Raw genomic sequence first — 115,343 nt, 5'->3', positions numbered from 1 at the left:
CTATTACGCCATCATCAGGTACAGGCAACAATATTGCAGCTACTGTTAATGTAGGCAGCAGTTTATCCGGTGCTATTACTATTACGGTAGATGCGATTGTTTTATCTACAGCGGGTGCAACGGTGATCAATACGGCTACGCTGAATACTGCTCCGCCGCAGTCATCTACAGTGGTAACCAACATTGACCAATCGGTAAACCTGAAGATCAATAAAACAGGTCCGCTCGCATTACAGGCAGGCCTGCCGATCACTTACACCATCACCGTTTCCAACGCAGGTGCGGCGGATGTAGTGAATGCCCTTATAGAAGATACCATCTCCTACGCCATCCTTAACCCAACCTGGACGGCAACAGGGCAGGATGGTGCTACCGTAGGCACTGCCTCAGGAAGCGGTAATATTTCCCTCAACGCCTCCATTCCTGCTAATCAGGGCAGTGTATTCATTACCGTTAGGGGTACGGTAGATCCTGGCTTCCAGGGAGTAATTACCAACACGGCTGTGGCAACGCTGCCGCCGGGAGTAAGCGGCCCGTCGCCGGTAACCTCCGTGGTGAATACGGTGGTATCCGCCAATACGGCTTTACAGATACTGAAGTCCGGCCCGGATGCCGCCTCGTCCGGTGGCCATGTGAGTTATGTGGTACAGGTGTCCAACCCGGGCCCGGCTACCGCCAACGGTATTGCTATTCTGGATACCATCGCCGCATCACTGACGAATGTGAGCTGGCAGGCCCGCGCCATCAACGGTACCATCACCAGTGGGGCTGCCGGTACCGGCAACCTGCTGAATGTGCAGGCCAACCTTTCCGATGGAGGTATTGCTCGTATTTTCATTGATGGTACCATACGAACCGACTTCACCGGCACTATCCTCAATACAGCTCATAGCACACAAGGGGGTAACGATTACGCCAGCAACCAGGTACGCACAGTAGTAACTACCCAGGCTGGTATTGCCATCACCAAAACAGGCCCTGCAAAAGCACAGGCAGGTGCACCGGTGGACTATGTAATCACCGTTACGAATCGCGGTCCGGCGGATGCCATTGGTGTGACGATCGGTGACCTGATACCGCCGCAAATACTGAACCCCGTATGGACCGCCATCGCAGAGGACAGTGCCCAGATAACCAGTGGCAATACGACCAATATTCCGGGCAACGTGGTGCTCACCGCCAATATCAGGGCCAACGCCACCAGCAGGGTGGTGGTGACTGTACGCGGTACTATTGACCCTACCTTTAGCGGTACCATTACCAACGTGGGACAAGCCCAATTGCCAAACCAGGCACGGCTCACGGATACGGTGGTGACTACAGTTACCAATTTCGCGGGCCTGGATCTGCATAAAACCGGCCCTGACAGCGCCGCCGCCGGCTCGCTGATCACTTACAGCGTTACCGTTGTCAATAACGGTCCGAGTGCCGGCACCGGCATCAGGGTAGTGGATACCTTAGCAACAGCCCTGCAGGATGTGAAATGGAGTGCTACCGCTAATGGCCTCAGCACCATCCAGGGCGGTAATGTGATCAACAAAACAGGCAATCCTGATTTTACGGCTAATATGCCTGCCGGCGCGGCCAACAGCATATTGCTCACCATTACCGGCAGGGTAGCGCCATCATTTACGGGCACTATCAGTAACCATGCGGTAGGGGTGGTAAATGGCGTAAATGTGCCTTCCAATACCATCAATACAGTGGTGAGCTCCATTCCAGGTGTACACATTGTAAAAGCTGGTCCGCCGGAAGCAAAAGCAGGAGGTAGAACTTCCTATAGCATCGTGGTGACCAATGCAGGTCCATCTGATGCTCCGGCGATCCAGATAAGCGACATTATACCAGCCGCCATCCAGGGCGCCAGCTGGCAGGCTGCTGTACAGGGCAGTGCCACCATTAACGGCGGCTCTTCATTGTCCGGCACAGGTAATATCTCCTTCACAGGCAGCATACCGGCAGGCAGCAATAATGCCATCCTGATCAGCATAATAGGTACAATCGATCCAACGTTCTCCGGTGCATTGACCAATACTGCCAAGGTCCAGACAGGCAGTGTCATGGATAGCAGCATGGTAACCACCAATGTGATTTCAGCGCCAAAGGTGACGATACAAAAATCAGGTCCTGACACGGTTTCGGCGGGAGCGGGCATTACTTATTCACTGATTGTGCAAAACACCGGATTGGTTCCGTTAAATAACCTTTCCATCACCGACCTGGTACCTGTGGAAATACAGAACGTTTCCTGGAGTGCAGTGGCCACAGGAGGAACCATTACCGGTGGCAGCAGCGGCAGTGGAAACAATGTAACGGTAACGGGTACACTGGCAGTAGGTACGCAAAACAATATCACTGTTACTATTACCGGTACTGTGAATGCGGCGGATACAGCCAGCATCAGCAATGTTTGCCATGTGGCAGAAGGTAACACCATATTGGATCGTGACCATGTAGTAACGGCCGTGATGAACAGTGCAAATGTGCAGCTAACGAAATCAGGCCCGGCAAGGGCTGCCAGCGGTAGTCGCATCACCTACCTGATCGATGCCACCAACTATGGACCAAGTGATGTGCTGAACGCCACTATTTCCGATGTGGTGGTGAATAATCTCCAAAACGTAACCTGGACAGTAACTACCTCCGGAAACGCCGTGTTAACTTCACCGGCATCCGGTACCGGTAATAATATAAACGTAACCGGCACATTGCCGGCAGGTGACAGTAATCATGTTCATGTGGTGGTGCAGGGCACCATTGATCCGAACTTCACCGGTACCCTCGTAAATACCGCTACTGGCAGGGATTCAAAAGGACGCACCAAACAGTCGACCGTTACCACCCTGGTTACCAAACAGGCCATTCCGGGTATCGCCAAATCAGGCCCTGCAACGGCGAACGCAGGCGATGCCGTGAGCTACCAGCTATCTGTTAGCAACCTCGGTACTTCCAACATCGACGGAGCCGTGATAACCGACACTGTGCCTGCATTACTGACGAATGTGACCTGGTCCGCTTCCGGCGTAGGAACGGCGTTTATTACCGGACCAAGTTCCGGCAGCGGCAATAACATCTCCCTGAAAGGATCAATACCGGCAGGTGCCGCTAACTCAATACAGATACGCGTTACAGGTCGTATACCGGCCAATGCAACGGCTACCAGCATGAGCAATACAGCGGCGGTAACAGCAGCGGATGGTACCACTGCCCGCTCCAATACCGTGGTAACCACCATCAATAAGCGCTTTGCACTGAAGGTGGTGAAAACCGGGCCTGCTACTGCCAATGCAGGCGATAGTATTAAGTATGTATTGCGGGTGACCAACAGCGGCCCGTCTGATGGTGCAGCAGTCACAATCGGGGACGTGCTCTCCTCCAATAATTTCAGCGGCTACAACTGGGCTGCTGCCGCCGTTGGCAAAGCAACGCTGAACAGCATCGCCATTGGCACTAATACACCTGTGAATGTGCTGGCTAATTTACCTGCGGGAGATACCAATGCTATCGTGCTCACCATCACCGCGCAGGTGAGGGCTGATTTCAGCGGGCAAATCTCCAACACAGGAACGGCGGCCGTGAGTGGTACCATTGTCAATTCGAATACCGTGGTGACCACTGTGACGCGAGTAGCCGATGTGTCAATCCTTAAATATGGTGACCTGGAACTGGAAGAAGGGGCATTCATCACCTATACGCTGGTAGCCCGTAATAACGGGCCGGCATCGGCAAACGGTGCTGTGATAACCGATGCAATACCAGCAAGAATTTCAGGAATCACCAGTAATGTAACGTTAGCTGAAAATGGGGCAGGAAACGTAAACATTGACTTAACTAACAATTTATTAAAGGCTACTGTAGGCACATTCCCGGCAGGCAGCAGCGTAATTATTGTGATTAAAGGTCAGTTGACTGGAGTGGGTGTAGTGACCAATCAGGCCTTCATTGAAGTGCCTGCCGGCGTTACAGATCCGGTGCCACAAAATAATTCCAGCAGGGTAGTCAATTCCGTGGTAACACAGCAGATAAAAACAGACCTGCAACTCACCAAAACCTATCAGGGAGCAGCATCGCTGCATGTGGGCGACAGGGTCAGCTTTAATATCGCAGTCACCAACGCAGGACCAAGACCTGACGGATTAGTAACGGTAAGGGACACACTGCAGCCTAACCTGGAATTAGCAGGGCAACCTACGGTGAGCACAGGTAGCGTTACTTACGATGCTGCCAGCAGAATCCTCATATGGTCCATCGGTGCCATGCAGGTAAATGATGCACATACTATGGCATTAACGGCCCGCGTCACCAATACAGGTTCGGTAAGGAACGCCGCGGCGGTGGGTGGCCTGCTGCCTGACCTCGACCTGGCGAATAACTACGATACTACTGCGGCTATACCGGTTACGGGCGATGATATCTTCCTGCCAAATATCATTTCTCCTAACGGCGATGGTAAAAATGATTACTTCAAAATACCAGGTATTGAGCGCTATCCAAACTCCACGCTGATCATCTATAACCGCTGGGGCAACCAGGTGTACCAGTCCAAGAATTACCATAACGAATGGGATGGCCATAACCTGAATGAAGGCACTTATTTCTATATACTCCAACTGAATACCGGCAACGGTGAAAGGGAGTATAAAGGCTGGATAGAACTCGTACGGTAGCAATTCAAACCATTTTCACCGGTGATTTTTACCGGCGGAGGGTGGTTGAAACGGACAGATACCAGGGATTGTTTCTTGCTAAATCCTTTACTGGTAAAGTGTTATCGGTAAAACGCCTTAAATATTCGGTGAAAATTGACCGAATATCTAAGGCGTTTTTTTGTGCTGCTTTGGAGTCGATATACCTTTGACTCAACAAAATGATCCCCCTACGATTATGTCACTGTTCAACCGATTTCTGATAATTGCTGTACTGCTGCCAGCCTGGGTTTCCGCCCAGGTGACTATCTCCGGAAAAGTTACTGATGGTAAAAAACGCGCTGTTGCCGGCGCTAACATCTCTATAAAAGATTCATACGATGGTGCTGTTACAAAAGCAGATGGCACCTTTAGCTTCCAGGTAACACCTGCCGGCGAACAAACGCTGATAGCAACTATGACAGGTTATCAGCCGCTGGAAATGAAAATAAATACTGCTGCATCACAACAACTGGACATCGTACTCAAGAATGCAGCGCGCGACCTGAAGCTGGTGACCATTGCTGCCGGCAGCTTTGAAGCCAGCGATGAAAAGAAGAATACCGTTTTAAAACCGCTTGATATTGTGACCACTGCGGGGGCCGGTGCCGATATCGTGAATGCGATTAAAACACTGCCTGGTACCCAGCAAACCAATGATCGGGAAGGCCTCTTTGTGAGAGGAGGTACCGGCTATGAAACACAAACCGTGATTGACGGTATGCTGGTAAGAAACCCTTTTTCCAGCGGTGCGCCTGATATGCCCGGCAGAGGGAGGTTTTCCCCTTTCCTGTTTAAAGGCACTACTTTCAGCAGCGGTGGGTATTCCGCCCAGTACGGACAAGGCCTTTCATCCGCGTTAATCCTGGAGTCCACTGACCTGCCCACCCGTTCATCTTCTTCATTAGGTGTATCTGTAATCGGTGTCAGTGGCGGGCTGGAAACATTGTCGAAGGACAAGAAAACCTCTTATGGCGTAGAAGCAGATTACACCAACCTGGCGCCTTACTTCAACGTAATAAAGCCTAAACAGGAAGTGAATCTGGGTCCTGAAATCATTGGTACCTCTGCAAATTTCAGGAGAAAGATTTCTAAAACGGGTATGCTTAAATTTTATGGTTATGCCAACCGGAGCAATATGGGATTTGACTACAAAAGCCTGGAATATCCCGGCAGTACGGAATCCTACCAGGTAAGGAACCATAATATTTACACTAACCTCACTTATAAAGAAAATTTGGGTAGCGGCTGGAAACTTTATGCAGGTGCGTCTTTCAGCACTAATACAGATAAAATTAAAACAGACACCATTCCTAAGAATCCGACGGAAACCAATATTGGCGTACGTTCTGATCTTACCCAAACAAAATTGATGCTCACCAAGGGCCTCGGTAATTTCTCCGCATTGCGACTGGGCGCGGAATACCAGTATGCGGTGGAACGCTCTGCCTTTAACCAGTATAGCCTGAACTATGTGGATAATTACGCAGCCGGCTTTGCTGAAGCGGATGTGTATTTTACTCCGGCTCTGGCAGGGAGATTTGGGGGCCGTACAGAATATTCTTCCGTACTGGGTAAAGTGAACTTTGCACCGCGGGCGTCATTGGCATACAAGGTGGGATACAATGGGCAGGTTTCCCTTGCTTACGGCGACTATTATCAAAAGCCGGAGCCACAGTATCTGCGCTTTGATCGCGGGTTGGATTACATGAAAGCAACCCACTACATTGCCAGTTATCAGCTACTCAGCAATTATTATACTTTCCGTACAGAAGTTTTCTACAAACAATATAAAAATCTCGTAAAAACAGTACCGGACTATAATAACAACGGGGATGGCTTTGCAAAAGGTATTGAGTTGTTTTGGAGAGATAGAAAAACAGTGAAGAACATGGACTATTGGGTGTCTTATTCTTACCTGGATACCAAGCGGGATTACCTCAATTATCCTTACCGGGTACAGCCTGACTTTGCCGCCAATCATACAGCCAGTATAGTAGCTAAATATTTTGTTACAAAGATTCAAACCAACTTTGGCCTTACTTACAGCTTTGCGAGCGGTCGCCCGTATTATAATCCCAATCAGCCGGCGGATAAGTTTATGACCGACAAAACGATCAATTATAATTCAGTGGGCGCCAGCGTGAGCTACCTGACATCAATTCGCAAAGCTTTCACCATTCTGGTGTTGCAGGTCACGAACGTATTCAACCAGCAACAGGTGTTCGGCTACCGCTACAGTAGTGATGGGCTGCGCCGGAATGAGATCGTGCCAAATGTGCCCCGGTTTATTTTCGTGGGCATGTTCATGAACTTCGGTACTGACAGGCGTCAGGATGTTATTAACAATCTCTAATTCTCTCCCTAAAAATCAATTAATATGAAACGTTTCATTTTATCGTTAGTAGTAATGGCCGGTATTACTTCGGCTACCATGGCGCAGAGCGCCCAGTATGAGCAGGCGATGACCAAAAATATCGGTGAGCTGGACAGCAGCGCTACTTTTACACCTGATGCGCTGGTACAAAAAGCCGGATTGTTTGAACGTATTGCAGGTGCAGAAAAAAGTCAGTGGCAACCTTACTATTATGCCGCTTATTGCAATGTAATGAGTGCGTTAATGCAACAGGATAAAAGTAAGGTAGATGCGCTGGCAGACCAGGCAGAAGTGGATATTACCAAGGCAGAGCAACTGGAAGGCAACAGCTCTGAAATCTCCTGTATAAAATCCCTGATTGCCACTGCCCGACTCACGGTAGACCCGATGAACCGCGCCGCGCAGTATGGTCCTGTTTCGGCACAGGCGTTGGAAGAAGGTAAGAAGCTGAATGCAGAAAATCCAAGGGTATACCTGTTGCAGGGCCAGGCGTTGTTGTTCACACCAGAGGCTTTTGGTGGCAGCAAAACAGGCGGTAAGGCACTGCTGGAAGTAGCGTTGCAGAAGTATGCGGCTTTCAAACCTGCCGGTAAGCTGGATCCTAATTGGGGAGAAGGGTATGCGAAGCAGTTGTTGCAGCAGGCATCCAAATAAGATTTTAATTGCGTCCTGCCTTCGGCAGGACGCAATTAAAAAGGACCGTGCCATCGGCACGGTCCTTTTTAACTTATAGCGATTAACTTTATTCAGAAGCCAGTTCCGTCTTTTTCAGCGGATTCTTCGTATTTTCCGCATAGCGTTCACGTTGTTCAATCACATCAAGACAGGTGAAAATCGCCTGGCGGAAAGAGCTTGGATCTGCCATGTTTTTACCTGCAATGTCGAAGGCGGTGCCGTGGTCAGGGGAAGTTCTGACGATAGGCAGGCCGGCGGTATAGTTAATACCTTCACCGCTGGCGAGGGACTTGAACGGAATCAGGCCCTGATCGTGGTACATGGCCAGTACACCATCAAATTTCGCGTACATTTCACGGGCAAAGAATGCATCGGCACTGTAAGGGCCAAAGGCCATGATGCCATTACTTTTCGCCTGTTTGATGGCCGGAGCGATCTGCTCAATTTCTTCTTTACCAATGAGGCCTTCATCGCCCGCATGTGGATTAAGTCCCAGTACGGCAATACGTGGTTTGTCGATGCCAAAGTCCTTCACCAGACTCTCTCTCATCATATATAACTTAGAAAGGATATTATCTTTTGTAACAAACTGCGCTACCTGGGCGATAGGTACGTGCTCGGTGAGCAGGCCTACGCGCATGTTATCGGCGGTCATAAACATCAGTACCTCTTTTGCATCGAAGGCGTCTTTGAGGTAGGGGGTATGACCGGTATAGGTGAATTTTTCGCTCTGGATGTTGTTTTTGTGGATAGGAGCGGTTACCAGGCCGGCGATATGCCCTTCTTTCAGGCATTGGATGGCTACTTCCAGGGCGCGGGCGGCGTACTTACCACCTGCTTCGTTGAGGATGCCCGGGGTAATCTGCACTTCTTCCTCCCAGCAGTTGTATACGTTTACCTGCTTATGATTAAGGCGGGTAAAGTCTTTTATGGACTGATAGTTGAAATTATTCTCATTCATCAGCTTCCGGTAGAAGTTGATGGTTTTATTGGACGCGAAGATAACCGGCGTACAGAATTCCATCATCCTGTTGTCCAGAAAGGTTTTTATGATAATTTCTGCGCCAATGCTGTTGATGTCACCTACGGTGATGCCTATTACTGGTTTATTCATGTTGGGAGTACTCATGCTGTTATAGCGTCAATAATGGACAAAGATAAGAGAAAGCAGTTAGTTTCTGAGGCCTGGTTTTCCGGACCGCTGTTATCCGGGTTTTAGCTATCTTTGCGGCTCAGTCATGTATACACTAAAGAAATCATTAGGCCAGCATTTTCTCAAGGATGAGAACATCTGTATGAAAATTGTTGAGTCGCTACCTGTAAGCGAAGGCCAGCAAGTGCTGGAAGTGGGCCCTGGTGGGGGAGCCATTACCAAATACCTGTTGCAGATTCCCGGTATTCATTTTAAAGCAATTGAGCTGGATACCGAAAAAGTACAGTATCTGGAAAAAACTTATCCTGAAATCCGGGGTAAGCTGCTGAACGTAAGCATCCTGGATGCGGAGTTGCCGTTTGAGGGGCAGTTCAGGCTGATAGGTAACTTTCCTTATAATATTTCTACCCAGATTATGTTTAAGGTGCTGGAATGGCGTTCCAGTGTGGATGTAGTGGTGGGTATGTTCCAGAAGGAGGTGGCAGTAAGGCTCGCGGCCGGCCATGGTAATAAGGACTATGGTATCCTGAGTGTGCTGTTGCAGGCTTACTACCATATCGAGTACCTGTTTGATGTACATGAAAACTGCTTTAATCCGCCGCCAAAGGTGAAATCTGGTGTGATCCGGCTTACCAGGCTGGAGCAGCCGGCGGATGTGGCTTCTGAACGGAAGTTTTTTGTGTTGGTAAAAACTGCGTTCGGACAGCGTCGTAAACAACTACGCAATCCCCTGAAAGGATTATTCGATAAAGAAACACTGCAGGACCCGATTTTCAGTAAAAGAGCTGAAGAGCTTACTGTTGCGGATTTTGCAGCCTTATCACATAAGATGATATGAGTAAGAAAGTATTAATTACCGCCAAGGTGCATCCATACCTGGTGGACCAACTTGAAACCAAGGGCTTTGAAGTAGATTACCAGCCATCTATTACCTACGAAGAAGTATATGCAGCCATCCCCGGCTGTGTGGGTCTGATAGTAACCACCCGCATTCGTGTGGATAAACAGATTATAGACCATGGCAGGGAACTGCAATGGATTGGCAGGCTGGGTTCCGGTATGGAGCTGATTGATGTGCCTTATGCAGAAAGCAAGGGTATTCATTGTGTAAGCAGTCCGGAAGGTAACCGTGATCCGGTTGGAGAGCAGGCCGTAGGGATGCTGCTCAGCCTGATGCACAACGTGTTAAAGAGCAATCTGGAACTGCGTAAGGGTATCTGGGAAAGGGACGGCAACCGGGCTTACGAGCTGGGTGGTAAAACAGTAGCGATTATTGGTTATGGTAATACCGGCAGCACATTTGCGCGTAAACTGAAGGGCTTTGATGTAAACATCATCGCTTATGATAAATACAGGAAGGGCTTCGGGACTAACGAGGTGAAGGAAGTAACACTGGAAGAAGTATATGCCAATGCCGATGTGGTAAGTTTACACCTTCCACTTACGGAGGAAACCCGTTATATTGCAAACGATTCGTTTTTTAGTGCGTTTGCTCACCCCGTATGGTTTATGAATACGGCGAGGGGTAAGCTGGTTAAAAACAGCGATCTGATTGCAGCCCTGGAGGATGGTCGCGTACGCGGTGCCTGCCTGGATGTATTGGAAAATGAAAAATTAACGACTTACTCAGCAGAGGATAAAGAACAGCTGGCCTATTTCCTGGCTGCCTCAAACGTAGTACTGACGCCACATATCGCGGGTTATTCCCATGAGGCGAGTATACGGATGCCTCGTGTTGTTTTAGAGAAGTTGAATATACTTTAAGCAGCGGAACAGGCTGTGGTGATTCGATTTAAATAACTGATTTTCAGTATATTAAAATCGAAAAGTAAATTACTTTTCTTAAACAAAAATCATTATATTTGCGATAGAACCAGAAAAACAACGCTTCCATGCAAGTGGGGGCGTTGATTTTTTTTCTTATAACCATAAAAACACAGCAGGTTATGTCTGGCGTAAACTATGTTACAAAAGAAACTCTTGAACAGATGAGAAGCGAACTGAATGTCCTTAAAACAAAAGGTCGTGCAGAGATCGCGAGGGCTATTTCTGAAGCCAGGGAAAAGGGTGACTTGAAGGAAAATGCCGAATATGATGCCGCCAAAGAAGCACAGGGGTTACATGAAGCCAAAATCGCTACGCTGGAAAATGCGATTGCTAACGCACGCATTGTGGAGGCTGATTCCATTGACACTTCTAAAGTCTCAATTTTATGTAAGGTAACAATCACCAATGTTGCCAATAAGAAAACGTTCACCTATCAATTGGTTTCAGAGACAGAGGCTGATCTGAAGGCCGGGAAAATCTCGGTTACTTCACCAATCGGAAAAGGTTTATTAGGTAAAGCAGTTGGAGATGTGGCAGAGGTGGTAGCACCTAATGGAAAAATCAACTTCAAAATTGAAAATATTACTGCGTAAACCGTTGCGCTTTTTAACGATATTTACAGGGTCCTGCCAAGGCAGGGCCCTTTTATTTTCCACCATATAACATCCGAACCATGACCATCTTTTCGAAAATAATCCGCGGAGAAATCCCCAGCTATAAGATTGCAGAGAATGAACATTTTTATGCCTTCCTGGATATTTTCCCGCTGGCAAAAGGGCATACGCTGGTGATCCCTAAAGTGGAAACGGATAAGTTTTTTGATGTGTCAGATGAGCTGATGGCTGAATACCTGTTGTTTGCCAAACCTATTGCGCGGGCGATAGAAGCGGTGATACCCTGTAATCGTGTAGGGGTGAGCGTAGTAGGCCTGGAGGTACCACATGCGCATATGCACCTGATACCTATCAATTCAGTGGACGACATGAATTTTTCCAGGAGCAAACTAAAGTTATCTCCGGAAGAATTTGAAACTATCCAGCAGGCAATAATAGCCCGCCTGTAGGTTATTTGCCAGGAACGTTGAAGCGGAAGCCTACACCATGCAATGTTTCCAACCGTATGTGCGGATCTGATTTGAAATGCTTGCGCAGCTTGGTGATAAACACATCCATGCTGCGCCCCAGGAAGTAGTCGTCCTTACCCCATACATTGGCGAGGATTTCTTCCCTTTTGAGTGTTTTATTGGGATTATTGCAGAGATAGAGGAGTAGTTCCGCTTCCTTCTGGGTGAGGCTGATGGAAATATCTCCTTCTTCGTTGTACAGGCGCAGATCTTCGTAGTCGAAGGTGAGCTTGCCCAGGTGAAAGATGTTGGATTTTTCTACCGGTTGATTACGGGTTCTCTTCAGGAATACTTCTATTCGCAGGATGAGTTCCTGCATACTGAAGGGTTTACTGATATAATCGTCGGCTCCGGTGCGCAGACCTTTAATCCTGTCTTCTTTCTCATTTTTGGAGGTAAGAAACAAAATAGGGACGTGATCATTCACTTTTCGGATCTGTTCAGCCAGCGCAAGACCATCTTTTTTAGGCATAACTACATCCAGCAGGCATATATCGAAGGTGCGGGACTGGAACTGTTCCCAGGCTGCCTGGCCATCAATACTATGCACCACATCATAACCTGCCTCCTCTAATCTTTTCTTAGTTGCCGCGCCGATATATTGATCGTCTTCCACTAATAAGATTCTCGCTTTCATATCTCCTTGATGCTGGTTAATATAAAAATAGTCGTTGCACTTTTGGTGTACAACGGATGATAGTAATTTTTCATAGTCAAGCTGTTAAGCTGGATCATGGCGTGTAACGCTGTAGCAAAAGACTACAATCGAATTTCAACAAAGTAACTACAATTTTGGAATTTATGAAATATGCTTTTCCTAACGCACGATTCTTTCGGGGTGCTGTGCCAGGAACTGTTCCCATCCTTTGGATTTGGTAAGGCCTGCCAGCGGATTGCTGTCCTGATAAAAATGACATACTGCCACTGCCAGCGCATCGGTGGCATCATAATAGGCTGGTTTGTCGCTGATTTTCAGGATACGTTGTAACATCAACCATACCTGTTCCTTGTCTGCATTTCCATTGCCGGTAACGGACTGTTTAACTTTCTTTGGGGAATACTCCGTTACCGCCAGTCCTGCATGCATGGCCGTTGCGATTGCAACGCCCTGTGCCCGGCCCAGCTTCAGCATACTTTGCACGTTCTTGCCGAAAAACGGTGCTTCAATGGCAAAGCAGTCCGGCTTATGTTTGATGATTAACCCTGCTATACTGCTGTGTATTGCCTGCAGGCGTTCGTAATGGTCCTTATGCCTGGATAGCTTTAACACGTCCATCTCTATGAGACTGACTTTTTTACCCTCTGCCAGTATAAGGCCGTAGCCCATTACAAGGGTACCAGGGTCAATGCCAAGAATTATTTTCGGTTTGTTTGCCAACCACAGGTTATTTTTGCGAAAACTTAATATCTGAACAAAAGTACCAAAATAATTCTCAATTACACATTAGGTGTAACGCTTTTCATCTGGTTAGGATACTCGATCTATTTGCAGCTGACCCACCGCGACAACCTGCAGGAATCTATCCAGCAGATGCGCGATTCCCTGCACCATAAAGGCTGGACAGGTATCTTCCTGGTGGTGGTGCTCATGTTTTTTAACTGGGGATTTGAAGCCCGTAAGTGGCAGCTGCTGGTGCAGCCGCTCGAGAAAATATCATTTAAGAAGGCATTCAGTGCCATACTTTCCGGTGTGTCCATCTCCATCAATACGCCAAATCGTATAGGCGAATACGGTGGCCGCGTGCTGTATCTCCGCAATGAAAATAAACTCAAAGCTATTGCAGCCACCATTGTAGGTAGCTTCAGTCAGCTGATCGTAACTGTTATTTTTGGGTTAATTGGGCTCTTTTTTTTCATTCACCGCCTCATGCCAGTGGGGATTTCCAGGTGGCTCGACCCCAATTTCTGGGGGAATTTCGTCCTCGCTGTACTATTGATTATTTGCTCACTGACGATATTGTTATATTTTCGGCTACGAATTATTCTGACTGTTTTTGAAAAAGTGCGTTGGCTCCGTAAAATCAAGAAATACGTAGAGATAATCGCCGGCTATCAACCCGCTGAATTACGTTATCTGTTGCTGCTTTCAGCCCTCCGGTACCTAGTCTTCTCGGCACAGTATTTGTTTTTGCTCGACGCATTGGGTGTGGAATTTTTGTGGTGGCAGGCCTTCCTGCTCAACAGCGTAATTTACCTGGTAATGGCCGTAGTTCCCACCATTGCCATCGCAGAACTTGGAGTTCGGGGAAAAGTAAGTATCTTCTTCCTGGGTTTTCTTAGTTCCAACGACGTAGCCATCCTCGCAGCCACTGGCGGAATCTGGTTAATAAACCTCTTCCTGCCGGCCATAGCGGGTACGGTGCTCCTGCTGGGAGTTAAAATTATTAAGGACAAATAGCCACTAGCAATGCGGTATTTCTTACTTATCATCTTATTTTTAACCTGTATACGCCCAGCAAAAGCGCAGAATGACTTCTGTTCGATCCGAAATACCAGCTTCAAAACAGGCGAATCCGTTACCCTTAAAGTATTCTATGCCCTCGGAAAAATGTTTATCGGCGCTGGCGAAGCTACCTTTAACGTAGGCCTTGAAAGGTTCGCCAACAGAGATGTGTATCATATCGTAGCCGATGGTAAAACCTACCGCGCCTATGATTGGGTATTCAAAGTAAGGGACCGCTACGAAACCTACCTCGACACCGCCACCCTCCAGCCACTGAAGTTTATCCGCAACGTAAATGAAGGCGGCTATAAAATCTATAATAACGTAGTATTCAACCAGGCAGGCCACCAGGCAATCAGTACCACAGGTACTTTTACGGTTCCGCCATGCGTGCAGGACGTTATCAGCTCCATCTACTACGCCCGTAACATCGACTTCAGCAAATACAAACCGGAAGATAAAATCCCTTTCGCCATGTTCCTCGACGACCAGGTATACAACATATACGTGCGTTATATGGGTAAGGAAGAGATAAAAACCAAATTCGGGACATTCCGCGCCATCAAGTTCAGACCCCTGCTGATCAAAGGAACCATGTTTGAAGGTGGCGAGAAAATGACCGTGTGGGTAAGCGACGACGCCAATAAGGTGCCGCTCCGCATTGAAAGCCCTATTTCCGTGGGCAGCGTAGTGGTAGATATGATCAACTACAGCAACCTGCGCTATCCTTTCACCTCCCTGATTAAACAGCGGTAACACACAACCTTCGTGTAGTTGTAAGCGTTATAATAGCGCACTACAGCAGTTTTAACAATTCATTGGCGGCCCGCAGTCAGTATTTTTACGACCTTTCGTGCCGCAGAAAAACTTTATATTTGTTATAATCAACCCTTTATGATTATGGAAGAACGTAAACCTAAAATATTACTGGCAGAAGATGATACCAACCTGGGTATGGTGCTTAAAAACTACCTGGAGCTAAACGATTATGACGTAGAGCTCTGCAGAGATGGTATCCTGGCGCTGGCGGCCTTCCGTCGTGAGAAATTTGACATCTGCCTGCTGGACATCATGATGCCTAATATGGACGGATTTAAACTGGCAGAGGAAATCAGGGACGTAGATCCGGATATCCCCCTGTTCTTCCTGTCCGCCAAAACCATGAAGGAAGATATCATCCAGGGTTATAAACTGGGTGCCGATGATTACATCTCCAAACCATTCGACAGCGAACTGCTGCTGCTCAAAATCAAAGCCATCCTGAAACGTAATCAGGAGCTGCACAGCAAAGAAGAGGAACAGCACGAGTTTAAAATAGGCTCCTACGAGTTCAACTCCCGCCTCCGCACCCTCACCCGTAATAGTGAATCGCATACGCTGTCGCCCAAAGAAAATGAGCTCCTCCATATGCTCTGCGAGCACAAAAACGACCTGCTCCCAAGAGAACTGGCACTCAAAAAGATTTGGGGCAGCGATACCTATTTTAATGGTCGCTCCATGGACGTATACATCGCCAAGCTGCGTAAATACCTGAAAGACGATTCCAACATCGAAATTGTTAATATTCACGGAAACGGCTTCCGCCTGGTAGTCAAAGAATAACAATAGCCGCGTAGCGGCAGAAGCATAAAAAAGCACACCCGTCCGGCTGCCGGACGGGTGTGCTTTTTTATGCTTTTATCTCTCCCTAAAACAAGAGATTAGAATTACCCCTTAACGGCGTTTTGCCCAGATGTATATACGCTTTTTCCGTTACCTCACGCCCCCGGGGAGTACGCTTGATAAAGCCTTCCTGGATCAGGAACGGCTCATACACCTCCTCCAGGGTGCCCGGCTCTTCCCCAACAGCAGTGGCAATAGTGGTAATGCCCACCGGACCTCCTTTGAAATTTTCGATGATCACCTGCAAAATCCGGTTATCCATCTCATCCAAACCATATTCATCCACATTGAGGGCTTTGAGACTGAACTGGGCAATTTCCAGGTCAATAGTGCCATTCCCCATCACCTGCGCGAAATCCCGTACCCGTCGCAACAAGCCATTGGCAATACGCGGGGTGCCCCTGGACCTGCGGGCAATTTCACCGGCAGCATCAGAGGTGATTTTGCTGCCCAGCAGGCCGGCTGCACGCCATACGATCTTCTGCAGGGTATCAGCGGTATAGTATTCCAGCCTGGATTTAATGCCGAAGCGCGACAACAGTGGAGCTGTCAGCAAACCGGATCGGGTAGTGGCGCCGATGAGTGTAAAAGGCAGCAGGTTAAGCTGGATAGACCGCGCACTTGGCCCGGAATCGATCATAATATCTATCCTGAAATCCTCCATGGCCGAATACAAATATTCCTCCACCACCGTGCTTAACCGGTGAATTTCATCAATAAACAGCACATCCCGCTCTTCCAGGTTGGTGAGCAACCCGGCAAGATCACCCGGCTTCTCGATCACCGGTCCTGAAGTTTCCTTGATATTCACCCCCAGCTCATTGGCTACAATGCGGGATAAAGTGGTTTTACCCAAACCCGGAGGACCATGGAAAAGCACATGATCCAACGCTTCCCCACGCATCTTGGCCGCCTGAATGAATACCTTCAGATTAGTGATGATCTGATCCTGTCCGGAGAAATCAATGATCTCCTTCGGACGTATATTGTTTTCGAACTCCTTCTCAGCGGCGCTGAGCCTGTTCTCATCTGGTCTTAAAGGTTGATTGGACATATCTTTCAGTGATCCCAAAAGTACGCAAAAGCCGGTGGAAAATTATGCTTTGGCGGATTCCCTTATAAAGTGCTAATTTCACCCTACTTTACTCAGCCAACAAAGTTTAATATCAGCTTAAACATGAAGAAATTATTTGCATTGCTGCTGCTGGCAGCATCTGTCTCTGATACCTATGCCCAACAGGCCATTAAGGAAAAAGAAGTGAAACGTATCGTCAGCACCCTCGCTGCAGACGATATGATGGGCCGCAAGCCCGGTACCCCAGGCGCTTTTAAAGCCGCCAGTTTTATTGAAGAGGAGTTCAAAAAAGCAGGACTTGGCCCATTATCCGGTATGAGCCTGCGGCAGGATTTCAAAAAGTACCAATTGATCCAGCAGTCAGCCACACTCACCGTTAACGGCGCAACGAAAAACTGGCCGGTAACCGTAGTTGGGAAAGCCCGCAACATCGACTGGCAGGCCGATACTGCTAATTTCAAAATTGTGCATGTTAAAAGCGACAGAGCCCTGTTTGCGCTGGCCCGCAAAGGCGGTAAACTGGATATGAACACGCTGGTGTGGGTAGACCCGAGTATCGCGCATATGGTGGACCTGGTGAAAGAGCACATCTCTGAAAAGTTTTACGAAAATCCCGCTGATATCGATAACATCCAGCCGATGGAAACTCCGTACAATATGGTGTTTGCCGTAGAGGGCGAACCCGTAGCGGACGACAGTAAATGGACCGTGAAAGCGGAAAGAGTTTTACAGGAATCTCCGTTTACGAACGTGGTAGGTGTGATTCAGGGTACTACAAAACCAGACGAATATGTAGTGTTTAGTGGTCACTATGATCACCTGGGTATTGTGCCAGGTGCGCCGGGGGCCGACTCTATCGCTAACGGTGCGGATGATGATGCATCCGGCGTAACAGCGGTGATTGAACTGGCTAATTATTTCCGTGGCACCAAACCTGCACGCAGTCTGATATTTGTAGCATTCACCGGAGAAGAATCCGGTGGCCATGGCAGCCAGTATTTCTCCCGTAAACTGGCACCTGAAAAAGTAGTGGCCATGTTTAATATCGAGATGATTGGTAAAGAATCGAAGTTTGGTAAAAACAGCGCATTCATTACCGGATTTGATTTATCTGATTTTGGAAAAATTTTACAACGTAACCTCAACGGCTCTACGTTTAAATTTTATCCCGATCCATATCCTGAACAGAATTTATTCTATCGTTCTGATAACGCTACCCTGGCTCGTTTAGGAGTGCCTGCACATACCGTGTCAACCACACAGATAGATAAGGACCAGTATTATCATACCGTAGGTGATGAGCTGCAAACCCTTGATGTGACTAATATTACAGACATTATTCGTGCGATTGCAATCAGCGCAACGAGTATCGTAAATGGAACGGATACGCCTACACGAATTAAGCAAACTCAGGAGTAGTAAGTATTTTAACTATTTCATATAAGTATCCGGTAGCGTGCTACGTTACCGGATATTTCTTTTTAAATTAATTCTCATCCGTACTATAATCCGGATTTCTTCGTTATTTTTACTGCGTTAGCCCTATACGAAAGATTTTATTAAAACCATATCAAAATGAAAACCAGAATTCTCCAAATGTGCGCTACCGCGGGCATGGCCGCCCTTATGTTTGTAGCATGTAACACGGAAATGACTGAGCCGAGTCAACCACCAATTGACGACAAAAACGCGGCAAGTGTCAACTATGAACTCGAGCAAATCGGCACGTCCACGTCATTATCAGCGGACGCTACCGGCCGTTTATCGACCATCACCGGGGATGCATCCATGGCGCGTACAGGCGGCTTCGACATCACCTGGGACACCGCCGTTGCCAAACTGAAACAAATCACGTTCGAGGCTAAACGTGGTAAAGATGAAGTAGAGTTTAAACTGAAAACTGACAGGTATGTAGACCTGCTCGCTATCCCAAGTCAACTGGGAACCATTAAATTGCCACTCGGTACTTACCAGCAGGTAAAAGTTAGCGCATTGGTAGAAGGAGATAAGAAAGATCCTGCCGTTGTGCTGAAAGGCCGTCTCACCTGGGATGGCAAAGATATCCCAATGGATATCCAACTGTCTGGTTCCATTTCTCTGAAAGCGCAAGGTAAAGATGTAGTAGTAACTGACAGCAGCATTGTTTGGAAAGGCAAGCTGCAACTGTCTATGGATCTGCTGATCAGCAAACTGCAGGTGGGCGACTTCACTGGTTCATTTGCCAATGGAAAAATCACTATCAATGTAGATGTGAACACCTCTGTGCATGACAAGATCAAAGGAGCTGCCGAAGGTAGCATGTCCGTTGAGCATACGCATGATTAACTATAAAAAGGAGTGTTAAGTGGGGCTGTTACAAGTACAGCATTGGCCGAAAGGTCGGCAGGCCGCGCGCAGCGCGGCACCCACGCAACCGGGGCCCATGGTCCCGGTTGCCTCAATACTTGTTACAGCCTCACTTATGCTTATTTAATTTTGATGACAGACAATACAGAAAAGTGATCAGATGCGTACCTGCCACCCCAGCTTTCAGAGATCGTAGCATGCTTTAATACTTCAAAGTTCCCCTTCAAAAAGATATAATCAATCGGAGCCGGCTCCGCCTCTCCTTGCTTCCAGCCGTTGAAAGTACCTACAGGACCGAAGTGTGGCGTTTTGCTCTGGCTTTTACTATCGGTGAGATATAAGGGGTCGCTAACGTTAGTGATTACACGAATAGGCTCATCATCCGGCGTTGCATTAAAATCACCAGTGATGATAGCCGGTGTTTTACCTGCGATATCATGTACTTTTTGCAGCAGCAGTTTTGCACTTTCCCTGCGTGCTACTTTGCCCATGTGATCAAAGTGTGTATTGAAGTGATAGAATATTTTCCCGCTTTTTTTATCCTTGAATTTACCATAGGTAACTATCCTGGTAATAGCAGCATCCCAACCTTTAGAGCCGGGTACGGCAGGAGTTTCAGACAACCAGAAGGTTTGCTGATCCAGGATCTGCAGCCTCGCAGTATCGTAAAAGATGGCAGAAAATTCTCCTTTCGTTTTACCGTCATCTCTACCCACACCAATATATTTATAACCTGGTAAGGACTGTTGTAGGTCCAGCATTTGGTCATACAATGCTTCCTGCACACCAAGAGTGTTCACCTCAAAAAACTGCACGGTAGCGGCTACTTTGTCTTTACGGTATGGCCAGGCATTGAGGCTGTCGTGCGGCGTATTCATGCGGATATTAAACGACATCACGTGTAACGGCAGCTGTGCAAATGCAGTACAGCCAGCCAGTAATAATAAAAGGATGGTAACGACTTTTTTCATTGACTCAATCGATTTAGCTGGTAAAAATAAGTTAGCCGGGTGGAAACCTATATTATTTTTACACTAACGGATATAGCGGTTCATTTGTAGAATAAGATCGGGGTCGGGGCAGTTGCGCAGGTATTTATCCCGCTCGCTGTAGCGGCAAACGCCGGGGTAATCGCCGCGATGAGCGCCAATATCTTCGATCACCTGGAAATGCAGATGCGGCGGCCATCCGCCGTTTTCGGCAGGAAGGCCAAACCAGGCCAGCTGCTGCCCGGCAATCACCGGCATATTTTCGTATAGCCCCTGCAGGTTGGATAAGCTCAGGTGGCCATACAACGTATGGAAAGTGCAACCATCCAGGGTGTGCTGCAAAATTATGGTAGCACCATAATCCCCGAAATGATCGTTGAACCGGAAGCTGTGCACATGTCCGTTTAAAGGTACAAATACGGGGGTACCTGCATCTCCCCATACATCTGTTCCCAAATGCAGCCTGCGCGGCTCTTCACCGGCATCGAAATGCGGACTTACGGCATAAATGGTACGGTGCTCCCCATAGCCGCCAATACCGAGGCGGTAACCGTTATTATTCAGCGTTTGCTGTATATAAGTGCAGAACTTGTCAATGTCGTGCAGGATGCTCGTGGTGAGCGCATCATTCTTGCGCGTAAAATCCATGGCCAGCAAGGGTTCTGCGGGCTCCAGCAAAGCAATTACCGGTTGGAAGGAGCTTTGATATTTCGTGAGAATATCTTTCAGCATAATAGGGACGCCCATGATGGGTGGTTAAATATACAAAACTTCCTGTTCAGTAATTACATGCTTTGGTGATGGGTATGTACTTTGGCGCCACTGACGCGTAGCCCCCGTGGAGCGGGCTGTTGCCTTATCCGGAACAAAAAAAGGAACCGGAGGTCCCTTTTTAGTTCCGATGCAACTTCCTCCCCGGGAGAAAGTTGCATCGGGTTATTTTATAACGGCAGTGCCTACACTACCAGGTTAATCATCCTTCCTTTCACGATAATCACGCGCTTAGGTGTTTTACCATCCAGGAATTTCTGTACTGCTTCATTAGCCAGTACAGCGGCTTCCAGCGCTGCATTATCCAAGTCGAGGCCCAGGCTCATTTCGGTTTTCGTTTTTCCGTTGAGTGCAACCGGGTAAGTGAAGTTGCTCTCTTTGGTGTATTCTTCCTTGTACACCGGATAAGGTGCGTTCAGGATGCTTTCGTTGAAACCGATGAGCTGCCACAGCTCTTCTGCCACGTGCGGTGCATATGGTGCGAGCAGGATCAGCAGGGATTCCAGGATATTGCGCTTGCGGCAACCGATGGACTGCAGATCATTTACGCAGATCATAAACGCACTCACGGCCGTGTTATAGGAGAATGTATTGGTGGCGCTGTCGATCTTGTTAATTGCGGTATGGAGGATCTTCAGTTCTTCCGGCGTAGGGTTGTCGTCTGTTACCACCACACCTTTCTGCTCGTCTACAAACAGGCGCCAGAGTTTTTTGAGGAAGCGGTGTACTCCTTCAATACCTTTGGTATCCCATGGTTTTGACTGCTCTACCGGGCCCAGGAACATTTCGTACATACGGAAAGTATCGGCACCGTATTTCTCTACCAGGTCGTTTGGATTAACGGTATTGAATTTACTCTTACTCATTTTTTCCACTTCCTGGCCGCAGATATACTGGCCGTCTTCGAGGATGAAGGTGGCATCGGCAAACTCTTCTCTCCATTTTTTGAAGGCTTCGGTATCGAGTACCAGGCCGTCCACAATATTCACATCCACGTGCAGCTTATCGGTTTCGTACTGGTCTTTGAGCCCGTGGGAAACGTATTGGCTGGTGCCGTGAATACGGTATACAAAGCGGGAAGATCCCTGGATCATTCCCTGGTTGATCAGTTGTTTGAAAGGCTCCTGGAAGCCGATGTGGCCAAGGTCGAACAATACTTTCGTCCACATACGGGAATACAGCAGGTGACCCACGGCATGCTCGGTACCGCCAACGTACACGTCTACCTGGTTCCAGTAGTCGGTGATTTTACGATCAGCGAAGGTGTGGGTGTTGTGAGGGTCCATATAACGGAGGAAATACCAGCTACTGCCGGCGTAGCCTGGCATTGTGTTAGTTTCGCGTTTTACGCCCGGCGCCACGTTTACCCAGTCGGTTACGTTGGCCAGCGGTCCTTCGCCTTCCGGACCCGGCTTATAGTTTTCTACGTGTGGCAGTTCCAGAGGCAGGTCCTTTTCGTCGATGGCGTAAGGAATACCGTCTTTATAGATGATCGGGAATGGTTCGCCCCAGTAGCGCTGGCGGCTGAAGCCGGCGTCACGCATTTTGTAGTTGATCTGGCGGCGGCCGATGCCCATTTCTTCCAGTTTATCGATCACGAGGTCCGCAGCCTTGCGCATTTCCATACCGTTGAGGAAGCCACTGTTTTGCAGGATGGCGTCTTTGGTAGGGTTGGCTTCTTCTCCGTTAAATCCTTCACCGATGATGTTGGTAATAGGGAGATGGAAGTGCTTCGCAAAGCCGTAGTCGCGCTGGTCGCCACATGGCACCGCCATGATTGCGCCGGTACCGTAGCCGGCGAGTACATACTCCGCTATCCAGATAGGCACTTCGCGGCCATCGAAAGGATTGATGGCGTAGGCGCCGGTGAAGCAGCCGGTTACCTGTTTTACTTCGGACATGCGTTCGCGTTCGGAGCGACTCTGTACATAATCCAGGTATTCTTCGATGGCGGCTTTCTGATCAGGCGTGGTAATTTTCTGTACCAGCTCATGTTCAGGAGCGATTACCATGAAGTCGACCCCGAAGATGGTATCCGGGCGGGTGGTATATACTTCTACTTTTTCGTCGGAGTTTTTGATATTGAATTTGATTTCGGCGCCCTGGCTTTTACCGATCCAGTTGCGTTGCATCTCTTTCATGGCTTCGCTGAACTCCACGGTTTCGAGGCCTTCGAGCAGGCGGTTAGCGTATTCGGTGATGCGAAGGAACCACTGGCGCATTTTCTTTTTCACCACCGGGTGGCCACCGCGTTCGCTCACGCCGTTGATCACCTCATCGTTCGCCAGTACGGTACCCAGTGCGGCGCACCAGTTTACTTCAGCATAGGCGAGGAAGGCGAGGCGGTATTGCATGAGTATTTCACGCTGTTCTACCTCAGAATAGCCTTTCCACTGCTCAGCAGTGAACTGGATCGAACGATCGCCCGGACAGGTAATGCCGGCATTACCCTGCTTTTCAAACGCTGCAATCAGCGTTTGGATAGGCTCTGCTTTCTGGGTGCCGCGGTTATACCAGCTTTCAAACAGCTGGAGGAAGATCCACTGCGTCCATTTGTAATAGGAGGGGTCGCTGGTATTGATTTCGCGGGACCAGTCGTAACAAAAGCCGATGTTATCCAGCTGCTCGCGGAAGGTTTTAATGTTTTTGGCAGTGGTTACAGCGGGGTGCTGGCCGGTTTCCAGAGCGTATTGTTCTGCCGGCAGGCCAAAAGCATCGTAACCCATGGTATGTAGTACGTTAAAGCCTTTTAGTCTTTTATAACGTGCGTAGATATCCGTAGAGATGTAGCCCAGCGGGTGGCCTACGTGCAGCCCGGCACCGGAGGGGTAGGGGAACATGTCCAGCACATAGCACTTAGGCTTGCTGGTGTCGTTCTTTACCTGGTAAACATGGGAGTCTGCCCATTGTTCCTGCCATTTTTTTTCAATAGCCCTGAAATTGTATTCCATATAATTGCAGATGAGTGATTAACAAGCCGATGTACAATACATCCTGCCCTAATCACGTTATCAAAGTAAATTTAATATGTTGATCCGGCTGTAACGGGCCGTTTTAGCAAAATAATGTTAAATTCATTAATACAACAATGATGTGCCCATACAACTTTTTATATTGCCACCCGGAAACATCCAGTTGTTTTGGCTGGCAAAATTAAACACATAACGTCTAATTTTTATTATTTTCGCCGATAAACAACAGATTAATGGCGCAATCAGGAAGATCATCAGCAAAGAAGTCGAAACCGTCTTACCTGTACTCCATCATAGGAGTGGCCCTGGTACTATTCCTGCTGGGAACCCTTGGATTGGTGGTGATACACGCAAATAAGCTGAGTAAGTACTTTAAGGAAAGTATTGAAGTGCAGGTTATATTGAGAGATAATGTCAAAGAAGCCCAGGCTATTGCCCTGCGGGACTCTGTTGCCGTTAAACCATATGTGAAATCTATTGAATATGTTTCCAAGGAAGAAGCTGCACAGCGCTTCCAGAAAGAATTCGGGGAAGATTTCATCAATCTGCTGGAATATAACCCGCTGTATGCCAGCATAAACATTAAGGCCAACGCCAACTATGTGAATGCGGACAGCCTCCGGGTGATTGAAAATAAACTGACGCAGCAGAGCATTGTGCGCGAGGTATCCTACCAGCGTACGTTGGTGAGTAAGCTGAATGAAAACGTACAGCGTATAGGCCTGATCGTATTGATTATCTGTGGTATTCTCTGCCTGGCAGTAGTATTCCTGATTGATAATACCATCCGCCTGGCGATGTTTTCCAACCGTTTTCTGATCAAAACCATGCAGATGGTAGGTGCTACCCGCTGGTTTATTGCCAAGCCATTTGATATACGTAGTATCATCAACGGCGCCATTGCCGCGATAGTGGCCATTGCCGGCCTGCTGGCGATGCTGTCTTTTGCAGATAAGGTATTACCGGAATTAAACGGGATGCGTGATAACATGATGATTGGGCTGCTGTTCCTGGGAATGATCCTGATCGGCATTGCCATCTCCCTGTTTAGCACGCACCGCTCCGTGATGAAATACCTGCGCCTGAAACTGGACGACCTTTACTAAACTGATTATTAAGGATATTAACAACAAAACAATGGTTAAACCAACACAAACCGAGGACCAGCTGGTCGAAGAACGTGCCATCTTCCCTAAAGAAAACTACCGTTTTATGCTGATTGGCATAGTAGTGGTGATCATAGGGTTTCTGCTGATGTTAGGCGGTAAATCACCGGATGCCAATACTTTTAATGCCGACGACGTGTACAGCTTCCGCCGTATCACCCTGGCTCCAATCGTTATTGTGCTTGGCCTGCTGATAGAAGTATACGCTATCATGCGCCGTCCGAAACAATAACCGGATACACCAACAGCATTTACATTATTTCCCTGTAGCGATGAACCATAAAGCTCATCGCTTTTTTTATCACTATTAACCATATTATTTTTTCATGACGCTTTTTCAGGCTATCATTATTGCGATTGTAGAAGGATTGACGGAGTTCCTGCCTGTATCTTCCACCGGCCATATGATCATCGTAAGCTCCCTGCTTGGCATTAATAAGGACGAATTCACCAAACTGTTTGAAGTATGCATCCAGCTGGGAGCTATCCTGGCGGTAGTGGTGCTTTACTGGAAAAAATTCTTTGTATTCGATAAAAACAGGCTGAACTTTTACGTGAAGCTCTTTGTGGCGGTGTTACCGGCACTCATCTGCGGCTACCTGTTCAGCGATATTATTGACCAGATGCTGGAAAGTCCGCTCACGGTTGGTATTACCCTTTTGCTGGGTGGGATTGTATTGTTGTTTGTGGATAACTGGTTCAAGGAACCCACGATCGATACAGACGAGAAGATCAATCTCTTCACTGCCCTGCGCATCGGGTTTTACCAGTGTATTGCCATGATCCCGGGTGTGAGTCGCAGCGCGGCCTCTATCATTGGCGGTATGCAGCAAAAGCTGACCCGCAACGTGGCCGCTGAATTTTCGTTTTTCCTGGCGGTGCCTACCATGGCAGCAGCAACCGGCTACAAAATATTAAAAGGAAGAGAATTGCTCATGGCTAACCCTGATAAGCTGAACCTGTTGCTGGTAGGTAACGTGGTAGCTTTTGTGGTGGCTATGATCGCCATAAAATTCTTTATTGACTCCCTGAAAAAGTTTGGCTTTAAAATGTGGGGATACTATAGGATTGTGGTAGGACTGGCAATTATTGGAGCCATTTTGATGGGATACAAACTTGAGATTTAGTTTGCTTTTTATCGCTCGTGCCGAAGGCACGAGCGATAAAAAGGTTCCGATGCCTTCGGCATCGGAACCTTTTTCTTTTAACCTTTTACTGCCAGCAGCAGCTCCAGGTCTGTATATTTCAACTTGAATTTCTCACTTAAATGGTAGTTGGTAAGGGCGCCTTTATAGAGATAGATACCGTTTCGTACACCCCGTTTGATCCATACGAGGTTTTCAAATCCGCCGTCGTCTGCCGCTTCAACGAGTAATGGCATCAGCACATTGGAAATGGCTTCAGAAGCCGTTCTGGCAAAGCCTGAAGGGATATTGGGTACACAATAATGCACTACGTCGTACTTCTTGAATACCGGATTTTCATGGGTGGTAATTTCTGAAGTTTCGAAGCAACCGCCCCGGTCGATACTGACATCTACAATAACAGACCCTGCTTTCATATTACTCACCATGGACTCCGTTACCACAATTGGGGTACGTCCACTTTGGCTGGAAAGCGCGCCCACTGCTACATCTGCATTGCGCAGCTGTTCCGCCAGTACTTTGGGATGAATAACGGAAGTGAATACACGAACGCCGATGTTGTTCTGTAAGCGTTTGAGTTTATAGATGTTATTATCGAATACTTTAACGGATGCACCCAGAGCCATGGCGGTACGGGCAGCAAATTCGCCTACGATACCTGCACCGATGATCACTACTTTGGTAGGTGGGATACCGGTGATACCGCCCAGCAGTATGCCTTTTCCTTTATTGTCGTTACTGAGGTACTGACCGGCAATCAGCATCACGGCGCCGCCGGCAATCTCACTCATCGCACGCACGATCGGATAGGTACCGGCATCATCTTTTAGATTTTCGAAAGAGAGGAGGGTAATACGTTTATCCATCATCTTTTGCACCTGGTAGGCTTTAAGGGCAGCCAGGTGAATCGGTGAAATGACGATCTGGTGCGGGTGCAGCAGTTCTATCTCCTCATCGGTGAGGGGGGCTGATTTGAGTATGATTTCCGCTTTAAATACTTCCCTGCGGTCGTATACTATTTCGGCACCTGCTTCTGAATAGTCAGTGTCGTAGTAGTGACTTGCATCTCCGGCTTTGTGTTCCACCACAATATGGTGGCCTTGCGCCGCCAGAATGCTTACTGCATCAGGTGTAAGTGCGATGCGGTTTTCCTGGAAAGAAGATTCTTTTGGGATACCGATGAATAAACGGGAATTTTTGGTTGGTATGTCCAGCGTTTCTTCCAGTGGTGAATAACTAAAGCCAGCACTCACTACAGGTTTTTGCCTTTGCTCCATACGGTCAGAGTTGTTGTTCTTTTTTAAAAGGTAACTATCAAAGATACATCATTTGTTCCGTGTGCCCGCTTGGGTAAGTTGCCTTTTTTGATCAGGCAGCACACGCAATTCCAGATGTACCGTATCCTCCGGTAATAAAGAGGCAATCACTTGCGGCCATTCTACAAAACTCACCGCATCCTGGTAGATTGTGTCTTCCACACCGGCTGTAATAGCTTCATCCTCATCTCTTAATCGGTATAAGTCCAGATGATAGATCCGGCGGGTTTTACCGGCAGCATCGCGGTAGTTGTATTCGTTGATGATCGAGAACGTAGGACTGGCGGTGGTATCTTCCACACCAGCGGCTGCGCAAAGTGCCTTTACAAGGGTGGTTTTACCCGCACCCATTGGGCCTTCGAGCGTAAATACCTGTTTATCTCCATATTGCCTCCAGAAATCCTTCGCTATTTCCGGTAGTTCATCCAGTGAAAATGTCCATTGCATCAACAAATTTATCGCATTTTTTGACTAATTAACGGACAGCTTGTATGTGGTATATTTTTATCCATAACTTATTTATATTTAGTGAGATATAAGTGTTTTGATGCTATGTTGCATTAATAATTTAAACAAGGAAAGTATACAGCGGTACCTTTGTGTTAAGATGACACCAATAAGTTGCAAGGTAGAAGGAATGCATTGCACCAATTGTGCACTGAGTGTATCCAAATACCTGGAGAAAAAAGGAATGCAGGAAGTGAACGTCAGTTTTGCCACTGAAGAAGTAAGCTTTAACCTGCCTGCTGGCGGCGATTCAGCCGCCGTACTCGAAGGGATTAACCAAATGGGCTTCCGGGTGGTATTACCAGATCAGGCACCAGCCCGTGTGTCGCCGTATAGTACCCTCTCATTTAAATTCATATGCTGCCTCATATTCACCCTTCCCCTGATGTTGCATATGTGGGTAAACTGGCCATGGCTGCATAATCCATGGGTACAACTAGCGCTAACCCTGCCGGTTTACATTACCGGTATGCTACACTTCGGCAAAAGCGCCATCAGAAGCCTGATGAACAGAATGGCCAATATGGACGTGCTCGTGACGCTGGGCGCCACAGCTGCGTTTGTGTATAGCTTCGTTGGCACTATCATCTACCAGGATCATAGTTATTTATTTTATGAAACTACGGCAGCCATACTCACCCTGGTATTCCTGGGAAACTGGCTGGAAGAGCGCTCCGTGAAACAAACTACATCTGCCATAACCGACCTGGCGAAAATGCAGATCACCACGGCACGACTCATACACACGGAAAATGGCCATGAGCACATTCATGAAGTGGATAATCGCACGCTTAAAACAGGTGATTGCGTACTGGTAAATACCGGTGATAAAATCCCCATGGATGGAACGGTGTACTGGGGGAATGCCCTTGTTGACGAATCCATGATCACCGGCGAAAGTGAGCCGGTAGCCAAAAAGGAAAAAGATAAAGTAATAGGTGGTACGATGCTGGAAGATGGTAGTGTGAAAGTTTTCATTACTGCCACAGGAAAGGATACGGTATTATCCTATATCATTGAGCTCGTAAAACAGGCCCAGAACGATAAACCGCCGATGCAAAAGCTGGCAGACCGCATCAGCGCCATATTTGTGCCCCTGGTACTTTCCATAGCATTGCTCACTTTCCTCGGCTGGTACTTTGTAGGTCATACCACATTTGGCACCGCCATGATGCGTAGTATAGCCGTTCTCGTTATTGCATGCCCCTGCGCCATGGGATTAGCCACACCGGCAGCTGTGATGGTAGGACTGGGCCGCGCCGCCAAAAACGGTATCCTCATCAAAGGCGGTCACACACTGGAACTCTTTAAAGATATTCGCCAAATCGTATTTGATAAAACAGGTACGCTCACCACTGGCAAGCTGCAAATGGGCCAATACCACTACGAACAGCTCACCGAATCAGAATTTAAACAGGTAGTATACAGCCTGGAAAAATACTCCTCCCACCCGATAGCCCGCTCTATCGTGAACCTGTGGAAATCAGCCGGCGAATACCCGCTGCAACAGGTACGGGAGCATAAAGGACTGGGTATGCGTGCCAGCGACAAAGCCGGTAACGAATGGCAACTCGGCTCGTTCAAAATGGCCGGTAATGCCGCCACTGACGACAGCCACCAACTCTACCTCCTGAAAAACGGTTTGCTAATAGGCTGGATCGATTTCATCGATGAAATACGGCCGGAAGCCCCCACCGTAGTAGCGGAATTGGTAAAAATGGGAATTAAGCCTATCCTGCTGAGTGGCGACACCCAACGGAAATGCCGAGAACTGGCAGCCCAGGTTGGCATCACTGAAATATACGCGGAGCAGAGTCCCGCGCAAAAGCTACAACAGATCACCACGCTGATGGAAACCGCACCCACCGCCATGGTAGGTGATGGCATCAACGATGCGCCTGCACTGTCGAAAGCTACCATCGGCATCTCCCTCAGCGATGCCACACAGGTAGCCATGCAGAGTGCGAATGTGGTACTGCTGAATAACCACCTAGGCGCACTGCCGCTGGCACTTGGCCTGGGAAAACATACCTATCTCACCATCAAACAAAACCTCTTCTGGGCTTTTATTTATAACATCATCGCCATTCCATTTGCAGCACTGGGATTCCTGAATCCTATCATGGGTGCAGGCGTAATGGGCCTGTCGGATGTAATACTGGCCGTGAACTCCGTAAGGCTGCGCTACAAAAGAGTCACCAATTAGTGGTAAATTGCGCGTAACCAACACTGAACTTTATATTGGAGCCTGCAGACGTACTTAAGCAATATTGGGGATATGATCAGTTCCGGCCTTTACAGGAAGATATTGTAAGGTCGGTGCTGGAGGGAAACGACACGCTTGCATTACTGCCCACCGGTGGAGGTAAATCAATATGCTTTCAGGTGCCTGCAATGATGAAACCCGGACTCTGTCTGGTAATCACGCCACTCATCGCCCTGATGAAAGACCAGGTAGCGAACCTGAAACGCCGCGGCATCAGCGCTTACTGCATCTACTCCGGCATGCATTATAAAGACGTGGAACGCGCCATGGAAGCGGCCCGCCGCGGAGGCTGCAAATTCCTGTACGTATCCCCGGAGCGACTCCAAAGCAAACTCTTTCAAACCTATTGCGACGGCTTAAACGTAAACCTGCTCGCTGTGGACGAAGCACACTGTATTTCCCAGTGGGGTTACGATTTCCGTCCAGCCTATCTGCAAATCGCCGATATCCGCAGCTACTTCCCTGACACGCCGGTACTGGCACTAACGGCCTCGGCTACACCAAAAGTACAAACGGACATCTGCGATAAACTGCTGATGAAAGAAGCGCGTATATTCCGGAAATCCTTTTCCCGCGCTAATCTTTCCTACAGTGTACTGGAAGAAACTACCAAGATTGATAAAATAAAGCACATCCTGGACCGTGTGCCTGGCTGTGGAATTGTATACTGCCGCAACCGCAAGCGTACCCGCGAAATCGCCAACCTGCTTCAGTTACAGGGCATCTCTGCCAGCTATTACCACGCAGGCCTGCCACAAGCCGAAAGAGCCCAGCGCCAGGAAGACTGGATTAACAACGATACCCGCATCATGGTATGCACTAACGCCTTCGGTATGGGTATCGATAAGCCGGATGTACGTGTGGTGGTGCACTACGACGTACCTGATAGTCTGGAAGCCTACTACCAGGAAGCCGGCCGCGCCGGCCGTGATGAAGATAAGGCCTACGCAGTACTTCTCTGGAACGAAGATGAGCTAACGGAGATGTATGCACGCATTGCACTGCAATTTCCTACACTGGAACAGATCAGGGAAGTATACCAATGCATCGTAAACTACCTGCAGGTGCCGGTAGGCGCAGGAGAAGGTGTATATTTCGATTTCGATATCAACGATTTTGCAAAGGTATTTCAGCTAAACCTGACCATCGCTTACAGCGCTATCCGCCTGCTGGAACAGGAAGGCGTATTACAGGTGAGCGAAAGCGTAATGCTGCCTTCCCGCGGCGAGTTTGTGACCAACAAGGCCACACTGTACGAGTTCGAGGATGCTTATCCCGCACTGGCAGAATTGATCCAGACCCTACTGCGCATCTACGAAGGTATTTTCGATACGGCTGTTCCTATCTACGAAAAGCAAATCAGCCGCTTATTACTCATTGAAGAAGATGAAATCCAGGCGATGCTGCAGCAGCTGCATCAGTTTGGTATTATGAAATATTATCCCCGCCGCGATGAGCCTCAGCTCTGCTTTCTGCAGGAACGTGTGTCGGCGGCCAACCTGCGGATAAACATGGCCCGGGTGGAAGTGCGTCGGAAGGTGTACACCGATCGACTCGAAGCGGCGTTTACGTATGTGCGTAACCGTGATACCTGTCGTACACAGTTGCTGGTACAATACTTCGGGGAAACAGGCACACCACCATGCGGGGTTTGTGATACCTGCCTCAAAAAGAAGGCGGCAGCGCTGGACGCGGCTGCATTCAAGCGTATATCCGATCACGTTATCTCCCTGCTGGCCGAACCGCAAACTGTTGCAGGTATGGAAACACAGCTGGCAGATGTGAGCCGTTCGAATTTGATGGAAGTGCTGAAGTTCCTGGAAAGTGAGGGGTTGATCAGGAGGGATGGGGAAGGGAGATTACTTAAATCTTAACCTGAGGATTAATGGGATTGGCCGTCGCATATGCGACGGCCAATCCCGGATTAGCTGGAAGGCCGAAGGCCTTCCAGCTAATCCGGAAAAAAGTTAATGAATCGGCACCACCTTGCCACTATTACTACTTTCAAACGCCGCTTCAATCACCCTCACCACATTCGCACCATCTTCACCACTCACCGGATTGGGCGCGCCATTCACAATCGCTTCGTAAATACCGTTATAATAACCCATATAGTTACCATTACCACCCGGCACATATTCCTTTACGGTTTTTCCATTGATGGTAGTATGCAGCAGGCCCCATTCATGTGGCGCTTCTGCGCCCCAGTCCGGGCTATCCGGCATCAGGCCGCGTTGCAGCTGCGCCTCCTGGATATCTGATTTGCTTTTAATGAACGAGCCGATACGGCCATGCACCTGGTAGGCAGGCAGGGCTTCTCTTACCAGGTAGCTGGATTTCAGGCGTACACGCAGGAAATCATAGTAGAGTACCAGCTCAAAATAATCATCTACTACGGAATCCTTGCGGATGATGCGGATATCCGCCCACAGCTTACGGGGCATGCCGAAAATAGTGAGTGCCTGGTCGATCAGATGACTTCCGAGATCGTAGAGTGCACCAGTACCGGGAAGATTTTCTTCCTTATGTTTCTTGTAGCTCAGTTCTTCCTTGAAACGGTCGTAATGTACTTCAAACTCAAGTACGTCGCCGAGTACACCGGAGTTGATCACACTTTTTACCACGTTGTAGTCGCTGTCGTAGCGGCGGTTATGGTACACGCTCAGCAGCAGGCCTTTAGAGGCGGCGAGTTCTATCAGTTCCTGTGCTTCCTGGTTATGCACAGTAAACGGCTTTTCAACCACCACGTGCTTACCTGCATCCAGTGCGGTTTTAGCATAGTCGTAGTGCGTGTAGTTGGGCGTATTTACCACAATCAGATCAAGTGAAGGATCTTTCACCATGTCATCCACCGAGGCATAAACTTTTACGCCCGGGTACCTGGCAGCTGCCAGGTGCTTGCTTCTTTCCACCACAGCGGTGAACTCGAAGTTTGGATTAACGTGAATAAACGGTGCGTGGAAAATCTGTCCTGACATGCCAAACGAGCATATACCAACCTTAATAACTTTACTCATGAGTTGTGAAAATATTTATGATGTTAAAACCAGCTTTTCTTTTTACTGCTCCTGCCACCTAGTCCCAGCGCGCCCAGCAGGCTGCGGGTGATCATATTGGCGGCAGTGCGGCCTACCTGCCGGGCTACGCTGCTGTCGAGCACCTGGTCCAGTACTGACTTTTCCTCCTTCGTTTTTCCGGTTTTAGCGGGTGCGGCGGCCTGGTCGGCGGCGGTTTTTTCCGCGGCTTCTTCCAGTTTGGCGGTGAGTATTTCGTAAGCGCTTTGGCTGTCGATTGTTTCACTGTATTTCTTCACCAGTTTGGAACTGCCTACCAGTGCGTCAATTTCGCTTTCGGTGAGTACATCCATTCTGCTCCGCGGGGATACCAGCATAGTGGCCGCAAGGGGAGTAGGAACGCCTTTTTCATCGAGGCAGGTGATGAGGGCCTGCCCGATCCCAATCTGGGTGAGCAGCTCATCTGTTTTATAAAATTCCGAAGTAGGATAGTTCTCTGCAGTTTGTTTGATCGCTTTACGATCGTTTGCGGTGAAGGCGCGCAGGGCGTGCTGTACTTTCAGTCCGAGTTGTCCGAGCACGGAGGCCGGAACATCCATCGGGTTTTGGGTACAGAAAAATATCCCTACACCTTTGGAACGTATCAGTTTGATGATGGTATCTATTTGTTTGAGCAGGGCATCGCTGGCTTCATTGAAGATCAGGTGCGCCTCGTCAATAAACATCACCAATTTAGGTTTGTCCATATCGCCTTCCTCCGGCAGTGTGGCGTATAACTCTGCCAGCAGGCTAAGCATGAAGGTGGAAAAGAGTTTTGGCTTATCCTGTATATCGCTTACCCGCAGGATGGATACCATACCACGCCCATCGTCGCTGATGCGCATGAGGTCATCCACCTCAAATGATCTTTCGCCGAAGAACAGGGTAGCTCCCTGTTGTTCCAGCTCTATCACCTTACGCAGCACCGTGCCGGTAGAAGTGGTGGATATCTTCCCATATTCCTTTTCCAGTTCTGCTTTCCCTTCAGCACTGGCAAATTGCAGTACTTTTTTGAAATCTTTCAGGTCGAGCAGCGGTAGTTTATTATCGTCGCAATATTTGAATAACATGGCCACCAGTCCGGCTTGCGTGTCATTCAGTTCCAGTATTTTTGATAAGAGAATGGGGCCAAACTCACTAACGGTTGCGCGTAAACGTACGCCTTTTTCATCGCTCAGGCTAAGTAATTCAGCAGGATAAGCGGACGGGCTCCAGGTGCCCCCGATCAGCTGATATCTTTCCTGTATCTTGGGATTATCCGTGCCGGCGGCGGCAATGCCGCTAAGGTCACCTTTGATGTCCATGAGCAATACCGGTACGCTGGCATCACTCAGTCCTTCTGCAATGATCTGTAATGTTTTTGTTTTACCGGTACCGGTGGCACCTGCGATCAAACCATGCCTGTTCATGGTTTTCAGGGGGAGATTAACGTCTGCGCCGGTAACAACTTCACCATCCAGTATTGCGCAACCTAATTTGAAATGTTCACCTTTGAAGGTATATCCTTTCTGAATGCTGGCGAGAAATGCATCTTTATTGGACATGGCGTGCGATTTTGTATGAAGATAATAAAATGAGGTGAGTTTTATATCTCCCAACTCCCCCGGCACCTGTGGTGCCGGGGGAGTTGGGAGTGAACCCGTGCCAACGGCACGGGTTCACTCCCAACTAAAAATCAAAAGGGCAGCTCCCGAAATGGAAACTGCCCTTCAAAATGAAAATATTTTCTACAAATCTTCCTCTCTTTCCAACATCAAAATAGCCCCTTGAGGTACGATATAATACTTTTCTTCCTGGTACACCACCTCTGTAGAGCCACTGAGCAGAAAGATCGCCAGATCGCCTTCTTTGGCCTGTAATGGGATGTATTTGATCTTATCCTCTTCCGGCTTCCAGGCGTCATCTTCATCTACCGGTACTGGTATGGCGTAACCCGGCCCGGTTTTAATCACATAGCCTTGCTGTACTTTCTCTTTTTCCTGCACGCCGGGAGGCAGGTATAATCCGCTGGTAGTACGATCATGCGGTGTTGTGAGCTTGATCAGTACGCGGTCGCCCACTACGATCAGCTTTTTCAACTTATTATCCGGTGTGATATGTAATGCCATTGCTTTTATTTTTCTACTGGTAAGCTATCAAATTTAATGCAGGAGCATTTTTAAGTGACATACTGACATATATCTCTTACAATGTGCTCAATTTGAAGGTTTCGCCAGCGCGGATGCCCTTGTCTGTCTGTTGCAGGATACAGCATTCATTGACAGGGTCATGCTCAAAAAACAGGACGTATTTGTTATCCAGGGCCTCTTGCAGGAAGCTTTTCTTTTCGTTGAGCGTAGTCAGCGGAAACATGTCATAGGCCATTACATAAGGTAGTGGGATATGTCCGATAGAAGGCAGCAGATCGGCCATATACAGGATAGTCTGGTCCTTATAGCGCAGCTGCGGTAACATCATGGCATCGGTATGCCCATTTACGAAGCGGATCTGCATGTTTTTGGTAAAGGCCACGCCTTCCGTGTGGTCCACGAATTTCAGCTGCCCGCTTTCCTGAATAGGCAGGATATTATCTTTCAGGAAGGATGCTTTTTCCCTTTCATTGGGCTGTGTAGCCCATTTCCAGTGGTCCGCATTACTCCAGTACGTGGCGTTTTTAAATGCAGGCACCAGTTTATCTCCCTGCCTTACAATGCTGCCTCCGCAGTGATCGAAGTGCAGGTGTGTGAGGAATACATCTGTAATATCGTCCCGGTGGAAGCCGTGTGCAGCAAGGGACTTATCCAGTGTATCGGTACCGTGGAGGTAGTAGTGACTAAAAAATTTCGCGTCTTGCTTATCACCGATGCCATTGTCTACCAGGATGAGGCGCTTGCCGTCTTCAATGAGCAGGCAGCGCATCGCCCAGGAGCAGAGGTTGTTCTCGTCCGCAGGATTGAGTTTATTCCAGATTGTTTTTGGCACTACGCCAAACATGGCGCCGCCATCCAGTTTAAAGAAGCCCGTTTCTATGGTGTATAATTTCATCGCTATGCTTTTTCCGAAGTTACGCCTTCCTTATTTAATTGCCGTTGTTTGATCAAGGCAGAAATAAGCCAGCCGAGGCCGATCACGAAGAACACCACTAACGCCAGTACGGAGTTCCGAATGTCTTTCGTATAATCATCGATGTAAGCGAATGATGCCATACCGATAACGATAGCGATTTTTTCGGTCACGTCGTAGTAGCTGAAGAAGGAGGCCGTGTCTTTAGTTTCAGGCATTAGTTTCGCGTAGGTGGAGCGACTGAGTGACTGAATTCCCCCCATCACCAGGCCTACACCACAGGCTAGGATATAGAAGTCCATAGCGGTTTTCATCCGGTAACCCATGATGCAGATCACGATCCAGAGTAACACCGTTACCACCAGCACCGGCATGTTGCCGAATTTACCGGAGAGTCTGGCCATTGCCCAGGCGCCCAGTACGGCTACTACCTGAATAGCTACCACGGTAGCGATCAGTACTGAACTTTCAAGGTTCAGTACTTTGCTGCCAAATACGGTTGCTGCCAGCATTACGGTTTGTACGCCCATGCTGTAAAAGAAGAACGCACGGAGGAAACGCTTTAATACCGGCAAAACTTTTACCTGTGCATATACTTTTTTTAGTTCCCTGATGCCCTCCGCCACAGCGTTGCCTTTGGAGCGTTCTGCCACAGGTTTGGAGGCCGGCAGCCGTTTGAAAGTGATCAGCGCAAAACCCAGCCACCAGATGCCCACGAGCAGGAAGGTAAACTGAACAGCCTTACCGTCTGTCATCCCAAAAGGTTTGAGGGTAACCAGCGCAAAGCCCAGCAGCTGCATCAGTACGGAGCCGATATAGCCCAGGGAATAGCCTCTGGCAGATATGCGGTCACGGTCTTCCGGTGCCGCTATTTCAGGCAGGTAAGAATTATAAAATACCAGCCCGCCGCAATATCCCACAGTAGCCAGGAGAAAGAAGATCACTCCCCAGGCAAGGTTGCTGTCATTAAAATTATAAAGTGCACTGCAGGAGATGGAACCGAGTAAGGTGAAAAAAATCAGGAAGTTCTTTTTGTTGCCCCTGGTATCCGCTATGGAGGAGAGAATAGGAGAGGCGATGGCTACCAGCAGGTAGGCCATGGCGGCAGTGTAGTTATAAAGAGCGGAGTTCTGGAATTTTCTTCCGAGGAAAGTTACGATGCCATCAGTATCGCCTTTCGTAACAGCCAGGAAGTAGATAGGGAAGAAGGTAGTAGTGATTACCAGGTTGTACACGGAGTTAGCCCAGTCGTACATTGCCCAGCCGTTAATTACCTTTTTATTGGCAGTTTGCATGCGCGTGTTCAGCTTTTAGTAGAGAACGAAGATATAATAAAAGCTGAATGCTGAAAGTGCAGGAAAGTGTGATTATTTATAATCGCTAATGCGGATCAGGTGTTTACACATGAAGTACTCGCGCTCATCATTGGAGCTCACGATGATCAGGCGGTTGCCGCCATAGTCGTTGATCAGTTGCTGGTACAGACTGGTACCGGCGGCATCCAGGTTGGTGCAGGGCTCATCGAGGAAGAGTACGGGCACATCGGAAAAGATGGCTAAAGCCAGCTTGGTACGCTGTTTCATACCGGAGGAGAAGTGACGAATCTGCTTGTTAGCAGATTTTTCAAGCCCTACCAGTTCCATAGCCCTTGCAGGGGTAATATCTGGTAAAAAATTTTTAAACTGGAGATGAAACTGTATCAGTTCAGCAAGTGTAAGTTCTTCGATCAGTTCCAGGTAGGGAGCAGCGATGGCACAGTGCCGGAAGAATTCATCGCTGGCGATGACTCCTTCCGGTGTGCTGTATTGTATGGTGCCTTCATTTTGCTGAATGGCACCACTGATAACCTGTAGTAGTGTGGATTTACCGGAGCCGTTAGGGCCCAGTATGGCATATCTTTCTCCTGCCTGAAAGGTAAGGCTCACCCGACGGAAGATCCAGTCGTAGTTAAAGCGCTTGCCTGTCTGATTAAGAGATATCATCATTGGAACGGGTAGTATAACCTCTCATAATACCTCTGCCGGAATCGCGGATAAAGGAGAGTATTTCATCTCTTTCGTCGGTAGCAGGGAATTCGGCTTCAATGATGCTGATGGCTTTGGATAATTTGTATCCTTTCACGAAGATAACCCGGTAGATATCCAGGATGTGGTTGATTTTTTCAAGGGAGAAACCTCTTCTTTTTAAACCAACGGAGTTCACACCCACATAGGATAATGGTTCGCGCGCGGCCTTTACGTATGGAGGCACATCTTTGCGAACGAGAGAACCACCGGTTACGAAGGCATGGTCACCGATCTTACAGAACTGCTGTACGGCCACCATACCAGCCAGCACCACGTTATTACCTACGGTAATATGTCCTGCCAGGGTGGTATTGTTGGAGAATACGCAATAATTGCCTACTTCGCAGTCGTGTGCGATATGGCTGTAAGCCATAATGAGGCAGTTGTTACCGATAACAGTTTTCCATTTATCTTTTGTACCACGGTTAATGGTTACAAATTCACGGATGGTGGTATTGTTACCGATTTCAACTGTGGTTTCTTCACCCGCATATTTTAAATCCTGTGGGATTGCAGAAATAACGGCGCCCGGAAAGACACGGCAGTTGCTGCCGATACGCGCACCTTCCATAATAGTAACGTTGGAGCCAATCCAGGTGCCTTCACCTATTTCAACGTTCTTATGAATTACAGTAAATGGATCAATTTTTACATTAGGAGCCACCTTGGCATCCGGATGTATATATGTAAGCGGGTGGATCATTGCTGTTATTTGCTCTCTCTTGTTTTAATAATTTGTGCTATCATATCAGCTTCGGTTGCTACCTTATTGCCGATGAATACTGTTCCCCGCATTTCAACTAATCCTCTTCTGATTGGGCTCAGCAATTCCATTTTCAGGATCATGGTATCACCCGGAACTACTTTCTGTTTGAACTTACAGTTGTCAATTTTCAGGAAGTAAGTATCGTAGTTTTCAGGATCCGGAACGCGGTTGAGCGCCAGGATGCCACCTACCTGCGCGAGTGCTTCCAGCTGGAGTACACCCGGCATTACCGGATTGTTAGGGAAGTGACCCTGGAAGAAATGTTCGTTGAAGGTGACATTCTTGATACCTACCACCTGTTCTTCTCCCAGCTCTATGATCTTATCCACGAGCAGCATAGGATATCTGTGCGGCAGCGTTCTTTCGATACGTGGGGTATCAAAGATTGGTGGCTGATTTGGATCATAAACAGGTACGCCCTGATTGTGTTTGTTCTTTTTGATATACGCTTTGATCTTACGTGCAAATTCCACGTTGGAAGCGTGTCCCGGGCGGTTAGCGATGATATGTGCCTTGATAGGATAGCCGATCAGGGCCAGGTCACCGATTACATCCAGGAGTTTATGGCGGGCTGGTTCGTTAGGGAAACGCAGCTCAATGTTGTTGAGGATACCTTCCCGCTGTACCGACATGGTTTCGCGGTTGAAAGCTTTCGCCAGTCGGGTCATATCGTCTTCGTTTACCGGACGGTCTACCACTACGATGGCGTTGTTGATATCTCCACCTTTGATCAGGTTGTTGTTCAACAGGTATTCCAGCTCGTGCAGGAAGCAGAAAGTGCGGGAAGAAGCAATATCATCTCTGAATTGCTCCAGGCCTTTCATTTTCGCGTGCTGTGTTCCCAGTACCGGACTGTTGAAGTCGATCAGGCAGGTAACGCTATAGTTGATCGCAGGCAGCGCCACCATTTCTACCTTTTTCTGCTCATCATAATAAGTGATGTTGGTATCAATGGTATAATAGATCTTTTTGGCGTCCTGGTCCAGAATACCGGTTTTTTCGATGGCTTCGATAAATGGCATGGAGCTACCGTCCATAATAGGAATTTCGGGTCCATCCAGCTCGATCAGTACGTTGTCGACACCGGTGCCTACCAGGGCAGCCAGCAGATGTTCCACCGTGCTCACCCGTGCACCGTTGTGTTCCAGGGTTGTACCTCTTGCAGTGTCTACTACGTAGTCCACATCTGCTTTCACAACTGGCTGGTTGGGCAGGTCTACACGTTGAAATTTGATCCCGAAGCCTGGTGATGCCGGCTTAAGCGTCATATTCACACTGGCTCCAGTGTGTAAACCAACGCCTGAAATGCTGATCTCACCTTTCAGGGTGTGCTGGTTCTCCAACTGTTGATTTTCCATCATAATTATCTAATGTATAACTGTTTCCTCTTCAATTAGTAATTAAACGCCTGCCTTTTCTTGCAGCAGTTGTTTTACCATCTCCTCTAATTCCTTTACCCTCTTTTCAAGGTCCGGCAAATTTCTAAAAATTGCCTGACTTTTCAGCGAACTTTTATAATCGTAGGCTGGTGAACCGGTCAGGGAAGAGTTAGGAGTGGTGATAGATTTGGATAACCCGCTCTGGGCGTTGATTTTGGTGCCATCAGCGATATGGATGTGTCCGACCATACCCACCTGGCCACCGATCACGCAGTTCTTACCAATTTTAGTACTGCCGGAAACACCGGTTTGCGCAGCAATAACGGTATTAGGCCCTATATCCACGTTGTGCGCCACCTGTATCAGGTTGTCCAGCTTCACACCTTTCTGGATGATGGTAGATCCCATGGTAGCTCTGTCAATGGTCGTGTTAGCGCCAATTTCCACATCATCATGGATCACCACATTACCGATCTGCGGTACTTTTTTGTACGAACCATCCGGCTGAGGCGCAAAGCCGAAGCCGTCGCCACCAATCACACAACCGGCATGGAGTACCACACGGCTGCCTACTACACAGTTCTCATATACTTTTACACCAGGATACAGGACGGAATCGTCACTCACTATCACGTTGTCGCCCAGATATACACCCGGATAGATTTTTACATTATTACCCAGCACTACATTTTCACCGAGGTATGCAAAAGCCCCTACAAACACATTTTCTCCCAGTTTTACGGAAGAAGGCACGTAGGAAGGCTGCTGAATTCCGGCTTTATTGCTGGTCAGCTGGCGGTATTTTTCAAGCAGCAGCGCCATGCTACTGTAGGCATCCTTTACCCGGATCAGTGTCGGGCTTATCGGACGTTCTATTACCAGGCTCTCATTGACAAGCAAAATGGAAGCACTGGTGGTATACAGAAACTCTTCGTATTTAGGATTTGCTATGAAACTGAGCATTCCTTCGCCGGCTTCTTCAATTTTGGCGATATTGCTCACTTTCACATCCGGATTCCCCTCCAGCTTACCATCCAGCATGGTAGCTAATTGTAATGCGCTAAACTGCATAGTTTAAATTTGTAATAGTTTTTCAGGCTACATCTGTTGATATAAACTCTTTTTCATATGCTTTAGTGCCTTATAAGGTACCGTTAGCCTGAATTTTTGGATGACAAATGTAGAATTTTTTTACCGGTATAGCCAGTGTATGGCTAATCAGTGCATTGTCGATAGAGGAAATGTCTTTTACAGTTCCGTCTTTGAAAAGAATATTGATCTTTTCGTCATTGATATTATATGCCCGCAGTGTGGCAGCGTCTGAGAATACAAAATAGTCAAGATCCGGGCCGGAAATATTCCATTTTTGTGCTACCTGTTTCTTCAATAGTTCTAATGAATTGTTGTCGAATTGGTCATGACTAAGCACTACCTTAAATAACTGCCTGTTGATCAGCCAGCTACATAATAACGAAAGTACCGGGTCTTTATGTGTGGTCCATACCTTAATTGCCCCCAGAATATCGTAATCATCCAGCATGCAGAACATTTTAAGGCATTCCGGATCCTTTTCAAAGTTGTCTTTCGTGATAGAATGGTAAAGGAAATACTCCAGGGCAGGACTGCAAAACAGCTTTTCTCCTGCCTGAGCCAGCTTTTTGGCCCGGACTAAGATCTTTACCAGCATATTTTCGGCGCTTAGCACAGTTTTGTGCAGGTATACCTGCCAATACATCAGCCGCCTTGCTATAATGAACTTTTCTATGGAATAAATGCCTTTTTCCTCCACCATCAGCTCCCCGTGATGCACGGTCAGCATTTTAATAATCCTGTCATAACTGATCACCCCTTCTGAAACCCCTGTAAAAAAGCTGTCCCGGTTCAGGTAATCCATCCGGTCAACGTCTAACTGGCTGGAAACCAATTGATGCAGGAATTTTTTATGGTAGCGGCCATTGAAAATATCAATGGTCAGGGAAAGTGCACCGTGCATTTCTTTGTTCAGCGCTTCCATCAGCCACTGGGAGATGGCTTCATGCGAAACACCTTCTATGATGCCGTTTTCAAGGGCATGGGAATAAGGCCCATGGCCTATATCATGCAGCAAAATTGCCATTTTCGAAGCCACTTCCTCCTCGGGAGTAATATCTACCCCCTTGCTCTTCAACTCCTGTAAAGCTCCGCACATCAGGTGGTAAGCACCCAAACTGTGATGGAACCGCGTATGTACCGCTCCCGGATATACCAGGTGCGCCAGCGCCATCTGGTGAATGCGGCGAAGTCGCTGATAATATGGATGGGAGATAAGTGTAAGAATCAACGGGTGATCTATGGTAATAAAGCCATACACCGGATCATTAACAATTTTTCGCTTGCTTTCGGTCATTGCAGTTAATTATTCAATCCAAACGGTTTTTCCACACCCTAATCCTTGGTAGCTACAAAACTACATCAGGAAATATATTATATGTAATATTTTAATAAGTATGACGCCTGAGGGAGTCATTACCCCTATAAAAATTTTATCTGCGAAGGTAAATAACTTTATGACCCGCCCCTATTTTTCACAGCTTCATTTTGCAGTACGAGGCAGTTTTTAACATATAATTTCAGTCCCATGACAGTGGGGGAATGATTTTTGACGAAAAAATGGGTTAAATTTCTGTTTTAACGCATGCCTTAATACTAACTATGAGCCAGATAAATATACTATGGGTAGATGATGAAATCGAGTCCCTGAAATCCCAGATCATTTTCCTCGAAAGCAAAGGCTATAAAGTATCTGCCCTTACCAATGGCTATGATGCGCTGGAATTTCTGAAAGAGCAGGTAGTGGATGTGGTGCTGCTGGACGAATCCATGCCCGGTATTACTGGCCTGGAAACACTGGGGAAGATCAAGGAAATAGACCAGCAAATCCCAGTGGTGATGATCACCAAAAACGAAGCGGAGAACGTGATGGACGATGCAATTGGCTCACAGATCACCGATTATCTTATCAAGCCCGTAAACCCCAACCAGGTATTATTATCGCTCAAAAAAATAATTGATAACAAACGACTGGTGGCCGAAAAAACCACCAGTGCTTATCAGCAACAGTTTCGCACCCTGTTTATGGCACTCAATTCCAACCCGGATTATAATGAGTGGATGGATATTTATAAAAAACTGGTTTACTGGGAGATGGAAATGTCAAAGACGGACAGCCCCGAGATGCTGGAAGTTTTTAACACGCAAAAAGCCGAAGCTAACACCGAATTTGCCAAGTATATCAGTCGCCATTACGCCGACTGGCTACACCCCAAAGCACAAGATGCGCCGATTATGTCGCACACCCTTTTCCGCGACAAGATTGTGCCCATGCTCGATCCGGCAGTACCTAACGTATTCCTGCTGATTGATAACCTTCGCTATGACCAGTTCAAAGCCATCCTGCCGATATTCCAGGAATCATTCCGCCTCGTGGAAGAAGACACTTTTTACAGTATCCTGCCCACCAGTACACAATACAGCCGCAACGCGGTTTTTGCAGGATTGCTGCCCATCGATATTGAACAGAAATTTCCCCAGGAATGGAAAAACGACGATGAGGAAGGAGGGAAAAATTTATATGAAGAGAAGTTTTTTGCGGCCCAGCTGCAGCGCCTCCGGATGGACAGCCGCTTCTCCTACACCAAGGTCGTAAACCACGCCGATGCACAGCAGATGCTCAGTAATATTCATAACCTGCTCGACTATCCGCTCAGCATCATCGTATACAATTTCGTGGATATGCTCAGTCATGCCCGCACTGAAATGGAGGTATTAAAGGAACTCGCGGGAGATGAAACTTCTTACCGCTCTATTACTGCCTCCTGGTTTGAACATAGTCCGCTTCATCAGGCACTCAAAAAGCTGAGCGACAAAAAAATAAACCTGATCCTGGCCACGGATCATGGCAGTGTGCGGGTAAAAACGCCGGTAAAAGTGATTGGCGACAAGCAAACTACCACTAACCTCCGTTATAAACATGGACGTAACCTGAATTACGATCCTAAGGAAGTATTGGCTTTCCGCGATCCGAAAGATGCCGGACTTCCAAGGCCCAACGTAAACTCCTCTTATATTTTCGCCCGTGAAGATGGGTATCTCTGTTATCCGAATAACTACAACTATTTTGTCAACTACTACCGTAATACCTTCCAGCATGGAGGTATCAGCCTGGAAGAAATGATTGTTCCGGTGGCAAGGATGGTCTCTAAATAATCGGTTGCTAAAGCGCTTTTAACTATTTTTGCAGCATGAATATGAAAGTCACGCCTAATAACCTGAGTAAGCTGGAAAAGATTTTCGAAGATGCCAAATATGTGCTTCGTTTCGAGAAAGGCTCCTTCAACTCCGGCTATTGCATCCTGGAACATAAAAAGGTAGTGGTAGTCAATAAGTTTCTCAACCTGGAAGGGCGCATTAATACCCTGCTGGATATCCTCACCACGCTCCCGCTCGACGAGGAGATGCTGACAGCAGAATCTCATAAACTATACAAACAGATTATCAACAGTAAACCCGTACCGGATGCAGAAGAAGGCGATATAGCCCCGGAAGCGGATCAGGCAGAATAAGCAGGTAATGACAAATGAATAGGGCATGAAAGTAACATTTCTAGGAACCGGGACATCACAGGGAGTACCAGTAATAGCTTGTGGTTGTGAGGTGTGTACCTCCGCCGATCCGCGCGATAAGCGCCTGCGGAGCAGTATCATGGTGTCGTCGCCGGCAGGAAATATCGTGGTGGATACCACTCCCGATTTTCGCTACCAGATGCTGCGGGAAAAGGTGCAACACCTGGAAGCTGTACTGATCACGCATTCCCATAAAGATCATATTGCCGGTATGGACGACATACGGGCATTCAATTACTTCCAGCAAAGTCCCATTGATATTTATGCGACTGATTTCAGTCAGAACGTGATCATGCGGGAATTTGCCTACGCATTTGCGGATTATAAATATCCGGGCATACCAGAAATTAATCTGAAGATGCTGGATGACGAACCGTTTGAAGTCAACGGACTAACGGTAACGCCTATACAGGTGATGCATTATAAGATGCCGGTTACCGGTTTCCGCTTTCATGACTTCACCTATATTACAGATGCAAACTTCATTGCGCCGGAGGAAAAAGATAAGATCAGGGGCTCCAAAATATTAGTCGTAAACGCACTGCGGAAAGAAAAACACATCTCTCACTTTACGCTGGATGAGGCCATTGCGCTGGGTAAAGAGCTGGATATACCACAGGTGTATTTTACGCATATCAGCCACCAGCTGGGTAAGCACGCGGATGTATCGCGGGAGCTGCCGGATGGTATGGCACTGGCATATGACGGACTTAAGCTGGATATTTAAACTTTTGCAGGTAAGCATACGAAGGGTACAAGGCCACAGGCCTTGTACCCCTCGCTTTTTTCAGACTGCCGAAGGCAGTCTGAAAAAAGCGAAATGTTAACATCTAATAAAGGAATTGCTTTCAGGCAGATAATAATTTTGCCTGTCCAAAATTTGTTAACCCATGTGGAATTTCTTACTGAAGGAGTATTTCTCTTTCTCCCGGAAGGAGAGGGCTGGTATTTATACCCTGATTTTACTAGTAATACTTGGCTGTATCACACCGCGGTTTATATCCTGGTGCCGGCGGGCAGATGTGGCGGATACACTGGCTTTCCGGCAGGAAGTGCTGCTGTTTGAGGCTTCGCTGGCAAATGCTGCCTGCAGGAGCGACACCGCTGCTGCGATAAACCTACCATCCACATGCTTTTACTTTGATCCTAACCGTATTGCGGTGCCGGACTGGATACGCCTGGGCGTCAGCGAAAAAACAGCCGGTAGTATACAGCGCTACCTGAGTAAGGGCGGGCAGTTCAGAAAGCCGGAGGACCTGCACAAAATCTATGGCATGCCGCCGCCATTGGCAGATAAGCTGGTACCCTATGTTAGAATTGCGGATAAGGAAAGGGTAACGGCACCGGATAAACGACAATACCGCAAAATGCCGGGCATACTGGATATCAACACGGCCGATACCCTGCGCTGGGATGAGTTACCAGGCATTGGACCGGGTTTCGCCCGTCGTATCTGTAAGTTCAGGGACAAGCTGGGAGGCTTCTATAGCGTGGAGCAGGTAGCCGAAACATATGGACTTCCTGATTCCGTATTCAAAAAAATCAAACCATTTCTTAAGATCGGTGACAGTTCTCTAAAAATTATGGACCTCAACCTCACAGATGAAAAAACTTTGGCGTCCCATCCATATATACGTTATAAACTGGCAGGTATGATAGTAGCGTATCGTAATGCCCATGCGGGTTTCAGGAGTATGGAGGAGTTACGCAGCCTGCCGTTGGTGGATGATATTATTTATCGTAAACTTGAATATTACATACAGATAAAACCTTAAACAATACCCGTTATGAATTTTGAGCCCACTGAAGAACAGCAACAGATCGCACAAACAATCCGGGACTTTGGAAAGAAAGCCATCTTGCCGCACGTGCTGGAATGGGACGAACAGCAGGAATTTCCGGTAGCATTATTTAAAGAGCTGGGGAAATTAGGCCTGATGGGCGTTTTAGTACCAGAACAATACGGCGGCAGTGGACTTGGATATCTGGAATATGTAACGGTAGTAAGCGAAATTGCCCGCTTCTGTGGCGCCATAGGGCTGAGTGTAGCCGCGCATAACTCCCTCTGCACGGGGCATATCCTGCAATTCGGTAATGAAGAACAAAAGCAACGCTGGCTGCCAAAACTGGCAACTGCCGAATGGATTGGTGCATGGGGCCTCACAGAACCCAATACCGGCTCTGATGCCATGAATATGAAATGCGTGGCCAAACAGGATGGCACCGACTGGATTATCGACGGCACCAAATGCTGGATCACCCACGGTAAAAGTTGTGATGTGGCGGTGGTAATAGCCCGCACCGGTGATGTGCGGGATAGTCATGGTATGACTGCCTTTGTAGTAGAAAAGGGCACCCCTGGATTCAGTGGAGGTAAAAAAGAAAATAAACTGGGCATGCGCGCTTCTGAAACAGCAGAAATGATTTTCAGCAATTGCCGCATACCCGCAGCAAATGTATTGGGCACAGTAGGAGACGGGTTTATTCAGTCCATGAAAGTGCTGGATGGAGGCCGTATTTCGATTGCAGCGTTGTCTTTGGGTATTGCCAAAGGCGCCCGTGATGCTGCCCTGAAATATGCCAAAGAACGCTACCAGTTCGATCAGCCGATAGCCAGCTTCCAGGGAGTATCTTTCAAATTGGCAGATATGGCTACAGAGATTGAAGCAGCGGAATTACTCACACTACAGGCAGCTGATATGAAGAACCGTAAGGAAAAGATGACCCAACAGGCCGCCATGGCCAAATACTACGCCTCTGAGGTAGCAGTAAGGGTTGCTAACGATGCAGTACAGATTTTCGGTGGCTATGGATATACAAAAGACTTCCCGGTAGAGAAATTCTACCGCGATGCTAAATTATGTACCATTGGGGAGGGGACCTCTGAAATACAGAAAATAGTGATTGCCAGAGAGGCATTACGATAAGAATAAGGGATAAGAAAATTGGTATGGCTGTGATTAAGAGTGTGAAAATTTTTTAATGTAAAAAAATATCAACTACAAACCACTCATCTTTTTTGACAATTAAATGAAACATTACCCCTTTTGTGTTATAAATAATTGCAAAAGGAACGTTAAATTTGGGTTAATTCATCACTCTTTACCGTTTATCAACCTTAACACAAAAATCAAACTAAGATTTGAAACACTTTTACGCAATTTGAGCACCCAGTAACCCGGGTGCTTTTTTTAGAAGTAACTTCAAAGCTATTATGTAGATAGTTTGAAAAAATTATTAAGACCTGTAATCTCCACGTTATCTTATTGGAAATTCGATTGTCTATATCTTATTTAAAAACGAAAAAGGTCCCGCAAGTTGCGGGACCTTTTCATTTAATTAGTTCCTTAGACGGATTATTGATGATCCTTTTCTTTGTTGAAGAAGTCTGTCACCTTGTTCTTAGCGGCATCAGCCCAGTCTTCAGCAGTGTCTTTCACATCATCCAGGAAATCACCTGCTTTGTCCATAAAGCCTTCTCCTTTAGCTTCTGTTTTGCCGGCCACACCAGCAAACCAGTTGTCAACAGTTCCGGCAATAAACGGAGGCAGTTTGCCTTTCACGTATTCTTTGATTACATCAATAGACTGTGCTGCCTGTTCTGCAGTAAGACCTGCCTTTTCCTGTAATTGTTGAATAAGTTCCTGCATGATATTTGGGTTTTAAAGGTTCGTAATCAGTATTAGGCCACCTTTAATTTTACCAGGGTAGATTTTTCCAGTTTATTTTCTGCGTACTCCTTGGTAAGGGTAAAGCTGGTTTCGTTGGCAGAAGGCAGCTCAAACATTGCGTCGCTGAGCACCACTTCACAGATGGAGCGGAGACCACGAGCACCAAGTTTGTATTCCATTGCCTTGTCAACGATGTAGTCGATGGCATCTTCTTCCACAACCAGATCGATGTTTTCCACCTTAAACAGCTTTTTATACTGTTTTACCAGCGCATTTTTAGGCTTGGTAAGGATGGCTTTCAGCGTATCTCTGTCGAGAGAATTCAGGTAGGTTACTACCGGCAGACGGCCGAGTAATTCAGGAATGAGACCGAATGATTTCAGGTCCTGAGAGTTTACGTAGCGCAGGATCTGCTTTCTGCTTTCTTCTTCTTTTTCTTTATTGACGTTAAAGCCAATAGAGTGGGTTTGTACTCTTCTGCTGATAATTCTTTCTACGCCGTCGAATGCGCCACCGCAGATGAAGAGGATATTTTGCGTGTTGAGTTTGATCAGTTTCTGTTCCGGATGTTTACGACCGCCCTGAGGTGGTACCAGTACCTCTGTACCTTCCAGAAGCTTCAGTAAGCCCTGTTGTACACCTTCACCGCTTACGTCACGGGTAATGGAAGGGTTATCGTTTTTACGGGCAATTTTATCGATCTCGTCGATGTAAACGATACCACGTTCAGCTGCTTCCACATCGTAGTTACAAACCTGCAGGAGGCGGCTCAGAATGCTTTCCACGTCTTCTCCCACATAACCTGCTTCTGTAAATACGGTCGCATCTACGATGGTAAAAGGTACATTGAGCAGTTTAGCGATGGATTTCGCCAGTAAGGTTTTACCTGTACCGGTTTCGCCGACCATGATGATATTGGATTTTTCAATTTCCACCTCATCATCTTCGATCTGCTGGTTCAGGCGTTTGTAGTGGTTATATACGGCTACGGCAAGGATTTTCTTAGCATCGTCCTGACCGATTACATATTCATCCAGGAATTTTTTGATTTCCACTGGTTTGGAAACCTTAGGTGCGAAATGTGAGGTTGGGGATGTTACAGGTTTTTTGCCCGGGGCAAAAAGCTCCTGGTCAATGATTTCCTGCGCATTCGCTACACAGTTCTCACAGATATGTCCTTCGGCGCCGGCAATCAGAATTTGTACTTCTTCTTTAGAGCGGTTGCAGAAGGAACAACGAATTTTCGATTCTTTCATTTCGGAATAGATTATTTTTCGACGAATCTTGGGCGTTGCCTGCTATTAATTGACAGGGCTACAAATTTACACTAAAAATCCGGGCCCCGGCTAAATAAAAACAGTCCCGCTGGCAGCGGGACTGTTAAAATAATCTAAATCAGGTAAAACCCAATCTGATATTAAGATTTACTGTGGAGTATCCAGCTGTTTTTTCGGATTTTTCTGCAGCACATCGTCGATGATGCCATATTCTTTAGCTTCATCAGCGGTCATCCAATAGTCACGATCGCCGTCTTTTTCCACTTTTTTCACTGGCTGACCACTATGACCTGCAATGATTTCGTTCAGCTCTTTTTTGAGTTTTACGAACTCGCGGGCAGTGATTTCGATGTCAGAAGTTTGACCTTCCGCACCGCCGTGAGGTTGGTGAATCATTACGCGTGCGTGCTTCAGGGCAGTACGTTTACCTTTTGTACCAGCTACCAGCAATACAGCGCCGAAAGAGGCAGCCATACCGGTACAGATAGTAGCAACATCAGGAGAAATGATCTGCATGGTATCATAGATTCCCAGTCCGGCGTAAACGCTACCACCAGGGCTATTGATATACATCTGAATATCACGATTGCGGTCGGATGACTCCAGGAACAGCAGCTGCGCAGTGATAACGTTCGCTACGTAGTCGTTCACAGGGTCGCCCAGGAAAATGATACGATCAGCCATCAAACGGGAGAAAACGTCCATTTGAGTCATGTTCATCTGGCGTTCCTCGAGGATGTACGGAGTCAGACTGTTGATCTGGTGGCTTTTTGCATAGCTGTCCACTACCAGGCTGCTGATCCCATGATGCTTGATCGCATATTTTCTGAATTCGTTATTAATGTTCATGATGGTGATGTTTATGAGGTAAATTAACAAAATCGTCTGCTTTGATTTCCTCTTCTTTAATAGTCACCTTCGCTTCAGCCCAGTCAAACAGTTTTTGGGTGATCATCTCGCGGTAAGTCTGGTCTACAAATTTCTCGTCTTGTAACAGGCGGTCCAGATAGCTGTCTAACCATTCAGCACCGTCTGCAGCAGCACCACCATAGTAGCCTAATACTTTTTGTTTAGCGTTTTCTTTCAGCTCTTCGAAAGAAACCTCTAATTTATTATCGCGAATCAGTTTGTCGCTGATCAGTGTCCAACGCAGTTGATGGTCGAAGCCAGGGTATTCTTTTTCCGCTTCTTCCGCAGTTTTAGGTTTTTCACCGCCAACCTGCAGCCAACGTTTCAGGAAATCTTTTGGTAATTCAATCGGAGTTTCGTGAACCAGTACTTCGAACAGATCGTTGTGCATGTGGTTCTTCGCTTCGGAATTCCAGTACTTCTCGATTTCTTCTTTCAGTTTAGCACGGAACGCTTCTTCTGTAGTGATGTTATCCGCAGGATAAACTTCTTTGAAGAACTCTTCGTTTAATTCTCTTTTCTCAATTAAACCAACTTTAGTGATAGTTAGTTTGAAATATTTTTGAGCAGCATCTTTATCGTTCGCTTCGAAGCCCAGATCTTTCAGGATCCAGCCCAGACGCTGTTCGTCAAAAGAAGTAGCCAGTTGGAATACGATGGTGTCTTCCGCTTTCTTGCCTTTCAGCTGCTCCTGGATAGCAGGAGTGAAGTATTTCACCAACAGCGCATTCTCTTTGCTGATACCACCTTCGATCACATTACCTGCTGCATCTGACTCATCGAATTTAACGTTTATAACGTTATCTTCAGAATCAATTGTTTCAGGTTCTGTCATTTTACCGCCTTTCAGCTGTAAACGCTCAACTTCCTCCTGTACCATTTCGTCGGTAACAGTCACTTTATATTTGGTAAGAGTAGTTTTGTTGTTTTCCAGTGGAGTAACCTCAAAAGAAGGTTTTACACCTACTTCAAAGTCGAATGAATATTCAGCCGGCTGATTGAAGTCCAGGTTTTTAGCCTCTTTTTCCAGAGACAGTGGCTGACCAAACAGCTCCAGTTTCTCGTTCTGGATATAACCCATCAGCTCTTTTTCCACAGTTTTCAACACCTCGTCGCTGAAAATTGCGGCACCGTGCATTTTCTTAACCATACCTGCAGGCACCATTCCTTTACGGAAGCCCGGGATGTTTGCACTTTTAGTGAATTGCTTTACTGCCTTGTCAAAATTAGGAAGGTAATCTTCCGTGCTCACTTTCACAGTGATCTTATCGTTCAATAAACCAATGTTTTCTCTGGTAACGGTTGCCATAATTGAATTGTATAAAGTGTTCTTTAAGAAGCAATAATAATTCCTTTTTTATTTTTCTGCCATGACGTCATTTGAAAAATGCCGGGGATTCCCTGGAATATTTCTGAAAGGTAAGCGGAGACCTGATTTTTACCCGAACATCCTAACGCCGGAAGATATAGACCTGATAACCTGATGGTGTTGTCATAATGGCATAATACCTGCCTTGCCCGCGGCTCCAATTCCCTCTTTTCCTATGCTTTTCTGTCCTATCTTATAGACTAAGATATTGATTTCCATAAAATTATGAAAATACGCCCAATCTAGCAGAGCGCGAAGATAGTACGTTTTATCGAAGTAAAAGGGTAAAAATGGGTTAAAATTTAGCCCAATTGCCTTAAAATAGCAGGCATTTACTATATTTTTTATATAAATTTTGGGAGATGATCAGGTTCACCCTATTTCTGTTGTTTGCGTTCCTATGGCTTTCCTGCGGTCAGCAACAAACACCGGCACAAAAAGACACCGTTATTTTACCATCCTTCCAGAAACCCAATGCAATGGTACCACTACCACGGCCAGCTCTATCCAGAGCAGAAACAAGTGCAATAGATGATAGTACCTGGCGCGCTCACCAGCCAGATTTGCAAAAAGCCAAAATACACCTGCTATCCTTTAGACCGGGCTGGAATAACAGCACTTCCACGCCTCCGTCGGAATTTGAAGCCAACAGAAAATGGCGGCTCGACTCCCTGACCATCCTGAAGCTTCTGCATCACGCCTCACCTACGGATGATATGGCACTGGATCTTGGCCCCTGTAGTTTCTTGCCCGGTACGATGGAAGGAAATGTAATGGTGAATGATACACTGTATCACTATATGATTGATGCCGGTGGTTATATGTATTTGGGCCTGCCTGAAGGTGACGACCACTATTGCTATTGTTGGTATGATAAAGCGCTGCTACAGCATTTTCTGGACATTCCTGATTATGACCAGTACATAGATTAACGGGATTTAGTACTGCTTAAATGGATGTAATGCCTTGCCTGTTGGGGTTATTAGCGGTATGAACTGGCATAAAAAAAGGGAAAACCTGCCGGTTTCCCCCTTAGTGCGGATGAAGGGACTCGAACCCCCATGCCTCGCGGCACCAGATCCTAAGTCTGGCGTGTCTACCAATTTCACCACATCCGCAAGTGATGAACTTTGTAAAAAAGCCCTGTATTACAGAACTTGGTAAACAAAGGACTGCAAAGGTATTCTTTTTTAACAATTAACAAAATCTATTATAGATGAAATCACCGCTATACGTATCACCCGGGCTGATCTGCGCTGACATCTCCCTAAAAAATCATGAATAATCAGCAGCTTATTATATATTTATGACCCGTATTATGCCTTTTTAGTGATTTGATTTTCTATAGAGATAGCAACCCAATTCCGCTATAAATCTACAGTTGTTGGCTGTCATGTACCGTGGAAAAGTATCCATGCGCCTTTCCAATCGTTATTGCCATAACCAGAGAAATTAAAAAGCTATGAAAACTATCAGAAAATAATTACTTTCTATGCCAGTATTAGGAAATTAAGTAGACAGGAAGCAAGCAATCAGATATTTTATTATTTAGTGATATAAACCCTGCAGCTAACAGTTGGAGTATAAAACGACCAAAAGCATCACACCGGTTATGGCCAAAACATTTTTTGAAGAGCTGAACAGCAACCATGTAACTGGGGTTGCATACAAAAATATCAACCTGAAAAAGGCTGCCCTGGCCTATTTCGCTAATATCGGCAATGCCACCATCGCCGAGTTGTGCAAACAGCTGAACCTCAGTGCCCCTAAAGTCACCAACCTGCTGAACGACCTGATACAGGACGGGCTGGTGAAAGACTATGGGAAAATAGAATCTACCGGAGGTAGAAAACCAAACCTCTATGGCCTCGTGCCGGATTCCGCATTCTTTATAGGCGTAGACATCAAGCAGGACCATCTGAACCTTGGCTTATCGGACCTGCAGAAAAACCTCGTACATACTGTTGAAGGGGTGAACTTTAAGCTCGATAACAATAAAAATTCCCTGGAACAACTTTGTCAGCATATCAATGAGTTTATAACAGCTTTACCCGTTCCAAGAGAAAAAATCCTGGGAATCGGCATTAACCTGAGCGGCCGCATCAACTACACCACCGGCTTCAGCTATAGCTTTTTCTACTTCGATGAAGAGCCCCTGAGCAAAATCATCGAATCCAAAATCGGCATTCGCGTATTCCTTGAAAATGATAGTCGCGCCATGGCCTACGGCGAATTTTGCTCCGACTCGGTTCATGGCGAGAAGAACGTGCTTTTCCTAAACCTGGACTATGGCATTGGTATGGGCGTACTGATTGACGGAAAGCTGTACTACGGTAAATCCGGCTATTCCGGTGAGTTTGGGCATATCCCGTTATTCGATAACGAAATCATTTGCCATTGTGGCAAGAAAGGTTGCCTCGAAACAGAAGCCAGTGGATGGGCCCTGGAACGTATGTTCAAACAGAAGCTGGCAGAAGGTTCCTCCTCATTGCTTAGTCGCCGAAATATTTCCAATGCCGACATAACATTACCCGATATTATCGACGCTGCTACTCATGATGACGTGTTGGCTATTGAGCTGATAGCGAGGATAGGGGAAAACCTCGGGCGAGGCCTGGCGATACTCAATAACATTTTTAACCCGGAACTGGTGATCCTGGGCGGTAGCCTCGCTGCCACCGGCGACCTTATCCGTCTCCCTATAAAAAGTGCAATCAACAAGTACTCCCTCAGTTTGGTAAACAACGATACCAGGCTCAAAATTTCCAGGCTGGGAGAGAAGTCCGGCATTATTGGCGCCTGCCTGCTGGTACGTAATAAAGTATTGATTGGTTAACATCGCAGCACCATAAATTCTGTAACTTTAGGATTCCTACCTGTAATTCTAAAATACATTGTTATGTCTACACTAAACGCTTATCTGACCTTAAATGGTAACTGCGCTGAAGCCATGAACTTCTACAAAAGTGTAGTGGGCGGCGAATTGTTTTTAATGACGGTGAAAGACTCCCCCATGAAAGATGAAGTGCCGGAACAATTTCACAATGCGGTGATGCATGCTGCTTTGCGCAACGGGGATTTCAACCTGATGGCCAGCGACAGCATGCACCAGGGGCCTGTTAATTTTGGTAACAGCGTTAGCTTAACGCTCTCCTGCGGGGATGAGTCGGAAGCAGAAAAGTTTTTCAATGGGCTGTCGGCCGGAGGTAAAGTGGTGATGCCGTTGCAGGAAACGTTCTGGGCTAAACGCTTTGGAATGTTGACGGATAAATATGGCTTTCACTGGATGGTGAATGTGGAGAAACCCATGTAATTTTCGGCTATCTCAGCTTAGATCATGGGCTGGTAGCTTCACGATTAAGGCTTTCAGTCCACCGCAGGTGGACTGAAAGCCTTAATTATTTTCTATACTTTCTGAACATATCAATTTTCCTTTCTTCCGCGCTCGCTTCAATGGCTTCATTTAGCCGCTTGAGTTTTGTTGCCGGCTGTTTGGCACTTACAATCAGCCAGATGATTGTCTTCTGATAGGAAGGCGCCTGCGCCGTAAAGTATTTCCAGGCAGCCTTATTGGCCTTAAACAATCTTTCGCTCTCTTTATCCAGCGTTACAGCCTCCTTTTGTTCATGGGAGTATTTATTGGTTTTATCTTCTTTTCTTTTCTGGAAGATGGCATGGCCGGCAGGGTGCACGAGTCCTTTAGCGGTTAGATCTTCCATTTTCTTCAGGTTCACCGCACTCCAGATACTGCCTGCTTTCCTTGGCGTAAAACGGATCAGGTAACTTTCTTCATCAATGGATTTTCTTACACCGTCAATCCAGCCGAAACACAGCGCCTGGTCTACGGATTCAGGCCAGGTGATACTAGGCTTGCCGCTGCTGGTTTTGTAGAATCCTACAATGAGTTCAGTGGCGGTGTCATGATTTTTTTCCAGCCATTTGCGGAAGTCGGCTGCCTTGGTGAAGAAGGTGGGTTTCATGTGCAGTGATTATATTTACTATGAAAGATACTAAACACAATCAAAAAGCAAACAACAAACAACAAAACATAAGCCTTAGCTGCTTACCTGCTTTGCTGCTCTGCGAGCAAAAAAGACAAAACATCATCCTTTGCTTCTTTTGTGAGCAAAAAAAAAAGGTCCGGAAATTTCCGAACCTTTTTGTGGAGGATACCGGGATCGAACCGGTCACCTCAAACATGCCATGCTTGCGCTCTACCAGATGAGCTAATCCCCCATTGCAAAGTTTTTTATCCCCTTGCGGGATGCAAAAATATATAATTCCCTTGAAATCCAAAATTTTTATACAAAATCTTTGAAAATTCCTTCCACTGCATCGCGGAGTTCCTTCATCAGTAAGGGTTTGCGCAATAATTTTGTGACCAGTGGATTGGCATTTGAGCGGGTAATATCGCTATAATCAAGTGTGGAAGATACCATGATGATATGGCACTGCGACTTTATTTTTTGCGGATAGGCGTCAAAGGCCTGGAGAAATTCAAAGCCATCCATCTCGGGCATTTGAATATCCAGCAGGATGATGGTAGGAGGGATGCGCGGTAGGGAAATGTTACTGGACAGGAATTCCAGCGCCTTGTTCGCGTTCAGAAACGACAACACAGTTCTGCTGATCTGTTGCAACGTGATAAGCTTTTCGTGCAACAACAGATCGATTTCATTATCATCAATCAATATGACTCTCAGATCAGGTATCGAATTCATTTCTGTTCGGAATGGTAATTTCAAATTGAGTGCCTTCGCCGTATTTAGACTCGACGTTAATCGTACCGCCGATTTTATTCAATGCCTCTTTCACTATGTATAATCCGATTCCACTGCCAGGCTTATTGTTATTCTTGGAGCGGAAGAACATTTTGAAGATGTTGTTCAGATGTTCGCTGAGTATGCCTATACCATTGTCGCGGATCCATAAGGTAGCCTTGTGTGGTTCTACTTTAACGGACAGATGTACCATTGGGTGGGCCTCTTCCGGCTTTTGATATTTAACAGCATTGGAAATGAGATTGTTCAATATAACGCTGATTCGGAAGGTATCGCCCCGGAAGTCTATCTCCTGCTCTACCTGCGTCTGAAAACGTATATCCGTGTTCTGCGGTTGGAAAACGGTGATACAGTCGTTCAGCAGGTTATTGAAGTCGATTTTCTCATATTCAATTTCCAGCCGGGAATTACGGTAATACTCAATGATCTTCTGAATAAAGCCATCCAGCTTCAATACACAGCTTTCCACCATGTTCAGATAGCCGTTAGGGTCAGTCACGCTGTTATCCAGCCGCGACAGGTTAATAATCCCCAATACCGACATCAGCGGGGAACGGAGGTCATGGGAAGTGGAGTAGATAAAGCGGTTCAGCTCATCATTGGTTTTCTCCAGCTCCACAATCTTTTCCTTCAGCTGTCGCCTGGTGGAATAAATCTCGTACGCATTGTTGATGGTCCGGTGCAGCTCATGCTCATCCCACGGTTTTTTAACATAGGAGAAGATATGGCCTTTGTTGATCGCGTCAATGATATCGTCCACGTCCGTATAGCCCGTCAGGAGTATGCGGATAGGGTCCGGCAGCACATCCTTGATTTCATTGAAGAACTCCACCCCGGTGGATACAGGCATTTTCTGATCGGCAATAATGATATGCACCATTATCTCCTTCAGCAACTGCTTACCTTCCTGGGCCGAGGTAGCGGTATAGATTTCATAACTCCTGCGGAAGCTTGCCTTGAACGCATTCAGGTTATGGATCTCATCATCAATATAAAGTATTCTGATTCGGTTCTCTTTCATCTGGTAGTTATGGTTAAGCTACAGGTGACTGGAAAGGTCGAGAGGTAAATATATAATAAATTCGGCTCCTTCACCAGGCGCCGAGTTTACAATTATCTTGCCCCGGTGCTTCTCAATGATGCTGAATACGATAGAAAGTCCCAGACCGGTACCTTCTCCCACATCTTTGGTAGTGAAAAACGGATCGAAAATTTTCTCTTTCACCTCGGCGGACATTCCAATACCTGTATCACGGATAGTAATTACAACAAATTCTCCTTCCTGGCGGGTAGCAATCGTAATAGACTCCTGCCCATGCTCTTTCTTGCTCTTGATTGCATTCAGGGAATTACTCAGGATATTCATAAATACCTGGTTCACCTTACCTGCATAACATTCAATTTTGGGCAATTCACTGTATTCCTTGATGATGTTAACATTTGAGGGAATACCATTTCTCAGCAGCACTAACGTGGAATCCAGCCCTTCGTGGATGTCAATGGATTTTACATCACTCTCATCCAGGCGACTGAAGGTACGCAATCCCTTCACAATTTCTGCCGTTCTGGCTGCACCATCTTCGATACCTTTTATCAGCGAGGATATTTCTTCGTGGATGTAATCTATGTCAATTTCACGCTTAAACTGCTCAATGCTGGCCAGCTCCTGCTGTACATTTTCACTGCCCTTTAACTGGGCATACCGGTTTAACAGTTCCTGCAGGTCCGCAATATCCAGCTTCAGCGGTTTGATATTTGAAGTTACAAAATTGATCGGGTTGTTGATTTCATGGGCTATACCTGCCGTCAGCTGACCAAGGGACGCCATCTTCTCCTTCTCCACCAGCCTGGTCTGCGTGTCTTTCAGGTTGGTCAGGGCCACATTCAGGTCCTTATTACTGTTTTGCAACTCCTCCGTTCTCTCCTGTACTTTGGCCTCCAGGATAATATTTTGCTCTCTTACCAGTTGCTCATTTTCCTTGGAAATCTGGAGCGCAAGTGCCTGGGAGGCTTCTTTCTCGGCCTTGAAGGTATTAATTTTATCGGCCAGTGCAAACGACAGTAACACTACCTCCATCCCCGAGCCGATCACAAGAATATGACTCGTAAAAATATTGTAAGGAATAATGCCTATATCTTTCAATACAAAGGTGATCACCGCCAGGATGAAGATCGTCCATGCAAAAACGAATATCCTGGCTGGTTTCGACTGCCGGAAGGCCTGCGATATAGCAAACAGCAGGATAAAGCTAACCCCGGTGATGGCCAGAAAATCGATCATCGCATAGGCGATCGAATAATATCCCAACACACTGAGTACTAACGTACTGGAATACACGATAATGAACAGCGTAAATATCCGGTAGGCCCACGGCGCCTTTTCCTTCACATGGAGGAAGTTCTGGACAAAGAGCAGCACCGCAATGCCTGACAGGGCGCCCGCCCAGTTTACGCTCTGCTCCGTTATAAACAGGTTATCATGCCAGAAGAAACGGTACCCAAATCCATGTATGATCATCTGGGTAAGGCCTACAAACAGGATGTACAATATGTAATAGAAATAACTCCAGTCTCTTACTGAAAAGAAAATAAAGGTATTATAGAACACCATTACGAGGATGATTCCTATGTACAGGGAGAGCAGGAGGTCATCGTTGTAAAGCTTATTGTAAATTTCCCGGCTTGTACCTATGTAAATGGGCACCAGTATGGTTTCCCGGCTTTGTATACGCAGGTAAAAAGTTTGGGACGTGGTATTCGGAATATTGATATTGTAAATGAAGTTCTGGTGGATAACAGGCCGGGACTTAAATGGCCGGAGTTCACCTCCCGGAATCATCTGGTAACGGCCATCGGCGTCGGGGTAGTAGAGGTCGATCAGGTCCAGGATGGGGTAGGTGACGTTGAACATCAGGTCGTTTTCACCGGAAGTATTCTGGATGGTAAACCGCAGCCATATGGCGTCTTTGGTAAGACCGAAATTGGGGATTTGCTTTTTTAGCTTTTCGAAGCTGGTGCTGTGCAGCGCATCTTTAAACTGCATTTTCCCCGAGGGGTCCAGCAAAAACTCCAGCTGGCCGTATTCTGCCAGCTGAAGCGGAAAGTTTTTAGATATGTGAATAGTATCTGCCCAAGCTGGTAAACGGAATAGCGTTACTAACAGTAACAGGCATACGAATTTTGAATATACCGGTTGGATCAGATGTCGCATTTAGATGGAGGTCACTTTATTTGTTTGAAAATTTGTTCCAGGTCTACGTAATATCTGCCTGACTCAATATTCCCACCCAGGCTGAGCTCCCGGCAAATATGCCCGATAGCGGCCCCGCCCAGCATAACTGCTGATGCCAGCTGTGGCCAGGTGGTAATTGTTTTCCCTATTTCCTGCAATGAGTACTGCATTTTCGAGGATAATGAGCTGAAGTCGACGATACTATCTACCAGTGCCATTCTGGCTGGTCCCTGCATACTACGTACAGCCGCCGGGGTAAGCGTTTCTGGCACTCTTCCATGCAATATAGGTAAATCAGGCTGCACATCAAACCTTTCGACGTCAACCATTCCCCGGTCGCTGGTATCCATCAGTACAGGGATGCCTAAACTGCGGGCATGCTGGCGCGCCAGTATTTTCACATCCAGCCCGTCACATTCCTCTACCAGGATATCCAGTTTACCACCTTCGGTGAGAAATTGGTGTATATTATCGTCGGTGATGCCTTCATCATAACAGACTACCGGCAGAAAAGGATCAATTTCAGCAATTTCCCTGGCTACCAGTACAGTTTTCAGGACGCCTATGTTATGAACTCCCGTGCGGATACGGTTCATATTGCTGAGGTCCAGCCTATCGAAATCGGCTATACGCAGTTCCCCACAAAGCCGCTCTATGGCCAGTGCCAGTGCTACGGACTGTCCTACGGACAAGCCGATCACCCCGATTTTCTTTTTGCTGAGCAGATCACGCTGCTCAGTGGTAATTTTTTGCTGGTTTCTGCTGGTACGGAGTTCTATGAATTCGGCTTCATCCAGCAGGTGCACCACTTTGGCTGACCAGGGATAATATACCCATACCCCATACGCTTCTGGTGCTTTATTCTCCAAATGGGCGGATGCAAGTTCCTGCAGTTGTGCGTCAGTAAGTCGTTCGGATGGATGACGAAGTTTCATCAGCTCAGTCAGCTGGGCCTGCAATTCGTCGAACACGCTGATGGCCGGATGTTGTTGTAATAGGGTAGCCAGTGCTGAGGCCTGACCGGGGTCTTGCAAGCGGTAAAAGGTTACGTTCCTGTCCTGATGTTGGTTCCTGCCTGCTGCTATTGCCTTAGCTAATGTTGTATTCATTTCTCTGGTGTTTTATGCTATCGGACCATCGGCAAGTCACTGGTTGCGGCCGACATGATGCGCAGATCATAGTCCACCTGCATTTCGCCTTTGGGTCCTTTCTCTATAATCGTCTGTACCGGGTTGTACCGCAGACTCAACATCCGCTCTCTGTCTTCCGGATGCGCACTTTTCAGTTCCAGCGGATCTTTGAGGATAAGTGCAGTAGCGATGAGGTCTTCTTTGGGATAATAAAACGTGCCCTGGTTCCCGATGTTGGTCATGATCTGGTAGCCGGTGCGGATACTGTTTCGGAAAGTTGTCTGGGCGCAAAACCCAAGGAAAGTGGTTACAGGTAACTGGTTTAATACAGCATTGACTACACGGAAAAGGACAATGCTGCCTATTCCCCAGCCTGCTACCTCCCGGGAGTTCCAGAGCCCGCAGAATTCGCCGGTGCCGCCGTCTGCCGCCAGTTCCTTTACAATATCGAATATTCTTGGATCCATGGTGTTGATGGCCGTTTCAATGGGTAGCGGAACGGATCCGCCTGCCAGCTGAATGCGGCAACCACCATACATTTTGGTGTAGTCATCGTTGCTAACGGTTATAATGTAAGTATGAGGCTCGTACATCCAGTCTACGTTGGCAGAAGTTACTTTGGTAACGCCATACGCTTCCAGTACTTTCCGATGCCCTGCAATGTATTGCAGGCATTCTTCCGGATACTCTATCGCCTTGAATACTCTAACCTTAAGCATGTAACTGGTATGCTTTATAAATAATTTATAACCTTAATTAACCGGGATTGGTCATGCTGCTCGAACAAAACCGGAATAGTTTTTATAATGACAGTTTTCCACTGATATTGGTCATACTAACAACAGTCCGCACCAGCACAGGGTTTGCGCTTTACGTTTTTTGTTGGTCATAGTAGCAAGGGTTGCAATTCTATCTCCGCAGTTAGCAGCGCCCGGGATAAACAGTTTCATTAGCTGAAAAAGATTAAAATCAACTCATCTTCACATGAAGGTAATGGTAAAATAGTATTATTTCCAGAATTATCCATAAAGTCAACCCGTATTTTTCACGCTTTAAACAGGTAAAATCACCTGGGGCGCTGGTTCTCAACAAAATAGGGCGGGGGAAATATTTTAAGGAAATTGTAAATGTAACAGGCTGGTGCAAAATTTGATAAATTTTTTTACTGGCTAACAATTAGATTTGTATGCCCATCAGTTAAAACAAATTCAATCTTTTCATATGAACAAAAGAGAATTTATCAAGCTTACCGGCCTCGCCGGCGCCGCAGTATTAAGCGGCCCGCTTTCTGGTCTGGCTAACACGTCAGCTACCGTGAAAACCAATTTAGACGATCCAAAGGCTCCCTTCACCCTCCCGCCACTGCCTTACGGCTACGACGCGCTGGAACCTAATATCGACAAGCAGACAATGGAAATCCACCACGATAAGCACCACGGGGCTTATGTGAAAAATCTCAATGATGCCATTGCCAACACACCATACGCTTCCCTTACCCTGGAGCAAATCCTGAAAAAAGTAACTGCCGCACCAACGGATAAGGCTATACGAAATAATGCCGGCGGTCACTATAACCACAGCCTCTTCTGGACCCTGCTTTCTTCACAAAAAACCACGCCTTCTGATAAGCTGAAAGCTGCTGTATCAAAGGATTTTGGTTCATGGGAAGCGTTCCAGCAAAAGTTCAACGATGCTGCTAAAACAGTATTCGGCTCAGGCTGGGCATGGCTTATCGTTACACCAGGAAAAAAACTGGCGGTAATCAACACTCCTAACCAGGATAATCCCCTGATGACTAACCTGGTGAAAGAGCAGGGCACGCCTATCCTCGCGCTGGACGTGTGGGAACACGCCTACTACCTGAAGTATCAGAACAAACGTCCTGACTATATCAACGCATTCTGGAATGTAATTAACTGGAATGAAGTAGAGAAGAGATATAAAGCTGCTACTGCATAATAGCAGTGAAATTGAATGATTATCCGTTATAACACGGCCGCCTCAGGCGGCCGTGTTATAACGGATTTTTTTGTCAGCTATGTCGACAAAAAGATCCGTTGCTTATTTACGTTTGAAAAACACAAACCCATTCTTTTCTCCGATCACCTCCAGGTTAGGATGCTGCCGGTAGGGTTCCGAATCTGTAATCCGGCAGATGAAGTAAGCAGGCTTATCAATCTGCCCGTTCAGTAACCACTCGGTGTTGTAGTAATTCTTATTGCTATGCGGCATTTCACGGGAATAGTAATGTTGCGCATAACTATGGTAGCTCAGGGCTTTTACATATACATCCCTGCCCTGAAATGATTCAAAAAATTCAATGGCTGCACGCTGCGAATAAGCCTCTACCTTCGGCACAAAATGCACCACCGTTACCTGTATAGCGAGGATAGTACTCAAAAACAGCATGATTAACCCGGACTGCATTTTCTTCTTTGCCAGCAAAACACCACTGATAATTACCAGTAAGGCGTAGCCCAGGCCATAACCCGCTTCGGCAACTGACCAGGGTACATCGGCCTGCAGATTAGCTACCGCAAACTGATCGTGTATATAAGGTATGAGCTGATCCTTGTATACGCCTACCAGCGGTAATGCGCCAATCGCTATCCCCAGCACCACACCGATGAACAGCAGCAGTGTGAGGTTCCACCAGCGCAACGTGCTCTTGCCTTCTGCCAGGCGGTATACCTGCACGGCCGCCAGGAAAGTCAGCGGGAAATAGCAGAGGGAAGAGTAATGCACAATCTTTGTTTTTACTACTGAGAAGAGAATCAATACTACCCAGAACAGCACCCACATCCACTTGGTGAAGTCTTTCAGCTCAAAGGACACAGAGGTGGCCGTGTAGATCGATTTCTTGCGGCTGCGCTGCTGGTAATTGAAGAGGAAAACACTTGCCGGGAAACAGCCCACCAGCAACACAATCCAGTGATAGAAGAATGGCCCGCCATGACCGGCATCTTCGGTGGTGAGCAGGCGGATCTGATATCTCACAAACTCATTTACAAACCACCAGCCATGCATAAGGATTTCATAGCCAAACCACAGCAGGGTGGTAAAGCAGGCGAGCAAGGCGATAATCCCGATATGACTAAACTTAATGGCTATACGCCCTTTATTGGCAATCCAGTACACAATAAGTACCAGGATGGCCACCAGTATGGCTACAGGCCCTTTGGTAAGCACAGCCAGCCCCAGGAACAGGCCACTGAGCGCAGCGGTCGCAAAGGTTTTCTGCGTATAGGCGATACGGTAAGCGAAGTAAATAGCGAGGAAAATGAAGAGATTGAAAGTAGGGTCAATAATGCCCGACTTAAAATAAAAGTGAGGGAGCCAGGAGCCGGCATATACCAGTACCCACCAGAGGCCCAGTTTTGCATCCCCGTGCTTTTTGCCGATGGCATAAATCGACAGCAGGGTCACAATACCGATGATGGCATTGGGGAGCCTGGCTGCGAAATCGTTGACGCCAAAGAGCATCATACTGCCGGCCTGCATCCAGATGAATAAAGGCGGCTTTTCCCAGAACGGGCGGAAATCAATTTGAACTTGGCTGAAATTGTGCGTTACAATCATCTCCCTCGCGGCTTCGGCAAAATTTATCTCGTCCCAGTCGAAGAGATGTGCCTCTCCGAGGAACGGAATAAAGAGCAGCGCCGCAAACAGGGCAATCAACAGGTATCTCATTATAATAGTCTATGTTTTTCTATGCTGGTGCATTGGCGTTTAGCACAGCTTCCGGACAAAGTTCCGGTGCTGACGTGGTGTTTCGGAATTTGAATATAGCGAACACCGCAACTGCACTAAGGGTACCCACTATACTACCAACGTAAACATCCGCAAAAAAGTGCTGTGCGAGGTAGATTCTTGTGTAACCCGCTATAAATGCCAGTACTGCAAATCCAAATCCCCAGCGCTTTTCCGGCGAAATAAGGGACAGGAAACAAAACATGCAAAAGGCTCCGGCTGAATGACCGGAAGGAAAACTGTTGCTTCCGTGCACAGTCACCCATTTCACCGTGTGCACCAATACACAGGCCTCATCACCAAAATAGCTGACAGGGCGGGGTGCATTGAAATAATGTTTGGCTACCTGCACAATCAGCACGGCCAGCAGAAAGGATACCAGGCCCATAAAGAAAAGCCTGAATCGTTGCATGATCAGCATCATCAACAGCAAAAGGCTGAACATAATGCCATCTCCCAGGTAGGTTAGAATAGAAATCAGCATGTCAGCCCATTCGGAATGCACTCCGTTGATTCCAAGAAAGATCTCCCGTTGGCTGAAGCTGATTATTGTTATTCCCCCTATGACCAGCCATAGGAAGAACGGCAGAAAGAAGTAGGCATTCTTTCTGAACAGTGTAAACAGCGTTTTCACGTTTGTAGGTTTTAAGTTGTAGGTTGCTTCTTAAATCTTTGTAAGAACTTCTTTATCTTTTGATATATACGAAAATAGAATTCTTTATTGAAAAGCTGGGAATCATTCATGGCTTTATATATTAAAAAAGCCGCGATAGGCAACAGTACCATGTTTGAGAGCCACATACCTGACCAGGTTTCCATTACGCCACTTCTGGCCATCTTCTCCCCAACCATGAAAAACACGTTAAATATTACGAAAAAGATCACTGCAAATACCAGTGGTGTACCAAGGCCGCCCTTACGGATAATGGAGCCCAGTGGTGCCCCAATCAGGAACATCACAATACAGGCTGCCGCCAGTGTGAACTTACGCTGCCATTCCACTTTGTGCATCAGTACAGCGCCGTGTTTGCTTTCATAATCCTTTGCGGGTGTTTCGAGAGATGAAAGTGCTTCACGGCCCGTTTGCTCTGCTCTTTCCAGGATATTCCTGCGCTGGTCCTCAGGAATTACCTCCTCGTAATTCTTAACTTTTAATGGTGGAGCCTGGGCCAGCCACGCGCTGTCTTTCCATTTGGAAAACGTATACCGGCTGCTTACATACGCATGCACTGTTTTACCATAGCCGGATTCTACTTTCTTCAGGGAGTCGATGGCATAGTCGAGCTGCCGGATGTTCAGCATCTGCTGGTTGGAGGCAAACAGGTCCATGTTCAGGCGGTTGAAGGCAAAGGCGCTCAAGTCAAAAGCCTTACTGTATTTCTTGAAGCCGAGGCGGATCATATCCTGCGGAACGCTGAAACCGCGGTTACCTCTCTCTTCATATCTCCATCCGTTTTCGAGGATGAAGTACAGATAGCGCTTGTTGGCGGTGAGCACCATCTGGCCTTTTTCAGCCAGGATCACCTTATCGCCGCCACCACCGGAGGCATGATCAAAGATCATTACCTGGTGGATGGTCTGGTTGTCTTTATCTTTCTGGGCTACTTTGATGGTGTAGCCGGGAATATCTTTATAGAAAACGCCTGCTTTGATATTGAAGGCGGGTTTGGCATTGGTGATATCCCAGAGGAGGGATTTGGCCTGCAGATTGGCCACCGGAATAACGTAGTTGGCAAACAGGAAGGCCAGCACTGAAATGATAATGGCAATAAACAGGAGGGGGCGCATGAAGCGCAAAAGGGATATACCGGAGGATTTAATGGCTACGAGCTCAAAGCTTTCACCCAGGTTCCCGAAGGTCATGATGGAAGAGAGCAGTACGGCCAGGGGAAGTGCGAGGGTTACCAGTGTGGCACTGGTATAGGCGATCAGCTGAATGATAACGGTGGTGTCCAGGCCTTTACCTACCAGGTCGTCGATGTACTTCCAGAGAAATTGCATGATCAGTACAAACAAGGTCACGAAAAAAGTGGCAATGAATGGACCCAGAAATGTTTTTATAATGAGTTTGTCGAGTTTTTTCACTGATAATGCTATATTAAACCGTAAAGTTAGTACGAATTCACAAAGTGGCACCAACTGTCGCTGAAATTACCGTTAAATTATATGGAAAATTTTGAATTAACAGCAGCGGAAGCAGCTATTGCAGGTAGCCCGGATATAATATTATTAAAAAACAGGGTAATGGAGAAGGTGGTGGGACTACTGGGAGAGGTACATCGTGGACTGGAGGCGGCCGATAGTCATGTCCGTTTTCCGTTCCGGGAGGAGTGGCTGAAGCCTTCGGCGAAGATATCAAGAGGGGAGCAGTACCGTCAGTTACCATGGGTAATGCTGGATTTCCCCCGTTATTTTAGTGGTAAGGAGGCATTTGCATTTCGCACTATGTTCTGGTGGGGGCATTATTTTATCTGTACCCTTCACCTGGGAGGGAGTGTAAAAGCAGCGTTCAGGGATGCGCTGGTTGGCAGCCATGAAGCATTGGCCGGTAATGGTTTTCAGGTTTACCTGGGGGATGATCCCTGGGAACATGATTTTGAAGGAGGCAATTACAAGCCCATAGGAAGTATCAGTTTAGCAGACTGGAGTGTAGTTACGGATCGTTATGATTTCCTTAAAATAGCGAAGCCGTTTACGCTGTCGCAATGGGGTGAAGTAAAAAACGAAGTAGTGGCGGCTTATGCAACCCTGCTTGTATTACTTAACAGCAAAGCGGGTTAGTTTCCGATCCTGTGGAATAAATCCTTTACCTGGTATTCCCACAGCTGACTCTGATCTTTAATTTCTTTCTTTTCGGCGAAATCTTTTACGACAAGGATAGTTTCGTTGGTAACTTCTGAGATCTGTATCCTGAATTCGAAGTATTCATCTTTCGGGGCGTGTGTCCAATGCAATCGGATAAACTCGTCTTCTTCCTGTTCCAGCACTTCAGCTTCTTCTTCTGTACCATTCCAGGAGAAAGAGAATACATTATCTCGGAAATCAACTTTATCAGCGAACCATTCCTGTAAGCCGGCCGGCGTAGAAAGAAATTCGTATAATATACCGGGTGAGCATCTTACCGGGAATTCCAGCTCATATAGCACTTTCTTAGACATCTCTTCAATTAATTAGTAAATCAATATCATCAGTTTGCAATTATAGAAAATTATTTATTCTGTCAAAATAATTTACGGTTTTTTTTTAACTATTGGCAGAAAACTTTATTCACTTTAAATAATTTCTACTTATTATTAATTATAATAATGTTAAATTTTGACATATGGATGTAAATTAGCCGCATAGTGCCCATGCGAAATTTTTTCTGATTTTGCAAGCACTTAACCATCAATCGATTTTGTTTGGAAATGATTTAAAATTGACAGATTTTTTTTGGGCGGTATCTAAAAAAACTTATTTTTGTCAGGCATTCATCAAATCTTAACTTTTTATTAACCTGTAACTGTTCCGACTCTATGTCAATGCGCCAACTCAAAATCACTAAATCCATTACCAACAGGGAGTCACAATCCCTGGAAAAGTATCTGCAGGAGATTGGGAAAGTGGATTTAATTACGCCGGAGGAAGAGGTAAATCTCGCCATCCGCATCAAGCAGGGCGATCAGAGAGCGTTGGAGAAGCTTACCAAAGCCAACCTGCGTTTCGTGGTTTCCGTTGCCAAACAGTATCAGAATCAGGGCCTGTCACTCAGCGATCTCATCAACGAGGGCAACCTGGGGTTAATTAAAGCTGCTCAACGTTTTGATGAAACGCGCGGTTTTAAATTCATCTCCTACGCGGTGTGGTGGATTCGCCAATCCATCCTCCAGGCTTTGGCTGAACAATCCAGAATCGTGCGTCTGCCGCTTAACAAAGTAGGCCTGAGCAACAAAATCAGTAAAGCTTATTCTCAGCTGGAACAGGAGTTTGAGCGTGAACCATCTCCCGACGAGCTGGCCACCATCCTCGAAATCAATACGGATGAAGTAGAAGCCACACTGGGAGTTGCCGCCCGCCACGTTTCCATGGATGCACCATTCATCGACGGAGAAGATAACTCCCTCCTGGATGTACTGGAAAATCCGAACGCCGTTAGCGCCGATGAAGAGCTGGATCATCACGATTCACTCCGCCGCGAAATCGAACGTTCGCTTTCTACCCTCACCGACAGGCAAAAAGATGTCATCATGCTGTACTTCGGTATCGCCGTGGAACATCCAATGTCCCTTGAAGATATCGGAGAGAAATTTGGTCTGACCCGTGAGCGCGTTCGCCAGATTAAGGACAAAGCAATTACCAAACTGAGAACCACCTCCCGTAGCAAGTTGCTCCGCAATTACCTCGGAAGCTGATTCTCCACCTATAATATTTCCGGGAAGCCTGCCCATTGGGTAGGCTTCCTTTTTTGTTTCGGGAGATGTAAATGCCGCCGGGGCTCCACTCACACGGAGTGCTTCACCGGTTAGAGGGGAAGCCTTCGCCTCTCCTCTAACCTGCGACCCTCCCGGGCCGCAGGATCGCAGGAAGCAAATCCAACGGCCTCCCTGGTTTGCGATAAACAATAAAACACAAGTCTTTGCTGCTTGGCTGCTTGGCGAGGAAAAAAGACAAACCACCATCCTTTGCGAGCTTAGCATCCTTAGCCCGCTTTGCGAGAAAAAACTCACGGAAAAAAACTACATTTGCCATCCGTTTAAAATACCGACAATGTTTGAATCACTATCAGAGCGGCTCGACTCCGCGTTTAAACAACTTAAAGGCGAAGGACGTATCTCCGAGATTAACGTGGCATCCACCGTTAAGGAAATCCGCCGTGCATTGGTGGACGCGGATGTGAACTACAAAATTGCCAAGGAATTTACCGATAAAGTAAAAGATAAAGCACAGGGCGAAAAGGTACTGACCTCCATCTCCCCAGGCCAGCTGATGGTAAAGATCGTGAAAGACGAACTGGCCGAACTGATGGGCGGCACCGAAGCTGAATTCGATATTAAAAATAATCCTACTATCGTTCTGATCGCAGGTTTACAGGGTTCGGGTAAAACTACCTTTTCCGGTAAACTGGCGAACTATCTCAAAACCAAAAAGAATAAGAAACCTTTACTGGTTGCTGCCGATATCTACCGCCCCGCGGCGATCGATCAGCTGAAAGTACTGGGTGAGCAGATCGGAGTAGAAGTTTACAGCGAACCTGACAATAAAAACGCAGTTCAAATCGCTGAAAACGCCCTCAAACACGCTAAATCCAATGGAAATAACGTCATCATCATCGATACTGCCGGCCGCCTGGCTGTAGACGAAGCTATGATGACCGAAGTGGCCAACGTAAAAGCAGCCGTAAAACCACATGAAATCCTGTTCGTGGTCGACTCCATGACCGGTCAGGACGCGGTGAATACAGCCAAAGCCTTTAACGATCGCCTCGACTTCAGCGGCGTGGTACTGACCAAACTCGACGGCGATACCCGTGGTGGTGCGGCACTGACCATCAAATACACCGTTGAAAAGCCGATCAAATTCGTTAGCATGGGCGAAAAACTCGATACCCTCGATGTTTTCTACCCTGAACGTATGGCTCAGCGTATCCTCGGCATGGGTGATATCACCACCCTCGTAGAGCGCGCGCAAGCCCAGTTCGACGAAGAACAGGCAAAAAAACTGGAGAAGAAAATCCGCCAGAATCAGTTCGATTTCGACGATTTCCGCGAACAACTCCAGCAAATCAAAAAAATGGGTAACCTGAAAGACCTCATGGGCATGATCCCTGGGGTAGGTAAGGCTATCAAGGATATCGATATCAGCGACGACGCTTTCAAAGGCATCGAGGCCATGATCAACTCCATGACCCCCGAAGAAAGAGGTAATCCTGACGTGATCGACGGTAGCAGACGTAAGCGTATCGCCGCCGGTAGCGGAAAAAATATCCAGGACGTAAATCAATTCATGAAACAGTTCGAGCAAATGCGCCAGATGATGAAAATGATGAATAAGTTCGGCGCTGGTGGCAAAGGACTTAAAGGAATGATGAAACGCTAATTATTTGGCGAAAAATATTTTTGTAAATGTCAATTGTTGAGGTTACATTTGCATCCCTAATTAAACAATATTTCCTAACTCGCAAAAAATAACTTGACTTATTTATGCCAGTAAAAATCAGACTGCAAAGACATGGCGCGAAGAAAAGACCTTTCTACTTTATCGTAGTAGCTGACGCTCGCGCTCCAAGAGATGGTAAATTCATCCAGAAAATCGGTACTTACAATCCACTGACTGTACCTGCTTCAATCAACATCGATACTGAAAAAGCATTGCGTTGGTTACAGAAAGGTGCTCAGCCTACTGATACTGTAAGAAGAATCCTCTCCTTCAAAGGTGTATTGTATTTGAAGCATCTCTTAAGAGGTGTGACCTTGGGTCTGTTCGACGAGCCTACTGCTTACCAAAAGTTCGCACAATGGCAAGCTGAACACGAACAAAAAGTTTCTGCTCGCCGCGATAGCCACAGAAAAGCAAAAATTGCTGCTCCTATCGTTAGAAAAGTAGAAGACACTCCTGCTGCTCCGTCTGCAGAAGGCGAAGGCTCAGAAGCATAAAACGGCAACGTTTTACAAATACCTGAAAAGGAAATATTTGCAACCGCAAATATTTCCTTTTTTAATTTCCAATTATGAGTAATTACTTCAGTATAGGCAAACTGGTGTCGGCACATGGCCTCCAGGGCGAAATCCTGGTGAAACATAGTCTCGGCAAACGCTCCACCCTGAAAGGAGTAGAGGCAGTTTTCCTGGAAGAAAGAAAAAACAGCTTTATCCCTTACTTTATCAAAGAAGTGAAGGCCAAAGGTTTAGATCAGTTTTACGTGAAGCTGGAAGGGATCGACACCAAGGAAGCTGCCCAGAAACTCCTGCCAGGACAACTATACCTCCAGGAATCCGACTTTAAGGAACAGGCAGCCGCTTCGTCGCCGCTGGCACTCCTGGGCTACACCGTGGAAGATGCCCACCATGGCACCCTTGGCGTAGTGGAAGAAGTGATCGAAATGCCCATGCAGGTGCTGGTTAAAGTGCAGATCAAGGGAAAAGAAGCCCTGCTGCCTATCAACGACCAATCACTCGTAAAAATGGATAAAAAGGGCCAGGTAGTACATGTAGACCTTCCGGAAGGACTGGTGGAACTGTATACCGGCTAAGACAGAATCAATTAACAAACCGGCATTATGCGTATTGATATAATATCCGTGCTTCCTGAACTGCTGGAAAGTCCGCTTTCCCACAGCATTATGAAGCGCGCACAGGCCAAAGGGCTGCTGGAAGTACACCTGCACCACCTGAGGGAGTATTCCTCCCTGAAACACCAGCAGGTAGACGACTACCAGTTTGGTGGAGGAGCAGGGATGGTGATGATGCTGGAACCTATTGTGAATTGCATCGAAACGCTGCAGTCAAAAGTGACCTACGATGAAATCATCTACATGACGCCCGACGGAGAAACGCTGAACCAGAGAATGGCCAACCAGCTCTCCCTCAAAGGCAACCTGATGATCCTCTGTGGCCACTACAAAGGAATCGATCAGCGTATCCGCGATCATTTCATCACCAAAGAGATCTCCATCGGAGATTACGTGCTGTCGGGCGGAGAACTCGGCGCTGCCGTACTCGTGGACGCCATCGGCCGGTTGTTGCCTGGCGTACTTAATGATGAAACAAGCGCATTATTCGACTCCTTCCAGGATAATCTCCTGGCGCCGCCGGTATATACCCGCCCGGATGAATTCAGAGGCTGGAAAGTGCCCGATGTACTTTTAAGCGGGGACCACCGCAAAATTGAGGATTGGCGTCACCAGCAGGCACTGGAAAGAACGAAGGAAAGACGCCCGGATCTATTGTAAATTAATTAATTAGATATTAGTCGGAAGGTATTTTGAGATTTTTGGAGAATTTATACTGCATTAATTTGGTAAATGCTATTTCTTGACTTACTTTTGCACTCCCATAAATATTTGAAAGATGAACGCAATTTCGTTTGTTCACGAACAACTGACAGCTAAAAAACAGTACCCGAAGTTTAAAGCAGGCGACAACGTCACTGTCAATTATAAAATCGTGGAAGGTAATAAAGAAAGGATTCAGTCCTTTAAAGGTGATGTGGTGAAAATCCAGGGTACAGGGTTTACTGCGTCTTTCACTGTTAGAAAAATCTCTGACGGTATTGGTGTAGAAAGGTTGTTCCCACTCTACTCTCCTAACATCGATGGTATCGTGTTAAACAAGGTAGGTAAAGTAAGAAGAGCGAAACTGTACTACCTCCGTCAACGCGCTGGTAAAGCAGCCCGTATTAAAGAAAAAAGGGTTTAGTATAAATACAGGGAAATTAGTAAAAAGCGGAGCCTTAACGGTTCCGCTTTTTTCATTTCCTTAAAATGATCTTAAATCTGGCCGGCAGCAACCACTGGCGGGTGAAAAAGCGGATTTAATAATTTACCTTTGTGTATTAGAACTTTAAACAACTGAGAAGATGACTGCTGTTTTCGCTAAATCGACTTTTTTATTTCTTTCCGATGTAGGTGGTTCTGAACTGCTGCTGATCGCGATTGTGGTTTTACTGCTGTTTGGCGGTAAGAAAATTCCTGAACTGATGCGCGGCCTGGGTAAAGGTATCCGTGAGTTCAATGACGCAAAAAACAACGTGCGCCAGGAAATTGAGGAAGGCATGAAAGAAAAACCAGCCGCTGCAACTCAATCTTCTACAACAGATACTACCCCTAACGCTTAATTGCCCGGGTAACACGTTACAATTCGTATAATCATATTTTCATTTTAACTGGTTTAGCATTGTCTGAATTCAGCAGTATTAATACTTTTCACAAAGCATTATACGCCGGCAGCATAACCTGTACGGATAAGGTACGCTATTATCTCAACCGTATTCAGGAGCTAAAACATTTAAATGCCTTCCTGGAGGTATATGAGGAGGAAGCCCTGGATAAAGCCCGTGAACTGGATGCCCGCATACAAGGCGGTCAGCCCGTAGGGCCCCTGGCTGGAGTAGTGATAGGTATTAAAGATGTTATCTGCTATAAAGGTCATAATGTAAGTGCCGCTTCCCATATTCTGGAAGGGTTTAACTCATTATATTCTGCCACAGCGGTCGAACGCCTGCTGGAGGCAGATGCTATTATTATAGGAAATCTGAACTGCGACGAGTTTGCGATGGGTTCCACCAACGAAAATTCGGCCTACGGACCTACCTTAAATGCGCTGGATACTTCCCGCGTACCGGGTGGCTCCTCCGGAGGCTCCGCAGTGGCCGTACAGGCCGATCTATGTCAGGTGAGTCTGGGTAGCGACACCGGCGGTTCCGTAAGGCAACCGGCGGATTTTTGCGGTATCGTAGGCCTTAAACCGACTTACGGTCGCATCTCCCGTTATGGCTTGATCGCCTACGCGTCATCTTTTGACCAAATTGGGATTTTTGGCAAGGATATTGCCGATGTGGCCGCGGTTCTACAGGTCATCGCCGGACCGGATGAGTTCGATAGTACCGCCTCTCAAAAGGAAGTACCTGATTACCAATCTGGTTTGTCGCACAATAAATCCTACAAATTTGCGTATTTAAGGGATGCATTGTACCACGACGGCCTCGATCCCGAGATGAAAGATGCTTATATAGATTTCTTTGAAAATCTGGTAGACAACGGTCATACGGTTTCCGGTAGCGGATTTGACCTGATCGACTACATTGTGCCAGCCTATTATGTGCTCACAACTGCCGAAGCATCCAGCAATCTCTCCCGTTACGATGGCGTGAAATACGGCCACAGAACGGAGCAAAAAAACCTCGATCTGACCGATTTTTACAAAAAAAGTAGGTCCGAAGGGTTTGGGAAAGAGGTAAAAAGGCGTATCTTACTGGGGACTTTTGTGTTAAGCTCAGGCTATTACGATGCTTATTACACTAAAGCTCAGCAAGTTAGACGTTTAGTAGCTGACAAATTGAACGAAATTTTAGATCAGTACGACGCCATATTAATGCCAACTGTGCCTTCAACGGCATTTAAATTAGGGGAAAAAACAGATGACCCTATAGCTATGTACCTTGCCGACATTTATACGGTCTTAGCGAATTTGGTAGGGGTTCCGGCTATATCCGTCCCCATGAGAAAGCATTCAAACGGGATGCCATTTGGTGTACAGATCATTACAAAGAAGTTTGACGAGGCTAACCTGTTAAGCATTGCCCATCAATTGATGGATAGCAAACAGGTGGCGACTGTTTAAAATAAATTGTATGAGAAAAATCTTTTTACTTACGCTGTTGCCAGCATTGAGTTTAGGAAAAGTGAAAGCGGGTAGCAACGGCATACCTAAAGAGATCGGCTTCGCCACTGTCGCGGCCGACACTAGTGGATTGAATACATCAAGGGTAAAAGTTAAATTACCCAAGGATACCCTCGTTCACGCATCTCCAACCTCCCTTGCGGTAAAAAAGGCGGCTCAAAGCCTTCCTAATACTGTTCGTAGCGCCAAAGTATACGAACAAATCAACAACAACCTGGTAGCCGGTTATGTGAATAACTACGCTACCCGTTACAGCCAGCACCTCCAGATCATGATCGAAAGAGGTCAGCCTTACTTTGCAACGGTAGAAAAAATCTTCCGTGAGCACGGTATCCCTGAAGAAATGAAATACCTGGCCGTAATCGAATCCAGCTTTAATACCAACGCACGCTCCAGAGTAGGTGCCGTAGGTGCATGGCAGTTTATGGCCGGTACCGCGCGTATCTTCGGCCTGAGCGTAGGTAAAAAAGTAGACGAACGTAAAGACTTCTATAAATCCACCCTCGCAGCAGCACAATACCTCAACCAACTGTATGATCAGTTTGGCGACTGGTTACTCGTAGTTGCTGCTTATAACTGTGGTGCCGGCGGCGTACAGCGCGCTATGAAAGCCAGCGGCCGCGAAGATTTCTGGGGCATGCAATACTTCCTGCCGGCGGAATCCCGCAACCACGTGTATAAATTCATCGCTACCGGCTACATCCTCGACCGATTCAACAACTTCTTTGGTGTGAGCCTGGATGAAAATAATGCCGTAGTGACCAACACCGCTGATAATGTAGCTCCTGCTGCTGCTGTGGCCCGTGGCCCGCTCACAGAAGACGAAATTTTCAGCACGGTAGAAGTGAATATCTCCGGCAAATACCGCCTGGAAGCAATCGCCAAATCACTGGATATGGAAGTGGCCGCACTGGACCGCCTGAATCCTGGTTTCGCAAAAGCGCTGGCTTCTCCTGTAAATGCATATGACCTGCGCATCCCGAAAGAGAAAATGAAGCAGTTCATGGCAGAAAAAGAAGAAATCCTGAAAGAGTCAGTTCAACTGACCCTCGATGATAAAGCCGTAGGACTGGATAAATCCAAATTCCCTGCACCGGCTAAAATGCCAGAAGCTAAACCGGCACCAACAAAAGCACCAGCAGCTAAAACTGCTGCCGCTAAAAAGAAAACGGCTTACCACAGCAAAAAGAAATCAACTTCTACTGCTAAAAAGAAAACCACTACTGCTAAAAAAGCATAAGGGTTAAACAATATAAACGCGAAAGCCGGCTGTACCTACAGCCGGCTTTCGCGTTTATGGCATATAGCCGAAACCGGGAGCCGCTATTCTGTGGTTAATATCAGGGATCGGGCAACCGCACGCAAGGTTATATCTCACAAAATCTTTTTAAGGAGAAATGAACAGCCGCGTGACTACAGTAAAACGGTGGGGAAACCTGGCCGTGCGGGATTAGCATCTCCCTAAATATTTTTAAGGAGAGAGATAAACAGCCGCATTTTACATAGTTAAGAAAATAACATGGTAATGCCGGCTTTACATCTCCCTATAAAACAAAAGAAAAGGCCGGCTGTAGCTACAACCGGCCTTTAAGATATAAATAAGTTGCAAAGCTAAGCAGTGGCGGCTTTGTGCGCCTTCCTTTCTGATAAATCCACCAGGTCAAGCAAGGGGCCGGTCATGAATGTGGTAGCAAGCGCCATCAGCACCAGCATAGCGAAAATTTCGGGAGAGAGGATGCCCAGGTCATATCCGATGTTTAAAACAATCAATTCCATCAACCCACGGGTGTTCATCAGTGCACCGATGGAGATTGACTGCCGCCAGGTTTGCCCCATTAATCGCGCCGTAACCGCACTACCGCCAAATTTACCGCCTACAGCTACCAGCATAATCATACCGAAGGCTGCCCATAAATGTCCCTGGGACAGTAAACCTATGTGCGTTCGCAGGCCGGTGAATACAAAGAAAATAGGGAGGAGGATCATCACAGAGACGTCTTCAACCTTATCTGTGAAGAGCTTGCGTACCGTTTCCTGCACCGGCATAATAGCGCCTGCCAGGAATGCCCCAAATAAGGCGTGGATACCAATCACTTCAGCAATCCATCCGGAGATGAGTAAGGTGAAAAATACGGCGCCGGCAGCAGTTTTCTCGTTATTGGTCTGCAACTGACGTGTAATGAAGTTCTTCAGCCATGGGCGCACCAGCAGCAACATAACTGCTACAAACAGGATGGCGAGGCCTATTGTAATGGCCGCCATGACCAGGCCCGTAGCCTGTGCTATCGCCACTACCACAGCCAGGATACACCAGGCCGTAATATCATCCGCTGCTGCACAGGTAATAGCCAGTGTGCCTAACGGAGTTCCCGTGAGCTTTCGCTCCTGTACTATCCTTGCCAGTACCGGAAAAGCGGTGATACTCATGGCAATGCCCATAAACAGGGCAAAAGCCAGGAAACTGACATTCGCGGGAGCAAAGGCTTCAAATATAAAATAGGCGAGCCCAACACCAAGGAAAAATGGCACTACAATACTCGCATGCGAGATCATAACCGCATCGTGGGCTTTATTTCTGATCTTGCTCAGGTCCACCTCCATACCTACAATAAACATGAAGAAGGCAAGTCCTATCTGACTGAGGAATTGTAAGGTTTTCATGGATTCTGTCGGAAACAGAAAGCCGGAAAAGGAAGGGGCTATCCAACCCAGGAGCGATGGCCCTAACAACACACCAGCGATGATTTCACCAACTACTGCCGGTTGTTTCACCATATTGGCCAGCTTACCGAAAAGGCGAGCCACAAACATGATCACGACTATCTGAAGTAATAACAGGCTCAATGGATGCCTGAAATTTTCCAGGTACTGCGTCCAGGTGCTTTTGACAGCCAGTACCGACACCGGATGCGCTGGTACAATAGTGGTCTGCTTTACAGGCAGAGACTGTCCTTTGTCCAGCACAAACCAGATCAGGGCGCCAAATACGCCTATGATAACCGGATACCAGAGTAGTTGTTTCTTCATAAAAGGTGGATTGAAATCGGGAGGAAAGATAAACAAATCCTTTTACTACTTTTGCCGCAATCAATTCAGATATATGCTTACTTCCGACAAGAGAAGCCCACTGGTCACGATTGTGGCCGCCACCTACAATGGAGAACGATTTTTAAGACCACAGCTGGATTCACTGGTAAATCAGACTTATCCCAACCTGGAAATCATTGTTTTGGACGATTGCAGTAAAGATGGTACCTGGGCTATTTTAGAAGAATATGCCGCTCGTTATCCACATTTTCAGATTCACAGGAATGATAACAACCTTGGCTATATCAAAAACTTTGAAAAGGTAAGCGGAATGGCAAAAGGAGCATACATTTCCTACGCGGATCAGGATGACGTATGGGACCTGGATAAAACGCAGTTGCTGATGGATGCCATTGGTGACCATCCCATGATTTACTGTGATTCTGCAATGGTAGATGGAAACCTGGAGAGTTTGGGGATTTCCCATAACAATCTGAAGAAGTTGCAGGATTTCGATAATCCCCTCTATTTTGCTACTGATAACTGTGTTGGCGGGCATGCATTGATTGCGAAGCGGGAAGTAGTGATGGGAAGTATGCCATTTCCAACCGTGATGCCACACGACCTGTGGCTGGCCTTTAATGCCACTTTACACGGCACCATTCTGTATTATGATAAGGCCATGGTGAAATGGCGTCAGCATGGCTTTAATGTCACAAAAGATAAGAAGCCGCAGGAGTTAAAGATCAGGGAGGCGAGAGAGCGACTGCAAACATTTGCCGGGAAATGTGATACAGCGCATGCGAAAGAAAAGCAGGTGCTGGAAGAGCTTTATGAAAGCTATGCCAGTACAGGATTTGGGGATAGCTGGAAACGCATGGTACTCTTCTTTAAATACAAGAAATATTTCCTGGCGATGAAGAGAAGAAATGAGTTCCGCAAGGATATGTTTTGCTTAAAGATGTTTGTGAAGATACGGGAACACGTAGCGTAAGAAAAAAGGCTCCTGCGAGGAGCCTTTTTTTGTTATTTAGATTGCTGCAATACCCGGGAGCACTTTGCCTTCGAAGAATTCGAGCATAGCGCCACCGCCGGTAGATACATAGCTTACTTTGTCAGCAAAGCCGAACTGGTTTACGGCTGCAACACTGTCGCCGCCACCTACGAGGGAGAAGGCGCCTTTAGCGGTAGCAGCTACGATAGCTTCAGCTACACCTTTGGTACCACCCTGGAAGGCTTCCATTTCGAATACGCCCATTGGGCCATTCCAGAGGATGGTTTTGGAGGCTGCGATGGTTTGGCTGAAGAGTGCTACGGATTTTGGTCCTACGTCGAGGCCCATCCATCCTGCAGGGATGTTATCGTTGGAAACGATCTGTGTGGCAGCGTCAGCAGCAAATTTATCGGCAGCTACGGAGTCAACGGGCAGAAGCAGTTGCACGCCGTTTGCTTTCGCTTTTTCCAGCAGGTCGTTGGCGAGGTCGAGTTTATCGTTTTCCACGAGGGAGTTACCGATTTCCTTGCCTTGTGCTTTAAGGAAGGTAAAGGCCATACCACCACCAATGATGATGTTATTAGCGCGTTCCATAAGCGTTTCGATGATGAGGATCTTATCGGACACTTTAGCGCCGCCGAGAATGGCAGTAAAAGGCTGCTCCGCGTTGTTCAGTACTTTTTCCGCATTAGAAACTTCTGCTTCCATAAGGTAGCCGAACATTCTGTTTTCAGGAGGGAAGAACTGGGCAATGATGGCAGTGGAGGCGTGGGCGCGGTGAGCGGTGCCGAAGGCATCGTTTACGTATACGTTGCCGAGTTTAGCGAGTTGTTGCGCAAATTCCTGGTCACCTTTTTCTTCTGCTTTGTGAAAGCGGAGGTTCTCGAGGAGCAGTACTTCGCCCATTTGCAGGTTGGCAGCAGCTTCTTCTGCAACGGGGCCCACGCAGTCTTCCGCGAATTTAACGGTAACGCCGTCCAGGAGGGAGATGAGGTGGTATACGAGGTGTCTTAAAGAGTATTTATCGGTAGGACCGTCTTTTGGCCGGCCGAGGTGCGACATCAGAATAACGGCGCCACCATCTTTGAGAACTTTCTTAATGGTTGGAACGGCAGCACGCATACGCGTATCGTCGGTGATTTCAAATTTGTCGTTCAACGGCACGTTGAAGTCTACGCGGATCAAGGCTTTTTCGCCATTGAAGTTATGATCGGAAAACTTACTCATGGAGTATCAGTTTATAGAATAAGAAGGGGGATTGAATAAAAAAACCGCGGAACCGACAGCACAAAGCATTTACATCGGTAGTACCGGCTGGTTTGCTGTTATGGTGTAGTTGCGCGGAATTCAAAACGAAGCCCCTGCCGGAGCGGGGGCTTGTCTGATATTATTTCTGGATCTGCTCGGCGAAGTACTTAACAGTACGAACCAGCTGAGATACGTAGCTCATTTCGTTGTCATACCAGGAAACAGTACGAACCATTTGGGTATCGCCTACTGTTTGAACTCTGGTTTGAGTAGCGTCGAACAGGGAACCGAAGTGCATACCGATTACGTCGCTGCTTACGATTTCATCTTCGGTATAACCGAAAGATTCGTTAGCGGCTTCTTTCATGGCAGCGTTTACTTCTTCTGCAGTTACTTTTTTGCCGAGGATAGCGGTCAGTTCGGTGAGGGAACCGGTGATGGTAGGAACGCGTTGAGCGGAACCATCCAGTTTACCTTTCAGTTCAGGCAGAACCAGGCCGATAGCTTTAGCGGCGCCAGTGCTGTTAGGAACGATGTTAGCAGCTGCTGCACGTGCACGGCGCAGGTCACCTTTTGGATGTGGAGCATCCAGGGTGTTCTGATCGTTGGTATAAGCGTGAACGGTAGTCATCAGACCGTTAACGATACCATATTTTTCCTGGAGCACTTTCGCCATAGGAGCGAGGCAGTTGGTGGTGCAGGAAGCGCAGGAGATAACGGTTTCAGAACCGTCGAGGATGTTATGGTTTACGTTGAAAACAACAGTTTTCAGATCACCTGTAGCAGGCGCGGAGATAACTACTCTTTTTGCACCGGCGGTGAGGTGAGCGGAAGCTTTGTCTTTATCAGCAAAGAAACCGGTACATTCGATTACTACATCGATTTCGTGCTCTTTCCAGGGAATTTGAGCCGGATCTTTCTGTGCGTATATTTTTACCTCTTCACCGTTAACGTTGATAGAGTTGTCAGAATGCTTAACCTCTGCATCAAATCTGCCCTGAGCGGAATCATATTTCAGCAAATGTGCCAGCGTTTTAGGGCTGGTGAGGTCATTGATCGCAACCACATCAATGCCGGGCATTTTGTAAATCTGGCGGTATACCAAACGACCAATACGGCCGAACCCATTAATACCAATTTTGAGAGTAGTTCCCATTTTACATCGTGATTTGAATATGAAAAAATCGAAGGCGAATTTACAATCTATAGCCGTAGAAATCAATATATTTTTAGGTTATGAAAATATATTTTGGAAATATCAAAAAAGGTTCTACTTTTGCAATCCCAAAACGATACGCCGCGTTGGTCAAGGGGTTAAGACGCCTCCCTTTCACGGAGGAATCACGGGTTCGATTCCCGTACGTGGTACAAGAAACAGAAGGTTGCCGGAAGGTGACCTTTTTTGTTTTTGGTACATTTCTCTCCGCTGAAAGTCATTGCCTGCCTGACTTAAATTTTTCAATTTAATATTATTTTCCTCATTGATGTTGTGTGCCCATGGGCATGGTAGCTCCTCATAGTTGTTCTTTTCGTTTATTTCGTTTGTTTCGTTTATTTCGAATATTTTCGTAATTTTATTGAATTAAAATCCACAGCAATGGAGACAATTCTTGAGAAAACTAGTAAACGCGATCAGAAGATAGTTAAGGCTTTGGAGCCGAAGGTCGCTGAATTATCAGCGCAAATCCTGAATTCCAAATCTGAAGCAGTTACCCTTCATTTTTCAGGTCATGGCGACGGACTTGAAGTACCTAAATCTGCACTTATGCTTTTCTTTACCATATTAGAAAAAATGGCTTCGAATAGCTCATTTGCAATATTATTCTCCGGCAATGACGAAGAAATAAGCACGCAGCAGGCCGCTGAAATATTAGGAGTGTCAAGGCCTTTTTTGGTAAATCTTTTGGAAAAAGGTGAAATCCCATTTCATAAGGTTGGGAGTCACCGCAGAGTAAAAATGGAAGACCTTATTAAATATGAAAAGAAGCTTAAAAAGGCCAGAAAAGAAAGTCTTGACTTTCTGGCTGAGCAGGCGCAAAAACTTAAAATGGGATACTAAATGATTAGTAGAAAGAGATTAGTGGTTCTCTTAGATGCTAATGTTTTGTATCCGGCGCCTGTCAGAGACTTGTTGTTACGCTTGTCAGAAGTTGGTGTTATCGTGCCGAAATGGACAGCGCAAATACAGCATGAATGGATAGAAAGCTTGTTACGGAACAGACCAGATCTGAAAAGAAACCTGTTAACCCGTATTTGCAATGAAATGGACAAGGCATTTCCTGATGCAAATACCATCAAATTTGAAGGATTAATACCTGGAATAATATAGCCGGATGATAATGATCGCCACGTACTGGCTGCTGCCATTAAGTGTGAGGCGGATATCATCATTACATTTAATAAGAAGGACTTCCCTTCTAAAATAGCAAGCAGGTTTAATATTGGGATTGTTACACCGGATGAATTGGTAGTGGAGTTACTGCGGACAAATTTTTCTGCTGTTTGGGATGCACTCAGGGCACAAGTCAGCGCATTGAAAAACCCGCCAATGTCTATAGCAGAAGTTCTCTTGAAGCTTGAAAAATGCGGTTTGAAAAGAGCAGCAGCAATATTACAAGCTTTTTTACTCAATATCATTTAACGCTGTTATTTCCGGACAACAACTTCCCCCACTTACCTGTTTCCCTTTCGAACCCAACTCCCTGAAATGGAAACAACCACCCTTAGCTTCAAATACGCACTTGAAAAAGCCACGCCCAAAACGGCTCCTGGCGGTATCACCCGCGGCGCTTCTGTGCGTGAGTTCCCGGCCTCTCAAAATCTTGCTGGTGTGAGTATGCACCTCGATCCAGGTGCCATGCGCGAACTGCATTGGCATGCCAACGCTGCTGAATGGGCATATGTGTTGAAAGGCCGAATGCGTACCACTACTATTGATCCGCAAGGCAATACCTATATTGATCTTTTTGGCCCCGGTGATGTATGGTACTTCCCCAGAGGCTTCGGACATGTGTTACAATGTATCAGCAACGACCCCTGTCACTTCATCCTGATATTTGATAATGGAGATTTTTCTGAAGATCATACATTCAGCGTTACTGATTTTATTTCCAGTGTACCACCGGAAATTGCAGCGCAGAACCTGGGTTTATCGCTGGAGGAAGTAGCGCAATTGCCGCAGCATGAAATGTATTTCGCGCCATCACAATTGCCGGATGTACATTCAGGCCTGGCAGTACCAAGAGATAATGCCAACCTTACTTCTCCACACCGTTATCCATTGGGTGCACAGATGCCGAAGCTGGTGCCTGGTGGCGGTACTCAACGGGTAGTAACCCAACGCGAATTTCCTATCGCTAAAACCATTACTGGATCCATATTCGAAATCGAGCCTGGTGGATTACGGGAACTACACTGGCACCCCAATGCAGATGAATGGCAATATTACATCCAGGGTACAGCCGAGATGGGCGTATTCCTGGCGCAGGGGCAGTTTGTGAAAGAACAGTTCGAAGCAGGCGATGTGGGCTACGCTCCAATGGGCGCGGGACACTATATCAAAAATACCGGAAAGGAGGTGCTGATTGTACTACTTGGCTTCAATAGCGGCAACTACGAAGCAATAGACCTGAGCATGTGGCTCAGCGGAAATCCGAAGGATATACTGGAAGGTAACTTCGCGGTAGGTGGTCAACTCATTAATAAGTTTCCCACCAACGATAAATTCATCCTGCCTTAACTACTTTGCCGGCTGCAGCCAGTTACGTAATAGTTTTATCACCACCGGCATCACCACCCAGGTAAGTAAGCCTACCATGCAGGCGGCAAAAATCAGCTGTCGCACTAACGACGGTAATGTTCTTATCAGTGGAGCAACGGTATACGAAAGCAACACGCTGGTAGGGAATACGCCGCACAAGGTAGCAACAGCCATCTTCCACCGCGGCGGCGGCACAGGTGATCGAAACCATGCTTCCAGGCCATTTAGCTGCCGATATACGGGAGGTTCTGTGAGTGTGGAAGCATAGGCCTCCCAAGCCTTGAACTGCCTGGAATTGTAGAAGGCATCTCTTTCAGCTGCATCCGCAAATGTTCGGAGGATACCTATTTCATTACTGCCTTCCCCATGCAGGGAAGTAATCATGCCGGCACCTTCTACACCCGACTGTGCAAAGGATTCTCCTAAAAAATTCCGCAGTGCATCTTTAAACTCTTTCTCTTTCCCAGGCAGCACTTTCCTGGTAATGGCAACGTGTATGGGCATGGATAGTGTTTGTCTGTAAAGACTACAGCCAGCGCCGCCACCTTGTTCGTCACCTCCATTAAAATCTACCAGAAGAAAAAGAAAATTTAAAAGATGATGGTTAATTCAAATTAATTCCGATATTTGCACCCCGGTTCATTGATAGCAAGACAAGTCACCAAAAGAATTTCATAAAATTCTAAAAATAAATTTGGTAGATATAAAGGTTTTCCTATCTTTGCAATCCCAAACGAAAACGCCGCGTTGGTCAAGGGGTTAAGACGCCTCCCTTTCACGGAGGAATCACGGGTTCGATTCCCGTACGTGGTACAAGAAAAGCTGCAGTAATGCAGCTTTTTTTATTTTATCCACTACCGGATTTATCCTACATTTATTAACTTGTATCAAATGGCATAAACCAAAACTATTATTCGTTTATCGCCAACTATCAACTATCTGTTAATCGTGCCTAAGCACGCCATACTCCAAATGAACCGGCTGTTCGCTGTACTTCCAGATTTACACAAGGCAGTGCTGTTTACCATCCTGCAAGTGCTAATGCTGTACCTTCAAAGTACTGCCCAGAACCCATTTACTCACAAATTTAGCCACCTCGATATATCCAACGGCCTTGCCAGTAACCACGTATCCGCCATCCTGCAGGATAAAAAAGGATTTATATGGATCGCCAGCACAGCACTGCAACGATACGACGGTACCAACCTGATCACAGTCGCCACCTTCGACCGCGTACCTGGGTCTATTTATTACGATGATATCTGCCTCTGCGAAGACCGCTACGGCCGCATATGGATGGGAACACCCGATAACATACGTGTATACGACCCCGTTACCAACAAGGTGAAAACAATTCCCATTCCGGAACATACCAACACCACAGAAGGCTTATCCTGTAATAACGTACTCGAAGATCGACATGGCACTATCTGGGCTTCTACCACCGACGGTCTCCTGCGCTACAACGAAAAAAGAAACGTATTTCAAAAAGCAACCAATATTCCCGAGCATTTCCGAAAGCAAATCCAGGACGCCATCATGGAGGATAAAGAAGGTAATATCTGGTTTAGCGGAGCGCATCAGGCCTTTATTCTTAGTGCCGACAGAAGTCAACTCTATCATAAAGATTATAATCCAAAACATATACCGGCACTAAATATCGCCAATTCGTTTAAAAAGATCTATCTCGATACCCACCAGCAAGTATGGCTCGCAGGCCGCGGTGGATACGGCTATAAATACAATGCTGCCAATCAGCAGCTGGACACCTTTGAGTTCCGTTCACCATCCGACCTGCCAGAACCTTCCTATCTCCGGAATGCCATATTCGACATACACGGAGATGCCGCTGGCAACATCTGGCTGGCAACAGAAAAAGGAGGTATCTTCCGATATAACCAGGCCAGAGGGAAAGTAGACCTTAATATTCCCGGAAATAACAATGATCCGCAAGGGCTGCACTACGATTATGAAGCCAATTGCATCATGAGCGACCGCGAAGGCTATCTCTGGATAGGAACAGATCATGGCATAAACATCCTGAGCCTCCACGGCCAATCCTTTAACACGCTCGACCAGCGCACCTCATTTCTCTCCCCCAATACCAAACTCCCGCAAGCGGAAGTAACCGGGCTTTTCCAGGGGACTAACGGAAACGTATATATTGGCTATTGGGGCAAAGGATTTGCCTGTCTGTCGCCCGACCTCACCTCCGCTAACCTTTATACGCACCAGGCTACTGACCGCACTGTTTCCATACCCGAAGAACGCAGCCTGGTATGGAGCTTCGCAGAATTAAAGGACGGTACTGTGCTGATAGGCCAGGAAAATGGCAACCTCTCGCTCTTTGACCCGGTAAACAAACGCTTTATCAAACACCTGCAAAGCGATGCCCTGAAACAGCAAACGCTGCTGGATATTCATCCTTACAACGATACTACGGTATATTTAGGCCTTTATAAAAAAGGCCTCGCCGCCTGGAATCCACAGGCAGACCAGTTTACGTATTTCAATACCCTACTCGACAGCCTGAAGCGCCCGGCGTCCGTAATGGATATCGTGCCGCAAAAAGATGGTCAGCTATGGCTGGCTACCAGCACTTCGGGACTCCTGCTTTTTAATCCCCAAACCAGGCAGATCGGGCATAAACACACTTTCCGCTGGGATAAAAGAGTGTTCGTTAACGTTACTTCTCTGTATAAATACAATGATACCACACTGCTGGCCGGCACCGATCACGGACTCTGGATCGTAAATACAGCTGCCCGTACATCTCACCCTATACTCAATGGCAAACAACTGTTTGATGAATGGATACTGAGCATCGCCGGCGACCATAACCAAAACATCTGGCTCACCACGCAGCATGGCTTCTATAAATTAAAACTAAAGCAGGAAAAACTGGAGTCTTTTGTTCAGGGAGATGATATTATCGACAATGACAGAAAGGTAAGGAGACGCATATTGGAGCTTCACAACGGTATGCTGCTCATAGGTGCCTCTGACCATGCCGTAACATTTGATCCCGCAAAACTGCAGGTAGCACCGCCTCCTCCGGATGTTACCATCCTCAACGTACGCGTGATGGATAGCACCATTCAAATCGGGAAAGCGCTGACTGATACCACACCGATTCAGCTCAATCACCGCCAGAACTTTATTTCTATTGAGTTTAAAAGTCTTCAGTATCACCAGGAAAAAATAAATTATTACTACCAGCTGGAAGGGGTAGATGAAAAATGGGTGCCCGCGGAAGGCTTGCTGGTAGCCAAATACACTAACCTGCCACCTGGTTTTTATACTTTCCTGGTGAAAGCGGCAAATGCCACCGGTACCTTTTCGGATAATGTGACCGTCCTGCAAATCAACATCCTGCCGGCATTCTGGCAAACGGACTGGTTCAGGATGCTGGCCATTATTCTTGCCATCGCTGTAATCTATCTGTATGTTCGTTTCCGCATAAATATCATCAGACGTGAAGCTCGTCAGCGCGCCAGCATCCAGCAGGAAATGGCACAGCTGGAAATGAAGGCGCTCCGCTCACAAATGAATCCGCATTTTATTTTCAATGCGCTAAACTCCATCCAGATCTTCATGATGAAGAACGAGACAGAGTCCGCATTGTCCTACCTCAGCCGGTTTGCCAAATTGATCCGCAACGTGTTGGATAATTCACAGCTCAATAACATTTCTGTTTCCCGTGAAGTAAGCATGCTGGAGAATTACATGGAACTGGAAAAACTTCGCTTCACCGACCAGTTTGAATATAAAATCATCATTGATCCGAAACTGGACGCCGATATGGTGGAAATCCCTACCATGATTGTACAGCCCTTCGTGGAGAATGCCATCTGGCACGGGCTGGTGCATAAAAAGGAAAAAGGGCGCGTCACAATTACCTTCGAAGAAGCACCTGGCCGTATTCTTTGCACTATTGAGGATAATGGGGTAGGGAGAGAAAAATCGGCTGCCATTAAGCAAATGCAAGGCCATTCACACCATTCCCGCGGGCTGCAGATCACCCGCGACAGGCTCGCGATCTATAACAGCAGGTTTCACGTACAGGCAGGCTTTGAAATTGAAGACCTGTATGACAGCGAATGCAAAGCCGCCGGCACCCGGGTGGTACTATGGTTTCCGCAGGATTTGTTATCAGAGTGAGCTAACGGTGTTGTACACACGACATACAGCATACATCCGGGTATTAACGGTTCCGCACCAACGTACAGCGCGGAACCAACCAAGGATTTGTATTTATAGAAATCAGGTAAGCCCGATTTCATAATGACGATCCGGAATTTCAATATCCAGAAAGCCTTTTTTAAATAACCATTTCTTGAAAATCTGCTGCACATCATATTCTCCATGCACCAGGAAGAGTTTTTTAATATCTCTTGGATTCTGGCAAGCCAGCCACTGACTCAGATCTTCATAGTCGCCATGCGCACTCATAGACCTGATCACACCCACCTCTGCTCTCACTTCAAAACGAGTACCGTAGATAGAAACTTCCTTCGCACCGCGCATCAGCCGCCCGCCAAGTGATTCCGGCTCGCAATAACCCACAATCAGAATCGTATTTCTCTGCTCATCAATATTATTGGCAATGTGGTGCTTTACCCTTCCTGCTTCCGCCATGCCGGATGCGGAGATGATTACACAGGGCTCTTTACGGAAGTTCAGGTTTTTGGATTCATCTACGGACTTCACATAACGCAGCCCTGGAAAGTCGAAAGGATCATTATCTTTCTTTAACAGGTCAGATACCTGGCGATTAAACACTTCCGGATGCGCTTTGGTAACAGCAGTGGCTTCTGTGGACAGTGGACTATCCACAAAGATATCCACCTTAGGAAGCTTACCTGCCAATTGAGCTTTATTGAGCGTGTACAGCAACTCCTGTGTACGCCCCACACTGAAAGCAGGGATGATCAGCTTACCACCTTTTTGTACGCAGGTTTCATGGATATAACGCAGCAGCTCATCATCAGCAGGAGCAGCATCTGCATGCAAAGTACTGCCATACGTGGATTCCATGAGGATATAATCCGCCTGGGGAAATACCGCCGGCGACTTCAAAATCGCATCGTTGTAACGGCCTATATCTCCACTAAAAGTAATTTGCTGTGTTTTACCATACTCCGTAATACGTAAATGAATACACGCAGCGCCCACGATGTGGCCCGCATCGGTAAACATCACCTGTATATCGGGATCAATGGTGATCCAGTTATTGAAGTTCACCGGCTTTAAAAAATTGATGGCAAACTTGGCGTCATCTACGGTATACAGCGGCTGTAGGTAAGGAGCACCTTCCTTTGCACGCTTTTTATTGGAGAATTTGATATCGTCTTCCTGGATCTCTGCGGAGTCGAGCAGCAGTATTTCCGCCAGATCGCGGGTAGCATGTGTGCAGTAAATCGGCCCTCTGAACCCTTGTTTAACCAGTCGGGGAATAAGCCCGGTATGATCGATGTGTGCGTGCGACAACACCATATAAGTGACCTCCGTGGGGTCAAATCCGAAATCTCTGTTTAAGGAGTCTGTTTCTTTTCCCATACCCTGGAACATACCACAATCTAACAGGATCTTTTTTCCATTCTTCAGGGTGATCAGATGCTTGGAACCTGTTACAGTACGCGCAGCACCATGAAATGCAATCTTCATAATTAAGGGTATTTGGTTAAACTTTTTTACCTGGATTTAAAGGACCAGGTAATATCAAACGTGGCAATTTGTATGCCTTCTTTATTTTTACCTTCAGAACGTATGGTGACGGTAGTTGGTTCATTCGTGGCAATAGCCTTTTCTATAGCGGCCTTCATGGCAGGTATATCTGCACAGGTAAACCAGGTGGTGCCGGTCGCCTTCTTTAAGTAGGTGGCCTGCATACCGGTAACGAGCATGGATACACGCTTTTCAGTACTTCGTGCATACATCATGGCGGGCAATCCTGTACTGAGTTCTCCGGCCATAGCCAGGCAGGCGAAGTAAGTAGATTTAAACGGATTTTGCGATAGCCATCTATACGGTACCCGGGTTACACAAGCCTGTTCCGAAACGGAAACCAGTCGTACACCCGCCAGCCATGCAGCCGGTAGCTTCATCAGCAGAAAGGCCGAAAACTTAAACGGATGCTGTGCAAATCTCATGAAAGACTGCACAGCATCCGTTTTAAAGTAAGTGATGCCATTATCCATGGTATATACTTATTCGTTTACATAATTGGAAGGCAGTAAAGCCGCCGGGCCCCATTGTTTAAAAAACTCGCCCACTTTCTTCTTGTCATACGAATCAGCAGATTCCAGCAGTCCGGAGTTTTGTGTGTGCAGGCGGTTACCTTTGGCGTCAAGTACTACAAACACCGGAAATCCAAAGCGCTGTGGATAACCAAGCTCCTTCAGGATTGGGAGGTTTTTGTTTTCCTTGCTGTAGTTGAGGTGATATACTACATAATTGCTTTCCATGGTAGCTTTGAGAGTGGAGTCATCTTCCACAAATTTGTAGAAGCGCTTGCACCAGATGCACCAGTTACCCCCAATTTGCAGCAATACATGTTTTTTCTCTTTGGCGGCCTGCTTTACAGCAGCCTCAATGTCGGCTTTGGCATTGGCTTCGGGATTGTAAATATGCTGCAGGTCTGGTGTTTGTGCGCTGGCAGCAGGTATCATAAATCCTACACTCAATATCAGCATCCATACGTACTTCATCATAATCAAATTTTCTATACTTGTAATTTACTGCATTTTCGCAATATACCCTGTAATGTTCGTCTGTGCATGGGCAGGATCCGCCAGTTGCAGTGCTACGATGTCTTTCAGCTGCTGCTGTATGGCAGGATCATATACCGGTACGCATACTTCAATACGCCGGTGCAGGTTGCGGTTCATCCAGTCGGCTGAACCAATATATACCTCTTCCTGCCCTTCGTTGTGGAAAATAAACACGCGCGCGTGTTCCAGGTATCTGTCTACAATCCTTACCACATGTATGTTTGGCGATGGTACCAGGCAGCAGATGCTGCGAACGATCAGGTCAATTTGTATACCGGCATCGCTTGCCTCATACAGTTTAGCGATCATGCCTTTTTCCTGCAGGTTATTGAGCTTGATGGTGATTTTAGCTGGCTTGCCGGCTTTGGCATTGGCAATTTCGCGATCAATGAGTTGGGTAAAGCGGTTGATCATGTTAAACTGGGCAACCAGCAGGTGGTTGAACTGTATAAACCCATATTCCCCCGGTTGCTCGCGGCTTTGCAGGTAAATAAACAACAGCTCCATTTCACGGGTGATGCCTGCATGCGCGGTAAACAGTACATGGTCGCCATAAAAGCGTGCAGTAGTTTCATTAAAATTACCGGTGGCAATTAATCCGGAATAGTCATAATGATATCCCCGTTTGCGCTTTACCAGCGCCGTTTTTGCATGTACCTTCATGCCAGGGATACTATATACTATTTTCACGCCGGCCTCCTTCATTCGCTTTGACCAGCGGATGTTATTGGCTTCATCAAAACGTGCTTTCAGTTCCACAAACACCGTCACCTGTTTGCCGTTCCTGGCAGCAGAAATCAGTGCCTGCGCTATTTGAGAGCTGGAGGCAATGCGGTAAAGCGTTACATAAATTTCCTGTACATCCGGGTCAATAGCGGCCTCGTTAAAGAAGCGTAACACGTAGTCATAACGCTGGTAAGGCACGTGCACCACCAGGTCTTTTTGCTGGATTAAGTCAAGGATATGGTCAGTGGCGGCGGTTTCCGGAATTTGCACGGGAGCGTATTTCGGATAAAATACGTTTGGAACAGGCACTGGCAGCGGTAGGTCGTTCAGGTCTTTCAGGTTGTGATACCTGCCACCGGCTACCATTTCCTCGGGTTTTATGTCGAAGATATTGGCCAGGTACTGCTGTAGCGGCAGTGGCATTTCAGCATCGTACAGGAAGCGGGTAGGCACGCCCAGTTCGCGTTTGCGGATGAGCGTTTCTACTTCTTCCAGGATGTCACCCTTAAACTCATCCATGTCCATTTCGGCGTTGCGGGTGAGTTTAAAGCTGTAGGCGCCGTTGATCATATAGCCCGGCAATATGTATTCAAGGTGATAGCGAATAATATCATCCAGCAAAACGATCTGGTACAATTCATTTTCTTTTGGTGGCTGGTAAAACCGCGGCAGTACGGAAGGTATATTCAGTACCACATAAGCCATCATATCTGGTTTTTCCAGGGGAGATACCGATACCGCAAGGTAAAGCGCATTGTTCTCCGGAAAATAATTCTTTTCAGCAGCATGTAGCCATACTGGTTGCAGGTAAGCTAAAACGGTGGTTAGCAGGTATTCCCGGGTAACAGCCAGTTGCGCGGGGGTAAACTCCTCCTTGTAGCAAAGGTGAATGCCATTCTCTTTCAAAAGGGGCAGTATACCGGTAACGAGTATACGACCGTAGGTTTCCTGCTGCCGGTTTACTTCTGTGAGCACCTGCCGCAGCGTATCGGTGGTCACTGATTCATCGCCGCCGGCAAACGGCTCCTTCTCCAGCAGCTTATTCACGGCCAGGATGGCGGGCATCCTTACCCTGAAAAATTCATCCAGGTTGGAGGAGTATATCGATAGAAATTTAATGCGTTCGTACAGGGGCACCTGTGGGTCCTGTGCCATGGTGAGCACCCTGAAGTTAAATGACAACCAGCTGAGATCCCGGTTAAACAAAGGAATCATAATATACTTATGCTTTTACGGGAAAGAAGATGGCAGCCACCAGGAATGCCAGTACAGAAAGAATTAATCCAAACATGAATACGTTGTAGGATATACGAAGGAGGCGGTATTTATGGCCCAGCACCACACCCAGGTGATAAACGTCTTTGGTCATGCTGCCATAGAGGAAGTCTGCGTCATTCATCATTTGCTTCATGCCCCATTCATATTCTTCCAGCGTCATTTTATGGAAGTTGCCGAAAAACAGCAGGTTGGCGTCTTTACGGGAAATATCATCCCGGGTAAAGGTACCGCTGGTTACATTGGGCCGGGTAGCCAGTACGGCAAATATCACCGTAGTTACAGAGGTAATCACAAACAGAAGAGATGGAATGATAAAGTTAGGATAGTCTTCCAGCCGGCGGATCAGCAACGTCAGCATGATAGATAAGATGATGGAGTTCACCGAAATCATGATGTGTGCTTTACTATCGGCCATAGAGCTGAGGCGGATGTGATTGGTGCTTGTGATGCGGAACATCGTTTCCACGCCTCTGTCAGGCTTTTTGGCTTTCTCTTCTTTCTCCTTATGCTTGTGATCTTTGTCTTTATGTTTTTCTTTTTCTTCTACAAAAAAGTGGGTGGTGGTACCGTCGGGCAGGGGAGTGCTGTTATTGACTGCGGGGCCTTCTTCTGCCAGTTTCTTGTCTAACTTTTTCTGCATTTGTTTAATGTTCTCGTCTTTCTGTTGTTTCTGTAATGTCCGGGCATAGTCGGTCCAGTATTGATGCTGGGTGAGGAAGCGGATATTGCTTTTCAGCCATTCGATTTTATCCACTTCCTTGTGGTGTACCATCTCCACTTCGTGGCGGAGCAGCTTACTTCTTTCGGCGTACTCTTTGGAGCCCAGGTGGAATAAATCAGCATCACAAACAATTTGTTCGATCAGCGTGTTGGGAGATTGAGGCATTTTAGTGGCCAGGATACAGCCGCTTACCATTTGCTGCAGCTGCTCCGATGCATTATGCTCCCGGAGGAATTGTACCGCTTCTTCGGCGCCTGCTTCCTCGTGGCTGCTGCCATCTCCTTCCAGGTATCCTTCATCATGAAACCAGGCAGCTATGTATACAGCAGTCAGTTCATCGTCCTGGAGGCGGTAATGCGCAGCAATTTGTGCAGCGGCATCTACCACGCCCTGCGTATGTGTAAGATTATGGTAAACCAGTGCTGGTTGCGGATTGTCCCTGTATTTTGCCAGTATGTATTCCCTGGCTGCATCTATGAGGGCAGTATTTTGCATATGCGAAGATGATTAAATCCAATCTGAAGTTACTGTATTTTTGAGTTAAATTTAAGCTATAAAGTATCGCTATGGATGTACGAATCCTGCTATTCTTCCTATTTTTTATGCTATCCTGTAACTATTCAGACAGGTCGCAGAAAGTTTATTCCTCTCCTCAGGGCTACGACCTGGGATCGCCGGTACGTTACCGGGTACGTGAGTCTATGCAGGAAATATCCGGTATAGCCCTCTATCCGGACGAGCGCCGTATCCTGGCTATCAACGACGAAGAAGGAAAAATATTCGAAATAGATGTAAAAGCAACCAAAGCCTATCCCACCTGGAAGTTTGGGAAAAATGACGACTACGAGGACCTCTGTGAAACGGACAGCGGAATTTTCGTGCTCAAAAGCAACGGAAGCCTTTTCCGTATCCGCAACCTGTTTACCGACTCGGTGACATCCGTTCATTACAAATTTGGAAAGAAGGGGAAAAAAGAGTTTGAAACTGCCTACTTCGACAAGAACAAAAACAGTATCATAACCATTTGTAAGAATTGTGAGGACGATAAGAAACTAGGCGTTACCAGTGCCTACAGCTTCCGGCTTGACAGTATGGTTTTTGAATCTGACCCCGTATTTCAGCTGGATGACAAGGAAATAGCTAAACTAGCGGGAATCGACATGCGCTTTTTCAAACCCAGCGCCGCAGCCATACATCCTATTGAGCATAGGCTGTATATTGTGGCCTCCGTTAATCAGCTGCTGGTAATTTCAGACCTGGAAGGCCATGTACAGGAAGCCTACAACCTGAGACACCGGCTGTTCCTCCAACCCGAAGGCCTTGCCTTTGCACCTAATGGAGATATGTATATCTCCAATGAAGGCGGGTACGATGGAGTAGCCAATATTCTCAAATTCACTTATAAAAAGAAATGAGAGCATTCTACGCACTAATTTTTGCCTGCCTGTTGCCGGCGTTGGCATTTGGCCAGTCCGGTAATGTGAAACAACGCATTATCCTCATCGGGGACGCCGGTGAACTGCATGAAAATGGCCGCAACCCGGTGATCGACGCCGTTCGCAGCAAATACGACCTCCAGGACAGCCGCAATACCGTACTTTTTCTGGGCGACAACGTATATCCTAAAGGGTTACCCGATTCACTGACTAAAAGCTACCCTACCGCCCGCCAGATACTCGATTATCAGGTAAACCTCGTACGCGGTACCAACGCCAAAGGCTTTATCATTCCCGGCAACCACGACTGGGAAAAAAGTAAGCCCAACGGCTGGGCTACCATCCGCAACCAGCAACGATATGTGGATTCACTTCATCTCCCAAATGTCACCTTCTTCCCTAAAGATGGCTGCCCGGGCCCGGAGGAAGTGAAAATCTCCGATGAGGTAACGCTCATCATCATGGATAGTGAATGGTGGCTGTTTCCATACGATAAACCCGGTGTAGACGACGATTGTGAGTGTAAAGAAAAAGATGAGGTGCTGGTGAAAGTCTCGGAGATAGTAGCGAAAAACCGCAATAAGCTCATCGTATTCGCCACACACCATCCTTTCAGAAGCTATGGCATCCACGGTGGCTACTATACGATCAAACAGCACATCTTTCCGCTGACTGACATGAAGCCATGGCTCTATGTGCCGCTGCCGGTGATTGGTTCCATCTATCCGCTCACACGCGGCGTATTTGGTACCCCGGAAGATTTGCCGCATCCGCTGTATAAAGACATGGTAAAAGGCATTGAAGATGCTATGCGCCAACACGGCCCCATTGTTTTTGTTTCCGGCCACGACCACACCCTGCAGCTGATCAAAGATGAAGGGAATAGCTATGTGGTGAGCGGCAGTGGCGCTAAAAACAATCGCGTAAAACAGGGCAGTAAATCATTATACGCCACGTGCGACAATGGCTTCAGCGTGCTCGAAGTGATGGAAGACAGTACCGTAAACGTTCAGTACTACCTGGCGGAAAACCTGTCGCAGCCTGCGTTTACAAATACCTTACTGCACTACTCCGATTTCAATCGCCTCGGTATAAAATTCACACAGCCGGATACATTACCTGCCGTAGTAACCCTGCCCGCAGATACCCAGTATGAGGATGTGAATAACTTCCACCGCTGGCTGCTCGGCGAAACCTACCGAAAAGTATGGGCGGCGCCGCTCAACTTTCCGGTGCTCAACCTCCGCACGGCCAAGCCGGGAGGGCTAACTATCCTGCAACGCGGTGGTGGTATGCAAACCCGCTCCCTGCGACTGGCAGATACGGCCGGTGTGGAATACGCCATGCGCTCCCTGAAGAAGTATCCGCTGGTAGCTATTCCGCCTTTGCTGAGAGAAACTATTGCCCGCGAAGTAGTACAGGACCAGATTTCAGCAGCAAATCCCTATGCGCCGCTGGCAGTGGCAGTGCTCGCAGAAGCGGCCAAAATCCCCCATACCAACCCAACTTTCGTATACCTGCCAAAGGATACAGCACTGGGCATCTATGTAAATGATTTTGGAAATGATGTGTACCTGTTCGAAGAACGGGAACCCGTTACCGGTGAAAGAGAAAAAACATACAACACCCTCAAGGTGGTGGATAAAATACAGGCAGATAATGATTACCTCGTGGATCAAAAGTCGGTACTGCGGGCCAGACTCCTGGATAACTACATCATGGACTATGACCGCCACGATGACCAATGGCGCTGGTTCCGTGAAAAACATAAAGGGGTGGATTACTACTATCCCGTGCCCCGCGACCGCGATCAGGCCTTTTTTGTGAATAACGGATTCCTGTCTAAAATCGTTGCTGCGCCGTTCCTGATGCCGCAGTTCTCCGGCTTCCGCCCCAAAACTAAAAACCTGAACCGCTGGAACTTCTCTACCCGCTTCTTCGATCGCTCCTTCCTCAACGAACTGGATGAGCAGGATTGGAGGAAACAAATCAGCAAGTTCCTGGAAAAAATGACGGACAGTACCCTCGAGGCTGCGGTGAACGCATTCCCGGATACCGTAAAGCACCTCGTAAATCCGTATATGCTGAACACGCTCAAAGCCCGCAGGAGCGGTATGGAAGATGTAATGCTTAAATATTACCGCTTCCTCTCCAAACGTGTATACGTGCCTGCTACTGCTAAAGACGAGCTGATACAACTGGATCGGAAAGATGATGGTGCCGTGTCACTTAATATCTCCAAAATATCCAAAAAAGGAGAGGTGCAACACTCCGTATTCAGCAGAACCTTCCAGCCAGACGTTACCAAGGAACTGAACATTTACGGCATGGGCGGCCAGGACCGCTGGGTAATCACCGGGAACAACAGCACGCCTATACGCATCCGCTTTATCGGCGGCCGCGATACGGATAGCTATACCGACAGTTCTACCACCAGCGCCGGCAAACGTATACGCATATACGACCTGAAGAGTGGAAAAGATACCTTCCTCCTCCACGGTGATCAGGCCCTTAAGCTTTCTGATAAGCCGGAGAATATCGCCTATGAACGTAAGTTCTTTAAGTACGATAAATTCTTGCCGCTGCTGGCGGTAGGCTTCAATAAAGACGATGGTATGCTGCTCGGCGTAGGTGCTTCCTATCAGCACCAGGCCTGGCGTAAAGAGCCTTTCGCCTCCCGTCACACTTTTGCAGCCACACATGCGCTGGCTACCAAAGCATGGAACTTCAAATACTTGGGTGAGTGGAATGATGTGATTGGCAATACCGGCATTATCACACACGTTACCGCAAAGGCGCCTAACAATACCATCAACTTCTTCGGCTATGGTAATGAAACCGTGTTCGATAAATCCAAGCCGGGAAAAATCAGCTATTACCGCGCAAGGTTTGAGTTGTATAGTGCAGATGTACTGCTACATACCAACTTTGGTCAGAAGTTGTCGCTGTCATACGGCCCGGCTGTATCCTGGTACCAGTTTAATAAAACAGAAAACAACAACCGCTATATCACCGACTTTAACAACAACGGGCTGGATTCCGCCAGCGTATACCATAACAAGGGGTATGCGGGAGCTAAAGTGGTGGCACAGCTGGATACGAGGAATAATAAGCTGATCGCCACACGCGGCGTATTATGGACAACTACCTTCAGTGGTTATGGCGGACTGAATAATTTCAGTAATAACTTAGCTGCCCTGCAGTCGGACCTTAGTGTCTACCTAAGCTTTAATAACCCTGACCGATTTGTGCTGGTGACCCGTTTTGGTGGAGGAAAAGTATGGGGTAATTATGAATACTTCCAGGCGTATTCTATTGGCGGGGTAAATAACCTGCGTGGATATCGCAACTATCGTTTTGCGGGCGAGGCAGGAGTATATAATAATACCGAAGTACGTCTGAAACTCTTCGATCTTAAAACATTCCTCCTGCCTGCCGGCGTAGGCCTGCTGGCCTTTAATGATATTGGCAGGGTATGGGCGCCAGGCGAAAAATCACATGTATGGCACGATGGCTTTGGTGGCGGTTTATACGTAGCACCGGTAAATGCCCTCATTGTGACTGCCGTTATCGGTCACTCCAAAGAAGAAACCCTTCCATATTTTACTTTAGGATTTAAGTTCTAATTCCTGCAAATTGACTTTTACACGAAGAGCTTTGAGGCCGCTAACGCCTTGGAGCTCTTCCAGGTCAAGCATCTCCATATCGGGCAGCAGTATATTTTTGCTTTGCAGAAAATTTATATACTTCTTATACTCCTCCATTTCACGTGCATTGGAATACACAATGGCTATCATGCCGGGCTGTGTAAGCCTTTCCCCGGAATCTTTTACATGCACTTTATCAATACGCTTTTTAATGATCTCATAGCGGATATTGTAGGCACCCTCCACATCAAACCTGCGCTCATCATTGCGGAAGCTGATGGTAATAGGTGAGCTGTGCATGAGAATCATCTGCGTGGTTTGCAGCGGATTTTTCAGCGTTGGTGCCATTTTATGTGTCAGCCTGGCAATGGTAGCCATCGATGAAAGCTGCCACAGGCGGAGGTTGCGGAGATATAATTGATCGAATTTCTTCTCCTGTGCAATAGACTGCCCTATGTAAATCGTGTATTCGACACCGTCAGTACGGTATTTTTCGAAGTAGCAGGGGAACGACTGCTGAATATACTGCCGTTCTTTCTCCAGGTATTGGTTGATGGCGGTATTCACCTGGGCCAGACTCTCCTCATACTCTCTCCTGTGGTGATATACGTGTCCTTCTTTTTTGTCGATCTTTGAATAGTAGTGTTCCAGCACAGGCCGCAACGCTTCATTATTGCTACAGAGATGTTCCAGCACCGGTTGTATTTCCTGGTCGATGAAGTCATTGATCTTCACATCTTCGCCGGCAGTGAGGTTTTCATGCAGGTTTTGCATAATATCCCTGGTTTTGAATTGCAATTCTTCCAGCAGGTTCAGCTTTACTGTTTTGGTAACAATGGAAAGCGTTTCATCTATCAGTTGCAGTTGTTCCTGCAAATCCTCGCGGATGGCGTTGCCCTGTTCAATAGAGGAGTTGCGGATATCCACAGCACCGTATAACGGGTACACCTCATCGAAGCTGATGTTGGCGATATCTTTCCTTTCTTCTTCAGGCGTGAGCAGGTGTTTCCAGGCGGCATCCACAAATTTCCATTCCACCGATGGCTGCAGGGCCGTAAACTGTTCCTTGATCACTTCGTTGATCCTGCCTTCGAGAATGTTGATACTTCTGTTCAGCATCAGTACCAGCAGTGGATAAATGCTTTGCAATTGCCACAGCGGCCGCTCTGAGAGCGCATTAGGCCGGGAGGCTGCCAGTTCCAGCACACCCAGTACTTCGCTTTTATGTTTAATTGGGAACAGCACAAAGCTCCTGATCTTTTTAAGGGTCAGGTACTTTAGAAACGGATAGTTCGCTATGCTTTCTTCTGTTACCTCAGGAATAATCAACGGTTGCGGGTTTTTAGAGAGGAACTCCACCATCTGGGTAAACAGGAGTTGTTCCTGTTTTTTGTTGCCAATGCCCAGCACCGGATCAACCGGGGTGAACTTATCTTCCAGCACATGCTTGTTGTTCACCTTAGGAAACGGCACCATATGGGCGGTGATATCAAAAATGCCCAGGATAGCAGGTACCATTCTTTCGAGTGTGCGATAGCTGTCGATTTCATTGTTGCTGTTCATGTTCATGACCAGCCCTTTAATGGTGTTCACCGCTTCGGATTGCGTTACGTCTTCTATGGTCCAGATGGCGAAGCCTTCCAGCACGAAATTGTCCAGTGGTAGCAGGGTTTCCAGCATGTCCACTGACATCTGCCTGGTACAAAAATTATTATAGTCCAGCTCCGGCAGCTTTCCTTTTACCCGTACATCCACGAAACGGGCGTCGATATTTACTTTCACCTGCTTGCGAACGCCATCCGGTGTATCAATTGTGTGGATGATATCGTTTTGATAGCCGATAGGGAAGTGGTAGTGCCTGTCGAGAATCAATTTATATAACCATAATTTTTTATCTCTTTTTACCCGGTTGATGCTAATGCCCTGGGGAACGGTGGCCAGTAAATCATCTTCTTCCGTGAAAAGACGTTTAAACATCTCTGAATAATAGAAGATGGCGAACTTAAAAGGTATGCTGATGCCGTAGATATCTTTTTGGGTATCTACGGTTACCGGGAAAATGGAAGCAATCACGAGGTCCAGGTATTCACGGTAAGGTTCCAGGCTCACATTGTCTGGAATAGCTTGAAGCAGTTCCGGTTTTGCGTTAAATTTATCCAGTATATATTGGTAAAAGCCGGTACGGCCATCATGTTCGCGCGCTACTTTATCTTTCAGAAAACGCAGAAAAGGGGCAAACGAGATATTCGATTGTATGATCTGATCCTCTTCAAACAGATTCTGGTGTGCAGTTAAAACTTTCATATATATGTATATTATGAACCATATCTGATGGTTCATGCCAGCCAATTAATGATTTATAACAGTTGAAAACAGTGAAGGTTAAGTGTTCAAGGGGGTCAGGATAATAATGAAGGCGAGCGGGAAAGGGGAATATTGTATTTATCAAGGATAGCAGGCCATTATCTTACAAATTTATGATAACGGCCTGCTGTCTTTTTGCTTATGCTAATTCGATCTGGTTTTTAAGCAGATCTTCAATGGTGTCCCTTCTGCGAATGAGCTGCGCTTTACCGTCTTTAACAAGCACTTCTGCTGGTTTCAGGCGGGAGTTAAAGTTGGACGACATTTCAAAGCCATAGGCTCCGGCATTGTAGAATACCAGGAAATCGCCCTCTCTCACTTCATTAATTTTTCTATCCCAACCGAAAGTATCGGTTTCGCAAATATTACCTACTACGGTATAGATTCTTTCCGTGCCTTTAGGATTGGAAATATTCCGGATCAGGTGGAAAGCATCATAGAACATAGGGCGGATCAGGTGGTTGAAGCCTGAGTTCACACCTACGAATACGGTAGCAGTCGTTTGTTTGATGACGTTTGCCTTCACTACGAAGTAACCGCATTGGCTCACCAGGAATTTTCCCGGTTCAAACCACAGCTGCAGCGGACGTTCGTGCTTAGCGCTGAATTTATTGAATGCCTCGGTGAGTTTTTTGCCGAGCAGGTCGATGTCTGTTTCAGGATCGCCTTGCTGGTAAGCTACTTTGAAGCCACTGCCCAGATCGATGGATTGAAGATCCGGGAAGTGTTCTGCCATTTCGAACATGATTTCCACCCCACGGAGGAAAACATCTACGTCTTTGATCTCAGAACCAGTGTGCATGTGCAGGCCTGTTACCTTCAGCTTCGTAGATTTTACAATGCGTTCAATGTGGCGCATCTGGTGTATGGAGATACCAAACTTACTGTCTACGTGGCCGGTGGAAATTTTGAAGTTTCCCCCTGCCATAATGTGTGGATTCAGGCGTATACAGATAGGGTAGCTGTCACCGAACTGGTTGCCAAACTGCTCCAAAATGGAAATATTATCGATATTGATAATTACTCCCAGCTGTTTTGCTGCAATGATTTCCTGCAGGTCTACGCAATTTGGGGTGAAGATGATGTTTTTAGGATCAAAACCAGCTTTTAATCCCAGCTGTACTTCCTGGATAGATACGGTATCGAGGCCGCAACCCAGGGAGTTGATGTATTTCAGGATGTTGATGTTGGTCAATGCCTTACAAGCGTAGAAGAAACGGGTGTCAGACTTCTGAAAGGCCTTTTGCAGCTTTTCGTACTGAGTTTTGATCTTTTCCGCATGGTAGATGTATACCGGGGTACCAAATTCTTCTGCTATTTTCACCAGGTAATCGGTGGCGAGCACGTCACTTTGTTTAGGCATTTTGATCCTTAGATTTATTATTTAGTTGGCAAAATTACTACGCAAATGCGAGAATTTTTAATTTTCTGTAAAGTAAGGGGTTGCAAGGGCTTTTAAGGGGTTTAATCCTCTGGATTGCCCATGAAATCATCCAGCTCACGGCGCTCTTTTTTGGTAGGGCGGCCGATTTTACTCTGGCGCTTACCCGTCTGGAATACGCTGGGCATAAAGTTGGTCCCTGATTTATCCTCCTCGGGTGTGTTATCCACATAGTATTTTACGGCCTCACTGTAAGCTACTCTGTTGGAAATCAATCCGGTAACTTCAATGATCCACTTGCGTGCTTCTGTTTTGATCTCAAATTTATCTCCTACAGCTACGGGTTTGGCGGCTTTTACGGAGTTACCGTTCATTTTTACTTTACCGCCATCGCATGCATCTGCGGCCTGGCTACGGGTTTTGAATACCCTGATGGCCCACAGATATTTATCTACTCTGATTTTTTCGTTGGTACTCATAGTGTGAAATTAAAAAGATTGGTCCGATCTGCCATGGGCGGACCGGACCAACACTAAAAAATTCGGGTATGACTACTTGCTCAGTTCCGCAAAGTATTTGTGGAAGTAAGGGATTGTTTCGATCCCTTTGTAGAAGTTAGCCAAACCATATTTCTCGTTAGGAGAGTGCAGGTTGTCGCTGTCCAGACCAAAGCCCATCAGCACGGTTTTCAGTCCCAGTACGGACTCAAACAGTGCTACAATAGGAATACTACCACCGCCGCGCACCGGGATTGGTTCTTTACCGAAGGTAGCATTGATGGCTTGTTGTGCCGCCTTGAATGCCACGGAGTCCGTAGGTGTTACATACGGGCTGCCGCCGTGGTGTTTGGTTACTTTTACGGTTACGCTCTTAGGTGCAATCGCTTCAAAGTGTTTGGTAAACAGATCGGAGATTTCGTGCCAGTCCTGATCGGGCACCAGGCGCATGCTGATTTTAGCGTAAGCCTTGGAAGGCAGTACGGTTTTGGAGCCTTCGCCGGTGTAGCCACCCCAGATACCGTTTACTTCCACTGTTGGGCGGATACCGGTTCTTTCGATGGTGGAGTAACCTTTTTCACCCCAAACGTCGTTGATGCCCAGGTCTTTCTTGAATTCTTCCAGGTCAAACGGAGCTGCGTTGAGGGCGGCTCTGTCTTCTGCGGAAAGTTCCTGTACTTTATCATAGAAGCCGGGGATGGTGATGTGGTTGTTCTCATCGTGCAGGCTGGCAATCATTTGAGCCAGGATGGTAGCCGGGTTGGCTACAGCACCACCGTAAACGCCACTGTGCAGGTCGCGGTTAGGGCCGGTTACTTCTACTTCCATGTAGGCCAGTCCACGTAAACCTGTATCGATGCTTGGGTCTTCCAGGCTGATCATGGAAGTATCTGAAATCAGTACTACATCTGCTTTCAGGCGTTCTTTATTTTCTTTCAGGAAGATGCCAAGGTTAGCAGAGCCCACCTCTTCTTCCCCTTCGATCATGAATTTGATGTTACAAGGGATGGAATTGGTTTTCTGCATGGTTTCAAAAGCCTTCACGTGCATGTAGAACTGTCCTTTATCATCAGCACTGCCGCGGGCGTAGATATTACCATCTTTGATAACCGGTTCAAAAGGACCACTGTGCCAGAGTTCCAGCGGGTCGGCCGGCTGTACATCGTAGTGGCCGTATACCAGTACGGTTGGGAGAGAAGGATCTATGATTTTTTCACCATATACAATCGGATGTCCTGCAGTAGGGCATACCTCCACATTTTCAGCGCCTGCTTCTACAAGGCGTTGTTTCACTTCTTCAGCACATTGCTGAACGTCTTTATTATAGCGGGAATCAGCACTCACGGAAGGAATGCGCAACAATGCCAGCAATTCGTCCAGGAATCGGTCTTTATTCTGTGCCTGGTAATCTTTCCAAACTTGCATGATTGAGGAAGTTAAGTTTCACAAAGGGTGCAAGTTAAGGATTTTGGTTACATCGCTGAAAATCCGGTTAGGAGATTAATTTCTGTCGTACGAGGAACTCCAGCTTTTCATTCACATCCAGCAGCTTGGCAGTCAGCTCCTTGTTTTCTTTACGGAGAGAGTAGACTTCAAAAGCTTTTTCGATGTTATGTTTCAGCTCTTCCTCGTTCCAGGGTTTGGAGAAGTACTTGTATACCTGCCCTTTGTTAATGGCATCTACTACAGCATTGATGTCTGCGTAGCCGGTAAGCAGCATACGGATTGGTTCAGGGTAACGTTCCAGAATAGACTCGAAAAATTCGATTCCGGTCATTTTGGGCATGCGCTGATCGGAAATGATGATATGAAATTCCTGCTCCTTCAACAGCTTCTCTGCTTCTTCCGCAGAAGTTGCCGTGAACACATTATACAGCCTTCTGAAGGAAGCCTTAAATGCATTCAGATTGTGAACTTCATCATCGATATAGAGTATGGTAATGTGTTGCGCACTCATTTAAGAAGACTTAGATCCAAGTTAGTAATAATAAATGAGTTAGAAACAATGAAACGTAAAAAACGATTTAGTAATCGACTCTGTCCCATTCATTATTCGTGGCAACGCTGCCGTTTTAGCAGTCGCACCGCGGTGTAAAGGTACGTATAAACATACTGTTTTGACATGAAATTTTCAATCTATGGATGAACTTTTTTTAAAATTTATCGTTTCGCATTCCGTTACACTTTTAGTAACTTTCTTTACCTTCATCCGGGTACCGGCGCAATTGGGACGTTTACCGCCATTTTTGCAGCTTTCACCGGAGAATTAACTACTTACACCGGCCTCAGGCAAAACAGGAATAAGTTTTGTACATAGTCCGGCAACCTATAAACAATTAAATTCTAACTCAGATGAGAACAGGTATTATTGTACTTATTGTACTAGCACTTTTGGTAATGTTCGGTTGTGGTAAATACAACGGAATGGTTAAGCAGGATGAAAATGTGAAAAATAAATGGGGTGCTGTACAAAGCGCTTATCAGCGCCGTGCGGACCTGATCCCCAACCTGGTTGCCACCGTTAAAGGAGCTGCCAACTTCGAAACTGAAACGCTGACCAAAGTAATGGAAGCACGCGCCAGCGCTACCCGTGTTAACGTAAACGTGGACGATCTGTCCCCTGAAAAAATCCAGCAGTACCAGGCTGCGCAGGGCCAGCTGTCACAGGCTTTAGGTCGCCTGCTCGCCGTATCAGAAGCTTATCCTGACCTGAAAGCAAACCAGAACTTCCGCGACCTGCAGGTGCAGCTGGAAGGCACTGAAAACAGGATCAACGTAGCCCGTAACGACTTCAACGATGCCGTGAACGGTTATAACAGCGCTATCCGTACCTTCCCTAACAACCTCGTAGCCGGTATCACCGGTTTCAAGGCAAAAGGTTACTTCACCGCCGACGAAGGCGCCAAAGACGCACCGAAAGTTCAGTTCTAATATTTGCAGAAATAATTGAGAAGTCCCCGCCACAAAGCGGGGATAATCTCTCCGATAAATCCTTCATCAATGCGGATTTTCCCTTTTAAACGAAAAGAAATTTTTTCAGAGTCGGAGAAGAACAGACTTGTGCAGGCAATCCGGGTGGCGGAAAGACTCACCTCCGGAGAAATCAGACTTTTTGTAGAAAGCCATTGCCAGTACGTAGACCCCATGGACCGCGCCAGAGAAGCATTTCTCTCCCTCGGCATGGAGAAAACCAAACAACGCAATGGTGTATTGTTATACGTGGCCATAAAAGACAGGCAGTTTGCCATCCTCGGGGACCAGGGAATCCACGATAAGGTAGGAAACGACTTCTGGGTAAAAGAAGCCAACCTCCTGCTCACTCACTTCAAAGACGCTCACATCATCGAAGGTATCGAAGAATGTATCCGCGAAATTGGGGAATCCCTCCGTACACACTTCCCACACGAAGCCGGCGACGGCAACGAACTGCCAGACGATATCGTCTTCGGCAAATAGCCTGGGTCCACGCTTTTAAAACGTTTTTAGCTGTATACAATGAGGATATTACGTTGGTTCCTACCGGGACTTTTACTGCTGACGGGACTGCTGGCCAATGCGCAGAATATCCCACCCAGACCCAATCCTCCCACACTGGTGAATGACTTCGCCGGCGTACTCCTCCGTGAAGAAGATGATGCTTTGGAACGCAAATTGGTGGCATACAATGATAGTACTTCCACACAGATTGCTGTAGTTATCATCAAATCTGTAGGGGAATACGATATCAGCCAGGTGTCACTGAAGATTCTCCGCGACTGGGGAATTGGTACCAAAGGCAAGAACAATGGTATACTGATACTTGTTGCTGTAAATGACAGAAAGATCAGGATAGAAACCGGATATGGAGCTGAAGGGGCACTTCCTGATGCATTAGCTAATCAGATTATCAGCCAGGACATCAAGCCTGCTTTCCGCGACGGTCACTACTATCAGGGCCTCGATGACGCTACTACCAGCATCATCAAAGCCATGAAAGGGGAATACAAGGCAAATCCCCGGAAGAGTGAACCAGGTATCAGCCCTGGTGTGCTCTTCATCATCATTATCATGATCGTCCTTATCATCTCCTTCCTCGGAAGAGGCGGTGGTGGATCCGGCGGCGGTGGCCGTGGTACCACTTACAACCGCAGAGGAGGCTGGATATGGCCGGTAATCGGTGGTATGGGTGGCTTCGGCGGCGGCGGTGGCGGCGGTTGGTCCGGTGGCGGTGGTGGCGGCGGCTTCGGTGGCTTCGGAGGAGGCTCAGGAGGCGGCGGCGGCGCCAGCGGCAGCTGGTAATCTACCTAAAATAAAATTGTTATGTCGTCTTACCTGCACGTCTTGAATGGAGATGCTTCCCTTACCTTGTTCCGGCAAAGTAAGCTGCCCGGTGAACCCGTCGTTTGCAGGGAAGTGATGTGCGAAGGCAAAGTGAAGTATACCAAAGACCCCGAAGAATTCTTCGCAAGCAGGGCCAAACACCTCGAATTTCATTACGGTATCGATAAACAATCTTACCATACACAGGTGGTGCAGGAACTGGAGAAAATCAAACCCTCCGGTTCCTCCCCATCTGAAATCATCCTCTGGTTCGATTACGACGTATTCTGCCAGTTTAACCTCCTCTTCATTATTCACCTCATCAGCATCCGGTTTAAAGAACTTCCACCCATCTCCCTGGTCGATTTCCCCCGGCACCCGGACATATCCGCATTTGATCAATACATGAACTCCCGTGTATTACTCACCCCCGCAGATCTGGAAATGGCCGACGACGCCTGGGACGCCTTCTGCCTCGATACCCCACAGGCACTGGAACTCTTTTCCCGCATGAATACCGGCAATCTCAAACACCTGAACACCGCCATCGCTGCACACCTGCCCCGGTTTCCCAATACGGATAACGGACTCAATGTCATCCAGGAATTTTTCCTGCAACGACTCCGCATGGGCAGCTACCGCTGGTACGACCTCTATAAATTATTCTGGGATACAATGCCCATATACGGCTTCGGCGACTTCCAGCTTGATATCATGATCAGCCGCATGAGCAGAACAGGCGTACTCGAACGCGACGATCAGATGCTGCGCATTACCTCCCTGGGGATAGAAGTGCTGGAAAATGAAGAGAATTATATTGACTATACCTCCATGGAACATCGCTGGCTCGGTGGGGTGCGACTCAAAACAAGCCCATGGCGCTGGAGTAAAACACTGAAACGGTTAGTAGCGATTGATAAATAGCAGGTTTTAAATCGCCCCTGGCGATTTAAAACAAAAGCCCGTATGCCTCTGGCATACGGGCTTTTGTAATTTTACCAGCGAGTTTACTCGCCTTTACTATCCTTAATCACTTTCGCTTTCTCTCTCATATAAGCAGCCTGCTGTTGCAGTGCTTCCTTATCTGCTCCGGTTGCTCGGATAGCAGATTCACTCTTCGCCTGCGCAATTTCTTCCAGCCAGTTAGCGATATATTTATTCACCTGCGCGTTTTTAAACTGCTCGGTCATCGCCTGTACCTGGTCCACACCTTTGGTCACCGCTGGTGTATTGTTGATTTTTGACAGGAAGCCAAGGTAGTCAAAAGCGGCATTTAATTTATCCTGGCCACCGGTTTCTTCAAATTTTTTCGCAATAAAATCCAGGTCATCAATGCTGCCTTTCTTTGCAAACAACAGGGTGATGGAGTTGATCAGCTTACCTTTCGCATCGTTCTGCAGGGTTTTAGCTGCCTGGTACGCTTTTTCAGTATCCAGTTGTCCGAGTGCTTCCAGCGCCGCACCTTCTACGCCATAGGAAGGATCTTTGATCGCCGCTTCAAACAGTGGCAGAAACTGTTGATCCTTCAGTGAGCCCAGCTTTTTAATGGCTGCTGCACGGGCGAGGGCATTCTTGTCAGTTTTCGCTATATTTTCTACCTCCTTAATGGTAGCAGCTTTGATGGCTTCATTTCCAAACTTGAGCCCGTCAATGGCCAGCACACGCAAACCGTGATACTTATCTTTCAGGGCAGCCTGCATTACCTTCAACGCTTCCGGATTGCCGGATTGTAAGTCGGTAGCTTCTTCAATGGCCATTCGTCTGTCCAGGTAGTTATCCACATGGGCATATTGATAAGCATAAGTGCTGAAGTCGCGGTGGTCGTCTTTTTTAGCCAGTAATACTTTATCCGCATCTACATTTACCAGATCAGGTTTGCCACTCACGTTAAAGGTGAATGAATCAATCCTGTTTTGCATAAATACCTGGTGACGCGTTTTTTTACCGCCTTCATACACATCAATAGCCATTGGCAGCTGCCATACTTTCTCGTCTTTCTGAATCTGTTGCAGCAGTACCGTTACTTTACCTGGTGCATATTTATAGCTGATGTCCAGCTGAGGCATGCCCTCCCCGAAATACCACTGGTTAAAGAACCAGTTCATATCCTGGCCGGTTACCTCTTCTACCGCCAGGCGCAGCTGGTGGGCTTCAGTGGATTTAAATGCATTTGTTTTCAGGTAGAGATTCAGGGACTTGAAGAAAGCCGAATCGCCTACTGCATTACGCAGCATGTGCAGGATGCAACCACCTTTCTGGTAGGTGATCTGGTCAAACATATCTTCTTTGTCAACATAGTGGAAACGCACCAGGTGCTTATCCCCGCTGTATTGCACCATTTGCATATACTGGTTGCCATTGTCGAGCAGGTGCTCGTCAGCAGCGTCCTTGCCGTACTTATGTTCCAGCCAGAGGTATTCGCTATAATCCGCGAATGACTCATTTACTGTGAGATTACTCCATGATTCGGCGGTTACCAGATCCCCGAACCAGTGGTGAAACAGTTCGTGGGCAATCACGTTTTCATTGTAGTTATTGTTGTCCAGCAGCTCTCTGTCTGTTTTCTGGAGGAACTCGCCATGCAGGGTGGCGGTGGTGTTTTCCATGGCGCCGGAAACGTAATCCCGACCGGTGATCTGTGCGTATTTCACCCATGGATATTCGTAATTCAGCATCTTAGAGTAGAAGGTGAGCATCTCCGGGGTGTTGCCAAAGATGTTGCGGGCGTACTTCTCAAACGGCTTTTCCACATAGTAACTCACTTCCTTGCCTTTCCAGGAATCTTTCACGATGGCGTAGTCGCCTACTGCCATCATAAACAGGTATGGAGAGTGTGGCAGGTCCATTTTCCAGGTATCAGTACGGGTGCCGTTGGCATTCTGCTTCTGGCTTACCAGCTTGCCGTTGGAGAGGGTAACATATTTCTTGTCCACCGTCATGCTGAGTTCCTGCGTTGTTTTCTGATTGGTTTTATCGATGGTAGGGAACCATACGGAAGAACTCTCCGTTTCGCCCTGTGTCCATATCTGGATAGGTTTCTTCGGATCTTTCCCGTCAGGATTGATGAAGTACAGGCCTTTGGCATCGGAGATGGCGGCGCTGCCCTTTACTTTCAGCTCATTGGGCTTAGCCGTATAGCTGATATACACCGTGTACTTGTCGTTGGCGGTGTAGGTTTTATTCAGGTCAATATGCAGCTGCATATTGTCGTAAGTATATTTTAAAGGCAGGTTTTTCCCGTTCTGCACCAGTGCTACTTCCTTGATATCCATGCCTTTGGCATCGAGGGTGAGGGAGTCGGTATTATAAAAATGTGGTTTAAGGGTAATCCATGCCTTTCCATAGAGATAGCATTTGGCATAGTCAAAGCTCACATCCAGCTTGGTATGGACCAGGTCATTAATTTTGGTGGCAGAAGCGCGATAGATCTTAAGTAGGGAATCTTCAGGGGTTAATTTCGCCGTCTGGGCGCTGGCTTGTGGGCCAAATCCCAGGCAGGCAGCTCCGCCGAGCAGCAGTCCAAACACAGACAGCTTCAAATGTTGATTCATGCAATATAGTTTTGTGTGAATATCTGCTTTACTTTCCAGTAAAGTGGGTCAAATTTAAACAAATGGGTTAAAAATGAGGTAAGTGGTTAAAAATGCTATTTTTGTTACAGATAGGGCCTAAAACAGAATTATCATGATCAAAGCAATAGTGAATGGTAAAAGCACATTTACCGTCAATAAGGAGCAGGAAATCACTGCGGATGGACAAAAGGTGGACTGGTCTGCCATACAGCTTCCCGGTGGCGATTACAGCGTTATTATGGACGGCTTTAGTTACCAGGCCCAGGTAATTAAAGTGGATAAAGAGGCAAAAACCGTATTATTGCAAATAAATCAGCAGCAGTACGAAGTAACCATAGAAGAACCAATAGATCAGCTGCTGGCCGCCATGGGTATCAAAGATGCCATGGCTAAAAAGGTAAATGATATTAAAGCCCCCATGCCGGGACTGGTGCTGAAAGTACTGGTAGAACCAGGCCAGGCAATTAAGAAAGGTGATCCGGTATTAATACTGGAAGCCATGAAGATGGAGAATGTTTTCAAATCTGCCGCTGATGCTATCGTCAGGGAAATCAAAGTTTCAGAGCGTACTGCAGTGGAAAAGGGGGAAGTACTGATCGTACTGGAATAATATTTGTTCAGGAGAGTTTTTATACCATTCAATAAGTATGCTTTTTAATTACAGGACAGTTTTCGCTGTGTGTGTCTGCCTGTTGTTCGGTACCGTTTTACGGGCACAGAACGAACAGCGCCAGCACTATTACGTGTATATCCAGAGTGAAAAGGGGCAGCCTTTTTACGTAAAACATAATGGCCAGGTGCTCAGTTCCTCCGAGCGCGGCTACCTTATTCTGCCTAAGCTGAATAACGGCACCACGCCTATCACCGTGGGATTTCCTAAAAATGAAGCTCCTGAGCAGCATTTTGACCTGAAGGTAGGTCAGAAAGACCAGGGTTTCCTCCTGAAAAAGGCTACAGCCAATGCTTATACGCTGTATAACCTCCAAACTTTCCGGGAGCTGAAATCCGATAACCTGTTGCTGGCTGCCGGTGAAACTAAGAAAGAAGAAGAGCCGGAAACAGCGGTGGCTGAAACCACCGATACGGCAAAGGAAACGCTGACCAAAATGCAGGGCGACCTGGAAACCGCGCTAGGCAGCACCGCTACTATCACCGGTCCGGCTAAAAAGCCTGCTAAGTCTGGCAATGGCTTTGCCTCGGCGCTGGATAAGGTAGTGGTCAGTGGGGACGACAGGGAAGAGGTTATTCAGGAAGAAGTTGCCGCTGCCGCGCCTAAGCCTTCCGTAAAGAAGCCGATGAACGAGGTGAAAGAGAAGCTGGAGCGTGCACCACTCACCGATGAGGAAAAAGCTATCCTGGCAGAGGTAATGGCGGAAGAGAGTCGTACCGCCGCCAGCGAAGCCGCCGCTGCTGATGTGGCAAAGGCCGGTGAAGAAGGTGAATCAAAGAAATCGCGTCGCAATAAGAAAAAAGAGAATAATCCTGACTTCATCGATTTCCAGGAAGAAGCTAAGCCTGCAGCCGCAGCCGCTGTGCCGGTAGAAGTCCCTGTAGCAGCAGAAGAGGTAACATCTCCCAAAAAGAAAAAGAAAAAACAGGAAACAGATATTCGTACAGGCGAAATCGTTACTGACACCAGCGGTTATGGTGTGGCTATTTACGATCAGCCGGAGGAGAGCGCCTCCAAAAAGAGAAGGCGTAAAAATGCCACCGCGGAAGAAGCTGTACCTGTAGCCGTGACTGAAGGAGTTGCTGTGGAGGCGGAGCCGGTATCTCCCAAAAGGAAAAAGAAAACAGAAGAAGTAGCCGAAGCTACGGAAGATAAGCCGGCAGCCAGCGCACGTCTGATCAACAGCGATTGCGGTAATATCATGGATGAAGGTACTTTCAAGAAGCTGCTCCGTAAGTTTGTGAGCTCCAGCTCCGACGACGGTATGCTGGATGTTTTCCGCAAACAAACCCGTAACTATTGTATGGAAACTTCCCAGATCAAAACGCTGGCGCAGCTGGTAGTAGGGGAGGATGCCCGCTATCGCCTGCTGGATATGGCCTATAGCAAAACATATGATACCGAGAAGTACGGTTCGCTGGAATCGGTGTTAACGGATAATTATTACAAAGGCCGTTTCAAGGCTATGTTGCATAAATAATTAGCACCACTTTAAGTGGATACAAGGGATAGCGTCAGCACGCTATCCCTTGTGCTTTTAAGGAATTCCCGGATGCATAGGTATTCCGGCAGTCTGCCTCGCGCAGCGAGGCTCCCCCAGGATGACACCGAAGGTGTCATCCTGATCAAATAAGATCATATTTCGTATTACCTTCGCGCCATATGAAAAGATACTTTATTGAGGTAGCATACAAAGGGTCCGCATACAGCGGTTTTCAGGTGCAGGAGAATTCGCATACCGTGCAGTCCGAGATCGACAGGGCGCTGGGTATCCTGTTTCGTAACCCGATTGTAACTACGGGCAGTAGCAGAACAGATGCCGGTGTTAATGCGCAGCAGAACTTCCTTCATTTTGATACGGACCTGCCTTTGCATCCTCAGTTTGTATATAAGATTAATGCTATTTTACCGCCCGACGTGGTGTTGCGCCAGGTGTATGAAGTGCCGGAAACAGCACATAGCCGTTTTGATGCTTTGGGTAGGTCTTATGAATACACGTTGTACACGCATAAGGACCCGTTTATGCAGGACAGGGGTTATTTCTTCCCGTATAAGATGGACGCAGATGCCCTGCATGAGGCGGCCCGTGTGATTATGGAGTATAGTGATTTTACGACTTTTTCCAAACGTAATACCCAGGTAAGGACTTTTATATGTAAGATAGAGGAGTCGCGCTGGAGCATTAGTCCGGATCGTTTAGTCTATAACGTTACTGCGAACCGTTTTCTGCGTGGAATGGTGCGGGGCCTTGTTGGTACTATGTTACGTGTAGGTAGGGGGAAGCTGACGATGGAGCAGTTCAGGCAGGTGATAGAGAGTAAGGATTGTTCTAATGCGGACTTCGCGGTACCTGGGCAGGGGTTGTTTTTGATGAAAGTGAAGTATCCGGAGGGGTTATTACAGCCGTTTTCTAAGTAGTACTGAAAAAAAATATTATGCCAAAACCTTTTACTGTAAAGGGTTTTGGCATTTTTGTTTGTTTTGGGGAGAAGAAAAAGTTGGCAGATTAAAAAATCCGCTTACCTTTGCAGCCCGCTTTGATAGAAAGCACACAAATAAAAGTTCTTCACGACACGGCAACAACTTGATTTTTCACTTGATAAATAATCTTTCGGATGCATTGCCAATGCAGCGTTTCAGAAAGAAGAAAGTGGAAAATAAATTCAGAAAAATTTAAAGAAAAATTTGGAAGAAATAAAAAGTTGATTACCTTTGCAACCCCAACGATAACGGGGCGATAAACGAAAAGCGATTGTCGGAATTGAAATACTGAAATGTACGCCGAAAGGGCACAGAGATCGGATCTCCTACATTAACAACACACTAAGTAATTAGTGAAAGTTCTTTGAAAGATTGGAAACAACAGCACGAATCAAATTAGTGATAGTTTGATTCAAAACACAGGTAATGTTTACAGCTAAACATAATTAATGATCCGATTGATTTCGAGAGAAATTAGTCAGTATCAAAACTTCTTTACAATGGAGAGT

98 protein-coding genes and 4 tRNA genes (1 of these 102 running past the window's edge) are annotated in these 115,343 nt (G+C 47.0%); 51 read left to right on the top strand and 51 right to left on the bottom strand.

What is annotated here, in order from left to right:
- The 3 genes from BUB18_RS29425 to BUB18_RS18665 form a co-directional block, all read left to right on the top strand.
- Nucleotides 1–4,667 carry the final stretch of a T9SS type B sorting domain-containing protein gene (locus BUB18_RS29425; protein ID WP_073084042.1) on the top strand. The gene continues 8,179 nt to the left of window position 1, outside the view, so the window shows 4,667 of its 12,846 coding nt (coding positions 8,180–12,846); the start codon falls outside the window, past its left edge; the stop codon is at nucleotides 4,665–4,667.
- 217 nt (nucleotides 4,668–4,884) lie between these two features.
- A complete protein-coding gene (locus BUB18_RS18670; RefSeq protein ID WP_073084040.1) occupies nucleotides 4,885–7,041 on the top strand; it encodes a TonB-dependent receptor in 2,157 nt (718 codons plus the stop codon).
- Between the two features lie 24 nt (nucleotides 7,042–7,065).
- Nucleotides 7,066–7,716, top strand: a complete 651-nt coding sequence (locus BUB18_RS18665) for a hypothetical protein (RefSeq protein ID WP_073084038.1) — start codon at nucleotides 7,066–7,068, stop codon at nucleotides 7,714–7,716.
- Nucleotides 7,717–7,804: 88 nt separating this feature from the next.
- On the opposite strand, the gene pdxA is transcribed toward BUB18_RS18665, so the two are convergent.
- Nucleotides 7,805–8,866: a 4-hydroxythreonine-4-phosphate dehydrogenase PdxA gene (gene pdxA, locus BUB18_RS18660; protein ID WP_083550272.1), complete on the bottom strand. Its 1,062-nt coding sequence runs from the start codon at nucleotides 8,864–8,866 to the stop codon at nucleotides 7,805–7,807.
- A gap of 109 nt (nucleotides 8,867–8,975) precedes the next feature.
- On the opposite strand from pdxA, the gene rsmA reads away from it, so the two are divergent.
- The 4 genes from rsmA (at nucleotide 8,976) to BUB18_RS18640 (ending at nucleotide 11,780) form a co-directional block, all read left to right on the top strand.
- A complete protein-coding gene (gene rsmA / locus BUB18_RS18655; protein ID WP_073084034.1) occupies nucleotides 8,976–9,728 on the top strand; it encodes a 16S rRNA (adenine(1518)-N(6)/adenine(1519)-N(6))-dimethyltransferase RsmA in 753 nt (250 codons plus the stop codon).
- Complete coding sequence (locus BUB18_RS18650) at nucleotides 9,725–10,654, top strand: NAD(P)-dependent oxidoreductase (protein WP_073084033.1); 930 nt, start codon at nucleotides 9,725–9,727, stop codon at nucleotides 10,652–10,654. The genes rsmA and BUB18_RS18650 overlap by 4 nt, the downstream gene beginning before the upstream one ends.
- Before the next feature lie 128 nt (nucleotides 10,655–10,782).
- The gene (greA, locus tag BUB18_RS18645; RefSeq protein WP_245805698.1) at nucleotides 10,783–11,310 is read left to right on the top strand and encodes a transcription elongation factor GreA; all 528 of its coding nucleotides are present in this window, start codon (nucleotides 10,783–10,785) and stop codon (nucleotides 11,308–11,310) included.
- Nucleotides 11,311–11,390: 80 nt separating this feature from the next.
- Complete coding sequence (locus BUB18_RS18640) at nucleotides 11,391–11,780, top strand: HIT family protein (protein ID WP_073084031.1); 390 nt, start codon at nucleotides 11,391–11,393, stop codon at nucleotides 11,778–11,780.
- 1 nt (nucleotide 11,781) lies between these two features.
- Here BUB18_RS18640 and BUB18_RS18635 read toward each other — a convergent pair whose 3' ends face one another.
- Nucleotides 11,782–12,477, bottom strand: a complete 696-nt coding sequence (locus BUB18_RS18635; RefSeq protein WP_073084029.1) for a response regulator transcription factor — start codon at nucleotides 12,475–12,477, stop codon at nucleotides 11,782–11,784.
- A 180-nt stretch (nucleotides 12,478–12,657) separates the two neighbouring features.
- Nucleotides 12,658–13,218: a crossover junction endodeoxyribonuclease RuvC gene (gene ruvC / locus BUB18_RS18630; RefSeq protein WP_073084027.1), complete on the bottom strand. Its 561-nt coding sequence runs from the start codon at nucleotides 13,216–13,218 to the stop codon at nucleotides 12,658–12,660.
- A 108-nt stretch (nucleotides 13,219–13,326) separates the two neighbouring features.
- Here ruvC and BUB18_RS18625 point away from each other — a divergent pair, with 108 nt between their 5' ends.
- The 3 genes from BUB18_RS18625 to BUB18_RS18615 all read left to right on the top strand — a co-directional run bounded on the left by BUB18_RS18625 (nucleotide 13,327) and on the right by BUB18_RS18615 (nucleotide 15,885).
- Nucleotides 13,327–14,238, top strand: coding sequence for a lysylphosphatidylglycerol synthase domain-containing protein (locus BUB18_RS18625; protein WP_178372155.1), 912 nt, complete (start codon nucleotides 13,327–13,329; stop codon nucleotides 14,236–14,238).
- 9 nt (nucleotides 14,239–14,247) lie between these two features.
- The gene (locus BUB18_RS18620) at nucleotides 14,248–15,039 is read left to right on the top strand and encodes a DUF3108 domain-containing protein (protein ID WP_073084023.1); all 792 of its coding nucleotides are present in this window, start codon (nucleotides 14,248–14,250) and stop codon (nucleotides 15,037–15,039) included.
- Between the two features lie 144 nt (nucleotides 15,040–15,183).
- Nucleotides 15,184–15,885: a response regulator transcription factor gene (locus BUB18_RS18615; RefSeq protein WP_073084706.1), complete on the top strand. Its 702-nt coding sequence runs from the start codon at nucleotides 15,184–15,186 to the stop codon at nucleotides 15,883–15,885.
- Nucleotides 15,886–15,970: 85 nt separating this feature from the next.
- On the opposite strand, the gene ruvB is transcribed toward BUB18_RS18615, so the two are convergent.
- A complete protein-coding gene (ruvB, locus tag BUB18_RS18610; protein WP_073084022.1) occupies nucleotides 15,971–16,999 on the bottom strand; it encodes a Holliday junction branch migration DNA helicase RuvB in 1,029 nt (342 codons plus the stop codon).
- Nucleotides 17,000–17,122: 123 nt separating this feature from the next.
- Here ruvB and BUB18_RS18605 point away from each other — a divergent pair, with 123 nt between their 5' ends.
- Together BUB18_RS18605 and BUB18_RS18600 are read left to right on the top strand one after the other, a co-directional pair.
- Nucleotides 17,123–18,439, top strand: coding sequence for a M28 family metallopeptidase (locus tag BUB18_RS18605; protein WP_073084020.1), 1,317 nt, complete (start codon nucleotides 17,123–17,125; stop codon nucleotides 18,437–18,439).
- Between the two features lie 156 nt (nucleotides 18,440–18,595).
- A complete protein-coding gene (locus BUB18_RS18600; protein WP_073084018.1) occupies nucleotides 18,596–19,345 on the top strand; it encodes a hypothetical protein in 750 nt (249 codons plus the stop codon).
- A gap of 140 nt (nucleotides 19,346–19,485) precedes the next feature.
- On the opposite strand, the gene BUB18_RS18595 is transcribed toward BUB18_RS18600, so the two are convergent.
- The 3 genes from BUB18_RS18595 to leuS all read right to left on the bottom strand — a co-directional run bounded on the left by BUB18_RS18595 (nucleotide 19,486) and on the right by leuS (nucleotide 24,077).
- Nucleotides 19,486–20,337, bottom strand: a complete 852-nt coding sequence (locus BUB18_RS18595) for an endonuclease/exonuclease/phosphatase family protein (RefSeq protein WP_073084016.1) — start codon at nucleotides 20,335–20,337, stop codon at nucleotides 19,486–19,488.
- Between the two features lie 63 nt (nucleotides 20,338–20,400).
- Nucleotides 20,401–21,102 carry a peptidoglycan DD-metalloendopeptidase family protein gene (locus BUB18_RS18590; protein WP_245805697.1) on the bottom strand — a complete coding sequence of 234 codons (702 nt, stop codon included), beginning with the start codon at nucleotides 21,100–21,102 and terminating at the stop codon, nucleotides 20,401–20,403.
- Nucleotides 21,103–21,311: 209 nt separating this feature from the next.
- Nucleotides 21,312–24,077: a leucine--tRNA ligase gene (gene leuS / locus BUB18_RS18585; protein ID WP_073084014.1), complete on the bottom strand. Its 2,766-nt coding sequence runs from the start codon at nucleotides 24,075–24,077 to the stop codon at nucleotides 21,312–21,314.
- A 254-nt stretch (nucleotides 24,078–24,331) separates the two neighbouring features.
- On the opposite strand from leuS, the gene BUB18_RS18580 reads away from it, so the two are divergent.
- The 3 genes from BUB18_RS18580 (at nucleotide 24,332) to BUB18_RS18570 (ending at nucleotide 26,391) form a co-directional block, all read left to right on the top strand.
- Complete coding sequence (locus BUB18_RS18580) at nucleotides 24,332–25,204, top strand: cell division protein FtsX (RefSeq protein ID WP_073084012.1); 873 nt, start codon at nucleotides 24,332–24,334, stop codon at nucleotides 25,202–25,204.
- Between the two features lie 31 nt (nucleotides 25,205–25,235).
- Nucleotides 25,236–25,496, top strand: a complete 261-nt coding sequence (locus tag BUB18_RS18575) for a DUF3098 domain-containing protein (RefSeq protein WP_073084011.1) — start codon at nucleotides 25,236–25,238, stop codon at nucleotides 25,494–25,496.
- A gap of 94 nt (nucleotides 25,497–25,590) precedes the next feature.
- A complete protein-coding gene (locus tag BUB18_RS18570; protein ID WP_073084009.1) occupies nucleotides 25,591–26,391 on the top strand; it encodes an undecaprenyl-diphosphate phosphatase in 801 nt (266 codons plus the stop codon).
- Nucleotides 26,392–26,468: 77 nt separating this feature from the next.
- Here the strand turns inward: BUB18_RS18570 and BUB18_RS18565 are convergent, their stop codons facing one another.
- Nucleotides 26,469–27,686: an alanine dehydrogenase gene (locus BUB18_RS18565; RefSeq protein WP_073084008.1), complete on the bottom strand. Its 1,218-nt coding sequence runs from the start codon at nucleotides 27,684–27,686 to the stop codon at nucleotides 26,469–26,471.
- A 48-nt stretch (nucleotides 27,687–27,734) separates the two neighbouring features.
- On the bottom strand, nucleotides 27,735–28,172 hold the full coding sequence (gene tsaE, locus BUB18_RS18560; RefSeq protein WP_073084006.1) for a tRNA (adenosine(37)-N6)-threonylcarbamoyltransferase complex ATPase subunit type 1 TsaE: 438 nt from the start codon (nucleotides 28,170–28,172) through the stop codon (nucleotides 27,735–27,737).
- Nucleotides 28,173–28,332: 160 nt separating this feature from the next.
- Here tsaE and BUB18_RS18555 point away from each other — a divergent pair, with 160 nt between their 5' ends.
- Together BUB18_RS18555 and BUB18_RS18550 are read left to right on the top strand one after the other, a co-directional pair.
- Nucleotides 28,333–30,438, top strand: coding sequence for a heavy metal translocating P-type ATPase (locus tag BUB18_RS18555; protein ID WP_073084004.1), 2,106 nt, complete (start codon nucleotides 28,333–28,335; stop codon nucleotides 30,436–30,438).
- Between the two features lie 35 nt (nucleotides 30,439–30,473).
- The gene (locus BUB18_RS18550; protein ID WP_073084002.1) at nucleotides 30,474–32,372 is read left to right on the top strand and encodes a RecQ family ATP-dependent DNA helicase; all 1,899 of its coding nucleotides are present in this window, start codon (nucleotides 30,474–30,476) and stop codon (nucleotides 32,370–32,372) included.
- 93 nt (nucleotides 32,373–32,465) lie between these two features.
- Here BUB18_RS18550 and BUB18_RS18545 read toward each other — a convergent pair whose 3' ends face one another.
- From BUB18_RS18545 to BUB18_RS18500, 10 genes are all read right to left on the bottom strand, one after another.
- Nucleotides 32,466–33,515 (bottom strand): Gfo/Idh/MocA family oxidoreductase, encoded by a 1,050-nt coding sequence (locus BUB18_RS18545; RefSeq protein ID WP_073084000.1) that lies wholly within the window; start codon nucleotides 33,513–33,515, stop codon nucleotides 32,466–32,468.
- 23 nt (nucleotides 33,516–33,538) lie between these two features.
- Entirely contained in the window at nucleotides 33,539–35,095 is a 1,557-nt protein-coding gene (locus BUB18_RS18540) for a helicase HerA-like domain-containing protein (protein ID WP_073083998.1), read from the bottom strand.
- Between the two features lie 183 nt (nucleotides 35,096–35,278).
- Nucleotides 35,279–35,659, bottom strand: coding sequence for a co-chaperone GroES (locus BUB18_RS18535; RefSeq protein WP_073083996.1), 381 nt, complete (start codon nucleotides 35,657–35,659; stop codon nucleotides 35,279–35,281).
- 76 nt (nucleotides 35,660–35,735) lie between these two features.
- Nucleotides 35,736–36,575 (bottom strand): MBL fold metallo-hydrolase, encoded by an 840-nt coding sequence (locus BUB18_RS18530; protein ID WP_073083994.1) that lies wholly within the window; start codon nucleotides 36,573–36,575, stop codon nucleotides 35,736–35,738.
- A 2-nt stretch (nucleotides 36,576–36,577) separates the two neighbouring features.
- Nucleotides 36,578–37,888, bottom strand: coding sequence for an MFS transporter (locus BUB18_RS18525; protein WP_073083992.1), 1,311 nt, complete (start codon nucleotides 37,886–37,888; stop codon nucleotides 36,578–36,580).
- Between the two features lie 72 nt (nucleotides 37,889–37,960).
- Nucleotides 37,961–38,578 (bottom strand): ABC transporter ATP-binding protein, encoded by a 618-nt coding sequence (locus tag BUB18_RS18520; protein WP_073083990.1) that lies wholly within the window; start codon nucleotides 38,576–38,578, stop codon nucleotides 37,961–37,963.
- A complete protein-coding gene (lpxA, locus tag BUB18_RS18515; protein ID WP_073083989.1) occupies nucleotides 38,562–39,362 on the bottom strand; it encodes an acyl-ACP--UDP-N-acetylglucosamine O-acyltransferase in 801 nt (266 codons plus the stop codon). Before lpxA ends, BUB18_RS18520 begins: the two co-directional genes overlap by 17 nt.
- 5 nt (nucleotides 39,363–39,367) lie before the next feature.
- Nucleotides 39,368–40,786, bottom strand: coding sequence for a bifunctional UDP-3-O-[3-hydroxymyristoyl] N-acetylglucosamine deacetylase/3-hydroxyacyl-ACP dehydratase (locus tag BUB18_RS18510; protein ID WP_073083987.1), 1,419 nt, complete (start codon nucleotides 40,784–40,786; stop codon nucleotides 39,368–39,370).
- A 39-nt stretch (nucleotides 40,787–40,825) separates the two neighbouring features.
- Nucleotides 40,826–41,875: a UDP-3-O-(3-hydroxymyristoyl)glucosamine N-acyltransferase gene (lpxD, locus tag BUB18_RS18505; RefSeq protein WP_073083985.1), complete on the bottom strand. Its 1,050-nt coding sequence runs from the start codon at nucleotides 41,873–41,875 to the stop codon at nucleotides 40,826–40,828.
- 70 nt (nucleotides 41,876–41,945) lie between these two features.
- Nucleotides 41,946–43,190, bottom strand: a complete 1,245-nt coding sequence (locus BUB18_RS18500; RefSeq protein ID WP_073083983.1) for an HD domain-containing protein — start codon at nucleotides 43,188–43,190, stop codon at nucleotides 41,946–41,948.
- 305 nt (nucleotides 43,191–43,495) lie between these two features.
- Here BUB18_RS18500 and porX point away from each other — a divergent pair, with 305 nt between their 5' ends.
- The 5 genes from porX (at nucleotide 43,496) to BUB18_RS18475 (ending at nucleotide 48,392) form a co-directional block, all read left to right on the top strand.
- Nucleotides 43,496–45,049, top strand: a complete 1,554-nt coding sequence (porX, locus tag BUB18_RS18495) for a T9SS response regulator signal transducer PorX (RefSeq protein ID WP_073083981.1) — start codon at nucleotides 43,496–43,498, stop codon at nucleotides 45,047–45,049.
- A gap of 35 nt (nucleotides 45,050–45,084) precedes the next feature.
- Nucleotides 45,085–45,405, top strand: coding sequence for a hypothetical protein (locus BUB18_RS18490; protein WP_073083979.1), 321 nt, complete (start codon nucleotides 45,085–45,087; stop codon nucleotides 45,403–45,405).
- 25 nt (nucleotides 45,406–45,430) lie between these two features.
- Complete coding sequence (locus BUB18_RS18485) at nucleotides 45,431–46,192, top strand: MBL fold metallo-hydrolase (RefSeq protein WP_073083977.1); 762 nt, start codon at nucleotides 45,431–45,433, stop codon at nucleotides 46,190–46,192.
- A gap of 163 nt (nucleotides 46,193–46,355) precedes the next feature.
- A complete protein-coding gene (locus tag BUB18_RS18480; RefSeq protein ID WP_073083975.1) occupies nucleotides 46,356–47,240 on the top strand; it encodes a ComEA family DNA-binding protein in 885 nt (294 codons plus the stop codon).
- 12 nt (nucleotides 47,241–47,252) lie between these two features.
- On the top strand, nucleotides 47,253–48,392 hold the full coding sequence (locus BUB18_RS18475) for an acyl-CoA dehydrogenase family protein (protein WP_073083973.1): 1,140 nt from the start codon (nucleotides 47,253–47,255) through the stop codon (nucleotides 48,390–48,392).
- A gap of 429 nt (nucleotides 48,393–48,821) precedes the next feature.
- On the opposite strand, the gene BUB18_RS18470 is transcribed toward BUB18_RS18475, so the two are convergent.
- From BUB18_RS18470 to tig, 4 genes are all read right to left on the bottom strand, one after another.
- A complete protein-coding gene (locus BUB18_RS18470) occupies nucleotides 48,822–49,115 on the bottom strand; it encodes a hypothetical protein (protein ID WP_073083971.1) in 294 nt (97 codons plus the stop codon).
- Between the two features lie 32 nt (nucleotides 49,116–49,147).
- Nucleotides 49,148–50,392 (bottom strand): ATP-dependent Clp protease ATP-binding subunit ClpX, encoded by a 1,245-nt coding sequence (gene clpX / locus BUB18_RS18465; protein WP_073083969.1) that lies wholly within the window; start codon nucleotides 50,390–50,392, stop codon nucleotides 49,148–49,150.
- Between the two features lie 168 nt (nucleotides 50,393–50,560).
- Nucleotides 50,561–51,262 (bottom strand): ATP-dependent Clp endopeptidase proteolytic subunit ClpP, encoded by a 702-nt coding sequence (clpP, locus tag BUB18_RS18460; RefSeq protein WP_073083968.1) that lies wholly within the window; start codon nucleotides 51,260–51,262, stop codon nucleotides 50,561–50,563.
- The gene (gene tig, locus BUB18_RS18455; RefSeq protein WP_073083966.1) at nucleotides 51,252–52,631 is read right to left on the bottom strand and encodes a trigger factor; all 1,380 of its coding nucleotides are present in this window, start codon (nucleotides 52,629–52,631) and stop codon (nucleotides 51,252–51,254) included. Before tig ends, clpP begins: the two co-directional genes overlap by 11 nt.
- 422 nt (nucleotides 52,632–53,053) lie before the next feature.
- On the opposite strand from tig, the gene BUB18_RS18450 reads away from it, so the two are divergent.
- Entirely contained in the window at nucleotides 53,054–53,623 is a 570-nt protein-coding gene (locus BUB18_RS18450) for a hypothetical protein (RefSeq protein WP_073083964.1), read from the top strand.
- Between the two features lie 104 nt (nucleotides 53,624–53,727).
- Here BUB18_RS18450 and BUB18_RS18445 read toward each other — a convergent pair.
- Nucleotides 53,728–53,809: transfer RNA gene (locus BUB18_RS18445), tRNA-Leu, on the bottom strand.
- Nucleotides 53,810–54,303: 494 nt separating this feature from the next.
- Between BUB18_RS18445 and BUB18_RS18440 the strand changes: the two genes are divergently transcribed.
- Both BUB18_RS18440 and BUB18_RS18435 read left to right on the top strand, forming a co-directional pair.
- Entirely contained in the window at nucleotides 54,304–55,527 is a 1,224-nt protein-coding gene (locus BUB18_RS18440) for an ROK family transcriptional regulator (RefSeq protein WP_073083962.1), read from the top strand.
- A 63-nt stretch (nucleotides 55,528–55,590) separates the two neighbouring features.
- On the top strand, nucleotides 55,591–56,004 hold the full coding sequence (locus BUB18_RS18435) for a VOC family protein (RefSeq protein ID WP_073083961.1): 414 nt from the start codon (nucleotides 55,591–55,593) through the stop codon (nucleotides 56,002–56,004).
- 85 nt (nucleotides 56,005–56,089) lie between these two features.
- Here BUB18_RS18435 and BUB18_RS18430 read toward each other — a convergent pair whose 3' ends face one another.
- From BUB18_RS18430 to BUB18_RS18400, 7 genes are all read right to left on the bottom strand, one after another.
- Nucleotides 56,090–56,671, bottom strand: coding sequence for a YdeI/OmpD-associated family protein (locus BUB18_RS18430; protein ID WP_073083959.1), 582 nt, complete (start codon nucleotides 56,669–56,671; stop codon nucleotides 56,090–56,092).
- 183 nt (nucleotides 56,672–56,854) lie between these two features.
- A tRNA-Ala gene (locus BUB18_RS18425) sits at nucleotides 56,855–56,927 on the bottom strand.
- Between the two features lie 65 nt (nucleotides 56,928–56,992).
- Nucleotides 56,993–57,412 carry a response regulator gene (locus BUB18_RS18420; RefSeq protein WP_073083958.1) on the bottom strand — a complete coding sequence of 140 codons (420 nt, stop codon included), beginning with the start codon at nucleotides 57,410–57,412 and terminating at the stop codon, nucleotides 56,993–56,995.
- Nucleotides 57,396–58,493 carry a sensor histidine kinase gene (locus BUB18_RS18415; protein ID WP_073083956.1) on the bottom strand — a complete coding sequence of 366 codons (1,098 nt, stop codon included), beginning with the start codon at nucleotides 58,491–58,493 and terminating at the stop codon, nucleotides 57,396–57,398. The genes BUB18_RS18420 and BUB18_RS18415 overlap by 17 nt, the downstream gene beginning before the upstream one ends.
- An 18-nt stretch (nucleotides 58,494–58,511) precedes the next feature.
- The gene (locus BUB18_RS18410) at nucleotides 58,512–60,683 is read right to left on the bottom strand and encodes a sensor histidine kinase (protein WP_073083954.1); all 2,172 of its coding nucleotides are present in this window, start codon (nucleotides 60,681–60,683) and stop codon (nucleotides 58,512–58,514) included.
- Nucleotides 60,684–60,694: 11 nt separating this feature from the next.
- Entirely contained in the window at nucleotides 60,695–61,813 is a 1,119-nt protein-coding gene (locus BUB18_RS18405) for a ThiF family adenylyltransferase (RefSeq protein ID WP_083550262.1), read from the bottom strand.
- A gap of 17 nt (nucleotides 61,814–61,830) precedes the next feature.
- Nucleotides 61,831–62,553 (bottom strand): hypothetical protein, encoded by a 723-nt coding sequence (locus BUB18_RS18400; protein ID WP_073083952.1) that lies wholly within the window; start codon nucleotides 62,551–62,553, stop codon nucleotides 61,831–61,833.
- Between the two features lie 502 nt (nucleotides 62,554–63,055).
- Between BUB18_RS18400 and BUB18_RS18395 the strand changes: the two genes are divergently transcribed.
- A complete protein-coding gene (locus tag BUB18_RS18395) occupies nucleotides 63,056–63,793 on the top strand; it encodes a superoxide dismutase (protein WP_083550259.1) in 738 nt (245 codons plus the stop codon).
- Between the two features lie 102 nt (nucleotides 63,794–63,895).
- Here the strand turns inward: BUB18_RS18395 and BUB18_RS18390 are convergent, their stop codons facing one another.
- From BUB18_RS18390 to BUB18_RS18380, 3 genes are read right to left on the bottom strand one after another with little or no spacing between them, the layout of a single operon-like run.
- Nucleotides 63,896–65,524 carry an ArnT family glycosyltransferase gene (locus BUB18_RS18390; protein ID WP_073083951.1) on the bottom strand — a complete coding sequence of 543 codons (1,629 nt, stop codon included), beginning with the start codon at nucleotides 65,522–65,524 and terminating at the stop codon, nucleotides 63,896–63,898.
- Between the two features lie 19 nt (nucleotides 65,525–65,543).
- Entirely contained in the window at nucleotides 65,544–66,218 is a 675-nt protein-coding gene (locus BUB18_RS18385; protein ID WP_073083949.1) for a phosphatase PAP2 family protein, read from the bottom strand.
- A gap of 11 nt (nucleotides 66,219–66,229) precedes the next feature.
- Nucleotides 66,230–67,669, bottom strand: coding sequence for an LptF/LptG family permease (locus BUB18_RS18380; RefSeq protein ID WP_073083947.1), 1,440 nt, complete (start codon nucleotides 67,667–67,669; stop codon nucleotides 66,230–66,232).
- Nucleotides 67,670–67,750: 81 nt separating this feature from the next.
- Between BUB18_RS18380 and BUB18_RS18375 the strand changes: the two genes are divergently transcribed.
- Nucleotides 67,751–68,365: a hypothetical protein gene (locus tag BUB18_RS18375; RefSeq protein ID WP_073083945.1), complete on the top strand. Its 615-nt coding sequence runs from the start codon at nucleotides 67,751–67,753 to the stop codon at nucleotides 68,363–68,365.
- Here the strand turns inward: BUB18_RS18375 and BUB18_RS18370 are convergent.
- On the bottom strand, nucleotides 68,362–68,742 hold the full coding sequence (locus tag BUB18_RS18370; RefSeq protein WP_073083943.1) for an START-like domain-containing protein: 381 nt from the start codon (nucleotides 68,740–68,742) through the stop codon (nucleotides 68,362–68,364). The two genes, BUB18_RS18375 and BUB18_RS18370, sit on opposite strands and share 4 nt — an antisense overlap.
- 363 nt (nucleotides 68,743–69,105) lie before the next feature.
- Here BUB18_RS18370 and BUB18_RS18365 point away from each other — a divergent pair, with 363 nt between their 5' ends.
- From BUB18_RS18365 to BUB18_RS18320, 9 genes are all read left to right on the top strand, one after another.
- Nucleotides 69,106–69,975 carry a sigma-70 family RNA polymerase sigma factor gene (locus BUB18_RS18365; protein WP_073083942.1) on the top strand — a complete coding sequence of 290 codons (870 nt, stop codon included), beginning with the start codon at nucleotides 69,106–69,108 and terminating at the stop codon, nucleotides 69,973–69,975.
- A gap of 355 nt (nucleotides 69,976–70,330) precedes the next feature.
- Nucleotides 70,331–71,659 (top strand): signal recognition particle protein, encoded by a 1,329-nt coding sequence (ffh, locus tag BUB18_RS18355; RefSeq protein ID WP_073083938.1) that lies wholly within the window; start codon nucleotides 70,331–70,333, stop codon nucleotides 71,657–71,659.
- A gap of 104 nt (nucleotides 71,660–71,763) precedes the next feature.
- Complete coding sequence (gene rpsP / locus BUB18_RS30200) at nucleotides 71,764–72,216, top strand: 30S ribosomal protein S16 (RefSeq protein WP_073083937.1); 453 nt, start codon at nucleotides 71,764–71,766, stop codon at nucleotides 72,214–72,216.
- 74 nt (nucleotides 72,217–72,290) lie between these two features.
- Nucleotides 72,291–72,812, top strand: a complete 522-nt coding sequence (gene rimM, locus BUB18_RS18345) for a ribosome maturation factor RimM (RefSeq protein ID WP_073083935.1) — start codon at nucleotides 72,291–72,293, stop codon at nucleotides 72,810–72,812.
- Nucleotides 72,813–72,839: 27 nt separating this feature from the next.
- Nucleotides 72,840–73,511: a tRNA (guanosine(37)-N1)-methyltransferase TrmD gene (gene trmD / locus BUB18_RS18340; RefSeq protein ID WP_073083933.1), complete on the top strand. Its 672-nt coding sequence runs from the start codon at nucleotides 72,840–72,842 to the stop codon at nucleotides 73,509–73,511.
- A gap of 118 nt (nucleotides 73,512–73,629) precedes the next feature.
- Nucleotides 73,630–73,977: a 50S ribosomal protein L19 gene (gene rplS, locus BUB18_RS18335; RefSeq protein ID WP_073083931.1), complete on the top strand. Its 348-nt coding sequence runs from the start codon at nucleotides 73,630–73,632 to the stop codon at nucleotides 73,975–73,977.
- 160 nt (nucleotides 73,978–74,137) lie between these two features.
- Nucleotides 74,138–74,395 (top strand): Sec-independent protein translocase subunit TatA/TatB, encoded by a 258-nt coding sequence (locus tag BUB18_RS18330; protein WP_073083929.1) that lies wholly within the window; start codon nucleotides 74,138–74,140, stop codon nucleotides 74,393–74,395.
- Between the two features lie 59 nt (nucleotides 74,396–74,454).
- Nucleotides 74,455–75,900: an Asp-tRNA(Asn)/Glu-tRNA(Gln) amidotransferase subunit GatA gene (gatA, locus tag BUB18_RS18325; protein ID WP_073083928.1), complete on the top strand. Its 1,446-nt coding sequence runs from the start codon at nucleotides 74,455–74,457 to the stop codon at nucleotides 75,898–75,900.
- 10 nt (nucleotides 75,901–75,910) lie between these two features.
- Nucleotides 75,911–77,200 (top strand): lytic transglycosylase domain-containing protein, encoded by a 1,290-nt coding sequence (locus BUB18_RS18320; protein WP_073083926.1) that lies wholly within the window; start codon nucleotides 75,911–75,913, stop codon nucleotides 77,198–77,200.
- A gap of 371 nt (nucleotides 77,201–77,571) precedes the next feature.
- Here the strand turns inward: BUB18_RS18320 and BUB18_RS18315 are convergent, their stop codons facing one another.
- Nucleotides 77,572–78,987 carry a cation:proton antiporter gene (locus BUB18_RS18315; protein WP_073084698.1) on the bottom strand — a complete coding sequence of 472 codons (1,416 nt, stop codon included), beginning with the start codon at nucleotides 78,985–78,987 and terminating at the stop codon, nucleotides 77,572–77,574.
- A 73-nt stretch (nucleotides 78,988–79,060) separates the two neighbouring features.
- On the opposite strand from BUB18_RS18315, the gene BUB18_RS18310 reads away from it, so the two are divergent.
- Complete coding sequence (locus BUB18_RS18310) at nucleotides 79,061–79,981, top strand: glycosyltransferase (RefSeq protein WP_073083924.1); 921 nt, start codon at nucleotides 79,061–79,063, stop codon at nucleotides 79,979–79,981.
- Nucleotides 79,982–80,017: 36 nt separating this feature from the next.
- On the opposite strand, the gene BUB18_RS18305 is transcribed toward BUB18_RS18310, so the two are convergent.
- Nucleotides 80,018–81,208, bottom strand: a complete 1,191-nt coding sequence (locus tag BUB18_RS18305) for a phosphoglycerate kinase (protein ID WP_073083922.1) — start codon at nucleotides 81,206–81,208, stop codon at nucleotides 80,018–80,020.
- Between the two features lie 160 nt (nucleotides 81,209–81,368).
- Nucleotides 81,369–82,385, bottom strand: a complete 1,017-nt coding sequence (gene gap / locus BUB18_RS18300; protein ID WP_073083921.1) for a type I glyceraldehyde-3-phosphate dehydrogenase — start codon at nucleotides 82,383–82,385, stop codon at nucleotides 81,369–81,371.
- A gap of 140 nt (nucleotides 82,386–82,525) precedes the next feature.
- On the opposite strand from gap, the gene BUB18_RS18295 reads away from it, so the two are divergent.
- Nucleotides 82,526–82,597: transfer RNA gene (locus BUB18_RS18295), tRNA-Glu, on the top strand.
- A 229-nt stretch (nucleotides 82,598–82,826) separates the two neighbouring features.
- A complete protein-coding gene (locus tag BUB18_RS18290) occupies nucleotides 82,827–83,288 on the top strand; it encodes a helix-turn-helix domain-containing protein (protein ID WP_073083919.1) in 462 nt (153 codons plus the stop codon).
- Here BUB18_RS18290 and BUB18_RS29420 read toward each other — a convergent pair.
- Nucleotides 83,285–83,866, bottom strand: coding sequence for a hypothetical protein (locus tag BUB18_RS29420; RefSeq protein ID WP_143159996.1), 582 nt, complete (start codon nucleotides 83,864–83,866; stop codon nucleotides 83,285–83,287). The genes BUB18_RS18290 and BUB18_RS29420 overlap by 4 nt on opposite strands.
- Before the next feature lie 70 nt (nucleotides 83,867–83,936).
- On the opposite strand from BUB18_RS29420, the gene BUB18_RS18280 reads away from it, so the two are divergent.
- Complete coding sequence (locus tag BUB18_RS18280; protein WP_073083917.1) at nucleotides 83,937–84,968, top strand: cupin domain-containing protein; 1,032 nt, start codon at nucleotides 83,937–83,939, stop codon at nucleotides 84,966–84,968.
- Here BUB18_RS18280 and BUB18_RS18275 read toward each other — a convergent pair whose 3' ends face one another.
- Nucleotides 84,969–85,493 carry an antibiotic biosynthesis monooxygenase gene (locus BUB18_RS18275; RefSeq protein WP_073083916.1) on the bottom strand — a complete coding sequence of 175 codons (525 nt, stop codon included), beginning with the start codon at nucleotides 85,491–85,493 and terminating at the stop codon, nucleotides 84,969–84,971.
- 237 nt (nucleotides 85,494–85,730) lie between these two features.
- Between BUB18_RS18275 and BUB18_RS18270 the strand changes: the two genes are divergently transcribed.
- A tRNA-Glu gene (locus BUB18_RS18270) sits at nucleotides 85,731–85,802 on the top strand.
- A 159-nt stretch (nucleotides 85,803–85,961) separates the two neighbouring features.
- Nucleotides 85,962–89,150 (top strand): ligand-binding sensor domain-containing protein, encoded by a 3,189-nt coding sequence (locus BUB18_RS18265; protein ID WP_073083914.1) that lies wholly within the window; start codon nucleotides 85,962–85,964, stop codon nucleotides 89,148–89,150.
- A gap of 102 nt (nucleotides 89,151–89,252) precedes the next feature.
- On the opposite strand, the gene BUB18_RS18260 is transcribed toward BUB18_RS18265, so the two are convergent.
- From BUB18_RS18260 to BUB18_RS18240, 5 genes are read right to left on the bottom strand one after another with little or no spacing between them, the layout of a single operon-like run.
- Entirely contained in the window at nucleotides 89,253–90,656 is a 1,404-nt protein-coding gene (locus tag BUB18_RS18260; protein ID WP_073083912.1) for an MBL fold metallo-hydrolase RNA specificity domain-containing protein, read from the bottom strand.
- 26 nt (nucleotides 90,657–90,682) lie between these two features.
- Nucleotides 90,683–91,189 carry a DUF4442 domain-containing protein gene (locus BUB18_RS18255; protein ID WP_245805696.1) on the bottom strand — a complete coding sequence of 169 codons (507 nt, stop codon included), beginning with the start codon at nucleotides 91,187–91,189 and terminating at the stop codon, nucleotides 90,683–90,685.
- 9 nt (nucleotides 91,190–91,198) lie between these two features.
- Complete coding sequence (locus BUB18_RS18250; protein WP_073083910.1) at nucleotides 91,199–91,702, bottom strand: thioredoxin family protein; 504 nt, start codon at nucleotides 91,700–91,702, stop codon at nucleotides 91,199–91,201.
- A gap of 24 nt (nucleotides 91,703–91,726) precedes the next feature.
- Complete coding sequence (ppk1, locus tag BUB18_RS18245; RefSeq protein WP_073083908.1) at nucleotides 91,727–93,703, bottom strand: polyphosphate kinase 1; 1,977 nt, start codon at nucleotides 93,701–93,703, stop codon at nucleotides 91,727–91,729.
- A 7-nt stretch (nucleotides 93,704–93,710) separates the two neighbouring features.
- Complete coding sequence (locus BUB18_RS18240) at nucleotides 93,711–94,982, bottom strand: Pycsar system effector family protein (RefSeq protein ID WP_073083906.1); 1,272 nt, start codon at nucleotides 94,980–94,982, stop codon at nucleotides 93,711–93,713.
- Between the two features lie 71 nt (nucleotides 94,983–95,053).
- Between BUB18_RS18240 and BUB18_RS18235 the strand changes: the two genes are divergently transcribed.
- Nucleotides 95,054–95,902: a hypothetical protein gene (locus BUB18_RS18235; RefSeq protein ID WP_073083904.1), complete on the top strand. Its 849-nt coding sequence runs from the start codon at nucleotides 95,054–95,056 to the stop codon at nucleotides 95,900–95,902.
- Nucleotides 95,899–99,549, top strand: coding sequence for a BamA/TamA family outer membrane protein (locus BUB18_RS18230; RefSeq protein WP_073083903.1), 3,651 nt, complete (start codon nucleotides 95,899–95,901; stop codon nucleotides 99,547–99,549). Before BUB18_RS18235 ends, BUB18_RS18230 begins: the two co-directional genes overlap by 4 nt.
- Here the strand turns inward: BUB18_RS18230 and BUB18_RS18225 are convergent.
- From BUB18_RS18225 to BUB18_RS18205, 5 genes are all read right to left on the bottom strand, one after another.
- Nucleotides 99,532–101,874: a GAF domain-containing protein gene (locus tag BUB18_RS18225; protein ID WP_143159995.1), complete on the bottom strand. Its 2,343-nt coding sequence runs from the start codon at nucleotides 101,872–101,874 to the stop codon at nucleotides 99,532–99,534. The two genes, BUB18_RS18230 and BUB18_RS18225, sit on opposite strands and share 18 nt — an antisense overlap.
- Before the next feature lie 199 nt (nucleotides 101,875–102,073).
- Entirely contained in the window at nucleotides 102,074–103,297 is a 1,224-nt protein-coding gene (gene lysA, locus BUB18_RS18220; protein ID WP_073083899.1) for a diaminopimelate decarboxylase, read from the bottom strand.
- A gap of 101 nt (nucleotides 103,298–103,398) precedes the next feature.
- A complete protein-coding gene (locus BUB18_RS18215; protein ID WP_073083897.1) occupies nucleotides 103,399–103,794 on the bottom strand; it encodes an RNA-binding S4 domain-containing protein in 396 nt (131 codons plus the stop codon).
- A 72-nt stretch (nucleotides 103,795–103,866) separates the two neighbouring features.
- Nucleotides 103,867–105,237 (bottom strand): dipeptidase, encoded by a 1,371-nt coding sequence (locus BUB18_RS18210; RefSeq protein WP_073083896.1) that lies wholly within the window; start codon nucleotides 105,235–105,237, stop codon nucleotides 103,867–103,869.
- Nucleotides 105,238–105,304: 67 nt separating this feature from the next.
- Nucleotides 105,305–105,769: a response regulator gene (locus BUB18_RS18205; RefSeq protein ID WP_073083894.1), complete on the bottom strand. Its 465-nt coding sequence runs from the start codon at nucleotides 105,767–105,769 to the stop codon at nucleotides 105,305–105,307.
- A 395-nt stretch (nucleotides 105,770–106,164) separates the two neighbouring features.
- Between BUB18_RS18205 and BUB18_RS18200 the strand changes: the two genes are divergently transcribed.
- The 4 genes from BUB18_RS18200 (at nucleotide 106,165) to BUB18_RS18185 (ending at nucleotide 109,035) form a co-directional block, all read left to right on the top strand.
- Nucleotides 106,165–106,743: a LemA family protein gene (locus BUB18_RS18200; protein ID WP_073083892.1), complete on the top strand. Its 579-nt coding sequence runs from the start codon at nucleotides 106,165–106,167 to the stop codon at nucleotides 106,741–106,743.
- A 69-nt stretch (nucleotides 106,744–106,812) separates the two neighbouring features.
- Nucleotides 106,813–107,268 carry a TPM domain-containing protein gene (locus tag BUB18_RS18195; RefSeq protein ID WP_073083890.1) on the top strand — a complete coding sequence of 152 codons (456 nt, stop codon included), beginning with the start codon at nucleotides 106,813–106,815 and terminating at the stop codon, nucleotides 107,266–107,268.
- 39 nt (nucleotides 107,269–107,307) lie between these two features.
- Entirely contained in the window at nucleotides 107,308–108,090 is a 783-nt protein-coding gene (locus BUB18_RS30110; protein WP_073083888.1) for a TPM domain-containing protein, read from the top strand.
- Between the two features lie 21 nt (nucleotides 108,091–108,111).
- A complete protein-coding gene (locus BUB18_RS18185) occupies nucleotides 108,112–109,035 on the top strand; it encodes a hypothetical protein (protein WP_073083886.1) in 924 nt (307 codons plus the stop codon).
- An 83-nt stretch (nucleotides 109,036–109,118) separates the two neighbouring features.
- On the opposite strand, the gene BUB18_RS18180 is transcribed toward BUB18_RS18185, so the two are convergent.
- Nucleotides 109,119–111,662 (bottom strand): M1 family aminopeptidase, encoded by a 2,544-nt coding sequence (locus BUB18_RS18180; RefSeq protein ID WP_073083884.1) that lies wholly within the window; start codon nucleotides 111,660–111,662, stop codon nucleotides 109,119–109,121.
- Nucleotides 111,663–111,795: 133 nt separating this feature from the next.
- On the opposite strand from BUB18_RS18180, the gene BUB18_RS30150 reads away from it, so the two are divergent.
- From BUB18_RS30150 to truA, 3 genes are all read left to right on the top strand, one after another.
- Nucleotides 111,796–112,293, top strand: a complete 498-nt coding sequence (locus BUB18_RS30150; RefSeq protein ID WP_073083882.1) for a biotin/lipoyl-containing protein — start codon at nucleotides 111,796–111,798, stop codon at nucleotides 112,291–112,293.
- A gap of 37 nt (nucleotides 112,294–112,330) precedes the next feature.
- Nucleotides 112,331–113,833 (top strand): proline and serine-rich protein 1 family protein, encoded by a 1,503-nt coding sequence (locus BUB18_RS18170; protein WP_083550253.1) that lies wholly within the window; start codon nucleotides 112,331–112,333, stop codon nucleotides 113,831–113,833.
- 182 nt (nucleotides 113,834–114,015) lie between these two features.
- Nucleotides 114,016–114,771 carry a tRNA pseudouridine(38-40) synthase TruA gene (gene truA, locus BUB18_RS18165; RefSeq protein ID WP_073083878.1) on the top strand — a complete coding sequence of 252 codons (756 nt, stop codon included), beginning with the start codon at nucleotides 114,016–114,018 and terminating at the stop codon, nucleotides 114,769–114,771.
- Nucleotides 114,772–115,343 lie beyond the last annotated feature (572 nt).

Origin of the sequence: Chitinophaga jiangningensis, from assembly GCF_900142605.1 — a bacterium.
GTDB lineage: Bacteria > Bacteroidota > Bacteroidia > Chitinophagales > Chitinophagaceae > Chitinophaga > Chitinophaga jiangningensis.
The sequence above is the reverse complement of the archived record's forward strand: the minus strand, read 5'-3'. Positions and strand labels throughout refer to the sequence as shown.

Coding starts and splice junctions, on each gene's coding strand:
- BUB18_RS18670 (WP_073084040.1), top strand. CDS start 4,885: ATGTCACTGTTCAACCGATTTCTGATAATTGCTGTACTGCTGCCAGCC.
- BUB18_RS18665 (WP_073084038.1), top strand. CDS start 7,066: ATGAAACGTTTCATTTTATCGTTAGTAGTAATGGCCGGTATTACTTCG.
- pdxA (WP_083550272.1), bottom strand. CDS start 8,866: ATGAGTACTCCCAACATGAATAAACCAGTAATAGGCATCACCGTAGGT.
- rsmA (WP_073084034.1), top strand. CDS start 8,976: ATGTATACACTAAAGAAATCATTAGGCCAGCATTTTCTCAAGGATGAG.
- BUB18_RS18650 (WP_073084033.1), top strand. CDS start 9,725: ATGAGTAAGAAAGTATTAATTACCGCCAAGGTGCATCCATACCTGGTG.
- greA (WP_245805698.1), top strand. CDS start 10,783: ATGCAAGTGGGGGCGTTGATTTTTTTTCTTATAACCATAAAAACACAG.
- BUB18_RS18640 (WP_073084031.1), top strand. CDS start 11,391: ATGACCATCTTTTCGAAAATAATCCGCGGAGAAATCCCCAGCTATAAG.
- BUB18_RS18635 (WP_073084029.1), bottom strand. CDS start 12,477: ATGAAAGCGAGAATCTTATTAGTGGAAGACGATCAATATATCGGCGCG.
- BUB18_RS18620 (WP_073084023.1), top strand. CDS start 14,248: ATGCGGTATTTCTTACTTATCATCTTATTTTTAACCTGTATACGCCCA.
- BUB18_RS18615 (WP_073084706.1), top strand. CDS start 15,184: ATGGAAGAACGTAAACCTAAAATATTACTGGCAGAAGATGATACCAAC.
- ruvB (WP_073084022.1), bottom strand. CDS start 16,999: ATGTCCAATCAACCTTTAAGACCAGATGAGAACAGGCTCAGCGCCGCT.
- BUB18_RS18605 (WP_073084020.1), top strand. CDS start 17,123: ATGAAGAAATTATTTGCATTGCTGCTGCTGGCAGCATCTGTCTCTGAT.
- BUB18_RS18600 (WP_073084018.1), top strand. CDS start 18,596: ATGAAAACCAGAATTCTCCAAATGTGCGCTACCGCGGGCATGGCCGCC.
- BUB18_RS18595 (WP_073084016.1), bottom strand. CDS start 20,337: ATGAAAAAAGTCGTTACCATCCTTTTATTATTACTGGCTGGCTGTACT.
- BUB18_RS18590 (WP_245805697.1), bottom strand. CDS start 21,102: ATGGGCGTCCCTATTATGCTGAAAGATATTCTCACGAAATATCAAAGC.
- leuS (WP_073084014.1), bottom strand. CDS start 24,077: ATGGAATACAATTTCAGGGCTATTGAAAAAAAATGGCAGGAACAATGG.
- BUB18_RS18580 (WP_073084012.1), top strand. CDS start 24,332: ATGGCGCAATCAGGAAGATCATCAGCAAAGAAGTCGAAACCGTCTTAC.
- BUB18_RS18575 (WP_073084011.1), top strand. CDS start 25,236: ATGGTTAAACCAACACAAACCGAGGACCAGCTGGTCGAAGAACGTGCC.
- BUB18_RS18570 (WP_073084009.1), top strand. CDS start 25,591: ATGACGCTTTTTCAGGCTATCATTATTGCGATTGTAGAAGGATTGACG.
- BUB18_RS18565 (WP_073084008.1), bottom strand. CDS start 27,686: ATGGAGCAAAGGCAAAAACCTGTAGTGAGTGCTGGCTTTAGTTATTCA.
- tsaE (WP_073084006.1), bottom strand. CDS start 28,172: ATGCAATGGACATTTTCACTGGATGAACTACCGGAAATAGCGAAGGAT.
- BUB18_RS18555 (WP_073084004.1), top strand. CDS start 28,333: ATGACACCAATAAGTTGCAAGGTAGAAGGAATGCATTGCACCAATTGT.
- BUB18_RS18545 (WP_073084000.1), bottom strand. CDS start 33,515: ATGAGTAAAGTTATTAAGGTTGGTATATGCTCGTTTGGCATGTCAGGA.
- BUB18_RS18540 (WP_073083998.1), bottom strand. CDS start 35,095: ATGTCCAATAAAGATGCATTTCTCGCCAGCATTCAGAAAGGATATACC.
- BUB18_RS18535 (WP_073083996.1), bottom strand. CDS start 35,659: ATGGCATTACATATCACACCGGATAATAAGTTGAAAAAGCTGATCGTA.
- BUB18_RS18530 (WP_073083994.1), bottom strand. CDS start 36,575: ATGAAATTATACACCATAGAAACGGGCTTCTTTAAACTGGATGGCGGC.
- BUB18_RS18525 (WP_073083992.1), bottom strand. CDS start 37,888: ATGCAAACTGCCAATAAAAAGGTAATTAACGGCTGGGCAATGTACGAC.
- BUB18_RS18520 (WP_073083990.1), bottom strand. CDS start 38,578: ATGATGATATCTCTTAATCAGACAGGCAAGCGCTTTAACTACGACTGG.
- lpxA (WP_073083989.1), bottom strand. CDS start 39,362: ATGATCCACCCGCTTACATATATACATCCGGATGCCAAGGTGGCTCCT.
- BUB18_RS18510 (WP_073083987.1), bottom strand. CDS start 40,786: ATGATGGAAAATCAACAGTTGGAGAACCAGCACACCCTGAAAGGTGAG.
- lpxD (WP_073083985.1), bottom strand. CDS start 41,875: ATGCAGTTTAGCGCATTACAATTAGCTACCATGCTGGATGGTAAGCTG.
- BUB18_RS18500 (WP_073083983.1), bottom strand. CDS start 43,190: ATGACCGAAAGCAAGCGAAAAATTGTTAATGATCCGGTGTATGGCTTT.
- porX (WP_073083981.1), top strand. CDS start 43,496: ATGAGCCAGATAAATATACTATGGGTAGATGATGAAATCGAGTCCCTG.
- BUB18_RS18490 (WP_073083979.1), top strand. CDS start 45,085: ATGAATATGAAAGTCACGCCTAATAACCTGAGTAAGCTGGAAAAGATT.
- BUB18_RS18485 (WP_073083977.1), top strand. CDS start 45,431: ATGAAAGTAACATTTCTAGGAACCGGGACATCACAGGGAGTACCAGTA.
- BUB18_RS18480 (WP_073083975.1), top strand. CDS start 46,356: ATGTGGAATTTCTTACTGAAGGAGTATTTCTCTTTCTCCCGGAAGGAG.
- BUB18_RS18475 (WP_073083973.1), top strand. CDS start 47,253: ATGAATTTTGAGCCCACTGAAGAACAGCAACAGATCGCACAAACAATC.
- BUB18_RS18470 (WP_073083971.1), bottom strand. CDS start 49,115: ATGCAGGAACTTATTCAACAATTACAGGAAAAGGCAGGTCTTACTGCA.
- clpX (WP_073083969.1), bottom strand. CDS start 50,392: ATGAAAGAATCGAAAATTCGTTGTTCCTTCTGCAACCGCTCTAAAGAA.
- clpP (WP_073083968.1), bottom strand. CDS start 51,262: ATGAACATTAATAACGAATTCAGAAAATATGCGATCAAGCATCATGGG.
- tig (WP_073083966.1), bottom strand. CDS start 52,631: ATGGCAACCGTTACCAGAGAAAACATTGGTTTATTGAACGATAAGATC.
- BUB18_RS18450 (WP_073083964.1), top strand. CDS start 53,054: ATGATCAGGTTCACCCTATTTCTGTTGTTTGCGTTCCTATGGCTTTCC.
- BUB18_RS18440 (WP_073083962.1), top strand. CDS start 54,304: ATGGCCAAAACATTTTTTGAAGAGCTGAACAGCAACCATGTAACTGGG.
- BUB18_RS18435 (WP_073083961.1), top strand. CDS start 55,591: ATGTCTACACTAAACGCTTATCTGACCTTAAATGGTAACTGCGCTGAA.
- BUB18_RS18430 (WP_073083959.1), bottom strand. CDS start 56,671: ATGAAACCCACCTTCTTCACCAAGGCAGCCGACTTCCGCAAATGGCTG.
- BUB18_RS18420 (WP_073083958.1), bottom strand. CDS start 57,412: ATGAATTCGATACCTGATCTGAGAGTCATATTGATTGATGATAATGAA.
- BUB18_RS18415 (WP_073083956.1), bottom strand. CDS start 58,493: ATGAAAGAGAACCGAATCAGAATACTTTATATTGATGATGAGATCCAT.
- BUB18_RS18410 (WP_073083954.1), bottom strand. CDS start 60,683: ATGCGACATCTGATCCAACCGGTATATTCAAAATTCGTATGCCTGTTA.
- BUB18_RS18405 (WP_083550262.1), bottom strand. CDS start 61,813: ATGAATACAACATTAGCTAAGGCAATAGCAGCAGGCAGGAACCAACAT.
- BUB18_RS18400 (WP_073083952.1), bottom strand. CDS start 62,553: ATGCTTAAGGTTAGAGTATTCAAGGCGATAGAGTATCCGGAAGAATGC.
- BUB18_RS18395 (WP_083550259.1), top strand. CDS start 63,056: ATGAACAAAAGAGAATTTATCAAGCTTACCGGCCTCGCCGGCGCCGCA.
- BUB18_RS18390 (WP_073083951.1), bottom strand. CDS start 65,524: ATGAGATACCTGTTGATTGCCCTGTTTGCGGCGCTGCTCTTTATTCCG.
- BUB18_RS18375 (WP_073083945.1), top strand. CDS start 67,751: ATGGAAAATTTTGAATTAACAGCAGCGGAAGCAGCTATTGCAGGTAGC.
- BUB18_RS18370 (WP_073083943.1), bottom strand. CDS start 68,742: ATGTCTAAGAAAGTGCTATATGAGCTGGAATTCCCGGTAAGATGCTCA.
- BUB18_RS18365 (WP_073083942.1), top strand. CDS start 69,106: ATGCGCCAACTCAAAATCACTAAATCCATTACCAACAGGGAGTCACAA.
- ffh (WP_073083938.1), top strand. CDS start 70,331: ATGTTTGAATCACTATCAGAGCGGCTCGACTCCGCGTTTAAACAACTT.
- rpsP (WP_073083937.1), top strand. CDS start 71,764: ATGCCAGTAAAAATCAGACTGCAAAGACATGGCGCGAAGAAAAGACCT.
- rimM (WP_073083935.1), top strand. CDS start 72,291: ATGAGTAATTACTTCAGTATAGGCAAACTGGTGTCGGCACATGGCCTC.
- trmD (WP_073083933.1), top strand. CDS start 72,840: ATGCGTATTGATATAATATCCGTGCTTCCTGAACTGCTGGAAAGTCCG.
- rplS (WP_073083931.1), top strand. CDS start 73,630: ATGAACGCAATTTCGTTTGTTCACGAACAACTGACAGCTAAAAAACAG.
- BUB18_RS18330 (WP_073083929.1), top strand. CDS start 74,138: ATGACTGCTGTTTTCGCTAAATCGACTTTTTTATTTCTTTCCGATGTA.
- BUB18_RS18320 (WP_073083926.1), top strand. CDS start 75,911: ATGAGAAAAATCTTTTTACTTACGCTGTTGCCAGCATTGAGTTTAGGA.
- BUB18_RS18315 (WP_073084698.1), bottom strand. CDS start 78,987: ATGAAGAAACAACTACTCTGGTATCCGGTTATCATAGGCGTATTTGGC.
- BUB18_RS18310 (WP_073083924.1), top strand. CDS start 79,061: ATGCTTACTTCCGACAAGAGAAGCCCACTGGTCACGATTGTGGCCGCC.
- BUB18_RS18305 (WP_073083922.1), bottom strand. CDS start 81,208: ATGAGTAAGTTTTCCGATCATAACTTCAATGGCGAAAAAGCCTTGATC.
- gap (WP_073083921.1), bottom strand. CDS start 82,385: ATGGGAACTACTCTCAAAATTGGTATTAATGGGTTCGGCCGTATTGGT.
- BUB18_RS18290 (WP_073083919.1), top strand. CDS start 82,827: ATGGAGACAATTCTTGAGAAAACTAGTAAACGCGATCAGAAGATAGTT.
- BUB18_RS29420 (WP_143159996.1), bottom strand. CDS start 83,866: ATGATATTGAGTAAAAAAGCTTGTAATATTGCTGCTGCTCTTTTCAAA.
- BUB18_RS18280 (WP_073083917.1), top strand. CDS start 83,937: ATGGAAACAACCACCCTTAGCTTCAAATACGCACTTGAAAAAGCCACG.
- BUB18_RS18275 (WP_073083916.1), bottom strand. CDS start 85,493: ATGCCCATACACGTTGCCATTACCAGGAAAGTGCTGCCTGGGAAAGAG.
- BUB18_RS18265 (WP_073083914.1), top strand. CDS start 85,962: ATGAACCGGCTGTTCGCTGTACTTCCAGATTTACACAAGGCAGTGCTG.
- BUB18_RS18260 (WP_073083912.1), bottom strand. CDS start 90,656: ATGAAGATTGCATTTCATGGTGCTGCGCGTACTGTAACAGGTTCCAAG.
- BUB18_RS18255 (WP_245805696.1), bottom strand. CDS start 91,189: ATGGATAATGGCATCACTTACTTTAAAACGGATGCTGTGCAGTCTTTC.
- BUB18_RS18250 (WP_073083910.1), bottom strand. CDS start 91,702: ATGATGAAGTACGTATGGATGCTGATATTGAGTGTAGGATTTATGATA.
- ppk1 (WP_073083908.1), bottom strand. CDS start 93,703: ATGATTCCTTTGTTTAACCGGGATCTCAGCTGGTTGTCATTTAACTTC.
- BUB18_RS18240 (WP_073083906.1), bottom strand. CDS start 94,982: ATGCAAAATACTGCCCTCATAGATGCAGCCAGGGAATACATACTGGCA.
- BUB18_RS18235 (WP_073083904.1), top strand. CDS start 95,054: ATGGATGTACGAATCCTGCTATTCTTCCTATTTTTTATGCTATCCTGT.
- BUB18_RS18230 (WP_073083903.1), top strand. CDS start 95,899: ATGAGAGCATTCTACGCACTAATTTTTGCCTGCCTGTTGCCGGCGTTG.
- BUB18_RS18225 (WP_143159995.1), bottom strand. CDS start 101,874: ATGAAAGTTTTAACTGCACACCAGAATCTGTTTGAAGAGGATCAGATC.
- lysA (WP_073083899.1), bottom strand. CDS start 103,297: ATGCCTAAACAAAGTGACGTGCTCGCCACCGATTACCTGGTGAAAATA.
- BUB18_RS18215 (WP_073083897.1), bottom strand. CDS start 103,794: ATGAGTACCAACGAAAAAATCAGAGTAGATAAATATCTGTGGGCCATC.
- BUB18_RS18210 (WP_073083896.1), bottom strand. CDS start 105,237: ATGCAAGTTTGGAAAGATTACCAGGCACAGAATAAAGACCGATTCCTG.
- BUB18_RS18205 (WP_073083894.1), bottom strand. CDS start 105,769: ATGAGTGCGCAACACATTACCATACTCTATATCGATGATGAAGTTCAC.
- BUB18_RS18200 (WP_073083892.1), top strand. CDS start 106,165: ATGAGAACAGGTATTATTGTACTTATTGTACTAGCACTTTTGGTAATG.
- BUB18_RS18195 (WP_073083890.1), top strand. CDS start 106,813: ATGCGGATTTTCCCTTTTAAACGAAAAGAAATTTTTTCAGAGTCGGAG.
- BUB18_RS30110 (WP_073083888.1), top strand. CDS start 107,308: ATGAGGATATTACGTTGGTTCCTACCGGGACTTTTACTGCTGACGGGA.
- BUB18_RS18185 (WP_073083886.1), top strand. CDS start 108,112: ATGTCGTCTTACCTGCACGTCTTGAATGGAGATGCTTCCCTTACCTTG.
- BUB18_RS18180 (WP_073083884.1), bottom strand. CDS start 111,662: ATGAATCAACATTTGAAGCTGTCTGTGTTTGGACTGCTGCTCGGCGGA.
- BUB18_RS30150 (WP_073083882.1), top strand. CDS start 111,796: ATGATCAAAGCAATAGTGAATGGTAAAAGCACATTTACCGTCAATAAG.
- BUB18_RS18170 (WP_083550253.1), top strand. CDS start 112,331: ATGCTTTTTAATTACAGGACAGTTTTCGCTGTGTGTGTCTGCCTGTTG.
- truA (WP_073083878.1), top strand. CDS start 114,016: ATGAAAAGATACTTTATTGAGGTAGCATACAAAGGGTCCGCATACAGC.